Origin of the sequence: Microbacterium sp. 1.5R (genome assembly GCF_007667425.1) — a bacterium.
Classification (GTDB): Bacteria; Actinomycetota; Actinomycetes; order Actinomycetales; family Microbacteriaceae; genus Microbacterium.
The window spans coordinates 507,232-620,795 of sequence record NZ_VDRC01000001.1; the positions used below are offsets into that span (position 1 = coordinate 507,232).

The 113,564-nt window shown below is 69.3% G+C and carries 108 protein-coding genes and 1 tRNA gene (2 of these 109 only partly in view); 40 read left to right on the top strand and 69 right to left on the bottom strand.

The features are described from left to right. Nucleotides 1–52: the end of a phospho-sugar mutase gene (locus FSY98_RS02515; protein ID WP_144873690.1), read on the top strand. It extends 1,619 nt beyond the left edge of the window; the window shows 52 of its 1,671 coding nt (coding positions 1,620–1,671); the start codon falls outside the window, past its left edge; its stop codon occupies nucleotides 50–52. Between the two features lie 6 nt (nucleotides 53–58). Then, nucleotides 59–322 (top strand): HPr family phosphocarrier protein, encoded by a 264-nt coding sequence (locus FSY98_RS02520; RefSeq protein ID WP_144873692.1) that lies wholly within the window; start codon nucleotides 59–61, stop codon nucleotides 320–322. A 40-nt stretch (nucleotides 323–362) separates the two neighbouring features. Here FSY98_RS02520 and FSY98_RS02525 read toward each other — a convergent pair whose 3' ends face one another. Next, complete coding sequence (locus FSY98_RS02525) at nucleotides 363–2,285, bottom strand: PRD domain-containing protein (RefSeq protein WP_144873695.1); 1,923 nt, start codon at nucleotides 2,283–2,285, stop codon at nucleotides 363–365. A gap of 165 nt (nucleotides 2,286–2,450) precedes the next feature. Between FSY98_RS02525 and FSY98_RS02530 the strand changes: the two genes are divergently transcribed. From FSY98_RS02530 to FSY98_RS02560, 7 genes are all read left to right on the top strand, one after another. After that, nucleotides 2,451–2,765, top strand: a complete 315-nt coding sequence (locus FSY98_RS02530) for a PTS sugar transporter subunit IIB (RefSeq protein WP_144873698.1) — start codon at nucleotides 2,451–2,453, stop codon at nucleotides 2,763–2,765. Next, nucleotides 2,762–3,040, top strand: a complete 279-nt coding sequence (locus tag FSY98_RS02535; protein ID WP_144873701.1) for an HPr family phosphocarrier protein — start codon at nucleotides 2,762–2,764, stop codon at nucleotides 3,038–3,040. Before FSY98_RS02530 ends, FSY98_RS02535 begins: the two co-directional genes overlap by 4 nt. Then, a complete protein-coding gene (gene ptsP / locus FSY98_RS02540; RefSeq protein ID WP_144873703.1) occupies nucleotides 3,037–4,719 on the top strand; it encodes a phosphoenolpyruvate--protein phosphotransferase in 1,683 nt (560 codons plus the stop codon). Before FSY98_RS02535 ends, ptsP begins: the two co-directional genes overlap by 4 nt. Beyond that, nucleotides 4,716–6,290 carry a PTS mannitol transporter subunit IICB gene (locus FSY98_RS02545; RefSeq protein ID WP_144873705.1) on the top strand — a complete coding sequence of 525 codons (1,575 nt, stop codon included), beginning with the start codon at nucleotides 4,716–4,718 and terminating at the stop codon, nucleotides 6,288–6,290. Before ptsP ends, FSY98_RS02545 begins: the two co-directional genes overlap by 4 nt. 73 nt (nucleotides 6,291–6,363) lie before the next feature. Then, nucleotides 6,364–6,798, top strand: coding sequence for a PTS sugar transporter subunit IIA (locus FSY98_RS02550; RefSeq protein ID WP_144873707.1), 435 nt, complete (start codon nucleotides 6,364–6,366; stop codon nucleotides 6,796–6,798). 11 nt (nucleotides 6,799–6,809) lie between these two features. Continuing rightward, nucleotides 6,810–7,967, top strand: coding sequence for a mannitol-1-phosphate 5-dehydrogenase (locus FSY98_RS02555; RefSeq protein WP_144876568.1), 1,158 nt, complete (start codon nucleotides 6,810–6,812; stop codon nucleotides 7,965–7,967). A gap of 121 nt (nucleotides 7,968–8,088) precedes the next feature. Next, nucleotides 8,089–8,835 (top strand): alpha/beta hydrolase, encoded by a 747-nt coding sequence (locus FSY98_RS02560; protein WP_260857231.1) that lies wholly within the window; start codon nucleotides 8,089–8,091, stop codon nucleotides 8,833–8,835. A 22-nt stretch (nucleotides 8,836–8,857) separates the two neighbouring features. Here the strand turns inward: FSY98_RS02560 and FSY98_RS02565 are convergent, their stop codons facing one another. From FSY98_RS02565 to FSY98_RS02605, 9 genes are all read right to left on the bottom strand, one after another. Next, entirely contained in the window at nucleotides 8,858–9,964 is a 1,107-nt protein-coding gene (locus tag FSY98_RS02565) for a polysaccharide deacetylase family protein (protein WP_144873709.1), read from the bottom strand. A gap of 18 nt (nucleotides 9,965–9,982) precedes the next feature. Beyond that, nucleotides 9,983–11,098 carry an adenosine deaminase gene (locus tag FSY98_RS02570; RefSeq protein ID WP_144873711.1) on the bottom strand — a complete coding sequence of 372 codons (1,116 nt, stop codon included), beginning with the start codon at nucleotides 11,096–11,098 and terminating at the stop codon, nucleotides 9,983–9,985. Between the two features lie 69 nt (nucleotides 11,099–11,167). Beyond that, on the bottom strand, nucleotides 11,168–12,460 hold the full coding sequence (locus FSY98_RS02575) for a thymidine phosphorylase (protein WP_144873713.1): 1,293 nt from the start codon (nucleotides 12,458–12,460) through the stop codon (nucleotides 11,168–11,170). Continuing rightward, complete coding sequence (locus FSY98_RS02580; protein ID WP_096713717.1) at nucleotides 12,457–12,855, bottom strand: cytidine deaminase; 399 nt, start codon at nucleotides 12,853–12,855, stop codon at nucleotides 12,457–12,459. The genes FSY98_RS02575 and FSY98_RS02580 overlap by 4 nt, the downstream gene beginning before the upstream one ends. Nucleotides 12,856–12,877: 22 nt before the next feature. Further along, complete coding sequence (locus FSY98_RS02585) at nucleotides 12,878–14,158, bottom strand: ABC transporter permease (protein WP_186307630.1); 1,281 nt, start codon at nucleotides 14,156–14,158, stop codon at nucleotides 12,878–12,880. A 2-nt stretch (nucleotides 14,159–14,160) separates the two neighbouring features. Further along, nucleotides 14,161–15,450 (bottom strand): ABC transporter permease, encoded by a 1,290-nt coding sequence (locus tag FSY98_RS02590; protein ID WP_144873716.1) that lies wholly within the window; start codon nucleotides 15,448–15,450, stop codon nucleotides 14,161–14,163. Beyond that, nucleotides 15,447–16,967, bottom strand: a complete 1,521-nt coding sequence (locus FSY98_RS02595) for an ABC transporter ATP-binding protein (RefSeq protein ID WP_144873718.1) — start codon at nucleotides 16,965–16,967, stop codon at nucleotides 15,447–15,449. Before FSY98_RS02595 ends, FSY98_RS02590 begins: the two co-directional genes overlap by 4 nt. 89 nt (nucleotides 16,968–17,056) lie before the next feature. After that, on the bottom strand, nucleotides 17,057–18,154 hold the full coding sequence (locus FSY98_RS02600; RefSeq protein WP_222119106.1) for a BMP family protein: 1,098 nt from the start codon (nucleotides 18,152–18,154) through the stop codon (nucleotides 17,057–17,059). A gap of 155 nt (nucleotides 18,155–18,309) precedes the next feature. Continuing rightward, complete coding sequence (locus FSY98_RS02605; protein ID WP_144873720.1) at nucleotides 18,310–19,425, bottom strand: mannose-1-phosphate guanylyltransferase; 1,116 nt, start codon at nucleotides 19,423–19,425, stop codon at nucleotides 18,310–18,312. Nucleotides 19,426–19,602: 177 nt separating this feature from the next. Here FSY98_RS02605 and sdhC point away from each other — a divergent pair, with 177 nt between their 5' ends. The 8 genes from sdhC to FSY98_RS02650 all read left to right on the top strand — a co-directional run bounded on the left by sdhC (nucleotide 19,603) and on the right by FSY98_RS02650 (nucleotide 27,596). Beyond that, on the top strand, nucleotides 19,603–20,037 hold the full coding sequence (gene sdhC, locus FSY98_RS02610; protein ID WP_096713723.1) for a succinate dehydrogenase, cytochrome b556 subunit: 435 nt from the start codon (nucleotides 19,603–19,605) through the stop codon (nucleotides 20,035–20,037). Further along, complete coding sequence (locus FSY98_RS02615; protein ID WP_144873722.1) at nucleotides 20,037–20,480, top strand: succinate dehydrogenase hydrophobic membrane anchor subunit; 444 nt, start codon at nucleotides 20,037–20,039, stop codon at nucleotides 20,478–20,480. Before sdhC ends, FSY98_RS02615 begins: the two co-directional genes overlap by 1 nt. Nucleotides 20,481–20,517: 37 nt before the next feature. Next, nucleotides 20,518–22,344, top strand: coding sequence for a succinate dehydrogenase flavoprotein subunit (gene sdhA, locus FSY98_RS02620; RefSeq protein ID WP_144873724.1), 1,827 nt, complete (start codon nucleotides 20,518–20,520; stop codon nucleotides 22,342–22,344). 2 nt (nucleotides 22,345–22,346) lie between these two features. Beyond that, a complete protein-coding gene (locus FSY98_RS02625; protein ID WP_144873726.1) occupies nucleotides 22,347–23,114 on the top strand; it encodes a succinate dehydrogenase iron-sulfur subunit in 768 nt (255 codons plus the stop codon). Nucleotides 23,115–23,200: 86 nt separating this feature from the next. Next, complete coding sequence (locus FSY98_RS02630) at nucleotides 23,201–24,391, top strand: YihY/virulence factor BrkB family protein (protein ID WP_144873728.1); 1,191 nt, start codon at nucleotides 23,201–23,203, stop codon at nucleotides 24,389–24,391. Between the two features lie 37 nt (nucleotides 24,392–24,428). Beyond that, nucleotides 24,429–25,268, top strand: coding sequence for an exodeoxyribonuclease III (locus FSY98_RS02635; RefSeq protein WP_144873730.1), 840 nt, complete (start codon nucleotides 24,429–24,431; stop codon nucleotides 25,266–25,268). A gap of 73 nt (nucleotides 25,269–25,341) precedes the next feature. Further along, nucleotides 25,342–26,346: a tryptophan--tRNA ligase gene (gene trpS, locus FSY98_RS02640; RefSeq protein ID WP_144873732.1), complete on the top strand. Its 1,005-nt coding sequence runs from the start codon at nucleotides 25,342–25,344 to the stop codon at nucleotides 26,344–26,346. Between the two features lie 785 nt (nucleotides 26,347–27,131). After that, complete coding sequence (locus FSY98_RS02650) at nucleotides 27,132–27,596, top strand: hypothetical protein (RefSeq protein WP_260857234.1); 465 nt, start codon at nucleotides 27,132–27,134, stop codon at nucleotides 27,594–27,596. A 363-nt stretch (nucleotides 27,597–27,959) separates the two neighbouring features. Here FSY98_RS02650 and pth read toward each other — a convergent pair whose 3' ends face one another. Together pth and FSY98_RS02660 are read right to left on the bottom strand one after the other, a co-directional pair. Further along, nucleotides 27,960–28,541, bottom strand: coding sequence for an aminoacyl-tRNA hydrolase (gene pth, locus FSY98_RS02655; protein WP_144873734.1), 582 nt, complete (start codon nucleotides 28,539–28,541; stop codon nucleotides 27,960–27,962). A gap of 99 nt (nucleotides 28,542–28,640) precedes the next feature. Further along, nucleotides 28,641–29,270 (bottom strand): 50S ribosomal protein L25/general stress protein Ctc, encoded by a 630-nt coding sequence (locus FSY98_RS02660; RefSeq protein WP_144873736.1) that lies wholly within the window; start codon nucleotides 29,268–29,270, stop codon nucleotides 28,641–28,643. Nucleotides 29,271–29,492: 222 nt separating this feature from the next. Between FSY98_RS02660 and FSY98_RS16890 the strand changes: the two genes are divergently transcribed. Beyond that, nucleotides 29,493–29,618 carry a hypothetical protein gene (locus FSY98_RS16890; protein ID WP_260857235.1) on the top strand — a complete coding sequence of 42 codons (126 nt, stop codon included), beginning with the start codon at nucleotides 29,493–29,495 and terminating at the stop codon, nucleotides 29,616–29,618. A gap of 79 nt (nucleotides 29,619–29,697) precedes the next feature. Further along, a complete protein-coding gene (gene gndA, locus FSY98_RS02665; protein ID WP_144873738.1) occupies nucleotides 29,698–31,152 on the top strand; it encodes an NADP-dependent phosphogluconate dehydrogenase in 1,455 nt (484 codons plus the stop codon). 57 nt (nucleotides 31,153–31,209) lie between these two features. On the opposite strand, the gene FSY98_RS02670 is transcribed toward gndA, so the two are convergent. Together FSY98_RS02670 and FSY98_RS02675 are read right to left on the bottom strand one after the other, a co-directional pair. Beyond that, nucleotides 31,210–31,935, bottom strand: coding sequence for an ABC transporter ATP-binding protein (locus tag FSY98_RS02670; RefSeq protein WP_186307525.1), 726 nt, complete (start codon nucleotides 31,933–31,935; stop codon nucleotides 31,210–31,212). 40 nt (nucleotides 31,936–31,975) lie between these two features. Continuing rightward, entirely contained in the window at nucleotides 31,976–33,451 is a 1,476-nt protein-coding gene (locus FSY98_RS02675; protein ID WP_144873740.1) for an ABC transporter permease, read from the bottom strand. Between the two features lie 163 nt (nucleotides 33,452–33,614). Between FSY98_RS02675 and FSY98_RS02680 the strand changes: the two genes are divergently transcribed. Both FSY98_RS02680 and FSY98_RS02685 read left to right on the top strand, forming a co-directional pair. Further along, entirely contained in the window at nucleotides 33,615–34,343 is a 729-nt protein-coding gene (locus tag FSY98_RS02680) for a response regulator transcription factor (protein WP_144873742.1), read from the top strand. Nucleotides 34,344–34,369: 26 nt separating this feature from the next. Beyond that, on the top strand, nucleotides 34,370–35,857 hold the full coding sequence (locus FSY98_RS02685; RefSeq protein WP_144876573.1) for an ATP-binding protein: 1,488 nt from the start codon (nucleotides 34,370–34,372) through the stop codon (nucleotides 35,855–35,857). On the opposite strand, the gene FSY98_RS02690 is transcribed toward FSY98_RS02685, so the two are convergent. The 6 genes from FSY98_RS02690 to FSY98_RS02715 all read right to left on the bottom strand — a co-directional run bounded on the left by FSY98_RS02690 (nucleotide 35,851) and on the right by FSY98_RS02715 (nucleotide 41,444). Continuing rightward, nucleotides 35,851–37,425 (bottom strand): FAD-dependent oxidoreductase, encoded by a 1,575-nt coding sequence (locus tag FSY98_RS02690; RefSeq protein ID WP_144873744.1) that lies wholly within the window; start codon nucleotides 37,423–37,425, stop codon nucleotides 35,851–35,853. The two genes, FSY98_RS02685 and FSY98_RS02690, sit on opposite strands and share 7 nt — an antisense overlap. Before the next feature lie 45 nt (nucleotides 37,426–37,470). Next, nucleotides 37,471–38,328: an FAD:protein FMN transferase gene (locus tag FSY98_RS02695; protein WP_144873746.1), complete on the bottom strand. Its 858-nt coding sequence runs from the start codon at nucleotides 38,326–38,328 to the stop codon at nucleotides 37,471–37,473. A gap of 15 nt (nucleotides 38,329–38,343) precedes the next feature. Continuing rightward, the gene (locus FSY98_RS02700; RefSeq protein ID WP_144873748.1) at nucleotides 38,344–38,805 is read right to left on the bottom strand and encodes a hypothetical protein; all 462 of its coding nucleotides are present in this window, start codon (nucleotides 38,803–38,805) and stop codon (nucleotides 38,344–38,346) included. A 95-nt stretch (nucleotides 38,806–38,900) separates the two neighbouring features. Continuing rightward, nucleotides 38,901–39,935, bottom strand: a complete 1,035-nt coding sequence (locus tag FSY98_RS02705; RefSeq protein ID WP_144873750.1) for a ribose-phosphate diphosphokinase — start codon at nucleotides 39,933–39,935, stop codon at nucleotides 38,901–38,903. Between the two features lie 8 nt (nucleotides 39,936–39,943). Next, on the bottom strand, nucleotides 39,944–41,371 hold the full coding sequence (glmU, locus tag FSY98_RS02710) for a bifunctional UDP-N-acetylglucosamine diphosphorylase/glucosamine-1-phosphate N-acetyltransferase GlmU (protein WP_144873752.1): 1,428 nt from the start codon (nucleotides 41,369–41,371) through the stop codon (nucleotides 39,944–39,946). 1 nt (nucleotide 41,372) lies between these two features. Continuing rightward, nucleotides 41,373–41,444: transfer RNA gene (locus FSY98_RS02715), tRNA-Gln, on the bottom strand. 91 nt (nucleotides 41,445–41,535) lie between these two features. Here FSY98_RS02715 and FSY98_RS02720 point away from each other — a divergent pair. Continuing rightward, nucleotides 41,536–42,030: a MarR family winged helix-turn-helix transcriptional regulator gene (locus FSY98_RS02720; protein WP_144873755.1), complete on the top strand. Its 495-nt coding sequence runs from the start codon at nucleotides 41,536–41,538 to the stop codon at nucleotides 42,028–42,030. A 61-nt stretch (nucleotides 42,031–42,091) separates the two neighbouring features. Here FSY98_RS02720 and FSY98_RS02725 read toward each other — a convergent pair whose 3' ends face one another. Further along, a complete protein-coding gene (locus FSY98_RS02725; RefSeq protein ID WP_144873757.1) occupies nucleotides 42,092–43,033 on the bottom strand; it encodes an NADP-dependent oxidoreductase in 942 nt (313 codons plus the stop codon). Nucleotides 43,034–43,141: 108 nt separating this feature from the next. Here FSY98_RS02725 and FSY98_RS02730 point away from each other — a divergent pair, with 108 nt between their 5' ends. Together FSY98_RS02730 and FSY98_RS02735 are read left to right on the top strand one after the other, a co-directional pair. Then, complete coding sequence (locus tag FSY98_RS02730) at nucleotides 43,142–44,077, top strand: GlxA family transcriptional regulator (protein WP_144873758.1); 936 nt, start codon at nucleotides 43,142–43,144, stop codon at nucleotides 44,075–44,077. 10 nt (nucleotides 44,078–44,087) lie between these two features. Then, complete coding sequence (locus tag FSY98_RS02735; RefSeq protein ID WP_144873760.1) at nucleotides 44,088–45,089, top strand: pseudouridine synthase; 1,002 nt, start codon at nucleotides 44,088–44,090, stop codon at nucleotides 45,087–45,089. Here FSY98_RS02735 and FSY98_RS02740 read toward each other — a convergent pair. The 10 genes from FSY98_RS02740 to FSY98_RS02785 all read right to left on the bottom strand — a co-directional run bounded on the left by FSY98_RS02740 (nucleotide 45,076) and on the right by FSY98_RS02785 (nucleotide 56,620). Beyond that, the gene (locus tag FSY98_RS02740; protein WP_144873762.1) at nucleotides 45,076–45,735 is read right to left on the bottom strand and encodes a methionine ABC transporter permease; all 660 of its coding nucleotides are present in this window, start codon (nucleotides 45,733–45,735) and stop codon (nucleotides 45,076–45,078) included. The genes FSY98_RS02735 and FSY98_RS02740 overlap by 14 nt on opposite strands. Beyond that, nucleotides 45,735–46,778, bottom strand: coding sequence for a methionine ABC transporter ATP-binding protein (locus tag FSY98_RS02745; protein ID WP_144873764.1), 1,044 nt, complete (start codon nucleotides 46,776–46,778; stop codon nucleotides 45,735–45,737). The genes FSY98_RS02740 and FSY98_RS02745 overlap by 1 nt, the downstream gene beginning before the upstream one ends. A gap of 106 nt (nucleotides 46,779–46,884) precedes the next feature. Further along, the gene (locus tag FSY98_RS02750) at nucleotides 46,885–47,793 is read right to left on the bottom strand and encodes a MetQ/NlpA family ABC transporter substrate-binding protein (RefSeq protein ID WP_144873766.1); all 909 of its coding nucleotides are present in this window, start codon (nucleotides 47,791–47,793) and stop codon (nucleotides 46,885–46,887) included. A gap of 125 nt (nucleotides 47,794–47,918) precedes the next feature. After that, nucleotides 47,919–49,757, bottom strand: a complete 1,839-nt coding sequence (locus FSY98_RS02755) for a Na+/H+ antiporter (protein ID WP_144873768.1) — start codon at nucleotides 49,755–49,757, stop codon at nucleotides 47,919–47,921. Between the two features lie 40 nt (nucleotides 49,758–49,797). Then, on the bottom strand, nucleotides 49,798–50,583 hold the full coding sequence (locus tag FSY98_RS02760) for an ABC transporter ATP-binding protein (protein ID WP_144873770.1): 786 nt from the start codon (nucleotides 50,581–50,583) through the stop codon (nucleotides 49,798–49,800). Then, complete coding sequence (locus tag FSY98_RS02765; RefSeq protein ID WP_144873772.1) at nucleotides 50,580–51,632, bottom strand: iron chelate uptake ABC transporter family permease subunit; 1,053 nt, start codon at nucleotides 51,630–51,632, stop codon at nucleotides 50,580–50,582. Before FSY98_RS02765 ends, FSY98_RS02760 begins: the two co-directional genes overlap by 4 nt. 3 nt (nucleotides 51,633–51,635) lie before the next feature. Further along, complete coding sequence (locus tag FSY98_RS02770) at nucleotides 51,636–52,679, bottom strand: iron ABC transporter permease (protein WP_260857236.1); 1,044 nt, start codon at nucleotides 52,677–52,679, stop codon at nucleotides 51,636–51,638. Between the two features lie 29 nt (nucleotides 52,680–52,708). Further along, nucleotides 52,709–53,659, bottom strand: a complete 951-nt coding sequence (locus tag FSY98_RS02775; protein WP_144873776.1) for an ABC transporter substrate-binding protein — start codon at nucleotides 53,657–53,659, stop codon at nucleotides 52,709–52,711. 97 nt (nucleotides 53,660–53,756) lie between these two features. Continuing rightward, complete coding sequence (locus FSY98_RS02780) at nucleotides 53,757–55,565, bottom strand: ABC-F family ATP-binding cassette domain-containing protein (RefSeq protein WP_144873778.1); 1,809 nt, start codon at nucleotides 55,563–55,565, stop codon at nucleotides 53,757–53,759. Nucleotides 55,566–55,708: 143 nt separating this feature from the next. Beyond that, the gene (locus FSY98_RS02785; protein ID WP_144873779.1) at nucleotides 55,709–56,620 is read right to left on the bottom strand and encodes a phosphotransferase; all 912 of its coding nucleotides are present in this window, start codon (nucleotides 56,618–56,620) and stop codon (nucleotides 55,709–55,711) included. Nucleotides 56,621–56,893: 273 nt separating this feature from the next. Here FSY98_RS02785 and FSY98_RS02790 point away from each other — a divergent pair, with 273 nt between their 5' ends. After that, a complete protein-coding gene (locus FSY98_RS02790) occupies nucleotides 56,894–58,357 on the top strand; it encodes an HNH endonuclease signature motif containing protein (RefSeq protein ID WP_144873781.1) in 1,464 nt (487 codons plus the stop codon). 175 nt (nucleotides 58,358–58,532) lie between these two features. Here FSY98_RS02790 and FSY98_RS02795 read toward each other — a convergent pair whose 3' ends face one another. The 16 genes from FSY98_RS02795 to FSY98_RS02870 all read right to left on the bottom strand — a co-directional run bounded on the left by FSY98_RS02795 (nucleotide 58,533) and on the right by FSY98_RS02870 (nucleotide 77,994). Beyond that, nucleotides 58,533–59,654: a sugar-binding protein gene (locus FSY98_RS02795; RefSeq protein ID WP_144873783.1), complete on the bottom strand. Its 1,122-nt coding sequence runs from the start codon at nucleotides 59,652–59,654 to the stop codon at nucleotides 58,533–58,535. 59 nt (nucleotides 59,655–59,713) lie between these two features. Continuing rightward, nucleotides 59,714–61,072 (bottom strand): multiple monosaccharide ABC transporter permease, encoded by a 1,359-nt coding sequence (mmsB, locus tag FSY98_RS02800; RefSeq protein ID WP_144873785.1) that lies wholly within the window; start codon nucleotides 61,070–61,072, stop codon nucleotides 59,714–59,716. Beyond that, nucleotides 61,069–62,589: a multiple monosaccharide ABC transporter ATP-binding protein gene (gene mmsA / locus FSY98_RS02805; RefSeq protein ID WP_186307631.1), complete on the bottom strand. Its 1,521-nt coding sequence runs from the start codon at nucleotides 62,587–62,589 to the stop codon at nucleotides 61,069–61,071. The genes mmsB and mmsA overlap by 4 nt, the downstream gene beginning before the upstream one ends. Nucleotides 62,590–62,741: 152 nt before the next feature. Then, nucleotides 62,742–63,755: a LacI family DNA-binding transcriptional regulator gene (locus FSY98_RS02810; RefSeq protein WP_396652317.1), complete on the bottom strand. Its 1,014-nt coding sequence runs from the start codon at nucleotides 63,753–63,755 to the stop codon at nucleotides 62,742–62,744. Between the two features lie 129 nt (nucleotides 63,756–63,884). After that, nucleotides 63,885–64,817, bottom strand: a complete 933-nt coding sequence (locus tag FSY98_RS02815; RefSeq protein WP_144873787.1) for a 4-(cytidine 5'-diphospho)-2-C-methyl-D-erythritol kinase — start codon at nucleotides 64,815–64,817, stop codon at nucleotides 63,885–63,887. A gap of 10 nt (nucleotides 64,818–64,827) precedes the next feature. After that, nucleotides 64,828–65,895, bottom strand: coding sequence for an aldo/keto reductase (locus FSY98_RS02820; RefSeq protein WP_144873789.1), 1,068 nt, complete (start codon nucleotides 65,893–65,895; stop codon nucleotides 64,828–64,830). Nucleotides 65,896–65,904: 9 nt separating this feature from the next. Beyond that, nucleotides 65,905–66,774 (bottom strand): 16S rRNA (adenine(1518)-N(6)/adenine(1519)-N(6))-dimethyltransferase RsmA, encoded by an 870-nt coding sequence (gene rsmA, locus FSY98_RS02825; RefSeq protein ID WP_144873791.1) that lies wholly within the window; start codon nucleotides 66,772–66,774, stop codon nucleotides 65,905–65,907. Between the two features lie 31 nt (nucleotides 66,775–66,805). Next, complete coding sequence (locus FSY98_RS02830; protein ID WP_186307526.1) at nucleotides 66,806–67,687, bottom strand: TatD family hydrolase; 882 nt, start codon at nucleotides 67,685–67,687, stop codon at nucleotides 66,806–66,808. 11 nt (nucleotides 67,688–67,698) lie between these two features. Then, a complete protein-coding gene (gene metG, locus FSY98_RS02835; RefSeq protein WP_144873793.1) occupies nucleotides 67,699–69,288 on the bottom strand; it encodes a methionine--tRNA ligase in 1,590 nt (529 codons plus the stop codon). Between the two features lie 51 nt (nucleotides 69,289–69,339). Continuing rightward, complete coding sequence (locus tag FSY98_RS02840; RefSeq protein ID WP_144873795.1) at nucleotides 69,340–70,881, bottom strand: molybdopterin-dependent oxidoreductase; 1,542 nt, start codon at nucleotides 70,879–70,881, stop codon at nucleotides 69,340–69,342. A gap of 61 nt (nucleotides 70,882–70,942) precedes the next feature. Further along, nucleotides 70,943–72,112, bottom strand: a complete 1,170-nt coding sequence (locus FSY98_RS02845) for a glycoside hydrolase family 1 protein (RefSeq protein WP_144873797.1) — start codon at nucleotides 72,110–72,112, stop codon at nucleotides 70,943–70,945. Nucleotides 72,113–72,124: 12 nt separating this feature from the next. After that, nucleotides 72,125–73,828 (bottom strand): ABC transporter ATP-binding protein, encoded by a 1,704-nt coding sequence (locus FSY98_RS02850; protein WP_144876577.1) that lies wholly within the window; start codon nucleotides 73,826–73,828, stop codon nucleotides 72,125–72,127. A gap of 5 nt (nucleotides 73,829–73,833) precedes the next feature. Next, entirely contained in the window at nucleotides 73,834–74,757 is a 924-nt protein-coding gene (locus tag FSY98_RS02855; RefSeq protein WP_144873799.1) for an ABC transporter permease, read from the bottom strand. Further along, on the bottom strand, nucleotides 74,754–75,734 hold the full coding sequence (locus FSY98_RS02860) for an ABC transporter permease (protein WP_144873801.1): 981 nt from the start codon (nucleotides 75,732–75,734) through the stop codon (nucleotides 74,754–74,756). Before FSY98_RS02860 ends, FSY98_RS02855 begins: the two co-directional genes overlap by 4 nt. Then, a complete protein-coding gene (locus FSY98_RS02865) occupies nucleotides 75,731–77,395 on the bottom strand; it encodes an ABC transporter substrate-binding protein (RefSeq protein WP_260857238.1) in 1,665 nt (554 codons plus the stop codon). The genes FSY98_RS02860 and FSY98_RS02865 overlap by 4 nt, the downstream gene beginning before the upstream one ends. A gap of 152 nt (nucleotides 77,396–77,547) precedes the next feature. Next, nucleotides 77,548–77,994, bottom strand: coding sequence for a MarR family winged helix-turn-helix transcriptional regulator (locus FSY98_RS02870; protein WP_144873803.1), 447 nt, complete (start codon nucleotides 77,992–77,994; stop codon nucleotides 77,548–77,550). Nucleotides 77,995–78,065: 71 nt separating this feature from the next. On the opposite strand from FSY98_RS02870, the gene FSY98_RS02875 reads away from it, so the two are divergent. Further along, nucleotides 78,066–78,434 carry a VOC family protein gene (locus FSY98_RS02875; RefSeq protein ID WP_144873805.1) on the top strand — a complete coding sequence of 123 codons (369 nt, stop codon included), beginning with the start codon at nucleotides 78,066–78,068 and terminating at the stop codon, nucleotides 78,432–78,434. Nucleotides 78,435–78,482: 48 nt separating this feature from the next. Here FSY98_RS02875 and FSY98_RS02880 read toward each other — a convergent pair whose 3' ends face one another. From FSY98_RS02880 to rsmI, 3 genes are all read right to left on the bottom strand, one after another. Further along, a complete protein-coding gene (locus FSY98_RS02880; protein ID WP_144873808.1) occupies nucleotides 78,483–79,580 on the bottom strand; it encodes a LacI family DNA-binding transcriptional regulator in 1,098 nt (365 codons plus the stop codon). Between the two features lie 155 nt (nucleotides 79,581–79,735). After that, complete coding sequence (locus FSY98_RS02885; RefSeq protein ID WP_260857239.1) at nucleotides 79,736–80,431, bottom strand: class I SAM-dependent methyltransferase; 696 nt, start codon at nucleotides 80,429–80,431, stop codon at nucleotides 79,736–79,738. Continuing rightward, a complete protein-coding gene (gene rsmI, locus FSY98_RS02890) occupies nucleotides 80,428–81,249 on the bottom strand; it encodes a 16S rRNA (cytidine(1402)-2'-O)-methyltransferase (RefSeq protein WP_144873810.1) in 822 nt (273 codons plus the stop codon). The genes FSY98_RS02885 and rsmI overlap by 4 nt, the downstream gene beginning before the upstream one ends. A gap of 48 nt (nucleotides 81,250–81,297) precedes the next feature. Here rsmI and FSY98_RS02895 point away from each other — a divergent pair, with 48 nt between their 5' ends. Continuing rightward, a complete protein-coding gene (locus FSY98_RS02895) occupies nucleotides 81,298–82,854 on the top strand; it encodes a dolichyl-phosphate-mannose--protein mannosyltransferase (protein WP_186307527.1) in 1,557 nt (518 codons plus the stop codon). 2 nt (nucleotides 82,855–82,856) lie between these two features. On the opposite strand, the gene FSY98_RS02900 is transcribed toward FSY98_RS02895, so the two are convergent. The 3 genes from FSY98_RS02900 to FSY98_RS02910 form a co-directional block, all read right to left on the bottom strand. Beyond that, the gene (locus FSY98_RS02900) at nucleotides 82,857–84,656 is read right to left on the bottom strand and encodes a thioredoxin domain-containing protein (protein ID WP_144873812.1); all 1,800 of its coding nucleotides are present in this window, start codon (nucleotides 84,654–84,656) and stop codon (nucleotides 82,857–82,859) included. Between the two features lie 65 nt (nucleotides 84,657–84,721). Continuing rightward, nucleotides 84,722–85,294: an FMN reductase gene (gene msuE / locus FSY98_RS02905; protein WP_144873815.1), complete on the bottom strand. Its 573-nt coding sequence runs from the start codon at nucleotides 85,292–85,294 to the stop codon at nucleotides 84,722–84,724. Nucleotides 85,295–85,361: 67 nt separating this feature from the next. Further along, on the bottom strand, nucleotides 85,362–86,570 hold the full coding sequence (locus FSY98_RS02910; protein WP_260857240.1) for a DUF1624 domain-containing protein: 1,209 nt from the start codon (nucleotides 86,568–86,570) through the stop codon (nucleotides 85,362–85,364). A 109-nt stretch (nucleotides 86,571–86,679) separates the two neighbouring features. On the opposite strand from FSY98_RS02910, the gene hrpA reads away from it, so the two are divergent. Further along, a complete protein-coding gene (hrpA, locus tag FSY98_RS02915; protein ID WP_144873819.1) occupies nucleotides 86,680–90,597 on the top strand; it encodes an ATP-dependent RNA helicase HrpA in 3,918 nt (1,305 codons plus the stop codon). 170 nt (nucleotides 90,598–90,767) lie between these two features. Here hrpA and FSY98_RS02920 read toward each other — a convergent pair whose 3' ends face one another. After that, complete coding sequence (locus FSY98_RS02920; protein WP_144873821.1) at nucleotides 90,768–91,067, bottom strand: GIY-YIG nuclease family protein; 300 nt, start codon at nucleotides 91,065–91,067, stop codon at nucleotides 90,768–90,770. 172 nt (nucleotides 91,068–91,239) lie between these two features. On the opposite strand from FSY98_RS02920, the gene FSY98_RS02925 reads away from it, so the two are divergent. After that, on the top strand, nucleotides 91,240–92,184 hold the full coding sequence (locus FSY98_RS02925; protein WP_144873823.1) for an NADP-dependent oxidoreductase: 945 nt from the start codon (nucleotides 91,240–91,242) through the stop codon (nucleotides 92,182–92,184). Here the strand turns inward: FSY98_RS02925 and FSY98_RS02930 are convergent. The 8 genes from FSY98_RS02930 to FSY98_RS02965 form a co-directional block, all read right to left on the bottom strand. Next, nucleotides 92,181–92,816, bottom strand: coding sequence for an alkylhydroperoxidase domain protein (locus tag FSY98_RS02930; protein ID WP_144873825.1), 636 nt, complete (start codon nucleotides 92,814–92,816; stop codon nucleotides 92,181–92,183). The genes FSY98_RS02925 and FSY98_RS02930 overlap by 4 nt on opposite strands. Further along, complete coding sequence (locus tag FSY98_RS02935) at nucleotides 92,813–93,406, bottom strand: CMD domain protein (protein ID WP_144873827.1); 594 nt, start codon at nucleotides 93,404–93,406, stop codon at nucleotides 92,813–92,815. Before FSY98_RS02935 ends, FSY98_RS02930 begins: the two co-directional genes overlap by 4 nt. Next, nucleotides 93,403–94,470: a putative FMN-dependent luciferase-like monooxygenase gene (locus tag FSY98_RS02940; RefSeq protein WP_144873829.1), complete on the bottom strand. Its 1,068-nt coding sequence runs from the start codon at nucleotides 94,468–94,470 to the stop codon at nucleotides 93,403–93,405. The genes FSY98_RS02935 and FSY98_RS02940 overlap by 4 nt, the downstream gene beginning before the upstream one ends. Further along, nucleotides 94,467–96,146 carry an ABC transporter ATP-binding protein gene (locus FSY98_RS02945; protein WP_144873831.1) on the bottom strand — a complete coding sequence of 560 codons (1,680 nt, stop codon included), beginning with the start codon at nucleotides 96,144–96,146 and terminating at the stop codon, nucleotides 94,467–94,469. Before FSY98_RS02945 ends, FSY98_RS02940 begins: the two co-directional genes overlap by 4 nt. Continuing rightward, a complete protein-coding gene (locus tag FSY98_RS02950; RefSeq protein ID WP_222119108.1) occupies nucleotides 96,143–97,033 on the bottom strand; it encodes an ABC transporter permease in 891 nt (296 codons plus the stop codon). The genes FSY98_RS02945 and FSY98_RS02950 overlap by 4 nt, the downstream gene beginning before the upstream one ends. Continuing rightward, nucleotides 97,030–97,977 (bottom strand): ABC transporter permease, encoded by a 948-nt coding sequence (locus FSY98_RS02955; RefSeq protein WP_144873833.1) that lies wholly within the window; start codon nucleotides 97,975–97,977, stop codon nucleotides 97,030–97,032. Before FSY98_RS02955 ends, FSY98_RS02950 begins: the two co-directional genes overlap by 4 nt. A 10-nt stretch (nucleotides 97,978–97,987) precedes the next feature. After that, nucleotides 97,988–99,622: a TIGR04028 family ABC transporter substrate-binding protein gene (locus FSY98_RS02960; RefSeq protein WP_144873835.1), complete on the bottom strand. Its 1,635-nt coding sequence runs from the start codon at nucleotides 99,620–99,622 to the stop codon at nucleotides 97,988–97,990. A 109-nt stretch (nucleotides 99,623–99,731) separates the two neighbouring features. Continuing rightward, entirely contained in the window at nucleotides 99,732–101,129 is a 1,398-nt protein-coding gene (locus tag FSY98_RS02965) for an NtaA/DmoA family FMN-dependent monooxygenase (RefSeq protein ID WP_144873837.1), read from the bottom strand. 113 nt (nucleotides 101,130–101,242) lie between these two features. Here FSY98_RS02965 and FSY98_RS02970 point away from each other — a divergent pair, with 113 nt between their 5' ends. From FSY98_RS02970 to FSY98_RS02985, 4 genes are read left to right on the top strand one after another with little or no spacing between them, the layout of a single operon-like run. Beyond that, entirely contained in the window at nucleotides 101,243–102,238 is a 996-nt protein-coding gene (locus tag FSY98_RS02970) for a Gfo/Idh/MocA family protein (RefSeq protein WP_144873839.1), read from the top strand. Continuing rightward, nucleotides 102,231–103,217 carry an NYN domain-containing protein gene (locus FSY98_RS02975; protein WP_144873841.1) on the top strand — a complete coding sequence of 329 codons (987 nt, stop codon included), beginning with the start codon at nucleotides 102,231–102,233 and terminating at the stop codon, nucleotides 103,215–103,217. Before FSY98_RS02970 ends, FSY98_RS02975 begins: the two co-directional genes overlap by 8 nt. Nucleotides 103,218–103,261: 44 nt before the next feature. After that, nucleotides 103,262–103,888, top strand: coding sequence for a DUF4166 domain-containing protein (locus tag FSY98_RS02980; RefSeq protein WP_144873843.1), 627 nt, complete (start codon nucleotides 103,262–103,264; stop codon nucleotides 103,886–103,888). Further along, nucleotides 103,888–104,871, top strand: a complete 984-nt coding sequence (locus FSY98_RS02985; protein WP_144873845.1) for an epimerase — start codon at nucleotides 103,888–103,890, stop codon at nucleotides 104,869–104,871. The genes FSY98_RS02980 and FSY98_RS02985 overlap by 1 nt, the downstream gene beginning before the upstream one ends. On the opposite strand, the gene FSY98_RS02990 is transcribed toward FSY98_RS02985, so the two are convergent. The 3 genes from FSY98_RS02990 to FSY98_RS03000 all read right to left on the bottom strand — a co-directional run bounded on the left by FSY98_RS02990 (nucleotide 104,868) and on the right by FSY98_RS03000 (nucleotide 106,551). Next, the gene (locus FSY98_RS02990; RefSeq protein WP_144873847.1) at nucleotides 104,868–105,263 is read right to left on the bottom strand and encodes a PLDc N-terminal domain-containing protein; all 396 of its coding nucleotides are present in this window, start codon (nucleotides 105,261–105,263) and stop codon (nucleotides 104,868–104,870) included. The genes FSY98_RS02985 and FSY98_RS02990 overlap by 4 nt on opposite strands. A gap of 58 nt (nucleotides 105,264–105,321) precedes the next feature. Further along, nucleotides 105,322–106,251 carry an aldo/keto reductase family oxidoreductase gene (locus FSY98_RS02995; RefSeq protein WP_144873849.1) on the bottom strand — a complete coding sequence of 310 codons (930 nt, stop codon included), beginning with the start codon at nucleotides 106,249–106,251 and terminating at the stop codon, nucleotides 105,322–105,324. Between the two features lie 66 nt (nucleotides 106,252–106,317). Beyond that, a complete protein-coding gene (locus tag FSY98_RS03000) occupies nucleotides 106,318–106,551 on the bottom strand; it encodes a helix-turn-helix domain-containing protein (protein WP_144873851.1) in 234 nt (77 codons plus the stop codon). Nucleotides 106,552–106,645: 94 nt separating this feature from the next. Between FSY98_RS03000 and FSY98_RS03005 the strand changes: the two genes are divergently transcribed. The 3 genes from FSY98_RS03005 to FSY98_RS03015 are packed head-to-tail and all read left to right on the top strand — an operon-like array spanning nucleotide 106,646 to nucleotide 108,123. Beyond that, a complete protein-coding gene (locus FSY98_RS03005; RefSeq protein ID WP_260857242.1) occupies nucleotides 106,646–107,020 on the top strand; it encodes a helix-turn-helix domain-containing protein in 375 nt (124 codons plus the stop codon). Between the two features lie 25 nt (nucleotides 107,021–107,045). After that, nucleotides 107,046–107,486, top strand: a complete 441-nt coding sequence (locus FSY98_RS03010) for an ImmA/IrrE family metallo-endopeptidase (RefSeq protein ID WP_144873853.1) — start codon at nucleotides 107,046–107,048, stop codon at nucleotides 107,484–107,486. A gap of 34 nt (nucleotides 107,487–107,520) precedes the next feature. Continuing rightward, nucleotides 107,521–108,123, top strand: coding sequence for a GNAT family N-acetyltransferase (locus FSY98_RS03015; protein WP_144873855.1), 603 nt, complete (start codon nucleotides 107,521–107,523; stop codon nucleotides 108,121–108,123). Here FSY98_RS03015 and FSY98_RS03020 read toward each other — a convergent pair whose 3' ends face one another. Next, nucleotides 108,124–108,354, bottom strand: coding sequence for a hypothetical protein (locus FSY98_RS03020; protein ID WP_144873857.1), 231 nt, complete (start codon nucleotides 108,352–108,354; stop codon nucleotides 108,124–108,126). Between the two features lie 131 nt (nucleotides 108,355–108,485). On the opposite strand from FSY98_RS03020, the gene FSY98_RS03025 reads away from it, so the two are divergent. Next, nucleotides 108,486–109,097 (top strand): flavodoxin family protein, encoded by a 612-nt coding sequence (locus tag FSY98_RS03025; protein WP_144873859.1) that lies wholly within the window; start codon nucleotides 108,486–108,488, stop codon nucleotides 109,095–109,097. 2 nt (nucleotides 109,098–109,099) lie between these two features. Here FSY98_RS03025 and FSY98_RS03030 read toward each other — a convergent pair whose 3' ends face one another. Next, a complete protein-coding gene (locus FSY98_RS03030; RefSeq protein ID WP_144873861.1) occupies nucleotides 109,100–109,426 on the bottom strand; it encodes a hypothetical protein in 327 nt (108 codons plus the stop codon). A gap of 144 nt (nucleotides 109,427–109,570) precedes the next feature. Between FSY98_RS03030 and FSY98_RS03035 the strand changes: the two genes are divergently transcribed. After that, nucleotides 109,571–109,912: an ATP-dependent DNA ligase gene (locus FSY98_RS03035; RefSeq protein ID WP_144873863.1), complete on the top strand. Its 342-nt coding sequence runs from the start codon at nucleotides 109,571–109,573 to the stop codon at nucleotides 109,910–109,912. Between the two features lie 18 nt (nucleotides 109,913–109,930). Beyond that, nucleotides 109,931–111,610 (top strand): glucose-6-phosphate isomerase, encoded by a 1,680-nt coding sequence (gene pgi, locus FSY98_RS03040; protein ID WP_144873865.1) that lies wholly within the window; start codon nucleotides 109,931–109,933, stop codon nucleotides 111,608–111,610. Between the two features lie 37 nt (nucleotides 111,611–111,647). Here the strand turns inward: pgi and FSY98_RS03045 are convergent, their stop codons facing one another. Next, nucleotides 111,648–112,022 (bottom strand): DUF2256 and DUF3253 domain-containing protein, encoded by a 375-nt coding sequence (locus tag FSY98_RS03045; RefSeq protein ID WP_144873867.1) that lies wholly within the window; start codon nucleotides 112,020–112,022, stop codon nucleotides 111,648–111,650. 55 nt (nucleotides 112,023–112,077) lie between these two features. Here FSY98_RS03045 and FSY98_RS03050 point away from each other — a divergent pair, with 55 nt between their 5' ends. Beyond that, complete coding sequence (locus FSY98_RS03050) at nucleotides 112,078–113,328, top strand: NAD(P)/FAD-dependent oxidoreductase (RefSeq protein WP_144873869.1); 1,251 nt, start codon at nucleotides 112,078–112,080, stop codon at nucleotides 113,326–113,328. A gap of 80 nt (nucleotides 113,329–113,408) precedes the next feature. On the opposite strand, the gene FSY98_RS03055 is transcribed toward FSY98_RS03050, so the two are convergent. Next, nucleotides 113,409–113,564, bottom strand: partial view of a hypothetical protein gene (locus tag FSY98_RS03055; protein WP_144873871.1) — the 3' portion only. It continues 114 nt past the right edge of the window; 156 of the gene's 270 nt are visible here — the last part of the coding sequence; the start codon falls outside the window, past its right edge — the gene reads right to left on this strand; its stop codon occupies nucleotides 113,409–113,411.

Consider the following 113,564-nt stretch of genomic DNA (forward strand, 5'->3'; position numbering starts at 1 on the left):
TGTGGGCGAGCTCGAGGGCGCGGTGCGGGCACTCCTCGCGGAGCGCTCGTAGGACGCCATGCCGAAGAGACACGTGGTCATCAGCGCGCACAACGGCGTGCACGCGCGACCCGTCGCCGAGCTCGTCCGACTCGTGCAGGCGCACCCTCACCCGGTGACGCTCACGACGACGGCGGGCTCGGTGGTCGACCTCAGCAGCGTGCTCGCGATCATGGACCTGGGCCTCGCCGAGGGCGATGCCGTCGTGCTCGAGACTGCCGAGTCGACGCGTGCGGATGCCGTGCTCGACACGCTCGTCGAGGTGCTCGACCCCCGTCGCTGACCGGACCCGTCGCTGGCCGGTCGAGGCGCTGGCCGGTCGATCAGCCGTCGATGACCGCGACGAGTTCGTCGAGGAAGGCCTCGTAGGTCGTGCCTCGTCGGACGATGCGCTGCACGCTCTCACGCTCGCTGAACACCTCGACGAGCTGCTCGAAGACGGTCTGGAACGCGGCGCGGTCGCTCTCGCTGAACGCGGCGAGCGCGACTACCTGCACGCGCCCGTCGCCCCAGGCGGCCGATCCGTCGGCGACGCCGATCGCGATGGCGGTGCGCGACGCCGTCATCTGCAGTGCGTGGGGCACCGCGAGGGCATCCGTGAACGCCGTGGAGGACATGCGCTCTCTGGCGATGGTGTTCTCGATGTAGTCCGCACCGATGAGTCCGGCATCCGCGAGCAGCCCGCCGAGGCGTCGGATGATCGCCTCCTCCCCCGCGTCGGGAATCGGATGCACGAACGCCTCGGCGACGAAATACCGCGCGAGCTCCGTCCGCAGGCGCGTGAGGCGTCGGGCCCGACGCACGCGCGCGGCCGCCTGCTGGACGCGATCGACGTCGGCATCCGTGAGGAAGGGCTGGATGCGCACGAAACGGTCACCCGCCGCTCCCGGCTCGATCGTGCTGAGCACCAGGTCGGTGTCGAACGATGCCCAGTCGGGGTCGACGTTCGTCACGACGCTCGTGACCTCGATCGCCGAACCGAGGGAGCGGTCGACGCTCGACCGCAGCAGCTCGTGCAGCTCGTAGTAGCCGGGGCAGACGATCGTGGCCGTGAGGATGGACTCCGCCTTGCGGCTGCGTTCGAGCCGCCCGCCCACGTGCATGGCGATGTAGGCGATCTCGTCGTCGTGGATCGGCGTGCCGAGCCGGTCGTGGAGGCCGCTCGCGATCGACACGGCGACCTCGAAGATCATCGGGTAGGAGGTCTTGAGGGAGCGGGTCAGGGGGTTGCGGGTCAACGCGCTCTGCTGCGCCCTGCGCAGCAGGTTCTGCACGTGCAGGGCGAGCCGCACCACGAACGTCTCGTCGAGCAGGTCGACCTCGAAGTCGTCGGCGGCGCGGGCGATCTCCGCGCGGACAGCGGACTCGACAGCAGCGTCGACTCCGCTGCGGGCGACCTCCCTCGTGGCGTCCTGCCCCGGAGCGACGACCCGGGTGAGCACGAGCGAGGCGAGGTGACCGCTGTCCCCCTCCCCCAGCGCGACCGCGAAGTGGTCCTGGGCCAGGCGGGCGATGATCCGCCCGACCTCGGGGATCTCCGGACGCGCACCCGCGGATGCCGTGGCCAGGGCGTGCCCGGAGGCCACCCGGTCGGCGGCGATGGCGATGTGGAGCAGCACGTCCGAGATGGCGAGTTCGTTGACGAAGTAGCCGAGCGCGCCGAGTTCTCGGACGAGCTCCGACTTGAACGGCGATACCGCCTGCGCAGAGACCACGCTGCCGGCGAGCGCGCGGCGGAAGGTCTCGGGGTGGAACGAGGCGGCGTCCATCTCGTCGTGGGCGAGCCGGCTCAGCAGGCGGCGCTGCGCGGCCTCGTCGCCTCGCAAGCGCACGACCGCGCGATCGCGGTCGAGCACGAGGTCGGTGTCGTCGAGCAGGCCGCGCACCCGGGCGAGGTCCGACTCGAGCGTCGCCTCGCTGACATGCAGCCGCTCCGCCATCGCGAAGACGTCGATGCCTGACGGGTCGTCCAGCAGCGCGCGGATGAGGGAGTGCAGGCGATCGCGAGGTGCCGACTCGCCCGCCTGCCGGGTGCGCAGGGCGTCCCGGGCAGCGGGCCCCGCGCGGTATCCCGCCGGACCCGATTCGATCGCGTCGGCACCCCCCGTGCGGGCGTTCACGGCCGACACATACGACCGGACGCTCCTCGGGGTCACACCGAGCAGGTCGGCGAGGCTCCCCGCCGTCGCCCATGACCCCTGCCGCAGCAGGGTGGAGAGCAGCTGGTCTTGACGCTGCCGCGACATGATCCTCCCCGCTCCCGTGCTGACTGCACTGTCCGTGACGTGACTTCCATGATGTCAGCTACCCGCGCACCCTGCGCCGAAACGGGTGTTCCGCGGGGGCGGAAAGGAACATGTTGGCACCGCGGAAGCGTCTGCTCTCAGAATGTTCTCAGGAAGGTGGCATCAATGAGGATCCTCGTGGTGTGCGGCGCGGGTGCGTCGAGCACGTTCGTCGCGCAGCGGCTGCGGCGCGCAGCGGCCGACGCCGGGCTGGACTGGCAGGCGAAGGCCGGCACTGAGCAGGCAGTCTTCGGCAACGACCATGATCTGGTCCTCATCGGCCCGCACCTCGCCGATCGTCTCGACAGCATCCGCGACGCCGTGATCTCACCCGTCGCCGTTCTGCCCGCAGACGTCTTCGCAGACAGAGACGGCACGCGCACGCTCGCGTTCGCGCGCTCGATCATCGACGTCAGCAACACCCCGAAAGGAACATCATGACCGCTTCCCGCACCGTTCGGATCGGCTCGTCGCACGGCCTTCACGCCCGCCCCGCGAAACTCTTCGCGCAGGCGGCGAAGGAGGCGGGCATCCCCGTCACGATCGCCAAGGACTCGGGCAAGGCAGTGAACGCCGCCAGCATCCTCGGCGTGATCGCCCTCGCGGTCGAGCACGGCGACTACGTCACGCTCACCGCCGAGGGAGACAACGCCGAGAGCGTGCTCGACACCCTCACGGAACTGCTGACAACCGACCACGACGAGGCCACCGTATGACCGAGCTCCGTGGAGTCGGTATCGGTCTCGGGGTGGCCCAGGGGCCCGTCGTCCGCATGACCGAGGCGCTGCCGGCACCCGACAACACGCCGAGCACGCAGGGTGCGGATGCCGAGCGCACCCGTGTCCGCGAGGCGATCGCCGCGGTGGCCGCCGAGCTCAACGCCCGCGGCGAGACGGCCGGCGGATCCGCGCAGGAGGTGCTCGAGGCCCAGGCGATGATCGCCGAGGACCCGACGCTGCAGGACGAGGTCGACTCCCGCATCGACGACGGCGCGACGGCCGAGTGGGCTGTGCATGACGCGTTCGCCGGCTTCCGTGCGACCCTCGAGGCCGTCGGCGGCTACCTCGGCGAGCGCGCCGCCGACCTCGACGACATCGCCCAGCGCGTGCTGGCCCGTCTCCGCGGCGTCGACGCACCCGGCGTCCCCGATCCCGGACACCCGTTCGTGCTCGTGGCCCGCGACCTGGCACCGGCCGACACCGCGCTGCTGAACCTCGATCAGGTGCTCGCCCTCGTCACCTTCGACGGCGGCCCCACCTCGCACACGGCGATCCTCGCCCGCGAGAAGGGCATCGTCGCGATCGTCGGAGCGGCCTCGGCATCCGACCTCTCGACCGGGCAGCCGGTCATCGTCGACGCGGCCGCGGGCATCGTCACGGTCGACCCCACGGACGACGAGAAAGACCGGGCGGAGCAGCGCGCAGCGGCCCGCCGCTCGGCGGATGCCGCCCCACTGACTCCCGGCGCCCTCGCCGACGGCACGCTGATCCCGCTGCTGGCGAACCTGGGAAAGCCTGCAGACGCAGCGGATGCCGTCGAACGCGGGGCCGAGGGCGTCGGGCTGTTCCGCACCGAGTTCCTCTTCCTCTCGTCGTCGCAGGCGCCCACGGTCGCACAGCAGCGCGAGTCGTACCGCGAACTGCTCGCCGCGTTCCCGGGCAAGAAGGTCGTCGTGCGCATGCTCGACGCCGGCGCCGACAAGCCGCTCGCCTTCCTCAACGACGCGCACGAGGAGAACCCGGCGCTCGGACTCCGCGGACTCCGCGCTCTCCGCGCCAGCGAAGACATCCTCCGCGAGCAGCTCACCGCGCTCGCCGAGGCGGATGCCGAGACCGAGGCCGAGCTGTGGGTCATGGCGCCCATGGTCGCCACCGTCGAGGAGACCGCCTACTTCACGGGCCTCGCCCGCGAGTACGGGCTCAAGACGGCGGGCGTCATGGTCGAGGTCCCGTCGAGCGCGCTGCTCGCCGATCGTGTGCTGGCACACGCGGACTTCGCCTCCATCGGCACCAACGACCTCACGCAGTACACGATGGCCGCCGACCGGCTGCTCGGTTCGGTCGCCGGATTCCAGGATCCGTGGCACCCCGCCGTGCTGCGCCTGGTCAAAGAGGTGGGGGCCGCCGGCGCCCGCCTCGGCAAGCCCGTCGGCATCTGCGGCGAGGCGGCAGCAGACCCGCTGCTCGCCGTCGTGCTCGTCGGCCTCGGCGCGACGAGCCTCTCGATGGCACCGTCCGCACTCGCAGACGTGCGTCACACCCTGTCCGAAAGAACCCTCGACGAGGCGCGGAGCCTTGCCGAATTAGCGCTGGCGGCCGACGACGCCGCCGGTGCGCGCCACGCCGTGGTCGAAGCCACAGCAACCCTCCCTCACCAGAAAGAGACGACATCATGACGACGACGTCACCGGCCGCCACGAGATCAGGCGGCGGCCTCCGAGTAGGAGTGCAGCGGTTCGGCACCTTCCTCTCGGGAATGGTCATGCCGAACATCGCGGCATTCATCGCCTGGGGTTTCATCACAGCCCTCTTCATCCCGGATGGCTGGCTGGGAAGCAACAGCCCCGTCGAGGCCTGGCAATGGGCCGACTCGGCGATCCTCGGCGGAGGTGAGATCGACGGAGTGACCTTCCCCGGTCTCGTCAGCCCGATCATCACGTACCTGCTGCCGACTCTCATCGCCTTCACCGGTGGTCGCATGGTCCACGGTCACCGCGGCGGCGTGGTCGGCGCGGTCGCCGCCTTCGGCGTCATCAGCGGTGCGTCCGGCACGGTCATGTTCCTCGGCGCGATGATCGCCGGACCCCTCACGGCCCTCATCCTCAAGTGGGTGGAGAAGCCGTGGCAGGGCAAGATCAAGCCCGGCTTCGAGATGCTGGTCGACAACTTCTCCGCCGGCTTCGTGGCATTCTTCATGGCTCTGGCCTCGTTCTTCTGGCTCGCGCCGATCATGCGCTGGCTCACGGACCTCCTCGGTGGAGCCGTCGGCTGGCTCGTCGAGACCGGGCTGCTGCCCCTCGCGAGCATCATCGTGGAGCCGGCGAAGGTCCTGTTCCTCAACAACGCCATCAACCACGGCGTCTTCACCCCGCTCGGTACCGAGCAGGTGCAGGAGACGGGACGCAGCCTGCTGTTCCTCGTCGAGGCCAACCCCGGCCCCGGTGCCGGCATGCTCCTCGCCCTCGCCGTCTTCGGCGTCGGCGTCGCGAGGGCCACTGCCCCGGGAGCGTTCCTCATCCAGTTCCTCGGCGGCATCCACGAGGTCTACTTCCCGTACGTCCTGGCGAAGCCGCTGCTGATCCTCGGTCTCGTGGCCGGTGGCGCGACCGGCGTCCTCACGAACGTCATCTTCCAGTCGGGTCTGGTCGCTCCGGCCGCTCCCGGGTCGATCTTCGCGGTCCTGATCCAGACGGCTCCGGGCAGCCACATCGGCGTGATCCTGTCGGTGCTGCTGTCCGCGGCGGTCACCTTCGCGATCTCGATGCCGATCCTGCTCGCTTCGCGCAAGCGCGATCTGGCCGCCGAGGCGGCGAACGGCGACCCGCTCGCCGCAGCCATCGCGAAGACCGAGGCGAACAAGGGCAAGTCGTCCAGCACTCTCTCCAACCTCGCGGCAGCCGCCGGCACTGGCACAGCGACCGCCACGACCGGCACGGCCGTCGCCACGACGCCGATCCAGAACGTCGTGTTCGCCTGCGACGCCGGCATGGGATCGTCGGCGATGGGCGCGAGCGTCCTGCGCAACAAGTTCAAGAAGGCGGGCATCGACGGGGTCACGGTCACCAACCAGGCGATCGCGAACCTCGACGGCACCGCCGACCTCGTGATCACGCAGCAGCAGCTCACCGACCGCGCGAAGGCGCAGTCGCCGAACTCGGTGCACGTGTCCGTGGACAACTTCATGAACGCGCCGCAGTATGAAGAAGTCGTCGAGATGGTGCGCGAGCAGCGCGAATCCGGCGAATGACAGACCGGGCGGGGCGGGTGCCACGGCATCCGCCCCGCCCCCAATTCCGCAGAATCCTCGGAAAGGAAACACCATGAGCGTTCTCACCCTCGGCCAGGTCCGCATCCACTCCGGCTCCAGCACTCAGGAGGCCGCGCTGCAAGAGGCCACCGACATCCTCGTCACCGCGGGAGCCGTCACCCCCGCGTATGTCGACGCGATGCGTCAGCGCGAGGAGACGGTGTCGACGTACATGGGCAACGGCCTCGCCATTCCGCACGGGACGAACGAGACCAAGGATGCGATCCTCGGCTCCGCGCTGTCGGTCGTGCGCTACGACGGCGGCGTCGACTGGGCGGGCGAGCAGGCGACGTTCGTGGTCGGCATCGCCGGCAAGGGCGACGAGCACCTGGAGATCCTGTCGCAGATCGCGATCCTCTTCTCCGATGAGGACGACGTCGAGAAGCTCAATGCCGCACAGACCCCCGACGAGCTGTTCGCCCTGCTCTCGGCCGTCAACGAGTCATGAGCGACCGTTCCTTGAAGGCCGTCCACTTCGGTGCGGGGAACATCGGCCGCGGATTCGTGGGCCTGCTGCTGAACGAGGGCGGCTATGAGGTCGTCTTCTCCGACGTCGCCGACGCACTCGTCGACGCGATCAACGCCGCGGACTCCTACACCGTTCACGAGGCGGGACCCGGCGGAACAGACCACGTCGTGACCGGCTTCCGCGCCGTGAACAGCAAGAACGACCCCGAGGGGGCCGCCGACGAGGTCGCCACGGCAGACGTCGTCACCACGGCCGTGGGGCCGACCGTTCTGCGGTTCGTCGCTCCGACGATCGTGGCAGGGCTCGCCCGTCGCTCCCCCGATGCCGCTCCGCTGCAGGTCATGGCCTGCGAGAACGCCATCGGTGCGACCGACACCCTCCGCGCCGAGGTCGAGAAGGCCGCGGGGGCGGATGCCGCTGAGCTGCTCTCCCGCGCGGTCTTCGCCAACACCGCGGTCGACCGCATCGTCCCCGGCCAGCCCGCGGACGGCGGCGTCGACGTCACGGTCGAGCCGTACTTCGAGTGGGCCATCGAGTCCGGCACGTTCGGCGCAGATCTCCCGAACATCCCGGGAGCGCACTTCGTCGACGACCTCGCGCCGTACATCGAACGCAAGCTCTTCACGGTGAACACGGGCCACGCAGCCACCGCGTACTTCGGTGCCCGCGCCGGCATCGAGCGCATCTCGGACGCCCTCGACGATCCCGACATCGCCGCCCGCGTGTCGGCGGCGCTCGAGGAGACCTCCGCCGTCCTGGTCGCCCAGCACGGACTCGACCCGGCTGAGCTCGCGGACTATCGCGCGACGATCCTGCAGCGGTTCCGCAACCCGTCGCTCGTCGACACCGTCCAGCGAGTGGGACGCCAGCCCCTGCGGAAGATCTCGCGCCACGAGCGGTTCATCGGCCCAGCCGCCATGGCCGCGGAGCGGGGTCTGCCGACGATCGCCCTGGTCGGCGCGGTGACGGCCGCGCTCGAGTTCGAAGACGCCGACGACGAGCAGGCCGCCGAGCTGCAGCAGCTGCTGCGCACGGAGGATGCCGAGGCCTTCACGGTGCGCACGACCGGCCTCGACCCGGAGCATCCGCTGTTCCCGTCCGTGCGCGACGCCGTCGCGTCGCGTCAGACGGCGCTGCGCGCCTCCTGACCCGCCGATCATCCAGAGCCACGCCCCCTGCCGCCCGATCGGCAGGGGGCGTTCTGCATCCCGCGCCCGGGGTGCGCCGCGGCCGCTCGGGCTCCGCCATGGGAGGACGTACGGTTGAACTGTGCAGAAGAAGCGTCGTCGTGTCCTGAGGTCCATCGGGTGGGGCACTCTGGCTGTCATCGTCCTCGCCGCAGCGGGCATCGTCGTGTGGAGTCAGGTCGGTGTCATGGGCGCCGAGCCGGAGCCGCTCGCCGAGGTCCGCGCCAACAGCGCGATCGCGGTGGACGACGCCCCGCAGGGCATCGTCATGACGCCCTCCGACGGAGAGTCCGACCTCGGCCTGGTCTTCGTACCAGGCGCGAAGGTCGACCCCTGGGCGTACGCTCCGATCCTCCAGGACCTCGCCGAGGATGGCGTCACCGTCGTCATCACGCGCCCGTGGCTGAACCTCGCGTTCTTCGACCTCCGTGGACTCGACGCCTTCACCTCTGCTGCTCCCGACATCGACGACTGGACCGTCGGCGGGCACTCGCTCGGGGGCGTCCGCGCATGTCAGCTCGCGACGGATGCCGAGGCGCTCGTCCTGTTCGGCTCGTACTGCGCCGGTGACGTGTCGGCATCCGACCTCCGGGTGCTGAGCGTCTCGGGAAGCGAAGACGGCCTGTCGACGCCCGCGAAGATCGAGGACGCCCGGCATCTGCTGCCCGCCGACGCCGAGATGATCGAGATCGCCGGCGCCTCGCACGCGTCGTTCGGCGATTACGGCCCGCAGGCGGGCGACGGCACGCCGACGATCTCAGACGAGGAGATGCACGCCCAGGTCTCCGCGATCCTCCGGACGTTCTTCGCCGCGCTGCCCGCGGAATGACGCGGGCAGGAGCGTCCTGCCGTCAACCGATCCGCTTGATCAGCGCCTCGAGCCCCATGCCGTAGTCGATGCGCACAACCGGCAGCGCGAGCTTGTCGGTGCCGATCGTCACGTAGCCGGGCTCGATCGTCCTCGCCATGTCGAAGCCGGCCATCGCGACGCCCTGCTTGGCCGTGTCGTTGTAGTGACCGAAGGGGTAGGCCATGACCTCGCGCACTCCCAGGATGTCGCCGGACGCGTTCATGTCTGCCGCGATCTCGTCGGCCGTCCAGTTGACCATGCGGCCCTTGCCGTTCTCACCCGCCTGATGCATGTCGTTGGTGTGCGAGCGGCGCAGCACGAACATCGACGGCGCGGGGTCCTGCCGATCGGCGGTGATCATGAACGACGTCGACAGGAGCCTGTGCTCGTCGATCACGGGGACCGCGAGGTCGAACCAGCTCTGATCCGCGTCGTCGTCGGTGATGATGACCGAGTGCGCGGGGAGGAACAACCGCCCGTCGATGAAGGCGCTCAGCTCATCCCAGGTCGGGAGGTAGAAGCCCGTGGTCGCGATGTGGTTCATCTGCGCCTCGAAGTCACCGATGTAGGCGTAGTTGCCGCGCAGCCACCCCGACTCCCCATCGGGGTTCGACGTGAACTGGTGGTACATGAGGATCGGGATCTGCGCGTTCTCCGCCGCGTTCGCCTCGGGGGTCGTCCATCCGGCGAAGAGCTCGACCTGCTGGTCGACGCACACGACGGGATCGGCGCCGTTGACGCGCACGGCGGCCGACAGCGCCGCGGCGTCCGCCGCTGTCGGGTACCACCCCGCGAACACGCGCCCGTCCTGCGCGGGGATCGGCAGCCCCGCGTACAGGGCGTTCTGCCACTGCAGCACAGGGTCGACCGGAGCTCCGTCCCCGAGGAACGTGACCGCGCAGGCGAGCGGATCAGCGGCATCCGCCACGAGCTGTTGTGCGGCCGACAACGGCCTCTCGATCGGCTGCGCCTCGATGCGCGGAACCTCCACCTCCGGCGGACGGTTCATCGAGACGAATGCGACAGCGCACGCTCCCGCGACGACCAGCACGGCGCTGATACCTATGACGACGCCGATGCGGCGCCTCTTCTTCCCCCCGGAAGCCATGACCCTTCTCCTCGCGGCTCAGCCGGAGAAGCCCTCGCTGATCATCTCCACGAGCTCTTCGCGCTCCTCGACCGGCAGGAAGGCGGCGGAGGCGGCGTTGAACTGGAAGGTCTCGAGGTCGTCGAGGTCGTATTCGAAGGCCTCGACGAGCAGCGCGAGCTCTCGTGTCAGGGAGGTGGCGCTCATGGTGCGGTTGTCGACGTTCACAGTGACGGCGAACCCGAGCTGATAGAGAAGGTCGAACGGGTGGTCGGCGAGCGTCTTCCCCCACGCGGCGATCGCCCCGGTCTGCAGGTTCGACGACGGGGACAGTTCGAGAGGGATCTCCCTGTCGCGCACCCATCGGGCGAGGTCGCCGAACTGGACCTTCACCTCGTCGCCCTCCTCCGTGATGACCTGCAGGTCCTCCGCGATGCGGACGCCGTGCCCCAGGCGCAGGGCGCGCCCGTCGAGCAGGGCGGATCGGATCGACGCGAGCCCCGCAGCCTCCCCTGCATGCACGGTGACGGGGAAGAAGTTGTCGGCGAGGTAGTCGAAGGCCGCGCGGTGGTTCGAGGGCGGGAAGCCGTCCTCCGGTCCCGCGATGTCGAAGCCCACGGCTCCCCGGCCACGGTACGAGACGGCCAGCTCGGCGATCTCGCGGGCACGGTCGGCGTGGCGCATCGCGGTGATCAGCTGACCGACGCGGATGCTGTGGCCGGCGCGATCCGCGGCATCCTCGCCCTCCTCGATGCCCTGCTGCACGGCGTCGACCGCGTCGTCGAGGGAGAGCCCGCGGGTGAGATGCTGTTCCGGTGCCCAGCGCACCTCGCCGTAGATGACGCCGTCCTTCGCCAGGTCCTGCACGAACTCCCTGGCGACGCGGGTCAGGCCCTCCTTCGTCTGCATCACGGCAGTCGCGAGATCGAAGGTCTTGAGGTACTCGACGAGCGATCCGGAGTCGCTCTTCGACGCGAACCACTTCCCGAGCCTGCGCGGGTCGGACTCTGGCACGTCGATGCCGATGCCGTCGGCGAGCTCGATGATCGTCGCCGGGCGCAGCGCGCCGTCGAGGTGGTCGTGCAGCGAGATCTTCGGCAGGGCGCGCAGAGACGCTCCCTGGATGGTGACGTCGCCGTTCGCATCGATCGACATGTGTTTCCCCTCGGTCGCGGATCGGTCAATCCAGGGTAGCGCTCGGAGCGCTGCCCCCACGGACGGCGCTCAGGCTGTGATGCGCTCGCGCACGATCGGCCCCTGCTCCGGGGCGCCGTCGCCGATCGCCCACGACCCTTCAAGCGCCTCGAGCGCACGCGGGAAGCGCGCCTCGTCGGCGGCGGAGAGGGTGAACAGCGGCTGCCCTGCCGCCACCCGGTCGCCGGGCTTGGCGTGCAGGTCGATGCCCGCTTCGAAGATCACCGGGTCCTCGGCGCGCGCCCGTCCGGCGCCGAGACGCCAGGCGGCGATGCCGAAGGGCAGCGCGTCCATGCGGGAGACGATGCCGTCGGCGGGCGCGGTGATCACGTGCGTCTCGCGGGCGGTCGGGAGCTCGGCGTCGGGATCGCCGTCCTGCGCGCGGATCATCGCCTTCCAGCTGTCCATCGCGCGCCCGTCGTCGAGGGCGGCCTCGACGTCGGCATCCGGCTGTCCGGCGAGCGCGAGCATCTCGCGCGCCAGGGCGACCGTGAGCTCGCGCACGTCCGCGGGCCCACCGCCGGCGAGCACCTCGACCGACTCGCGCACCTCGTTGGCGTTGCCGATCGCGAATCCGAGAGGCACGTTCATGTCGGTGAGCAGGGCCGTCGTCGCGACCCCCGAATCGGTACCGAGCGCGACCATCGTGCGGGCGAGCTCGCGGGCCCGGTCGATGTCCTGCATGAACGCCCCTGAGCCGAACTTCACGTCGAGCACGAGTGCGTCGGTGCCCTCGGCGATCTTCTTCGACATGATGCTGGAGGCGATGAGCGGGATGGCCTCGACGGTCCCCGTCACGTCGCGCAGCGCGTAGAGCTTCTTGTCGGCGGGGGCGAGGCCGGATCCCGCGGCGCAGATCACCGCGCCCACGTCGCTCTGCATCTGCGCGAACATCTCGTCGTTGCTCAGCGCCGCACGCCAGCCCGGGATCGACTCGAGCTTGTCGAGCGTGCCGCCGGTGTGACCGAGGCCGCGACCGGAGAGCTGCGGCACCGCCACGCCGAACACGGCGACGAGGGGTGCGAGCGGCAGGGTGATCTTGTCACCCACACCGCCCGTGGAGTGCTTGTCGACCGTCTTCTTGCCGAGCGACGCGAAGCTCATCCGCTCGCCGGTCGAGATCATCGCATCCGTGAGGACGCGAATCTCGTCGCGCTGCATGCCGCGCTGGAACACGGCCATCGCGAACGAGGCCATCTGCGCATCGGAGACGTATCCGCGGGTGTAGGCGTCGACCATCCAGCGCAAAGCCGGCTCGGACACCGCTCCCCCGTCGCGCTTCGCGCGGATCACGTCGACGGCGTCGTAGGGCTCAACGCTCATCGGGCGTCCTCCAGGTCTCGGGGGCCGAACGCATCCGGCAGGACTTCGTCGATCGTGCGGATGCCGGAGACGGTCTCGAGCAGCATTCCCGGCATCGCGTGCTCGAACAGGAGCTGGCGGCACCGACCGCACGGCATGATGGTCTGCCCGTCGTTGTTGACGCACACGAAGGCGACGAGCTGGCCGCCGCCCGACATGTGCAGGTCGCCGACGAGCGCGCACTCCGCGCACAGAGTCACGCCGTACGAGGCGTTCTCGACGTTGCAGCCGGCGACGATGCGTCCGTCGCCGACGAGCGCAGCGGCACCCACCTTGTAGCGGGAGTAGGGCGCGTACGCCTTCGTCATCGCATCGGTCGCAACCTGACGCAGTTCATCCCAGTCGATATCGGTCATGTCTCTCTCGACTCCTCGGGTGTCAGGACTTGATGTAGGGGGTGCCGACCGCGGCCGGTGCACGCGACTTCCCGACCGCGCCCGCCACCACGAAGATCGTGACCAGATACGGCAGCATGAGCATGAACTCGCTGGGCACCGGCGAGCCGACCACCTTCAGCGTGTTCTGCAGGTTGGAGGCGAAACCGAACAGGAGCGCAGCCATCGTCGCCTTGAGCGGGTGCCATTGGCCGAAGATCACGGCGGCGAGGGCGATGTACCCGGCACCCGCCGTCATCTCCTGGTTGAAGGCGATTCCGTTCCCGACCGTGAAGACGGTGCCGCCGGCTCCCGCGATCGCGCCGGCGAGCAGCACGTTCCAGAACCTCGTGGCGCCCACGTTGATGCCGACGGTGTCTGCGGCCTTCGGGTGCTCTCCGACCGCGCGCATGCGCAGACCCCACCGCGTGTGGAACATCGCGAAGTACACCGCGAAGATCGCGACATACATGATGTAGACGAGGATCGTCTGACGGAAGAGCACGGGCCCGAGCACCGGGATGTCGGAGAGCAGAGGGATCGGGATGCGGTCGAATCGCGGTGGGGTGTTCAGCTGAGCGGCGTTCGGCTGCAGAACCTGCGAGTAGAGGAAGCTCGTCAGGCCGGTGACGAGGACGTTGAGGACCACACCGATGATCACCTGCTCGACGAAGTAGACGATCGCGAACGCGGCCAGCACGGACGCGACGAGCGCGCCGGCCACCATGGCTGCGATCAGACCGAGGAACGGCGACCCCGTGAGCGTGGCGACCACCGCGGCAGTGAAGGCACCGCCGAGCAGCTGACTCTCGATCGCGATGTTGACGACGCCGACCCGCTCGCCGATCACCCCGCCGAGCGCTCCGAAGATCAGCGGCACGGCGAGGGCCAGCGAACCGGCCAGGAGACCAGGGACGGGGATCGTCTGCCCCGCTGCGGCCCACGCCAGGAAGGCGAAGACCAGGACCACGATGAAGACGGCCGTGAGCCACAGCGGCACTCTGCGGTGACGGTGGACGAAGACGGCGGCGCCGATGGCGAGGACAGCGGCGATCGCGATGCAGATCCAGACGGCGGCGACGACGGGAACGACCGCGTCGGGCAGGACGATCGCGTCGGTGCCGGTGGAGATGCGGAACGTGGTCTCGCCGTCGCGCGGTGCGAGCACGACGAGGATCGCGAAGATCACGGTGAAGATGCCGAGGACCAGCGGCGCCTTCCAATTGCGGGCGACCGCTCCGGTCTCGATGACCGGCGGGGTCTGCGGCGCGCTCAGCGTGTGGATGCTCACCGGGCGACCTCCTTCGCTGCGAGGGCGGCTTCATGCCGCAGTTCCCGCTTCCGCCGACGTGCCTCGCGCTTGCGAGTGCGCTCCGGGGAGGGGAGGAAGAAGATCGCGCGCACCAGAGGTGGGGCGGCGATGAAGAGGACGATGAAGGACTGGACAACCGTGACGATCTCGAGGGGGATCTGCTCGGCCGCCTTCATGGTGAAGCTCCCGGCCTTGAGCGCTCCGAAGAGCAGTCCGGCTGCGAAGGTCCCCCACGGGGTGGAGGCGCCGAGAAGGGCGACGGTGATGGCGTCGAAGCCGACACCGGCGTCGACACCCGACGTCACACCGGTGGTCGACGCGCCGAGCACCTGATTCACACCCGCGAGGCCGACGAGTCCACCGGCGATGAGCATGCCGACGATGTACATCCGGTTCACGTTGATGCCGGCGACCCGCGCCGCGTTCGGGTTCTCGCCCACTGCGCGGAATTGGAACCCGAGGCTCGACCGGTTCAGGATCCACCAGACGAGGACGGTCGCGAGGACCGCCAGGACGAAGCCGAAGTTCAGGTTGAACTGATCGCCGAGCAGCTTGGGGAAGACGGCCGTGCTGTCCATGGGCGGCGACTTCGGGTTGTTCGACTTCGGATCCTGCAGGAGCCCGGGCGTCCGCAACAAGTAAGAGACGAGGTAGAACGCGACGTAGTTGAGCATGATCGTGACGATCACCTCATGTGCTCCGGTTCGAGCCTTGAGCAGGCCGACGATACCGCCCCAGAGCGAGCCCGCGATGATGCCCACGATGAGCGCCAGCAGCATGTGCAGGCCCCACGGCAGATCGACGGCGAAGCCCACCCATCCTGCGGCCGCAGCCGCGACCAACATCTGACCGCGTCCGCCGATGTTGAACATACCGATGCGGAAAGCGAGCGCGACACCGAGACCTGCGGCGATCAGGGGGGTGGCGAAGGTGAGCGTCTCGGTCAGAGGCTTGATCGCCCTGACGAACGTCGGCGCCTCGTAGTTGAAGATCGACCCACGGAAGAGCGCGGAGTACGCGCCGAAGACGCTGTTCCAGATCGCTGCGAGCGTGTCGCCGGGGCGTGCGAAGAAGTACCCGGACGCCGCCTGCACGTCTTTGTCGGTCGCGGCGATCATGATGCCGCCGATCACGAACGACAGCACGACGGCGAGGAAGATGATCAAGCCGTTGCTTCGAGTGATCTGCTGGAGGACGACGTGGTAGCGCGGCGGCTCCGGGACGGTCGCTTCGGCCGCCGTCCTGCGCGGTGCGGTATCGGTCATGCCGCTGTCCCCTCTTCGGCGGGGTTCTCGCCCGCCATCATCAGTCCGAGAACGCTGCGAGGCGTGTCGCCCGGCACGATGCCGACGATGCGGCCTCGGTACATCACCATGATGCGATCGGCGAGAGCGCTCACCTCGTCGAGCTCTGTCGACACCACGACCACCGGGACACCGGCGTCACGCGTGGCGATGATGCGCTTGTGGATGAACTCGATGGACCCGACGTCCACGCCTCTCGTCGGCTGCGCGGCGACGAACAGCTGCAGGTCGCGGCTCAGCTCTCTGGCGAGCACGACCTTCTGCTGGTTGCCTCCGGAGAGACGGCCCACCGCGACGTCGACGCTGGAAGCGCGCACGTCGAACTCGTCGAACTTCTCCTTCGCGAAGGCCTGGAGCACGTCGCGACGGATGGTGCCACGGCGCACGAAGGGCTCGCCCTTGGTGCGGTCGAGCATGAGGTTCTCCGCGATCGAGAACTCGGCGACGAGCCCGTCGACGTTGCGATCCTCCGGGACGAACCCGACACCTGAGTCGAGGATCTGACGCACCGACGCCCCGGTGATCTCCCGCCCGTTGAGCGCAATTCGGCCGAGCACCTTGGGCTGGAGCCCCAGCAGTGCCTCCGTCAGCTCGGTCTGCCCGTTCCCCTGCACGCCCGCGATAGCGAGCACTTCGCCGGCACGGACCTCGAACGAGACGTCGTCGACGACGGACTGGCCGTTCGGTGCCACGACGGTCAGGTTCTCCACGGCCAAGCCGACCTCACCCCGGCGAGGAGGCTCCTTGCTCACCGTGAGCGAGACATTGCGCCCCACCATGAGGGTGGCGAGTTCTTCGCTGGACGCCGTCGGACTCGCCTCTCCGACGACCCTCCCGAGACGGATGACCGTGATCCGGTCCGCCACGGCGCGGACCTCGCGCAGCTTGTGCGTGATGAAGACGATCGCGGTGCCCTCGTCGCGCAGCTGGCGCATGATGCCCATCAGCTCATCGGTCTCTTGGGGAGTGAGCACCGCCGTCGGCTCGTCGAAGACGAGGATGCGCGCGTCGCGCGACAGCGCCTTGATGATCTCGACCCGTTGCTGCACGCCTACCGGGAGATCCTCGACGACGGCATCCGGATCGATGTCGAAGCCGAAGCGCGCGGAGATGTCTCGCACGCGAGCGCGCGCCGTCGGCAGGTCGAGCAGGGCGCCGCCCTTGGTGGGCTCATGGCCGAGCATCACGTTCTCTGCGACCGTGAAGACGGGAACCAGCATGAAGTGCTGATGGACCATTCCAATGCCGGCGCGCATGGCATCGCCGGGACCGCTGAAGCTCTGCGGAAGATCGTCGAGCAGGATCTCGCCTTCTTCTGCGCGGTACAGACCGTAGAGGACATTCATCAGCGTCGACTTGCCGGCCCCGTTCTCGCCGAGGAGGCAGTGGATCTCCCCCGGTTCGACGACGAGGTCGATGTGATCGTTCGCTGTGAACGTTCCGAACCTTTTCGTGATGCCACGGAGTTCGAGCTTCATGGGCCGATCCTATTCACTGCGGGAAGTTCTCTGTAAGCACGAAAGAGGGGCGGGGCCGCCGCGAACGACGCCCCCGCCCCGGGGTCGGATCACTCCGACAGGTAGGACTTCACCGGGATCGATCCGTCGATGATTCCGGCGGTGATGGTGTCGAGCTGGTCCTGCAGGTCTGCGGGGACCTTGGACTCGAAGTCGTGGAACGGAGCGATGCTGACACCGCCGTTCTCGAGCGTGCCGACGTACGGCGAGCCATCGAATTCGCCCTTGGCTGCGGCCTCGACGACATCCTTCACCGACACGTCCATCCCCTTGCGCACCGAGGTGAGCAGCAGGTCGCCGACCGAGGGGTCGGACTCGAAGACGTCGGCATCGGCGCCGATGAGCGCGATGTCCTTGCCGGAGTCGCGGATCACCGAAGCTGCGCTCTGGTAGATCGGACCGCCGACGGGGAAGAGCACGTCGACGTCCTGGTCGACGATGCCCTGCGCGGCGTTGATCGCGTCCTGGTTGGCGTCGAAGCCACCGGTGAACACTCCGTCGCTGCCGTCCCAGCCGATGACCTGCACGTCGCCGCTGTTCTCGGAGTTCCAGTACTCGACGCCCTGCTTGTAACCGTCCATGAAGACGCTCACGGTGGGGATGTTCACGCCGCCGAACGTGCCGACCTTGCCGGTCTTCGTGTACGACGCGGCAGAGTAGCCGGCGAGGAACGCGGCCTGCGCGGTGTCGTAGACGAGGGGCTTCACGTTCTCGGAGTCGGTCTTGCCGTCGCCGTCGGTGTCGACCATGTCATCGATCGAGACGAACTCGACGTCGGGGTTGGCCTTGGCGGCGGTCGCCGCCTCGGGAGCCAGGAGGAAGCCGACAGTGATGATCAGGTTGCAGTTCTGGTCGATGAGGCTGTCGATGTTGCCCTTGTACTCCGACTCGTCCTTCGACTCGACGGTCTTCGGCTCGACGCCGAGGTCGTCGCCGGCCTGCATCAGACCCTCGTATCCGAGCTGGTTGAACGACTTGTCGTCGAAACCGCCGGCGTCGGAGACCATGCAGGGCAGGAAGTCGGATGCAGCCTCGCCGCCTCCGTCGCCGCCCGATTCCGTCGGAGCCTGGCCACAGCCGGCGAGTGCGAAGACGACGCCCGCGGCGATGGTGGCGCCGAGCAGCTTCTTGGTGGTGGAGATGGTCAACTCATGCCTCCTCAACGAACCCGCGGCCCTCGCGGATCGATCAAAGTTACCTAGTGTTTCGCCGGTTGCGCGCACCGGAAACCGGGCCGGTAGGGAATGGTTACAAAGCTGAAATCAAGCCAACGGGTGAGCAAGCCCCCGTGCTCATATGCGCATCAGAGCACATCTCCGCGTCCGGTGAGCTTCAGCGACTCGACCACTCCCTTGACGCGCTGGGCATGCTCGACCGTCGTCACGAGCAGCGCGTCGGGGGTGTCGACCACCACGATGTCCTGCACCCCGACGAGGCTGATCACCCGCGTCGTCTGGCTGACCAGGATGCCGCTGGCGGCGTCCGACAGCACGCGGGCCTTGGGCCCGAGGACCGCGAGGTCGTTCTTGCGTCCGTTGGTGATGAGCTTGGTGAGGGAGGCGAAGTCGCCCACGTCGTCCCAGTCGAAGTGGCCGGGTACGACGGCGAGTCGCCCGCGCTTGGCCGCGGGCTCTGCGACCGCGTAGTCGATCGCGATCTTCTTGAGCGACGGCCAGATGCGGTCGACGGCGGGACCGCGGAGTTCCCTGTCGTCCCACGCCTCGGCCAGTTCGAGGAGGCCGGCGTGCAGCTCGGGCTCGTTGGTGGCGAGCTCCTCGAGCAGCACGCTCGCCTTGGCGATGAACATGCCCGCGTTCCACAGGTGGTCACGACCGGCGAAGTACTCTTTGGCGGTCTCGAGATCGGGCTTCTCGACGAAGCTGATGACCCGTGCAGCCTCACGTGCGCCCTCGACGACGAGCTCGGGCCCTCTCTGGATGTACCCGAAGCCCACGGCCGGCTCTGTCGGCGTGATGCCGATGGTGCAGATGTATCCCTCTCGCGCGACCTCGACGGCATCCCGCACCGCGAACTCGAAGACGCGGGTGCCGCGGATCACGTGATCCGCGCTGAAGGAGCCGATGATGACGTCGGGGTTGCGGCGGTGCAGGATCGCAGCAGCCAGACCGATGGCCGCAGCGGACTCTCGCGGCTCCGACTCCAGGAACACGTTGAGGTCGGCGATGCCCGGGAGCTGCGCCTCCACGGCCGCACGGTGCGCGCGCCCCGTCACCACCGCAATGCGATCGGGACCGGCGAGCGGCTCGAGCCTGTCCCAGGTGTCCCGGAGCAGCGAATGCCCTGATCCGGTGAGGTCATGGAGGAACTTAGGGGCGTCGGCACGCGACAGCGGCCACAGCCGGCTGCCGATGCCGCCGGCGGGGATCACGGCGTAGAAGTCGGGGATCGGTTGGCTCACCCTGCCAGGGTAGCCCGTCGGAATGTCTCGACATCGAGATGGTTAGGTTCCCCTTCGTCGCCCACAGCCGTAAAGCGGGAATAGGATGGACACCGATCGGCCGTGCCTCGCAGAGACGGGATCCTGCCCGGACCACGCAGCACGCGACCGAGTCACATCGATCCAGGGAGGACGACCGTGTCCACAAGCGCTCGCTTGACACCGTCGATTTCGGAAACCACTTCCAAGACCCCCCGCGGCACCCTGTACCGGGGTCGCGAAGGCATGTGGTCGTGGGTGCTTCACCGCATCACCGGAGTCGCCATCTTCTTCTTCCTGTTGGTGCACGTGCTCGACACGGCGCTCATCAGGGTCTCTCCCGAGGCGTACGACGCCGTCATCGGCACGTACAAGAACCCCGTGATGGCGCTCGGCGAGGTCGTCCTCGTCGCGGGCATCGTCTTCCACGCCATGAACGGCCTGCGGATCATCGCGGTCGACTTCTGGTCGAAGGGCGCCCGCTACCAGCGCCAGCTCTTCTGGGGCGTGCTGCTCGTCTGGGGCATCATCATGGCCGGCTTCGTGCCTCGTCACCTGATGCTCGCGTTCGCCGGCTTCGGAGGAGGACACTGATGACCGCGCAGACCGTCGCCGCTCCCACCCGCGCCCGCCGCGGAGTCAACCTCGAGAAGTGGGGCTGGGTCTTCATGCGGGTCTCGGGCATGGTGCTCGTGATCCTCATCTTCGGACACCTGTTCATCAACCTCATGGTCGGCGAGGGCATCCACGCCCTCGACTTCGCGTTCATCGCCGGCAAGTTCGCCACGCCGTTCTGGCAGTGGTGGGACGTTCTCATGCTCTGGCTCGCACTGATCCACGGCGCGAACGGCATGCGCACGATCGTGAACGACTACGTCATCAACACCACCGCTCGCAAGGCGCTGACCTGGGCCCTCGGCCTCTCCGCAGCGCTGCTCATCATCCTCGGCACGCTCGTGGTCTTCACGTTCGACCCGTGCCTCGGCGTGACCGAGTCGAGCACGCTGTGGGAACAGTGCCAGACACTGGGCAACTGACGACACTGGGCAAGTAGAAGAGAAGGCATAAGAAGAAGTGACTACAGAGACCCAGGACTCCTTCGTGCGCGACGGCGTGCACTACCACCAGTTCGACATCGTGATCGTGGGCGCCGGCGGCGCAGGTATGCGCGCGGCGATCGAGGCCGGACCCGGCGCCAAGACCGCCGTGATCTCGAAGCTCTATCCCACCCGGTCGCACACCGGCGCGGCGCAGGGCGGCATGGCGGCAGCTCTCGCGAACGTCGAGGAGGACAGCTGGGAGTGGCACACCTTCGACACCGTCAAGGGCGGCGACTACCTCGTCGACCAGGACGCCGCGGAGATCCTGGCGAAGGAGGCCATCGACGCGGTCATCGACCTCGAGAACATGGGTCTCCCCTTCAACCGCACGCCCGAGGGCAAGATCGACCAGCGCCGCTTCGGCGGGCACACGGCCGAGCACGGCAAGACGCCGGTGCGTCGCGCCTGCTACGCCGCAGACCGCACCGGGCACATGATCCTGCAGACGCTGTTCCAGAACTGCGTCAAGCTCGGCATCAACTTCTTCAACGAGTTCTACGTCCTCGACCTCATCACGGTGCAGGATGCCGCGGGCAAGACCCAGGTCGCCGGAGTCGTCGCGTACGACCTGTCGACCGGTGAACTGCACGTCTTCCAGTCGAAGGCCGTGATCTTCGCGACGGGTGGCTTCGGCAAGATCTTCAAGACCACGTCCAACGCGCACACCCTCACGGGTGACGGCGTCGGCATCGTGTGGCGCAAGGGTCTCCCCCTCGAAGACCTGGAGTTCTTCCAGTTCCACCCGACCGGCCTCGCCGGTCTCGGCATCCTCCTCACAGAGGGAGCCCGCGGTGAGGGCGCGATCCTCCGCAACGCCTCCGGTGAGCGGTTCATGGAGCGCTACGCCCCGACCATCAAGGACCTTGCCCCGCGTGACATCGTCGCCCGATGCATGGTGCAGGAGGTCGCGGAGGGCCGAGGAGCCGGACCGCACAAGGACTACGTGCTGCTCGACTGCACGCACCTCGGAGCGGAGGTCCTCGAGACCAAGCTCCCCGACATCACCGAGTTCGCGCGTACGTACCTGGGTGTCGACCCCGTCGTCGAGCCGGTTCCCGTGATGCCCACCGCCCACTACGCGATGGGCGGCATCCCCACCAACAACGCCGGCGAGGTCCTCGCCGACAACGACACCGTGGTGCCCGGCCTCTACGCCGCCGGCGAGTGCGCCTGCGTCTCGGTCCACGGCGCGAACCGCCTCGGCACCAACTCGCTGCTCGACATCAACGTGTTCGGCAAGCGCTCGGGTCGCAACGCGGTCGAGTACGTCAAGACCGCCGACTTCGTGCCGCTGCCGGAGAACCCCGCGGCGTTCGTCTCCGACATGCTCGAGGGCCTGCGCAACAACCAGGGCACCGAGCGCATCGCCGTGCTGCGCAAGACGCTGCAGGACGAGATGGACAAGGGCGCTCAGGTGTTCCGCACCCACGAGTCCCTGCAGCACGTTCTCGGCGTGATCGCCGAACTGCGCGAGCGCTACAAGAACGTGCACGTCGACGACAAGGGCCAGCGCTTCAACACCGACCTCCTCGAGGCCGTGGAGCTGGGCTTCCTGCTCGACATCGCCGAGGTCGTCGTCTACGCCGCGCAGAACCGCGAGGAGAGCCGCGGCGGCCACATGCGCGACGACTTCCCGAAGCGCGACGACGAGAACTACATGCAGCACACCATGGCGTATCTGACGGGTGACCCCCACTCCTCCGACCCGAGCGACCACATCAAGCTCGGTTGGAAGCCCGTCGTGTTCACCAAGAACGAGCAGGGCGAGTTGAACTACCCGCCGATGGAGAGGAAGTACTGAGAATGTCGAACGCCATCGCCGAAGCACCAGCGGAGACGACTGAAGACACCGGCATCCAGTCCTTCATCGTCACCTTCAACATCCGCCGTTTCGACCCCGAGGTCGACGCCGAACCGCACTGGGTCGACTACGACGTGGAGCTGTACTCCACCGACCGCGTGCTCGATGCTCTGCACAAGATCAAGTGGGAGGTCGACGGCTCGCTGAGCTTCCGGCGCTCGTGCGCGCACGGCATCTGCGGATCGGACGCCATGCGCATCAACGGCCGCAACCGCCTCGCGTGCAAGACGCTCATCAAGGACCTCGACATCTCGAAGCCGATCTACGTCGAGGCGATCAAGGGACTCCCCCTCGAGAAGGACCTCATCGTCGACATGGAGCCCTTCTTCGCGTCGTATCGCGAAGTGCAGCCGTTCCTCGTCGCGAGCTCCGTGCCGGAGAAGGGCAAGGAGCGCACGCAATCGATCGCCGACCGCGAGATCTTCGACGACACCACCAAGTGCATCCTCTGCGCCGCGTGCACCTCGTCGTGCCCCGTGTTCTGGACCGACGGTCAGTACTTCGGACCGGCCGCGATCGTGAACGCGCACCGCTTCATCTTCGACTCCCGCGACGACAACGCGGACGTCCGCCTCGACATCCTCAACGACAAGGAGGGCGTCTGGCGCTGCCGCACGACCTTCAACTGCTCCGAGGCGTGCCCGCGCGGCATCGAGGTCACCAAGGCCATCGCCGAGGTCAAGCAGGCCGTGCTGCGCGGTCGTCCCTGATCTCGCATCTGTGGTGTCGACGGGCGGTCTCCTCCGGGAGGCCGCCCGTTCGCTGTCCAGACGGCGACGCTCGATAGGGTGAAGGGGTGTCGGACCGAGATCGTGCAGCAGGCGAGCCCGAGTCAGGGCGGATCGATGCCGCCGTGGAGCGTGCGACGACGCTGACCCGCCGGACGCTCGGCCTCTTCCCGGTGCGGGTGTGGCGACACTTCCTCCAGCACAACGGCTTCCTGCTCGCGGCGGGGGTGAGCTACCAGGCGTTGTTCGCCATCTTCGCGGCCGTCTACCTGGCGTTCGCGATCGCCGGCCTCTGGCTGGGGGCGAGCGAGGATGCCGTCGACGCACTGATCGACGTCATCAACAGCTACATCCCGAACCTGATCCAGGACGGCGGCGGCGGACTGTTCACTCCCGAGCAGGCGCAGCAGATAGCGAGCGGAACGACCGGAGTCCTCAGTGTCACCGGCCTCATCGCCCTCGGCACCGTGATCTGGACCGCCATCGGCTGGGTGACCTTCTCACGGCGGGCGACGCGAGATATCTTCGGCCTCGCGCCCGACCTGCGCAGCTACGTCCTGCTCAAGGCGCGCGACCTGCTCGCCGCCCTCATCTTCGGCGTGGCGCTGCTCGCCGGATCGCTCCTCAGCTCCGCCAGCGCGGCCGCCCTGAACTGGTTGCTCGGACTGGTGGGGTGGGACTCGGCATCCACGGGGGTGAACCTCGGCATCCGCCTCGGCACGGTGGTCGTATCGTTCGCCCTGCTGTCCGGCGCGCTCGCGGCGATGGTGCGATTCCTCACCGGGACGTCGCTGCCGTGGCGGACGATCTGGCCGGGAGCGCTGCTGGGCGGCGCGGCGATGACCGTGCTGCAGTACGGGGCGGGCTTCCTGCTCAGCTACACGCCGAGCAATCCCCTGCTCGCGACGTTCGCCATCTTCATCGGCCTCCTGCTCTGGTTCCGCGTCAACGGCGTGGTGATGCTGGTCGCGTCGTCATGGATCGCCGTCGCCGCCCGCGACCGCGACGTCCCGCTGATGCACGAGACGGATGCCGAGCGGCGCGCCGCCGAGCATCGGACACTCGTCGCCGCGGCGGAGATCCGCCTTCGCACGGCGACTGACGAACGGGAAGCGGCCCCCTGGTATCGGGCCTGGATGGCGGCGCACGCCGAGCACGTCGCGGCAGCGGAGCTGGCGGAGCTCGAAGCCGCGGAGCCGCCCGTCCCCGACCCTCCCCCGACGTTCGTAGAGAGGCTGCGCGCGGAGCGCGACCGCTGACCTCGGGATGTCGGTGGTGCTCGTTAGGCTTGTCGTCATGCCTCATCTGCGTATCGCCTCTGTCAACGTCAACGGGATCCGGGCAGCGGCCCGCAACGGGATGAGCTCCTGGTTGGACGCCGCCGACATCGACGTGCTCACGCTGCAAGAGGTGCGAGGTCAGGACGAGCACCTCGAGGCCGCCCTCCCCGGGTGGACCTTCGTGCACGACGAAGCCAGCGCGAAGGGCCGTGCCGGCGTCGCGATCGCCAGCCGCATCCCCGCACTCGCCTCCCGCACCGAGTTCGGCCCGGAGGACTTCGACTCGAAGGGCCGCTGGATCGAAGCCGATTTCCTCATCGGCGATCGTCCGCTCACCGTCGTGAGCGCTTACGTGCACTCGGGCGAGGCAGACACCCCGAAGCAGGAGGAGAAGTGGAAGTTCCTCGACGCCTTCGGAGTACGACTCGCCGAGCTCGGACAGAACGACGCGCTGGCACTCGTGACCGGTGACCTCAACGTCGGCCACCGCGAGCTGGACATCAAGAACTGGCGCGGCAACCGCAAGAAGGCCGGCTTCCTGCCCCGAGAGCGCGCGTACCTCGATCGTTTCCTCGGCGCCGCCGGAGAACAGGTCGAGGGCGTCGACGGCACGACCGGCCCCGGGCTCGGATGGGTGGACGTGGGCCGACGCTTCCACGGCGAGGTCGAGGGGCCGTACACGTGGTGGTCCATGCGCGGCCAGGCCTTCGACAACGATTCGGGGTGGCGCATCGACTACCACCTGGCCACCCCGGCTCTCGCCGAGCGGGTCACGGCGTACCACGTGGCCAGGGCAGCGGCCTACGACCAGCGCTGGAGCGACCACGCCCCCGTCGTCGTCGATTACACGTACTGACGCGGCGCACGACCGTGCCGTTGCGTCGGGGCACCGGCATCCGCGGCGGTGGCCTCCCCATAGGATTGATACCGTGACCAAGCCTCGCCTCTACTCCGGAATGCAGCCCTCCGCCGACTCCCTCCAGATCGGCAACTACATCGGAGCGCTCCTGCAGTGGCGGGAGCTGCAGAGCTCGTTCGACGCGTTCTTCTCGGTCGTCGACCTGCACGCGATCACCGTCGCCCAGGAGCCCGCTGAGCTCCGCGAGAAGACCCGCCGCACCGCCGCGCAGTACATCGCCGCGGGTATCGAGCCGTCGCAGTCGACGCTGTACGTGCAGTCGCACGTGCGCGCGCACGCCGAGCTGGCTTGGATCCTCTCGACCATCACGGGGTTCGGTGAAGCCGGCCGCATGACGCAGTTCAAAGACAAGTCGGCTCGCTACGGGGCGGACTCCACGAGCGTCGGCCTCTTCACGTACCCCGTGCTCATGGCCGCCGACATCCTGCTGTACCAGACCGACGTCGTGCCGGTCGGCGACGACCAGAAGCAGCACGTCGAGCTCACGCGCGACCTCGCCGAGCGCTTCAACTCCCGCTTCGGCGAGACCTTCGTCGTGCCGAAGCCCGTCATTCAGAAGGACACCGCCCGCATCTACGACCTGCAGAACCCGACGTCGAAGATGTCGAAGTCTGCGGAGAGCGATGCGGGCGTGCTGTGGATGCTCGACGACACGGCGAAGTCGGCGAAGAAGATCATGCGCGCCGTCACCGACAACGAGGGCTCGGTGCGCTTCGACCGAGAGAACAAGCCCGGCGTCTCGAACCTGCTCACCATCTACGCCGCCCTGACCGGTCGCCAGGTACCGTCCATCGAAGACGAGTACGCGGGGCGCGGATACGGCGACTTCAAGAAGGGCCTCGCCGAGGTCGTGGTGAGCGAGTTCGAGCCGGTGCGTGCCCGTGCCCTCGAGTTGCTCGACGACCCCGCTGAGCTGGATCGCATTCTGGCCGCGAACGCCGCCCGCGCTGACGAGGTCGCCGACGCGACGCTCACGACCGTGTACGAGCGCGTCGGCCTGTTGCGCCGCGTCTGACCCGGGTGCAGAGCGTGGTTCGAGCTGCAAAGCATAGCTCGGGCTGCAGAGCGTAGCTCGGGCTGCACAGCGTGGTCTGGGCCGCAGAGCCGTCAGAGCGCGGCTTGGCTTGGGCTGCAAAGCGTGGTCTGGACTGGAGAGCATTCAGAGCGCAGCTCGGGCTGCAGAGCGCAGCTCGGGCTGCAGAGCGTGACTGGGGCTGCAGAGCGTGGTCTGGACTGCAGAGCGTGGTCTGGACTGCAGCGCGCGCGGTCCGGGCTGCTGAGTGAGAGTGTGCTCTGGGCCGACCCCCTGCGCCGCTGTGCCGTGACGTGTCGCGATTGAGGGGCGTGCCGCGCCTGGCTCGACGTGCGGCGTCTGACACGGGGGCCGCCGTCGGCACATCTTCGCCCCGCACCTAGGATGGGGGCGTGAGCGAACCGCAGCAGCCTCCATATGGTGACGTCCCCGTCGTGCCTCCGGCACGCCAGGCTCCCCCGGTACCGCCCGCTCCGCAAGTACCGCCGGCACCGCCCGCTCCGCCTGCACCGCAGGCTCCCCCGGTACCGCCCGCTCCCCCGGCACCACCCGCCTCGCAGGCTTCCCCGGCGTTCCCTGCTCCGCCGACGTACAACGCTCAGCCGGCATCCTCTGCTCCGACGGCATCCCCGGCACCCCCGACTTATGCTCCCGCTGCCTACCCACCTGCTGCGGCGCAGGCGCCTGTCGCTTCGAACCACCCGTCGGGATCCGCGCAGGTCGGCACCCCGCAGTTCTCGCCCCCCGGCGGACCCGGGTTCCCGCAGGTGGCGCCTCCCGGGGCCTATCAGGTTCCGGTCGGTGGCTACACGATGCCGTCGGGCGCGTACCAGGCGCCCCGCCAGTCTGAGAAGAAGTCGGCGCTCCTCGGCATCCTCGCTTTGATCTTCGCCGCCGTGTCGTCGGTGGTGACACCGATCGTGGTCGGCGTCGCCGGCTACGAGATCGGAAGGCGCATCCCGAGCGGCCTCGATACGACCGACCCTGACTTCCTGTCGGTGCTGTCGCCCGCGCGCGATCAGGTGCTGTGGGCCGAGATCTCGTTCTGGACGGGCACCATTCTCGGCATCGCGGCCATCGTCGTCGGCATCATCGCCATCCGCCGAAATCAGGGTCGAGGAGCAGGCATCGCAGCTCTCGTCGTCGCGGCGCTCGGACCGGTCATCTTCTGGATCGTGCTGCTCTTCGCGATCTCCACGGGCACGGCAGCGGGGTTCCTGCCGACCACCTGACCTCATGACGGCTGCCTGCGGGCTCCAGGAACAGGAGCATCCACTGAGATCAGGATGATCCGACCCCGTTTCTCCTGATCTCGGGCGGTACTCCTGATCTCGTGCAGCCCCGTGCGCGACCACGAGCCGCGGGAATGAGCCAGTGCGGCGAGTGCGTGCGGCGAGTCGGGTGGCGGGCTCCAGGAACAGGAGCATCCACCGAGATCAGGATGATCCGACCCCGTTTCTCCTGATCTCGGGCGGTACTCCTGATTCGGGCAAGCGCGACCACGTCCCGGTGCGGCAAGCCGGTGCAGCAAGCCGGTGCAGCAAGCCGATGCAGGCGAGCCGGGGGAACGCGTGAGCCTGGCGTCAGCAGCGTGCTCAGCGCGGCGCGTGGTGCTTCTGCTGTGCTGCGACAAGCCCCTCGGCCACGAGCAGCTCGACGGCATCCGCTCCATCCGCCACGAGGATGGGCAGATTCGCCCGTTCGTCCTTGCCGAAGGGGGACAGCACCCAGTCCGCGGGGTCCTGTCGACCGGGCGGGCGCCCGATGCCGACCCGTACCCGAGGGAAGTCCGGCGTGGTGATGGCGCTCGCGATGTCGCGGACGCCGTTGTGACCGCCGTGTCCGCCGCCGCTCTTGAGCTTGATCGTGTCGAACGGGATGTCGAGCTCGTCGTGCACCACGACGAGGCGCTCCGGCGGCACGGAGTAGAACCGCGCGAGGGCGGCGACCGGCGTGCCCGAGACGTTCATGAAGGTGTTGGGCTTCGCGAGGACGAGCTTGTCGGCCCCGGGGCGCAGCCACGTCTCGATGACGCGCGCTCCGGCCTTGTGCTCTCGGAAGGTCTCCCCCCGGCGCGCCGCGAGCTCGTCGACGACCATCTGCCCGATGTTGTGCCGGGTCGCCTCATACCGCGGGCCGGGGTTGCCGAGCCCTACCACGAGCCAGGTGGATGCCATGCCGTCGTCCTCTCGGGGGTCCGGACCGCAGTCCGTGTCTGGATACGACGGAGGGGACGCGATGACCTCGCGTCCCCTCCGACCTGAAGCTGACGGAGATTACTCCGCTGCGTCCTCCTGGGCGGCTTCTTCCTCGGTCTCGCCCTCGGCGGGCTCCGCGGGCTCAGCGTCGGCGTCCGACTCGAGGTCGAGGACCGGCACGGAGACTGCGACCACGAGCACCTCGGGGTCGGTCAGCAGGGTCGAGCCCTTGGGCAGGACGACGTCGGCGGCGGTGATCTGCGCGCCCTCCTCGAGACCCTCGACGGAGACCTCGACGTTCTCGGGGATGTGCGTGGCCTCAGCCTCGATCGACAGCGTGGTCGCGTCGAGCGTGGCGATGGTGCCGGCGAACGGCTCGCCCGTGACGACGACGGGAACGTCGATCGTGACCTTCTCGCCCTTGCGCACGACGAGGAGGTCGATGTGCTCGATGATCTGGTGAACCGGGTCCTTCTGGACGTCCTTGACCAGGGCGAGCTGCTCCGTGCCCGCGATGTCGAGCTCGAGGAGCGCGTTCGCACGGCGGATGATCAGCGAGACCTGGTGGCCCGGCAGCGCGACGTGCACGGGCTCGGTGCCGTGACCGTAGATGACGGCGGGGATCTTGCCGGCGGCGCGGAGGCGGCGGGCGAAGCCCTTGCCGAAGCTCTCGCGGAGCTCGGCGACGACCTTGGTGTCTTCAGACATGGGTGGTTCTCCTTCGGGGCACGCAGCGAGGCTGCGCGGTGGTCTGGGAAATTGCTCTCGAACGCAGACACGTGAGGAAAGCCACCGGCTTGCTTCGCCGCGTCGATAACGGATGTTCCGCGCACGCGCAGAAGCATCCCTCGCCGAGGTACTCCCCTCATGCTACCAAACGACCAGATAGGCTGGGGACACCGGTCCCTTCTGCAGAAAACGGAGTCCCCCATGCTCGACGGCGCCTTCTTCTCCCACGTGATCGCCTGGGTCATCGGCGCGATGAGCGTGTGCGCTGCCGTCGCGACCTTCGGGGCCCTCTTCTCGATGGGGCGTTCGGGCTACCGCAAGGACTGACGCCGACACAGGCGCACCCGGGTCGCGCGGGCCGCGATAATCTGGAGGCATCCCACCCTTCACGATCGAGGAGCCCTCTGTGCCCGAAGCATCAGCCAACATCGGAGTCGTCGGACTCGCCGTCATGGGGTCGAACCTCGCCCGCAACCTCGCGAGCCGAGAGGGCAACACGGTCGCGGTGTTCAACCGGAGCTACGAGAAGACCGAGACGCTGGTCTCCGAGCACCCCGAGGCCGGGTTCATCCCCGCACAGACGTATCAGGACTTCGCCGACAGCCTGCAGAAGCCGCGCACCGCGATCATCATGGTCAAGGCCGGCCGCCCGACGGATGCCGTCATCGATTCGCTCCTCGAGGTCTTCGAGCCGGGCGACATCATCGTCGACGGCGGCAACGCCTACTTCCCCGACACGATCCGCCGCGAGAAGGCGGTCCGTAAGACGGGTGTGAACTTCGTCGGCGCCGGGATCTCGGGCGGCGAGGAGGGCGCCCTGACCGGGCCCTCGATCATGCCGGGCGGATCGGACGAGTCGTGGGTCACGCTCGGGCCGATCCTGAAGTCCATCGCCGCGGTCGCCGAGGGCGAGCCCTGCGTCACCCACGTCGGTCACGACGGCGCGGGCCACTTCGTGAAGATGGTGCACAACGGCATCGAGTACGCCGACATGCAGCTCATCGCCGAGGCGTACGACCTCATCCGCCGCGGCACTGGTAAGAGCCCGGCCGAGATCGCCGACATCTTCGCCGAGTGGAACACCGGCGAGCTGGAGTCCTACCTGATCGAGATCACCGCCGAGGTGCTGCGCCAGGTGGATGCCGAGACGGGGAAGCCGCTCGTCGACGTCATCCTCGACCAGGCCGGAGCCAAGGGCACCGGCGCCTGGACCGTGCAGACCGCCCTCTCGCTGGGCGTGCCGGTCTCGGGCATCGCCGAGGCCACCTTCGCCCGCTCGCTCTCCTCGCACCCCGAGCAGCGCGCGGTCGCGTCGGCTCTTCCCGGCCCCGACGACGAGTTCACCGTCGCCCCGGATGACGTCGACGCGTTCATCGAGGACGTGCGTCTCGCTCTCTACGCCTCGAAGATCGTGGCCTACTCGCAGGGCTTCGACGAGATCCGCGCCGGCGCTGCCGAGTACGACTGGAACATCGACCTCGGCGCGATCTCGAAGATCTGGCGCGGCGGCTGCATCATCCGCGCCCAGTTCCTCAACCGCATCGCCGACGCCTACCAGGCCGAGCCCGAGCTGCCGGTCCTCATGACGGCGCCGTACTTCGCCGAGGCCCTCACCCGCGGCCAGGCCGCGTGGCGCCGCGTGGTCGTGACGGCCGCACAGGCCGGCATCCCCGCCCCGGCGTTCTCGTCGTCGCTGTCGTACTACGACGGCATCCGCGCCGACCGCCTGCCCGCCGCCCTCGTGCAGGGACAGCGCGACTTCTTCGGTGCGCACACCTACAAGCGCATCGACAAGGAAGGCACCTTCCACACGCAGTGGTCGGGCGACCGCACCGAGATCGAAGCAGAAGACACCCACTGACCGTCCTCGACGGCAGGACGAAGGCCCCGGCGGATCCGCCGGGGCCTTCGTCGTCTCTCACCCAGTGATGTCCTGCACCACGCCTCTCGCGAGACGCAGCCGCCTCGTCGCACGCCGGGCCACCGCGGAGTCGTGCGTGACGACGATCATCGTGATCCCCCCGGCGCACAGGCGCTCGAGCAGGGCCAGGATCTCGTCTCGCATGCTCTCGTCGAGGTTGCCGGTCGGCTCGTCGGCCAACAGCACCCGTGGCCTCTTCACGATCGCCCTGGCGATCGCCACACGCTGCTGCTGCCCTCCGGAGAGCTCCGACGGCAGGTGGTCGCCCCTGTCGTCGAGCCCGACCTGTGCGAGAGCTTCAGAGACACGGGCTGCGCGCTCGGCGCGACCGAGGAGTCCCGGCTCGAGCGCCATGTTCACGTTCTCCGCCGCAGTGAGCGTCGGGATCAGGTTGAACCCCTGGAACACGAATCCGATGTCCTCGGCGCGGACCCGGTTCAGCTCTCGCGCAGACGCCGAGGCCAGCTCCATCTCGCCGAGCATCAGCGAACCGGACGACGGCCTGTCGAGCGCCCCCAGCATCTGCAGCAGCGTGGACTTGCCTCCTCCCGTCGGCCCCTGGATGGTGACGAACTCCCCGCGACCGATGGTGAGGTCGACCCCGGTGAGCGCCTTCACCGTCCGGCCCTTCTGCGCGTAGGTGCGGGTGACGTTCTCGGCGCGGTAGATCGGCGCGGCGGAACCCGTACCGTCGGCCGTTCGCGCGATGTCTGCGATTGTCATGGTGATCTCTCCTCGAGTGTGAAGTGGTGTCGCACGTCCGTCAGGCGACGGATCGCAGGGCTTCGGCCGGGCTAAGACGCGCCGCGCGCCATCCTCCGAAGGCACCGGCGACGAGGCCGCCCAGCACCGCGAGGCCGACCGCCGCGACGATGATCCAGGGGGTGAACGGCGCCTGGAGGACGATGTCTGCGGCCTGCTGGCTCTGGAACATCCCTCCGCCTCCGCCCGGGCCGCCGCCCATTCCGCCGCCCGGGCCGCCGCCCCCCTCTCCGCCGGCGGTCGCCGCGACCGTCGGCTTCACGATGTTGATGACGAAGATCCCCGCGACGCCGAGCAGCAGACCGACGGCACCGCCGATCAGTCCCTGCACCATCGACTCTCCGGCGACCTGACGGACGACTCGCCCGTTCGACCAGCCGATGGCCTTCAACGTGCCGAATTCGCGGGTGCGGCGTGAGACCCCGGACAGAGTGAGCAGCACCGAGAGCAGAACCGCTACTGCGAGCACGATGATCGACAGCCAGGTGCCGAGGTTCGTGATCAGCGAGGTCGCGCTCGAGAGCGAGCCGGAGACGGTGGACGCGAGCTCGGACTGCGACGTGACCGTCGCGTCTGGCAGTTCGTCGGCGAGAGCGGCTTGCACGGCGTCGATCGCCGACGCGGATTCCGCCTGCACGTACACCGTCGAGATCACCTCCCCTGCGCCGGAGAGCTGCTGCGCCGTGCCGAGCGGCAGGTAGACGTTGGCGGCGGTGTCGGCGGCGTCGGAGGTCGATTTGACGATGCCGACCACCTCGACGTCGGAGCCGGCGACGTCGATCGTGTCGCCGACGGCGATCTCGTTCGTCGTCGCATAGGTCGCGTCGAGCACCGCGACGAGCGAACCCGAATCGTCTGCATCGAGCGCTCGCCCGTCGCTGACCTCCACTGAAGCAAGCGGCCCCACGGACGTCACCGCGGGATCGACGCCGAGCACGGTGAACGAGTCCACGCCGAACGACCCGCCGCCTGCGCCGTCGGCCCCGCCCTGCGGAGGAGCCTGGCCCTCGGCCGGTCCGTCTGCGCCGGTCGTGCCGTCCCGCTGCCCGAATCCGCCGCTGGGGAGCTCGCCAGAGAAGGTCGAGTTCGTGAGGCTGAGGGCGGCGGATGCCGCGGTCACACCCTCGGTCGAGGTCACTGCGTCGAGCACCGAGGCGTCGAGCGTGCCTCGCATGAAGTCCGTCATCAGGGTCGACTGACTCAACGTCGTCGTATCCCCGTCGGTCGCGCCGTCCTCCGAACCGAAGTCGAAGCGCTGGCCGCCTCCCTCCCCCGGCTCCGCGGCCGCTCCGGTCACCGTGAGGTCGGTCCCGATGCCGTAGACCGATTCCAGGGCCTGGGTCTGCGCATCGCGCACGCCGGCGGTGAGGGCGTTCACGACGATCACGAGCGCGATGGCTATCGCCAGCCCGATCGCCACGATCATCGTCTGCTTCTTGCGACCCGCCAGCTCTCGCCGCAGATATCTCCCGTACATGTGTCTCCTTCTGTCGCGCCGATCGCGAGCCGATCACGACGCTAGGGAGCGGACTTTGGCGGGATCGAAGGAGCAGTGATGAGGAGGCTATGGATACGGATGTCTCAGCCAACGCATAGCGCTCTCCATAGAAATCGCATAGGAGATTCCGCAGAATGAATCCATGAGCTCCGACCTGCCCGACCTGCGCCGTCCCGACGGCTCCCCTCTGCGCATCCTCGCCGTCGACGACGAGCAGATGCTCACCGACCTGCTGGCGATGGCCCTGCGCATGGAGGGCTGGGAGGTGCGCACGGCATCCTCCGGACTCGAAGCCCTGCAAGTGGCGCGGGAGTTCGAGCCGGATGCCCTCGTGCTCGACATCATGATGCCTGACCTCGACGGGATGTCGGTGCTGCGTCGTCTCCGCGAAGCCGGGAACCTCGTGCCGGTGCTCTTCCTCACCGCGAAGGATGCCGTGGGCGACCGCGTCGCAGGTCTCACCGCCGGCGGCGACGACTACGTCACCAAGCCGTTCAGCCTGGAGGAGGTCATCGCCCGGCTCCGCGCGATCATCCGCCGCACCGGCCACGCCACAGCCGACGACGGCCAGTCGATCCTCCGCGTCGCCGACCTCTCGCTCAACGAGGACAGCCACGAGGTCGTGCGAGACGGCACCGAGATCGAGTTGACCGCCACGGAGTTCGAGCTGCTGCGCTTCCTCATGCGCAACGAGCGACGGGTGCTGTCGAAGGCGCAGATCCTCGACCGCGTGTGGAGCTACGACTTCGGCGGCAAGTCGTCGGTCGTCGAGCTCTACATCTCGTACCTCCGCAAGAAGATCGACGCGGGTCGCACTCCCCTGCTGCACACTGTGCGCGGCGTCGGCTACATGATCAAGGCGCCTCAGTGAGCACTCCCCGACTCGCGGCCCGGCCGATGAGCCTGCAGACCCGGCTCATGACGGCCGTGATCGGGTTCGTGTCGCTCATCCTCGTGATCGTCGCCATCATCACGAGCGCGATCCTCGGCCGAACGCTCGAAGGGCAGCTCGACCAGAAGATCGAGCAGTACGCCGGCCAGCTGACGTACCTCGTCAACAAATTCCCCTCGAACATCGGCACGGCAGCCGACATCTTCGCGAGCACCACCTCGCCCGAGCCCGGCCTGCTCGTGGCGGTGTCGAATCAGGCCGGCGCCACCGGGGTCATTTTGAACAGCCCTCGGGACGAGATGAGCACCGGGCCGGCCATGCTGAGCTCGAGGCAGCTCGCCCAGCTGGAATCGGGGCTGGACGGCGAATCGAACGCGACGGTCTCGATCGACGGTCTGGGGTCGTACCGCCTCGTCGTGGCGACCGCACCGCAGACCGGTGCGACGGTGGTGACGGGGCTGCCGCGCGATGAGATCCAGAACCAGCTGACCACCCTCCTGACGGTGATCGTGCTCGCGACCATCGGCGGGCTCATCCTGCTCGCCCTCACGACGGCCATCACGATCCGCGTGAGTCTGCGACCGCTGCGCGCCGTCGCCGCCACCGCCACCCGGGTGGCGAATCAGCAGCTCGACCGCGGCCAGGTCGAGATCACGGAGCGGGTCCCGGCGTACGAGGCGGATCCGCGCACCGAGACCGGTCTCGTGGGCGCGGCGCTGAACAAGCTGCTCGATCACGTCAACACCTCGCTGGCAGCCCGCCAGAAGAACGAGGAGCAGATGCGGCGGTTCGTCGCAGACGCGAGTCACGAGCTGCGGACGCCGCTCGCCAGCATCCGCGGGTACTCCGAGCTGTCGCTCAAGGCTCTCAGCCAGCAGCAGGGCCCCGTGGTGATCGAGAGCACCACGACGTCTCTCGAGCGCATCCAGGCGCAGTCGCTGCGCATGACGCGTCTCGTCGAGGACCTCCTCCTTCTCGCGCGGCTCGACGAGGGGCGCGAACTCGTGCACGGCACGATCGACCTCGCGCAGCTGGCGCTGGAGGGTCTGTCGGATGCGCGTCCGACGGCCCCCGACCATCACTGGAACATCGAGGTGCCCGCTGAGCCGCTCGTGGTCGTGGGCGACTCGGGGCGCATGCACCAGGTGATCGCGAATCTGCTGGCGAACGCTCGCACCCATACGCCGGCCGGCACCCACATCACCCTGCGTGTGGGTCGGGAGGGCGACGAGGCCGTGCTGCGTGTGCACGACGACGGTCCCGGCATCGACCCGAGCGTGCGCGACGAGCTCTTCGCCCGATTCGCCCGAGCCGACACGTCACGCGCCAGGCAGACCGGAGGCACCGGGCTCGGACTCGCGATCGCCAAGGCGATCGTCGAGGGGCACGGCGGCCGGATCACGGTCGATAGCGCACCGGGCGACACGACGTTCTCGGTGAGGATCCCGACGCACCGGGACGCTCCGGAGAGAGACGCCGCCTCGAGTCAGTAGCCGGCGAAGGCGTCGGTCGTCAGCGACCTGGCGCTCCGCAGGGCCGGAGCGAGGTCGGCGATCAGTCGCGGCGGACCCGAGATGAAAGCATGTCGCGAACCGAGATCCGGCACCCACTGCGCGAGCCCTGCGCCGTCGAGTCGTGCTCCGTGCGCCCAACTCCACTGCGCGGGCAGGTCGGCGGGCTCGTCGCGCGTGAAGACGATGACACGCGCGCCGGTGGCGGCGAGCTCGTCGCGGAACGCCAGCTCGCTGCTGTCCGCCGCGACGTAGACCAGCACGACATCGCGCTGCGCTCCGGACTGCTGGAGTTGACGGAGCTGGGAGACGAACGGGGTGACACCGATGCCCGCAGCGACCATGAGCACGGGCGCCTCCGAGCGCGGGAGAACGAAATCACCCCAGGTACCCGTGACGGCGAGCGTCGCTCCGGGCTGGGCGTCGGCGAGAGCGCGCTTGTAGGTCGATGGACGTCTCTGATCGCCGTGCTTGTACGCGATGCGCAGCACGGGCAGATCCGCGGGCGCCGACACGATGCTGAACTCGCGTCGCGTGCCGCGGGCGTCGGGTGTGCGGTGCGGCACATCCAGCTCGAGGTACTGCCCCGGCAGGAAGCGCACCTTCCCCCGCGCTCGGAAGGTGAGTTCCTGCGCGGTGGGCGTGAGTGACCTCCGCTGCTCGAGCACCAGGCGCACCGACCCCCGGAGGGCGAACGCGAAGGCGAGCAGGTTGCCGATCAGCAGCGCCCTCTCCTGCCCCAGCGTGAACAGAGAGCCGATGGCGATCGGCCACCCTGCCAGCACACCGACGAGCGCCGCGACCGAGAACTGCTGCCACCGACGCGGCGGCATGGTCAGGGGTTCGGACAGCATGAACGCCCCGAGGAACAGGAACGGCGACTGCAGCACGGCGAACGACAGCGCAGCTCCGAGGTCGAAGGCGAGCGCGAACTCCTGAGCCTGCACCGCCTGACGCAGCACCGAGACGGCGATGGCGATGACGAGGAACGCGAGGACGATGCGCACCTTCTCGGTGCGCCACAGCACCGCCAGCCCGAGGATCGCCACCGGGATGAAGAGCGACGGGGTGCCCACCCACCAGGACGACGAAGTGCCCAGCCACTCGAAGGCGCCGAAAGCGCCCAGGATCGACACGACGGATGCCCCGAACGCCGCGGGGTTGAGGATGTGGCGTCCACGCCACACGATGAGGTACTTCGACAGGCTGGCGAGCGCACCGGCGATCGCGAGCCCCAGCAGAGCGGTGCCCTCAATCCCCGGACGCAGCACGAACAGCAGGATGAGCGCCGAGATCAGGGACGACTCGATGCGCCAGGGCAGCCGCAGCACGCGCTGCGCGAGGGCGTCCACCGCCGAGATGACCACCGCCAGCACCACGAAGGATGCGAGGATCTCGAGCGGCGTCGGCGACACGATCACTCCGAGCGCGGAGAGCAGGATCGCGATGAGCGCGAGCGCGAGCAGGGCGAACAGCACGAGACGGTACATCGAGATGCCGCCGAGGAAGGCCAGCACGCGCTGGCGCAGAGCGGTCGCGGAAGTGATCACGGTGCTTCTCTTTTCTGGTCGTCGATGAAGGGAAGGGCGGCGCCTTCACGCCCTGACGGTGAACAGTTCGGCGGGGCAGCCGGCCGAGCGCTGTGCACGTCCGTCGGTCGACATCCGCACCCACTCCACGCCCCACTCGTCGGCGAGCTCTGGCCCGCCGTCGAAGAAGAGGGCGGTGGCGACGGCATCCGCTCTCATGGCGTCCGACGCCATCGCCCACGTCGCCGCCCAGGTGCGCACGGGGACTCCGGTGCGGGCATCGAGGACGTGGTGCAGCCCGTCGCCCCATGCGCGACGGTTCACCGCCGACGCGCACAGCGCAGCATCCTGCAGTTCGACGATGCCGATCGCCGCGGTGGGGTCGTAGGGGTGCTCGAGGCCGACCCGCACGACCGCTCCCCTGGTCCGCATGTCGCCACCGGCATCGACGACGAGGTCACCGGGCACGTCCGACAGCACGTCCGTCACGAGGTCGACGAGGCGACCCTTGCCGAGTGCGCCGACGTCGAGCAGGGCGGGAGCGGATGCCGTGACCTCGCCCCGCGTCCATCGGACGGTGTTCCGCCACTGCGACGGCGCCGCGATCGGCGGTCCGGCCGTCAGCGAATAGGCGGCGTCGTAGCCGAGCGACACGAGGCTGTCGGCGACGAGCGGATTGACGGCGCCACCGGTCGCCGCCGAGACGTCGCGGTACGCATCGAGCATCGGTCCCGCGTCGGACGAGAGCAGCGAGCCGCCCTCTCTACCCAGGCGAGCGACCGCCGAATCGGCGCGGAATCGCGACCATTCGCGATCGAAGCGGTCGATCTCCGCGCTCACCGCACGCCGTTGGGTGCCATCGAGGTCATGCCCGGTCTCGATCTCCCACCGGGTCCCGATCGCCTCGAAGCGCCAGATCGCCATGGCGGGTCAGGCGCCTCAGGCGGCCGCCTGCTCCTTGATCGACTCGACGGCCTGGTTGAAGCCGCCGCTGGTGAGCGACGATCCGGCGACACGGCTCACCGAGATGTCATCGAGCGACTTGCCCACGACCTCGTCCGAGATGCCGTCGATGAACTGCCCCTGGTACTGCTCGCTCTCACGGGCCTTGGGGTCGCCGGTCACCTCGACGCTCTCGACCACACCGTCGGCGATCGTCAGCGACACCGAGATCGACTCGACGGTCTCGGGCGTCTGATACGAGCCCTCGGCCTCGTAGGTGCCGTCCTTGTACTCGCCGCCCGTGGCGGCCGAGTCGGACGACGACGTGCTGCCGTCGTCGCCGGTGGACGGCGTCTGCGCGTCACTCGTGCCGGAGCACCCGGCGAGGACGAGGAGCCCGGCGACGCCGAGAAGTGCGGAACCCTTGCGGACAGTGGTCGGTACGGTCGTGCGGATCATGATGGTCCTCCGGCTCTGTTCGAGACAACTGCATGTCGTTGAATCGACCGTAGGGATGCGTCCTATGCGCCGGCTGTGCCGTGACGCTGGATGTCCTACGCGTCGCCGCCGAACATGCTCGTGACCGATCCGTCCTCGAAGACCTCGCGGATGGCGCGGGCGAGCAGCGGAGCGATCGGGAGGATTGTGAGCTTCTCCCAGCGACGCGACTCCGTCAGCGGGATCGTGTCGGTGATGACGACCTCGTCGATCGACGCGTCCTGGAGGCGCTCGGACGCGGGATCGCTGAAGATCGCGTGCGTGGCCGCCACGATCACCCGGTGCGCACCGTTGGCCTTGAGCGCCTGCGCCGCCTTCACGATCGTGCCGCCTGTGTCGATCATGTCGTCGACGAGGAGGCAGGTGCGCCCGGCGACCGCACCGACGATCTCGTGCACCGAGACCTGGTTGGCGACCTTGGGGTCACGGCGCTTGTGGATGATGGCGAGCGGCGCACCCAGGCTGTCGGACCATGTGTCGGCGACCCGCACACGGCCCATGTCGGGCGAGACGACCGTGAGGATCTCGCGGTCCTCGGGGCTGAGCGTGCGCTGGAAGTGATCGAGCAGCACGGGCTTCGCGAACAGGTGGTCGACGGGGCCGTCGAAGAAGCCCTGGATCTGCGCCGCGTGCAGGTCGACGCTCATGACGCGGTCGGCGCCCGCCGTCTTCAGCAGGTCGGCGACGAGACGAGCGCTGATCGGCTCGCGACCGCGGCCCTTCTTGTCCTGACGCGAATACGGATAGTACGGCGCGACGACGGTGATGCGCTTCGCCGACGCGCGCTTGGCCGCGTCGATCATGATGAGCGTCTCCATGAGCCACTCGTTGACGGGCTCGCCGAACGTCTGGATGAGGAAGAGGTCGCATCCGCGGATGGACACCTCGAAGCGGGCGTAGATCTCGCCCGAGGCGAAGGTGCGGTGCTCGACCGGCGCGATCTCGGTGCCGAGAGCCGCGGCGACGGCCGCCGTCAACTCAGGGTGCGAGCGGCCTCCCGCGACGACGAGCCGCTTCTTGGTCTTCGCGACGAGTCCCGGCGCGATGCCGTTGTCGCGATCCAGATCGACCGTCTTCTTCTTGCGCGCCATCAGTCCGCCTACTCCGCCGTCCGTGCCCGGGCAGCGGCATCCGCCGCACCCGTGCCTGCCCTGTTGTTCTCGACCCAGCCCTCGATGTTGCGCTGAGGGGCGACGCTCATGGCGAGGGCACCGGCCGGGACGTCCTTGCGGACGACGGCACCGGCACCCGTCTTGGCGCCAGCACCCAGCCTAACGGGCGCGACGAGGGTCGTGTGCGACCCGGTGTGCACCTCGTCCTCGACCACGGTGCGGTGCTTGTCGACGTCGTCGTAGTTCGCGGTGATGGTGCTCGCGCCGAGGTTCACGCCGCGACCGATCGTGGCGTCGCCGACGTACGACAGGTGCGGAACCTTGCTCCCGTCGCCGATCTCCGCGTTCTTCGTCTCGACGTACGCGCCGATCTTGCCCTTCGCTCCGAGCACGGTGTTGGGCCGCAGGAACGAGAACGGTCCGACCGTCGCCCCGGCGCCGATCACAGCGAGCGTGGCGTCGCTGCGGCGCACGACAGCGTCCTCCCCCACCTCGCAGTCGACGAGTGTGGTGTCGGGTCCGATGATCGCACCGGCGCCGATCTTCGTCGCACGCAGGATCTGCGTGTGCGGCAGGATCGTGACGTCCGGAGCGAGGGTCGCGTCATCGTCGATCCAGGTCGTCGCCGGGTCGACGACGGTGACGCCCTCCAGCTGCCACCGCCGCACGATGCGCTCGTTCAGCAGTCGCCCGACCAGCGCAAGCTGCGCGCGATCGTTGACGCCGAAGGTCACGGACACGTCGGAGACGACGGATGCCGAGACCCGGTCACCGGCGGCACGGAGCAGGCCGGGGACGTCCGTGAGGTACATCTCCCCCTGCGCGTTCTCGACACCCACCTGCGGGAGGTAACGACGGAGCACCTCGGCGCGGAAGACGTACATCCCCGCGTTGATCTCGCGCACGGCCGCCTCGTCGGCGGTCGCGTCCTTCTGCTCGACGATGCGGTCGACCCCGCCCTCGGCGTCGCGGATCACTCGGCCGTAGCCCGTCGGGTCGTCGACGACCGCGGTCATCAGGGTGGCCGCGGCCCCGGCATCCCGATGCTCGGCGAGGAACGCCCCGAGCGTGTCCGCGTCCGCAAGCGGGCAGTCGCCGGAGAGCACGAGGACGTCTCCGTCGAAATCGGGGATGGCGTCGATCGCCACCTGCACCGCACGGCCCGTTCCCGGCACGTCGTCCTGATCGATGAAGACGGCGTCAGGGTAGTCCTCGCGCAGAGCCTCGACCACCTGGTCGCGCTCGTGGCGCACGACGACCTCGACGTGGTCGGCCGAGAGCCGCGCGGCGGTCGTCAGCACGTGTCCGACGAGGGGCCTGCCGCCGATGGCGTGCAGCACCTTCGGGAGGCGCGACTTCATGCGGGTGCCCTGGCCTGCGGCGAGGACGATGATCGCGAGGTTGTTGCCGGTCATGCTCCGCCGCCAGGACTCGAACCTAGACCTCACAGCTCCAAAGGCTGTCGTGCTGCCATTACACCACGGCGGACCGCGGCGCCTCGGGGGCGGCCGCCCGTCAAGTCTGCCACGTCCGTCCGTGTGCGAGCGGCGATAGCGGTGCGCCCCGCGATAATGGACGGATGAGCCAGGCGGATGAAGTCGATCGCATCGTCGGCGCCTGGAACACCCAGCGCCCCGACCTGGACTTCTCGCCCCTCGAGGTGCTGTCGCGCGTCGACCGGCTCACCCGCCTCCTCGACCGCGCGCGGCGCGATGTGTTCCGGCGGAGCGATCTCGAGCCGTGGGAGTGGGACGTGCTCTCGGCACTGCGCCGCGCGGGCGCGCCGTTCCAGCTCTCCCCCAAGCAGCTGCTGCAGCAGACACTCGTCTCCAGCGGCACGATGACCAACCGCATCGACCGTCTCGTCGGGCGGCGATTCGTCAGACGAGAGGCGGATCCTGCAGACGGCCGCAGCGTACTGGTCACGCTCACTGACGACGGACGCATCCGAGTGGATGCCGCGATCACCCGCCTCGTCGATGTCGAGGCCGACCTGCTGCAGGGCCTCTCGCGCGGTGACCGCGAACGCCTCGCCGCGCTGCTGCGCAAACTGAGCCTCAGCTTCGACACCTGACTTCCCGGTGCCTGACGCGCTGCTGCCGGTCGGGGCCGCGTCGGCCCCGACCGGCGCCGCGTCAGATCGCCCGGTCGACGACGACCGCCACCTTGCCGGTCGCGCGGCCCGTCTCCACCCGCTCCTCGGCTGCGGCCAGCTGGTCGAGGGGGAAGCTCGAGTCGAGGTGCACGGTCACCTTCCCGGCCTCCGCGAGCGTCGCGATCTCGGTGAGCTCTGCGCCGTCGGCATGCACGAGGATGCGCTGCACCGGCGTCGCGCCCCAGTCCGACAGCTGCGCGCTCTGCGCCGCGGTGAGGCCGGTGATCGTGATGACGGAGGTACCCTGCTGCACGGCGCCACGCGGCGGGAGGGTGCCGTCGACCGTGACGATCACCGCGTCCACCGGCGCGATCGCAGCGAGAGCTTTCCCGTCGCGGTAGTCGACGACCTCTGTCGCTCCCCACGAGCGCAGCAGTTCGTGCTTCGCCGGGCTGCCGGTGGTGACGACCTCGGCACCGCGGGCGACGGCGAGCTGAATCGCGAGGTGGCCGACGCCGCCTGCGCCGCCCAGGACGAGGACGCGCTGCCCGTCGCTCACACCGGCGGCATCCAGAGCCTGCCACGCGGTGAGGACGGCGAGCGGCGCGGCGCCCGCCTGGGCCGTCGACCAGGTCGAGGGGATCGGAGCGAGGTCGGCGGCGGAGACGACGGCGTATTCGGCCAGCGTGTGTGCGGCGTCGGGGAACGCGGCGAGCGCGTGCACCCGGTCGCCTCGTTCCCAGTCGGCGACGTCGGCGCCGACCTCGGCGACCACTCCGGCCACATCCCATCCGGGGCGGTCGGTGTAGCGGATGACGCCGAAGTCGTGCGCCGCCGCCCTGATCTTCACGTCGACCGGATTGAGCCCGGCTGCGCCGACCCTGAGCAGGACCTCGCCGGGGCCGGGTGTCGGGGTGTCAGTCTCGACGATCGAGATGACGTCGGCGGCGGAGCCGGGGCCTGAGTACTTCGCTGAACGCACGGGAACTGCCTCTCTTGTCTGCGGATCATCTGATCGCAGGTCTCAGCTTGCCCTCCGCGTCGGGGCACCACCAGTGACCCGAAGGACAACATGTGTCACGATAGAGCCATGCATCGAATCGCCGTCGTCGCCCTCCCCGGCGTCTTCCCCTACGAGCTCGGCGTACCCGCCCGTTTCTTCCGCGCCGCACAGCGCGACGGCGAGGCGCTGTACTCCGTCACCACCTGCACCCTCGACGGCCTCCCCGTCGAGACGAACGCCGACTTCGCGATCACGCCCGGCGCCGACCGGACGATCCTCGAGACCGCCGACACCATCATCGTTCCGCCCTGGAGCGCCGCCGAGACCGCCGGCGACCCGATCGGCCTCGCCCAGTACGCCGACCGGCGCATCGTGAGCTTCTGCACCGGGGCTTTCACGCTCGCTGCCGCCGGCCTGCTCGACGGCAAGGAGGCGACGACGCACTGGTGCGCCTCCGACGAGTTCGCCCGCCGCTTCCCCCTCGTGCGGCTGCGCGAGGACGAGCTCTTCGTCGACGAAGGATCCGTGCTCACGGCGGCCGGCGCATCGGCCGCCGTAGACGCGACGATGCACCTCATCTCGAACGACCACGGCGCAGCGGTCGCAGCCACGGTCGCCCAGGCGACCCTCGCCGCACCGCACCGGGGCGGAGGTCAGCGCCAGTTCATCGCGCGCCCGCCTGTGCCGCAGACACCCGCCGGGTCAGCCGGCGACATCCAGGCCTGGCTCCTCGCACACATCGAGGAGCCGCTGTCGCTGGCAGCGGTCGCAGCGAGTTTCGGCATGAGCGTCCGCACTCTCACCCGGCGGTTCCGCAGCGAGACGGGTCGCACGGTGGGCGACTGGTTCGCCGACGCGCGCGTGGACCGCGCCAGGGAGCTCCTGGAGACCACCGACCTGCTGATCGACGACGTGGCGCTGCGTTCGGGATTCGCCACCTCCGCCGCTCTCCGCAAGCATTTCCGCGAACGTCTGGGGCTCGCACCCCAGCAGTACCGGTCGCGGTTCGCGCGCGCCGCGTAGGCTGAGTCGAATGGGCATGCTCTCCCCTCTCCCCATGCGCGACGGCGTCGGAGCGACCCGGCTCCACGTGCCCCTGACCGGGGAATGGCCCACGGTCGCGGCGTACATGATCGATCGGTTCTTCCATCTCGACCCGGAACGGCTGCTGATGCGGTTCGATCGGGGCGACATCGTGTCGCGCGACGGGAGGCCGCTCACCCGCCACACGCCGCTCGGAGCGGAGGAGTTCGTCTGGTACTACCGCGAGCCGCCGGAGGAGCGCGACATCCCGTTCGCGATCGAGGTGCTGCATCAGGACGCCGACCTCATCGTGATCGACAAGCCGCACTTCCTCCCGACCACCCCCGGCGGCAAGTTCGTGCAGAACTCTGCGCTCGTGCGACTGCGCAATCTGCTCGACATCCCGGAGCTGACGCCGATCCACCGGCTCGATCGGGCCACGGCCGGCCTGCTCATGTTCTCGGCACGGCCGGCGACCCGCGGGGCCTACCAGCTGATGTTCGAGAACCGCGAGGTGCAGAAGACGTACGAAGCGGTGTCCGCCCGCCCTGCGGGGTGGGATCAGGACGCCGGGCGCTTCCCCCTGGTATACCGCAACCACATCGTGAAGCCGCGCGCCCAGCTGTGCGTGGAGGTCGTTCCCGACCGCGAACCGAACGCGGAGACCCTGATCGAGATCCAGGATGTCGACGAGAGCGTCGTCCATACCCTGCTGCGACCGCACAGCGGCAAGATGCATCAGCTGCGGGTGCATCTCGCGGCAATCGGGCTCGGCATCCTGCACGATCGGTTCTACCCCGAGCTGCTGCCGGAGACCCCCGACGACTTCGACCGGCCGCTGCAGCTGCTCGCCCGCGAGTTGCGCTTCGTCGATCCCGTGAGCGGTGTCACGCGGGAGTTCGCCACGCGGCGCTCGCTCGCCTTCGCGCCGGGCGCCCCTGAGCGCGCCGGCGCGAACGCTCGCGCCGGCGCGAACGCTCGCGCCGGCGCGAACGCGGTCAGCGACGCATGATCTTGCGCGCGAGGCGCGTGCCCAGCAGCTGCACGAGGTGCACGAAGACGACGATGAGGATGATCGCCGCCCACATCACGACCGGCTCGAACTGACGGAAACCGTAGACCTGCGCGAAGGCTCCGAGACCGCCGCCGCCGATGAGTCCGGCCATGGCCGTCATGTCGATCAGGGCGACGACGATGAACGTGTAGCCGAGGATGAGCGGGCCGAGCGACTCGGGGATCGCGACGGTGAAGAGGATGCGCAGCGGGCTCGCGCCCATCGCACGCGCGGCCTCGATCACGCCCGGCGACACCGAGATGAGGTGCTGCTCGACGATGCGACCGATCGCGAACGCGGCGGCGATGCCGATGAGGAAGGCGCCGGCCGTCGTGCCGATGCCGGTACCGACCACGGCACGCGCGAACGGCTGGGCGACCGCGACGAAGAGCACGAACGGGATCGGGCGGAAGAAGTTCACGGCGAGGTTGGCGACGGCCGACACCGCGGCGTTCTGCATCAGGCCGCCGGGGCGGGTGACGTAGAGCACGACGCCGATCACGAGACCCAGCACCCCGCCGAGCACCAGCGCGAACGTGGTCATGTAGAGCGTCTCGAGCGCGGCGGACCAGAACTCCGGGCCCAGTTCGATCAGCCGATCCATCAGCGGGCCTCCTCTCCGGCGAGCTCGGTCACTTCGACTCGTTCGCCGATCGTCGCCAGAGCGCGGTCGATGGCGGGGGCGTCTCCGCGGATCGCAAGGGTCAGGTGCCCGAACGCGCGACCGCGGATGTCGTTGATGCCGCCGTACACGAGCTCAAAGTCGAGACCGGCAGCGGCGAGGTCGAGGAAGACCTGCGCCTGCGAGGAGTCGCCGTCGCGGAAAGAGAACGTGACGATGCGTCCCTGGTGCCGCTCGCGCAGCACCGCCAGCTCGGCGGGCGACGGGATGCCCTTGACCACCGTCCCGACGAAACGCTGGGATGCGGGGTTCTGCGGGGCCGAGAAGACGTCGAACACGTCCCCCTGCTCGATGACCCGGCCGCGTTCCATCACGGCGACCTTCGTGGCGATGGTCTGGATGACGTCCATCTCGTGCGTGATGACGACGATCGTGACACCCTGCTCGCGGTTCACGCGCTTCAGCAGATCGAGCACCTCGTGCGTCGTCTGCGGATCGAGGGCGCTCGTCGCCTCGTCGGCCAGCAGGATCGACGGCTTGGTGGCGAGGGCGCGGGCGATGCCGACGCGCTGCTTCTGACCACCCGAGAGCTGCTCGGGATACGCCTTGGCCTTGTCGGAGAGTCCGACGAAGGACAGCAGCTCGGTGACGCGCTCCTCGATGTCGACCTTCGACCACCCCGCCAGCTTCAGGGGGTAGGCGATGTTCGCCTTCACAGAACGCGACGAGAACAGGTTGAACTGCTGGAAGATCATGCCGATGCCGCCGCGGACCTTGCGCAGCGCGCTCTCCGACAGCGTCGTGATGTCGACCCCGTCGACGAGGATCGTGCCTGCTGTGGCCGGCTCAAGGGCGTTGATGAGTCGCACGAGCGTCGACTTGCCTGCGCCCGAGTACCCGATGATCCCGAAGACGTCGCCCTTCTCGATGTCGAGGGTGACGCCGTCGACCGCGACGATCTCAGCGTCACGGGAGGTACGGGAGGGGTAGGCCTTCGACACGTCGGTCAGGCTCACGATCGGCATGGGTGCTCCGGTGGTGGGTGGGTGGCGGAACGGCGAATCGGGTGACGCGCGTGGCGCCACCCGATTCTCTCGCATCAACCAGGGGTGGGTCACACCCCTGGCCGACTCACTTCTGTGCTTCGGTGTCCTTCTCGACCTTGTCGAGGGAGGCGACGAGGTCTTCCACAGGCGTCTGCAGCGGCACCGCGGTGTCGCCGGAGGACTCGAGAAGGCCGGCCTGCACGTCTTCGTTCGTCTGGAAGATCTCGACCAGCTTGAGGTACGTCTCGTTGTCGGCGTCCTCGGCGCGCGCAGCGAAGATGTTCACGTACGGCAGCGCGTTCGGGTCCTCCGGGTCGTCCTGCGCGATCGCGTCGTCGAACGTCAGACCCGCGTCCTGGACGAAGTCGTTGTTGATGACCGCAGCGGCGACGTCGGGCAGAGACGTCGGGATGAGCGCCGCCTCGAGCGCGGTGACCTTGACCTTGGACTTCGCCGTGTCGACGTCAGCGAGGTCGGAGAAGATCGACCCGCCGCTCTTCAGCTCGACGAGACCCGCCGACTGGAGCACGAGCAGCGCACGAGCCTGGTTCGACGCGTCGTCAGGAACGGCCACGGTCTCACCCTCGGGGATGCTGTCCACGTCGTCGTACTTCTTCGAGTACAGACCGAGGGGGTAGATCGCGGTGGAGCCGATGGGCTCGAGGTCCGACCCCGAGCTGACGTTGTAGTTCGCCAGGTACACGATGTGCTGGAACTGGTTGAGGTCGATCTCGCCCTCCTTGAGCGCCGGGTTCGGCTGCTCGTAGGAGCCGAAGTCGACCAGCTCGACCGTGATGCCCTCGTCGGCGGCTGCCTCGACGAACGGCGCCCACTGCGGGTCGCCCTTGCCGACGACGCCGATCTTGACGGTCTCGTCGCCCCCGGAGTCACCGCCGGATCCGGCGTCGGAAGTCGCGGTCGCGCAGCCCGAGAGGGCGACGAACAGCGGAACCGCGGCGAGCGCGGCGATCAGGGAAGTGGTGCGGCGTGACATGGAGTGTGGATTCCTCTCTTGGGGGACTCGAGTACGTTAGGCAGCCGCAGTCGCCACCCGAGAATCGAGTGTCACAGAGCGTCACAGCGGTATATCGGAGCTACGCCTCCGAGCGTCGCGACGCGTCAGTCGAACTCCTCGATGCCCTGCAGACGCACCTGCTCGAGGTCGAGGCGGGCCGAGATGCGGCGCACCACGAGGTCGTCGACCCTCCCCGAGCGGCGGAGCCCGAGCAGCACCTCACGCTTGCGGTCGATGAGGGCGAGCTTGAGGCGCGTGTGCTCGTCATGGCGCACGAGCGGAGACCGCTGCATGATGTCGACGTCGGGCGACGTGGCGATCATCTGCAGCGTCCTGACCTCTCCCGCGGCGACCTCCGCGGTGTCGCCGTCGACCGGAGTCTCCCCGTCGGCGACCGCCGCGTTCATGCCGGACGGGGAATCCGCTCCCCCGATCGCGGTGACCACGCGGGCGCCGCCCGTGCCGCCACCGCCCGTGCCACCGCTCACACCGAGCGGGTCCGGCTCGTCGAGCATCTCGTCGAGGGCGCGCGCCTCGGCATCCACGATCGCCTGCTCTCTGGCGAGCGCGCGCGCATTCGAGAACTCGAGCATTTGGTAGCCCTCCGCGCGCACCCTGTCGCGGATCTCCTGCCCGACGCCGTGCTCGGCCGCGAGGTCGTCGAGAGCGGCGAGGGCTGCGCCCGAGATGGTGCGCTCGGCGAGCTCGTACTCCTCGTCCTCCGCGTGGTCGACGGGGAACCGTGCCCACCGCACGATCGCGGGAAGAAGCGGCGCCTGCACGAGGAGGCTGAGGAGGATCACGCCGGCCGTGACGAAGACGATCTGATCGCGTCCGGCGAGCTCGCCGCCCGTCGCGCTCGCCGCAGGGACGGACAGGGCGATCGCGAGAGACACCGCGCCGCGCATCCCGGCGACTGTCGAGACCGCGCGCGCCCGGGAGCGGGATCCGCGCGTCCGGCCGCCTGCTGGCTGTCGCTGGAACACGGCGTTGAGCAGCTGGAAGACGTAGCGCACGACGAGGAGGGTGACCCACACGGCGAGCGTGACGAGCACGAGGCGTCCGATCGCGGCCGCGGAGATCTCGTGCGCGACGAACTGCACCTCGAGCCCGATCAGCACGAACAGGGCGCCGTTGAGCAGGAACACCCCGAACGGCCACGCGGCATCGGCCTGGCGGCGGGAGGATGCCGTCGTCACCCGCGGCGAGACGTAGGCGACGATCAGACCCGCGACCACGACGGCGAGCACTCCGGACGCATGGACGATCTCGGCGAGCAGGAACGAGGTGAACGGGACGAGCAGCAGGGTCACGTTGATCACGACGGTGCGGGAGGTGCGCCTGAGCAGCAGGTATCCGAGAGCGGCGACGACCACACCCGCGGCGATGCCGCCGACGTACGACACGAGCACCGAAAGGGTGACGGACCACGGCGTGATGTTGCCGCCCATCGCCAACGACACCGCGATGGCGTAGAGCACGAGCGCGGTGCCGTCGTTGGTGAGGCTCTCCGCCTTGAGCTTCATGAACATGCGGCGCGGGAGCAGGCGGCCGAGGGCCGCGACCGCGGTGGCATCAGGAGGGGCGACCGCGGCGCCGAGGATGAGGGCGATCTCCCACGGCATCCCGAACAGCACGCCGATGCCGGCGACGGCGAAGGCGGATGCGACGACGAGCAGCGTGCTCATCGGGAGGATGTAGCGGAAGTCGCGGCGGATCGAGCGCAGCGAGGTCGTCAGGCTCTCCCAGAACAGCATCACCGGGAGGAACAGCAGCAGCACGGTCTCCGGCGGCAGCTGGATCTCCCGCAGCTGCGGGACGAACCCCAGCGCGAGACCGAAGATGACGAGGACGAGCGGCAGAGCGAGGCGTATACGGGGAGCGAGCAGCGCTCCGACGAGGATCGTGAGTCCGATGAGGACGGTTACTTCGAGGCCTTCCATCCCTACCTCCCAACGCGGATGAGAGAAGGATATTCCCCGGTCAGCCGTGCGACCAGCGCGGGATGACGAGCGGAGTGCCCGACTCCGGATCGAGGATCACCCTGGCGTGGAGACCGAAGACATCGGCGACGAGCGATTCGGTGACGACGTCCTCCGGGCGGCCGGTGGCCACGACCGCTCCGTCTTTCATCGCGATGATGTGATCCGCGTACCGCGCGGCCTGGTTGAGATCGTGCAACACCGCCACGAGCGTGCTGCCCAGGGTGCGGTTCAGGGCGCGGCACAGCTCGAGCAGCTCGACCTGATGGCTGAGGTCGAGGTAGGTCGTCGGCTCGTCGAGCAGCAGGATGGGCGTCTGCTGGGCGAGGGCCACCGCCATCCAGACGCGCTGTCGCTGACCGCCGGACAGCTCGTCGACCATGCGACCGGAGAGGTGCCTCGTCCCGGTGGCGTCCATCGCCTCCGCGACGGCCGCCTCGTCCTCCGGCGTCCAGGGTGAGAACAGACGCTGGTGGGGGTAGCGTCCGCGCGACACGAGATCGATCACGCGGATGCCGTCGGGGGCGACGGGGCCCTGCGGCAGCAGACCGACCTCGCGGGCGACGTGCTTGGTGGGCAGCCGATGCAGACTCCGCCCATCGAGCAGGACCCGCCCTCCGGCCGGTTCGAGCAGCCGCGTGAGGCTCTTCAGCAGCGTCGACTTGCCGCAGGCGTTGGGGCCGACGATCACGGTGAACGCCCCGTCCGGGATCTCGACGGAGACGTCATCGCAGATGACCCTATCGGCGTACCCGAGCGTCGCCTCCTCGACGGTGAGACGTGTCATCTTCTCTTCCCCTCTCTCAGGAGCAGCCACAGGAAGTACAGTCCGCCGACCGAGACGGTCACGATGCCGACCGGCAACGGCGAGTCAGGATAGATCCGCTGCGCGACGACATCGGCCAGCAGCAGCAGGAGCGACCCGACGGCAGCGGTCGGCCCCAGCGCCAGCCCGTCGGAGCGGACGATGCGTCGCGCGATCTGCGGCGCCGCGAGCGCGATGAACGAGATGGATCCGACGGTCGCCGTCGCGAGCGCGGTGAGCCCCACCCCGATGATGATGGCGCTCACCTGCACGAGGCGCACGTTCGAACCGAGAGCCGTCGCGAACGGCACACCGATCTGCATGACGCGCATCGGGCGGCTCAGCGCGAGAGCGGCGAGTATGAACACCGCGGTTCCGGCGACGGTCGCCGCGACAGCGGGCCACGAGATCCCCGATAGATTCCCGGCGCCCCAGAGCCCGGCCATGATCGCATCCTCGACGGTGGCACTCAGCAGGATCCAGACGTTGACCGAGGCGAGCATCGCGCTCACGCCGATGCCGACGATGATGAGCCGCACTCCGCGCACCGCTCCGCCCTTCGACGCGAGGAAGAAGACGAGGAACGCCGTCACGACGCCGCCGGTGAGCGCGCCTCCCATCGTCGCCGCGGTGCCCCCGCCCAGCAGGAGCATCACGACGAGAGCTCCCGTGTAGGAGCCGGTCTGGAAGCCGATGACGTCCGGTGAGCCGAGCGGATTGCCGGTGAGGTTCTGGAAGATGGCACCGCTCATCGCGAGACAGGTTCCCAGCAGCACCGCCATGACGATGCGCGGCGCACGCCACTCCAGCACGAGCATGGTGGTGTAGTCGTCACCGCGTCCGACGAGAGCCGCGAGCGCCTCGGGCAGTGAGATCTGGGCGGACCCCGAGAACACCGCGAAGACGGCGAGCGCCGCTGTCGCGATCCACAGCCCCACGCACACGCGCAGCGAACGGGCGTCGACGACCAGCAGTGGCCGGTCGACGCGGCCGATGCGGAGCATCCGGCGCCCGAAATCGAGATCGCTCATGCGTCACACCTCCGAGACCCGGAAGCGTCGGACCATCCAGATGAGCACCGGGGCGCCGATGAATGCGGTGACGACGCCGACCGGCACCTCCCCCGCGGTGATCACCCGTCCGAGCACATCGGCGAATCCCAGCACCGTCGGGGCGATGAGCACCGAGTAGGCCATGATCCACCCCTGGTGCGGTCCGACGATCATGCGCGCGACGTGGGGAGCCAGCAGTCCGAGGAAGCCGATCGGTCCTGCGGCCGCTGTCGCACCCCCGGCCAGCAGCGCGACGGCGACAAGAGCCACCACGCGGATGCGATTCGGATGCGCACCCATCGCCACCGCAGACGCCTCGCCGAGCGACAGCACATCGAGTGCTCGGGAACTCGCCAGAGCGATCACGAGGCCGACGACGATGAACGGCACGATCGCCATCGTGTCGCCGAGCGGCTGGGATGCCGTGGTGCCGGCCGACCACCCGCGCATGCGTTCGAGGACCTCGGAGTTCGAGAGCAGGATGGCCGAGCTGAACCCCGTCAGCACCGCACCCAGGGCGACGCCGGAGAGCGTCATGCGAACGGGGTTGCCTCGAGCCGCTCCGGTGTTGCCGATCATGAACACCGCCACCGAGGTCAGCATCGCGCCGGCGAACGACCACCACATGTAGTGGGAGATGTCCGTCACCGCGAAGAACGCCAGCCCCGCCACGACCGCGAGCGAGGCGCCCGCGTTCACCCCGAGGATGCCGGGATCGGTCATCGGGTTGCGGGTGACGGCCTGCATGAGGGCCCCGGCGACACCGAGCGCGGCACCCGCCACGAGGACGAGAACCGTGCGCGGCACGCGCGACAACCACACTGTCTGCGAGATCGCGTCGTCGGGGTCCGGCTGCAGCAGCGCGTGCAGCACGTCGGGGGGAGCCACTGCGCGAGACCCGACCAGCATGCTCGCTGCGAGGGCGAGGACGCACAGGATCAGCAGCACCAGAAGGCCGATCCACCGACGGGGCACCGCGGCCTGCGTACCGGCTCTGCGCGGCGCGGCGAGCGAGACCTGCGACATCATGGGGACGATCGACGCCGGCGGAGAGGTCAGGCGACCTTGCCGGATGCCGACACGAGGTCGGCCACGTCGTTCAGCCACTGCGCGTAGGTCGACGCCGTCATGGCACCCTTCGAGCTCCACGCTCCGAGCTGATCGGCCTTCACCGCGGGAAGAGCGTCCCACAGCTCCGCCGAGAACGAGAAGTCGTCGGAGTACCCCTCGACGAGCAGGACGTCGGCCGGGTAGGTCGAGGCGTCCTCCCAGGCGACCTGGCCCCAGGGGTTACCGGTCTCCGGCGCGGCCGCACCGACGACCGTCGCGCCGAGCTCCGCGAGCAGGTCGGCCTGCGCGAAGCCGACGCCCGTGTACAGCATCTCCTTGGCGGGGCTTGCCAGCATGATGTTCAGGCCGTTGTCGGCGACCGCTGTGCGGACGGCCTCCTTCGCGGCCTCGAAGTCCTCGTCGGAGGCCAGGATCTCCTCGGACGCGACGTCGGCGCCGAAGAACTCCGCGATCTCCCTGGTGTCGGCGATGCGCCCATCGATCGTGTCCCCGCCCGGCAGGGCGACGAACGGTGCGACACGGGTGATCTGCGCGTTCACGTCCTCGTCGAACCACTGCCAGCCGTCGGCGGTCCCCTGCCCGACGATCGCATCGGGCCGCAGCTCCGCGAGCTTCTCGACGTCGATCTCGCCGTCCTTGCCGACGACCTCGATGTCACTGATGTCGGCATCCCCCATCACGAAGGGGTTGTCGCACTCGAAACCGAAGAGCGCGACGGGCTCGATGCCGTACTCGTGCAGCGAGCTGTACGCGTAGCAATCCATGACGATGTTCTCCGGCTGGGCGTCGAAGTCGATCTCGAGACCGTCGATCGACGGATGCGTGAGCGTGACGGCGTCACCGTCCGGTTGCCCCGCGGTCTCCGCGGAGGCGCACGAGGCGAGCAGCAGCGCGGATGCGGAGGCGAGGGCGGCGAGGGCGAGGCGGCGATTCACGGCATGACCAATTCTGTCGTCGGAAGGGATGCTCCGAGACTATCCAGTCGTGGTTAGGGTAGCCAAACCTAAGCCCGACTCTGGCGTGTCGTGCCTGTCAGCCGAGCTGCTCCGTCAGCTCGAACCAGCGGAGCTCCAGCTCCTCGATCTCCGACTCCTGCTCCCCGATCTTCTTCATCCGGTCGCCGAGTCCGGCGTAGTCCGACTGGTCGTGATCCGCGAGCGCGTGCTTGGCCTTGTCGACCTGGTCGGTGAGCTTCTGGATGCGCCGCTCCAGCGCGGCGACCTCCTTCTGCGCTGCGCGCAGCTCGGCGCCGTCCAGGCCGGTCGGCGCGGCCGCGGCATCCGCTCTGCTGCCGGCAGCGGGCGCCGCGTGCTGCAGCTGGCGCAGGCGCAGGTACTCGTCGACGCCGCCGGGAAGGTGACGCAGACGACCATCGAGGATCGCATACTGCTGGTCGGTGACCCGCTCGAGGAAGTACCGGTCGTGGCTGACGACGAGGAGGGTGCCCGACCAGGAGTCCAGGAGGTCCTCGATGGCCGCGAGCATGTCGGTGTCCATGTCGTTCGTCGGCTCGTCGAGGATCAGCACATTGGGCTGATCGAGCAGCACGAGGAGGAGCTGCAGCCGACGCTGCTGACCTCCGGAGAGGTCCTTCACAGGCGTCGAGAGTTGCGCGGACGAGAAGCCGAGACGCTCGAGCAGCTGCCCCGGCGTGAGGTCCTGCGCCTTGGATCCCGCCCCCATCGTGTACGAGGTGCGGAGGCCGGAGATCACGACGCGAACGGGGTCGTTCCAGAGCTGCTCGAGCTCGTCGAGGCGCTGCGTCAGCGTCTTCACCTTGACGGTGGTGCCACGTTTGATGCGCCCCTCCGTCGGCTCCACCGTTCCCGAGATGAGTCCGAGGAGGGTCGACTTGCCCGCGCCGTTCACGCCCAGGATGCCGGTGCGCTCGCCGGGCGCGATCCGCCACTCGACATCCGAGAGGATGCGCCTGCTGCCGCCGCCGTCGGTCGGATAGGCGACGCCGACGTCGAGCAGGTCGACGACGTCTTTGCCGAGCCGCGAGACCGCGAGAGACTGCAGCGACACCGCGTCGCGGATCTCCGGCACGTCGGCGATGAGCTCGTTGGCCGCGTCGATGCGGAACTTCGGCTTGCTGGTGCGGGCAGGCGCGCCTCGTCGCAGCCACGCGAGCTCCTTGCGGGCGAGGTTCTGCCGCTTCGCCTCTGTGGCCGCCGCCATGCGGTCGCGCTCCACCCGCTGCAGGATGTACGCCGCGTAGCCACCCTCGAACGGCTCGACGATGCGGTCGTGCACCTCCCACGTCTCAGTGCAGATCTCGTCCAGGAACCACCGGTCGTGCGTGACGACGAGGAGCGCGCCCGAGTTCGCGGCCCAGCGCCGCTTGAGGTGGCCGGCGAGCCACGTGATCGCCTCGACGTCGAGGTGGTTCGTGGGCTCGTCGAGCGCGATGACGTCCCAATCGCCCGCGAGCAGCTTCGCGAGCGACACACGCCGACGCTGGCCTCCGCTGAGCGAGCCGATGCGTGCGTCCCACGGCAGATCGGTCAGCAGCCCGGCGATGACATCGCGGACGCGCGCATCACCCGCCCACTCGTGCTCCGGGGTGTCGCCCACCACGGCCTCGGCGATCGTGACGTCGTCGCCGAGCGTGTCGGCCTGCGAGAGGACGCCGATCGTCGTGCCCCCGCGCACCGTGACGCGGCCGGAGTCGGGCTCCTTCGTCCCGGCGAGCATGCCGAGGAGGCTCGACTTGCCGTCGCCGTTGCGGCCGACGATGCCGATGCGGTCGCCCTCTTCGATGCCGAGGGTGACGGAGTCGAAGACGACCCTGGTCGCGTATTCGAGGTGCAGGGCTTCGGCCCCGAGAAGATGTGCCATGTCATCTTCCAGGGTAGTCGCGCGAGGCGAGGGTGCCGTGCGGGCGAGGTGGGTCGATCCGTGCGGGCGAGCGGGGGATGTCGAGCGGTACGTGTCGGGCGGCGGCGGTACGTGTCGGGTGTCGCCGGTGCGCGTCGGGTGTCTCACAGGGCAGACAGGTGCTCGATCCAGGTCACGGCGGCGAGCGCTTCACGACGCTGGAAATCGCGGAGCGTCGTCATACCGGGCGGTGCCGGCCACCGGCACTTCTCGAACCATCCCCCGCCGATGGCCGCGAGGAGAGAGACATGATCCTCCGTCGACGAACCGTCGAAGACCGGATGCGCGCGCAGCGCCTCGACGTCGGCTTCCGCATCCGCCACCCGGAGATCGAGAAGGTAGAGCAGGGCATCCTCCCACCCTCTTCCCCTGGCAGCCCATGGCCAATCGAGGAGGCGGGCCCGACCCGTCTCGTCCAGCAGGATGTTGTCGGATCGGAGATCACCGTGGACGAGGCGTTCTCCGGCCACCGCGGTGCCCACGCGTTCGGCCTGAGCCCGCAGGAAGTCGACGTTCGCCACGCACCAGGGCGTGGTGTCGTCGAGAAGCTCGCGCTCCTCCAGGCGCGCCCAGGACCCCGCGTCGTCCGCGAGCTCGTCGGCCAGTCGCGGCAGCGTCGCAGGCGGTGGCACGGCGCGGAATGCCGCGACAGCGTCGAGGACGAGCTCGGTGTCGCAGCGTGAGTCCTTTCGAGGATGCCGCCCCTCGACATCGTCGATGACGAGCACCGTCCACTCCCCCTGAGTGAACGCGTCGATCAGATGAGCCGCAGGAAGATTTGGAGGGATCAGGCGCAGGATGTCGGCTTCTCGGCGGTACAGGTCGAACGTGCCGGCAGACGAGGCATGCACCGCCTTGACGAAGAGACGCCGGCCGTTGCGGAAGGAAACACGCGAGGCCAGCCCGGCCGAGAACCCGCCGCTCTGGGTCTGCGCCTCACCGGCGACGGCCCCGGCGATGTCCTCGATCCGAGCGCGGATCTCGCCCGGGAGCTGTGACCATTCGAGCCGGACCATCGAGCCACCCTACCCGTCGGGCGCGGACCCACGCGGTCGCGAGGGTGCCGAGCGGGCGACGGCGAGGGTGCCGAGCGGGCGACGGCGAGGGTGCCGAGCGGGCGACCGCGGACGTTGCGCGGGCGACGGCGGGCGTTGCGGACGTTGCGCGAGCGGCGGCGGGCGTTGCGCGGGCGGCTCGCACCCGCGTCGCCCCTCGAGAACATCGGTATTCACTGCTGGCAAACATCGAATATCTGTTCGAATGTCGGTGGTCGGTGGTTGACTCAGGTCATGACAGCTCTCCTCGACGCGACGGACTCGCAGATGGCCGCCCTCGCCGGCCTCGTCGAGACGCTGCGCGTCGCTGATCAGACGCTGGCTGCCATGCAGGCAGCACGCGACGGGCTCCTTGCGATCGCCGGCAAACTCGCGCTCGACATCGCGAAGCAAGGCAGCCACCCCGACGGCGGCGACCACACGATCAGAGCGGTCGCCGCAGAGATCGGAGCGGTGCAGCGGGTGAGCGACCGCACCGTGGAGCGTCGGATTTCCGATGCGACCCTCCTCGTCGAGCAGTTCCCGACGGTGTGGGCGGCGCAGGGTGCGGGCCGACTCAGTGCCGCACATTCGCGAGTGATCGTCGATGCGGGCGCGCACCTCTCGGACGACGCCGATCGCGCCGCCTATGCCGCGCAGATGATCCCGCTCGCCGAGGAGCAGTCGCCGAACCGACTTCGACCGCTCGCCCGCCGAGTCGCAGAGCGATTCCTGGTGCGGTCCATCGATGAACGCCACCGAGACGCTCGGGCAAGTCGCCGAGTGTGGGTCACCGACGGCGAGGACGGGATGGCCGGCCTGCATGTGCACGCTCCAGCCGTGCTCGTTCACGGCATGTTCGATCGACTCTCTCAGGCGGCCCATGCCCTGCGCGACGAGAACCGCGCACTCGCTCGCGCGGCTACTCGCGAGGAGCATAAGCACGTGCGCGATGAGCGGATGCACCTACGCGATGAGCGGATGCACGGACGCGATGAGCGGACGGTCGACGAGATCCGGGCCGACCTGCTGACCGACCTCGTGCTCACCGGCGTGCCTGCGGGCCACGACACGACTGATGGCATGCTGGGGGCGATCCAGGCTCGTGTCGACATCACGGTGCCCGCGCTCACCCTCATCGGCGGCGAGGCTGCAGACGCGATGGGGGCGCCCCCAGCGGAGCTCGACGGCGCGATCCCGGTGGATGCCGAGACCGCCCGTGTCCTCGCGGGTGACGCCTCAGGGTGGAACCGCGTGCTCACCGATCCCGTGAGCGGGCGGATGCTCGCTGTCGATCGGTACCGACCCAGCGAGCACCTTCGGAGACACCTTCGCGCTCGCGATCAACGCTGTCGGTTCCCCGGCTGCGGTATCGCAGCGCGGAAATGCGATCTCGACCACAACCATGACGCGGCGACCGGCGGCGAAACCTGCGCCACGAATCTCGCTCATTTCTGCCGTCGCCATCACGTGCTGAAGCATCACTCCCCCTGGCACGTCGAGCAGTTGGGTGATGGCGTGCTGCGGTGGACGAGCCCGACCGGGCAGCACTACACGGACCACCCGCCCGCACCGAACACGGTGGTGTTCCGCGATGCCGATGCCGTTGCGGCGGTGCGCGACGCGGATCGGTTCTCAGCGAGCGGGCCCGGCTTCGACCTCCCGACAGCCGAGGTACCCTCGCGAATCCTGACGTCAGCGCCGGCGGCGCCGTTCTGAGAGGCGATTCGAGGATGCGGCTCTGAACAGGTCGCAGCACACCGGCATCCGCACCGCACCGCACCGCACCGCACCGCACCGCACCGCACCGCAGAGAACAGAAAAGAACAGAAGAGCCGCCCGGGTCTCTCGACCCGAGCGGCTCCCTCACACGACGAGCGCGTGTTCTGCGTGATTACTCGTACGACTTCACGATCTCGAGCAGGCTCGGGACGTTCGCGTACGCGTCAGCCGCGTTCTCCTTGGTCACGATGACCGGGTCGAGCAGGTAGGAGTCGACGACCTTGACACCGTTGTCGTAGGACTCGGTGTCGTTCACGTCGACCTCTTCGCCCTTCTGCAGCTCCTGGACCATCTTGATCGACTGCTGGACGAGCAGCGTGGTGTCCTTGTTGATCGTGGAGTACTGCACGCCCTCCATGATCGACTTCACAGACTCGACCTCGGAGTCCTGACCCGTGACGACCGGAACCGGCTTGCCGGCCTGCTGCACCGAGGTGATGATGGCGCGAGCGAGGGTGTCGTTCGGGGACAGCACGCCGTCGATCACCGTGTCACCGCTGTACGACGAGGTGAGGATCGTGTCCATACGGTTCTGCGCGTTCTCCGGCAGCCAGCCCTCGGTCGCGGTCTGGGCGATCGCGGTCTGACCCGAGACGACCTTCAGCGTGCCGTCGTCGATCTTCGGCTGCAGGACCTCCATGGCACCGTCGAAGAAGACCTTCGAGTTGGCGTCATCCGGCGAACCCGAGAACAGCTCGATGTTGTACGGGGCTTCGTGACCGGCGCGCTCGGCGAGGCCGTCGAGCAGGGCCTGGCCCTGCAGGTTGCCGACCTTGAAGTTGTCGAACGCGACGTAGTAGTCGACAGCCTCGGTGTTCTCGATCAGACGGTCGTACGCGATCACGTAGGCACCGGCATCCTTGGCCGCCTGCACCTGCGTGGCCAGCTGCTTGCCGTCCTTCGCACCGATGATGATGACCTTGGCGCCGTTGGTGACCATGGCCTGGATCTGGTTCTGCTGCTCCGCGACCGTGTTGCTGGCCGGGGCGTACTGCACGTCGGCCTTGAAGCCGGCCTTCTCCAGACCGTCGGTGAAGAGCTGGCCCGCAAGGACCCAGTTCTCACTGGTCTTGTCGGGAAGCGCGACGCCGATCGTTGCGTCGGCCGCGAAGCCCTTGGTGGCCTCCTCGCCCGAACCCGAGCCGGTGTCGCCGCCACGCTCGGCCGAGCAGCCGGTCAGGGCGAAGGCAGCCGTCGCGACGAGCGCTGTCGCTGTGACGATGATCTTCTTCATGTGATCTCTTTCTGTGTGATGTGACGGATCCTGCGTGCGAGCACTGCGCGAGGATTCGCTTACTCGCCCCGCGTCTTCTCGACGGGTGGGGCCTGGTAAGTCTTGTTGGGCTCGAAGACCGGCGACGCTTCTGGATCGTCCTTGCGACCCCAGCGACGCGTCATGAACCCGATGATCGACGGACGACCCTGCTGCTTGTTCCAGACATCGATGCCGACCGCGAGCAGGAGCACGAGGCCCTTGATCATCGAGACGACGTCGGCACCCTGGCCGAGCAGTGCGAGGCCGTTGTTGAGGAAGGCCATGACGAGACCACCGATGATCGAGCCGATCACGGTGCCGATACCGCCTGCGACGGCCGCGCCACCGATGAAGACCGATGCGATGGCGTCGAGCTCCCAGCCGGTGCCGTCGTTCGGGCCGGAGGCCTGCGAGCGAGCGACGAAGATCATGCCGGCGAGGGCGGCCATGACCGACATGTTCATCATGACGAAGAAGTCGACCCAGCGGTCCTTGACGCCCGACAGGCGAGCGGCCTGGCGGTTGCCGCCGACCGCGTAGATGTGACGTCCGAAGACGGTGTTGCGGGTGACGAACGAGTAGATGATGACGAGGGCGAGCAGGATGATGCCCGGAACCGGGAAGCTCGTGCCGGGGCGACCGGTCGCGAACATCCAGCCGGCGGCGAGCACGACGACCGAGAGCAGCACGACCTTGACGGTGCTGACCCACACGGGCGCCGAGTCGGAGCCCATCTTGTGCTGGATGCGGCGGGTGCGGATCTCCCAGAAGATGAGCCACGCGACACCGATGAGCGCGAGGATCATCGTCGGCACGTTGAACGGGAGCGGGAGCGCGATCTCCGGCAGGTAGCCGGTGCCGATGTACTGGAAGCCCTTGGGCACCGGGATCGTCTGCGCGTCGCCGATCCACTGCTGGGCGCCGCGGAAGAACAGCATGCCGGCAAGCGTCACGATGAACGCGGGAACCCCCACGTAGGCGACCCAGAAGCCCTGCCAGGCGCCGACCAGAGCTCCGACGGCGAGGCCGAGCAGGATCGCGGCCGGCCAGGGGAGATTCCACTCGGCCATCGACTTCGCCACGATGATGCCGGTGAACGCCGCCACCGAACCCACCGACAGGTCGATGTGGCCCATGATGATGACCATCACCATGCCGATCGCCAGGATCAGGATGAACGAGTACTGGTTGATGACGTTGATGACGTTGCCCGGGGTCAGCGTCGCACCGTTCGGACCGTTTCGCAGCAGCGTGAAGATCTCGAAGAGGACGATGATGACGATCAGGCTGCCGAGGATGCCGAACTGGCGCAGCGACGAGGTGCCGTTGCTTCCGAACATCTTGCGGATGTCGCCGAAGTGGAAGCCACGCTTCGTTGTCGTGAGGTCGGTGGTCATGCGGATGCTTTCTGAGTAGCGGAGGTCATGCTGCGCATGAGGGCCTCGGGTGTTGCCTGGTCGGCCGGGATGCAGTCGGTGACCCGACCTTCGAAGACGGTGTAGATGCGGTCGGAGATGCCGAGCAGCTCGGGCAGCTCGCTGGAGATGACGATGACGCCCTTGCCCTGCGAAGCGAGCTCGTTGATGATCGCGTAGATCTCGTACTTTGCTCCGACGTCGATGCCGCGGGTCGGCTCATCGAGGATCAGCAGGTCGGGGTCGGTGAACATCCACTTCGCGAGGACGACCTTCTGCTGATTGCCACCCGACAGCTTGCCCACGCCCTCCTCGACCGACGGCGTCTTGATGCGCAGCGCCTTGCGGTAGCGCTCGGCGACCGAGAACTCCTCGCGCTCGTCGACCACGCCGCGGTGGGTGATCTTCGACAGCTTGGCGGCGACGACGGAGCGCTTGATCGTGTCGAGCAGGTTGAGTCCGAGCACCTTGCGGTCCTCGCTCACATAGGCGAGGCCGTGCTTGATCGCCGACGAGACGTCGGGGATGACGACCTCCTGGCCGTCCTTGATGATCGTGCCGGACTGGAAGTTGCCGTACGAACGGCCGAACAGGCTCATCATGAACTCGGTGCGGCCGGCGCCCATGAGGCCGGCGATGCCCACGACCTCGCCGCGGCGGACGTCGATGCTCGACCCCTTGACGACCATGCGCTCGGCGACCGACGGGTGCTGCACCCACCAGTCCTTGACCTCGAAGAAGACCTCTCCGATCTCCGGTGTGCGATCAGGGTAGCGGCTCTCGAGCGAGCGACCCACCATTCCGCGGATGATCCGGTCCTCGTTGATCTCGCCGCGCGAGATGTCGAGCGTCTCGACCGTGCGGCCGTCGCGGATGATCGTGATCTCGTCGGCGATCTGCTCGATCTCGTTGAGCTTGTGGCTGATCATGATCGAGGCGATCCCCTTGGCCTTGAGGCCGAGGATCAGGTCGAGCAGATGCTGGGAGTCGTTCTCATTGAGCGCGGCGGTCGGCTCGTCGAGGATGAGCAGCTTGACATCCTTGTTGAGCGCCTTCGCGATCTCGATGAGCTGCTGCTTGCCGACACCGAGCGTCTTGATCGCGACGTCCGGGTCTTCCTTGAGGCCGACGCGGGCCAGCAGCTCGGTGGCCCGCTGACGCTGGGCCTGCCAGTCGATGCGGCCGAACCGGCGGATCTCGTTGCCGAGGAAGATGTTCTCGGTGATCGACAGCTCGGGGATGAGCGCGAGCTCCTGGTGGATGATCGCGATGCCCGCCTGCTCGCTCGCAGCGATGTCGCGGAAGCGCTGCTCCTCGCCGTACAGCAGGATCTCGCCCTCGTAGGAGCCGTAGGGGTACACCCCCGACAGCACCTTCATGAGGGTGGACTTGCCTGCGCCGTTCTCCCCGCAGATGGCGTGGATCTCGCCCGCGCGAACGGTGATGGAGACGTCAGAAAGCGCCTTGACTCCCGGGAATTCCTTGGTGATGCTGCGCATCTCCAGGATCGGGCCAGACACGACCGGCAACGTTGCTGTGGTGCTCACGGATCTTCCTCGCTACGTGCGGCCACCGTCGATGTGACCGTTCACATTGGTACATAGTCTACGCTCCCCGAGGCGGTGTCAAGACCACGGTGCGAATTGTTGGCTTATCGAGCCGCGGCCGATTCGCGGGTGCGCAGCGTCGTCTGCAGCGCCCCGAACACCGGGGGGTCCTCCCCGCGGATCTGCGCCAGCAACAGCCGCACGGCACGGCGCCCGAGCTCAGGGAAATCCTGGTGCACGGTCGTCAGAGTCGGCGCGACGTGCGCCGAGACGGGGATGTCGTCGAAGCCGACGACGCTCACGTCCTCGGGCACGCGGATGCCCGCATCACGGAACCCGTGCATGAGACCGATCGCCATCTGGTCGTTGGCCACGAAGATCGCCGTGAAGTCCCGACGGCGCGCCAGCTCCTGCCCGGCGAAGTAGCCGAAGTCGGCGGTCCAGTCGCCGCGGATCGGCGGGAACGTCGGCAGGTCGGCCTCGCGGAGCGCCTCCAGGTAGCCGCGCATGCGCGACTCGGCCTCGATCCAGTCCTGCGGTCCGGCCAGGTGGATGATGTCGCTGTGCCCGAGGGTGATGAGGTGCTCGGTCGCGGTGCGCGCCCCGGCGACCTGGTCGGCCGACAGGCTCACCCCGTCGGAGCCGGACGCGGATTGGAGGGAGACGAACGGGGTGTCGCTCGCCATCGCCCGCAGCACGTGGAACACCCGCACCTGCGGGGCGAGCACGACGATGCCGTCGACCTGCTCGCGGGCCAGCTGCCGCAGCGCACTGCCGATCGCCTCCGGCGACGTCGCCGACAGATTGAGGGTCGAGACGGAGTACCCCTCCTCACGAGCCGCGTCCTCGATGCCGACGATCGATGAGGTGGGGCCGAACTCCCCCACCGTCGCCGACAGGATGCCGAGCATGTTCGACTTGCTCGTGACGAGAGCGCGTGCGGCGAGGTTCGGCCGATAGTCGAGCACCGAGATCGCGTCGAGGACCTTCGCCTTTGTCTCCGGGCGGATGCTGGGGTGATCGTTCAGCACACGAGAGACGGTCTGATGCGAGACGCCGGCGAGCCGGGCGACGTCGCGGATGCTCGGCATCCTGGCGCGTTCGGAGGCAGTCGACACCGCAGGCCTCCTTGCATGTGCACGGTCACATCGTCACCCCATTATGTATCCACGGGCGGGTGAACGCACTTCGATGACCGGCCGGTGGTCACCCGCGAGCGACGATGAGAGGCTGCGGAGGGCCGGGCGTCAGCCGACGATCCGGGCACCCGCGACGGGACCGTGCACGTGCATCGAGTCGATGCCCTGCGCGTCGAGAGAGGCCTGCACCGCGCGCGCGGCGTCCGCGTCGGCGCAGAGCAGGGCGACAGTCGGCCCCGAGCCCGACACGACGCCCTGCAGCGCGCCGGCATCGATCCCGCGGAGGATCGTCGTCTCGAGCTCGGGCCGTTCGTGCAGCGCGGCATCCTGCAGATCGTTGTAGATACTCTCGGAGAGCAGATCCGGGTCACCGGAGCGGAGGGCCTGCAGCACCGGGATCGGCACGTCGAGGGAGAGCGGCGGATCGTCGGCCAACGCACCCTCCTCCTCGCGGAGCGCGTCGAGTCGCGCGTACACGAGCGGCGTCGACAGGCCCTCGTCACTCGGCACCAGCACCCAGTCGAAACGTCCGCGCGCGAGCGCGGGGTGCAACTGGTCACCGCGCCCCGTACCCACTGCGGTGCCCCCGTGCAGCGCGAACGGGACATCAGCGCCCAGGCGAGCCGCGAGCTCGTGCAGACGCGCGCTCGAGAAGCCGGTGCCCCACAGAGCGTCGCAGGCGACGAGCGCCGCCGCAGCATCCGCAGATCCTCCGCCCATGCCGCCGGCCACGGGAACGCTCTTGCGGATCTCGAGGGCGACACCGCCGTGGTAGTCGGCGGCCGATGCGAGCAGCTTGGCCGCACGCATCGCGAGGTTGCGGTCATCGAGCGGCACGGTGTCGGGGTCGTCGACGCCCGAGACCGTGAGCGAGAAGTCCTCGGCATGCCGTGCGATGACGTCCTCGTACAGCGACACCGCCTGGAAGACGGTCGCCAGCGCGTGGTATCCGTCCTCATGACGGCCGCCCACGCCGAGATAGACGTTGATCTTGCCCGGTGCACGCACGTGCACGGAATCGGCGGGGGCGGCGAACGTCATGGCAGCACCGTCAGAGCTTGGCGGAGGTCGCCCAGAGGTCGACGTCGATCGAACCCGAGAGCTCGTCGATGCGCGACAGCTCCTCGTCGGTGAAGGCGGGGCCGCCTACGGCGGCGATGTTCTCGTCGAGCTGCTCCGGTCGCGAGGCCCCGATCAGCGCCGACGCGACGACCGGGTTGCGCAGGGTCCACTGCAGCGCGAGCTGGGCGAGGGACTGGCCGCGGTCGCGGGCGATCTCGTTCAGCGATCGCAGGATCTGCAGTGCCTCGTCACCGAGCGGGGCGTCGGGCAGTGATCCGCGCTTCTGCGCACGATCCGCCGTGCCATCGCCGAGGTACTTGTCGGTCAGGAGCCCCTGGGCGAGGGGCGTGAAGGCGATCGCGCCGAGACCCGACTTCTCGAGCGTCTCGGTGAGTCCGTCCTCCACCCAGCGGTTGAGGATCGAGTACGCGGGTTGATGGATCACGAGCGGGGTGCCCAGATCCTTCGCCACCGCGACGGCCTCCGCCGTGCGCTCGGCACCGTAAGAGGAGATGCCGACGTACAGCGCCTTGCCCTGACGGACCAGGGTGTCGAGAGCACCGATCGTCTCTGCGACCGGCGTGACCGGGTCTGCCCGGTGCGAGTAGAAGATGTCGACGTAGTCGAGACCCATCCGGGTCAGCGACTGCTCGGCGCTCGCGAGGATGTACTTGCGGCTGGCGAAGTCGCCGTACGGACCCGGCCACATGTCCCACCCGGCCTTCGACGAGATGATGAGCTCGTCGCGGTACGGGCGGAAGTCTTCGGCGAAGATGCGACCGAAGTTCTTCTCGGCCGACCCGTAGGGCGGGCCGTAGTTGTTGGCGAGGTCGAAGTGGGTGATCCCGCGATCGAACGCATGACGCAGCAGCGTGCGCTGGTTGTCGAGCGGGATGTTGTCGCCGAAGTTCCACCAGAGACCCAGGGAGATCGGCGGCAGGTACAGGCCGGACGAGCCGACCTGTCGGTACTCGAACTGTCCGTAGCGGCCTTCATCGGCGGCGTACGGGCGGTGGAGCTCGGGGATGTTCGGACGGAAGCGCGGAGAGTCGGTCACAGTGCCAGATTAGTCTGACGCGGCCGCCACGCCGACGGCGTTGACCTGCTGCGCGACCCGCTGGTAGTCGTCGACCGTGAGGTCCTCCCCCCGCGCGGTGGGAGCGACCCCCGCCGCGATGAGGGCGTCGGACGCGGCCGCCGAGCTCCCGAAGACCCCGGAGAGGGCCTGACGCAGCATCTTGCGACGCTGGTTGAAGGCGGCATCCACGATCCGGAAGGTCTGTCGACGCTCGTCCTCCGAGCCCCGCTCGCCCTCTGAACGGTCGAACCCGACCAGCAGGCTGTCGACGTTCGGCACCGGCCAGAACACCTGACGCGACACCGTGCCCGCGAGCTTCCACTCGCCGTACCAGGCAGCCTTGACGCTGGGCGACCCGTAGATCTTGGATCCCGGCTTCGCGGCGAGGCGCTCCGCCACCTCGGCCTGGACCATCACGACACCGCGCTGCAGGTACGGGAAAGTCTCGAGGAAGTGCAGCAGCACCGGCACCGACACGTTGTACGGCAGGTTGGCGACCAGCACCGTCGGCTCGCCGGGGAGCTCGGTGACGCGCATCGCGTCGGCATCCACCACCGTCAGGCGATCGGACTCGACACCGTGGTCGACAGCCGTCTGCGGCAGCCGCGCGGCCAGTCGGTGGTCGATCTCGACGGCCGTCACCGCGGCGCCGGTCTCGAGGATGGCCAGCGTCAGCGAGCCGAGCCCAGGCCCGATCTCGACGACGCGCTCTCCCGCATCCACCCGCGCAGCCTGCACGATCTTGCGGACCGTGTTGGCGTCGACGACGAAGTTCTGCCCGAGCTTCTTCGTCGGGGTGACGTCGAGCTCGGCGGCGAGGCGGCGGATCTCGGTGGCGCCGAGCAGGGTGACGGTCATTGGTCCATTCTCCCCCACGGCGGAGCGCGCCTCAGTCGTCGCCGAAGGAGCCGTAGACGCGGATCGTGTTCGCGGCGAGCTGTGCGCACAGCTCGTCGACGTCGAGTCCGAGCTCAGCGGCCATGAAGCGCACCGTGATCGGCACCAGGTAGGGCGCGTTCGGGCGTCCTCTCAGCGGCGTCGGCGTGAGGAACGGCGCATCGGTCTCGACGAGGATGCGATCGAGCGGCGTGACCTTCAGGGCGTCGCGCAGGTTCTGCGCGTTCTTGAACGTCACGTTGCCCGCGAACGACAGGTGGTAGCCGGCATCCGCACACACCCGCGCCATCGCGTCGTCGCCCGAGAAGCAGTGGAACACCGTCTTCTCCGGCGCGCCCGCCCTGGCCAACGTCTCGAGAACGGCGTCATGCGCGTCGCGGTCGTGGATCTGCATGGCGATGCCGTGCTTCTTCGCGAGTGCGATGTGCGCCTCGAACGACGCGAACTGCGGAGCGCGACGGTCGGGCTCGGTGCGGAAGAAGTCCAGCCCCGTCTCGCCGATCGCCCGGGTGCGCGGATGCGCCGCGAGTTCGTCGATGACGGCCAGCGCCTCGTCGAGACGCCCCTCCTCGGCGTACGTCGGGGCATCGTTCGGGTGGATCGCCACCGCGGCCAGCACTCGACGATCGGATGCCGCGGCCTCGACCGCCCATCGCGAGGACTCGATGTCACCGGACGCCTGGATCACCCCGGCGATGCCGACGGCCTCCGCCCGGTCGAGCTGCTCGGTCAGCGACAGCGGTTCGTCGCCGTCGAGGATCTCGAGGTGCGCGTGGTTGTCGTATACGGGGACGGCGAGGGGCTCAGGGGCCGCGGGGTACCGCAGATCCTTGCGCCCGTCGCCGTCACGCCGCTGCACGTAGGTCTCCGGCACGGAATTCTCCGTCAGGCCTGCTCGACGCGCGGGAAGAGCGGCGCGAGCCCGTTGACGCTCGTCCCCGGCTTCAGCGCACCCCATGCCCCCGCTTCGCGGATCGGCTGGTCCTGCACGCCGCCCAGCGTCTCGGCCGCACCCAGCGCGATCCACAGCTTCTCGGTCGACTGCGGCATCACCGGCGACAGCAGCACGGCGAGCGCGCGCAGCCCCTCGGCGCACGTGTACAGCACGGTTCCGAGGCGCTCGCGCTGCGACTCGTCGCCGGCGGCGGCCTGCTTGGCCAGCGCCCACGGCTCGTTCGCGGTGATGTAGCCGTTGAGAGCGTCGACGACCGTCCAGATCGCCCGGATCGCCTCGTCGATGCGGAACTGCTCGATCGCGGCATCCGCGTCCGTCGTCGCGCGCGCGACGAGACGCTGGATCACCAGGTCGCCCTCGAGATAGTCCGCGGGCGGCGGTACGACGCCCTCGAAGTACTTCTCGATCATCGCGGTCGTGCGCGACGCGAGATTCCCGAAGCCGTTGGCGAGCTCTGCCTGGTAGCGGGCCGCGAGGTCCTCCCACGAGAAGGAGCCGTCCTGGCCAAACGCGATCGCCGAGAGGAAGTAGAACCGGTACGCGTCAGATCCGAACACGTCGGTGATCTCCGTCGGGGCGATGCCGGTGAGCTTCGACTTCGACATCTTCTCGCCGCCGACGAGCAGCCAGCCGTGCGCGAACACGCCCTTCGGCACGTCGAGCCCTGCCGCCATCAGCATGGCCGGCCAGATGACGGCGTGGAAGCGCAGGATGTCTTTGCCGACCACGTGATACGCCGGCCAGCGGCGGTCGAACGTCTCGGGGTCGTCGCCGTAGCCGACGGCGGTGGCGTAGTTGAGCAGGGCGTCGACCCACACGTAGATGACGTGCGAGCTGTCCCACGGCACCTCGATGCCCCAGTCGAACGCCGACCGCGAGATCGACAGATCCTTCAGACCCTGTCGCACGAACGAGACGACCTCGTTGCGCGCGGACTCCGGGCGGATGAAGTCGGGCTGCGTCCTGTACAGCTCGAGGAGGCGGTCCTGGAACTCGCTGAGCTTGAAGAAGTAGTTCTTCTCCTGCAGCAGCTCGAGCGGCTTCGAGTGGATCGCGCACACCTTGAGCCCCTCGAAGGGGCCGGTGCCGTCGAGGATCTCGGACTCCGGCTTGAACTCCTCGCAGCCCACGCAGTACAGCGCCTCGTACTCGCCAGCGTAGATATAGCCGCGGTCGTAGATCGCCTGGACGAACTTCTTCACCCGCTCCTCATGGCGCTCCTGCGTCGTGCGGATGAAGTCGTCGTTCGCCACGTCGAGGGTCTCGAGCAGCGGGAACCACGCCTCGGTGACGAGCTTGTCGACCCACTCCTGCGGGGTGACGCCGTTGGCAGCGGCCGCGCGGAGCATCTTCTGACCGTGCTCGTCGGTGCCCGTCAGCATCCAGGTGTCGTCGCCGCCCTGACGGTGCCAGCGCGCGAGCGCGTCGACCGCCACCGAGGTGTACCCGTGGCCGATGTGAGGCACGTCGGACGGGTAGTAGATGGGCGTCGTGATGTAGAAGGATTCGCCTGCGGGCATGGAGCAATTCTAGGTGCGATGCCGGGGGCGGTTACGCCGGGCCGACCCGCCTCAGCCGACGGTCACCTCGACGCGGTGCCAGCCCTGGGCACCGTCGGGAGCCGGGGCTGCGGGCTCGGAGGTCTGCGTCTCGCCGTCGGCACTCACCGCACGGCACTCGATCGTGTGCGCGCCGGCCTCCGCCGTCCACGGGAGACTCCACTGCACCCACGTGTCAGCCGAGATCGCGCTCGCGAGCTCCGCGGTCTGCCACGAGCCGCCGTCGACGCGCACCTCGACGCCGTCGACCCCCACGTGCTGCTGCCAGGCCATGCCGGCGATCACGGCGTCGCCCGGCTCGATCCGCTGCCCGCGACGCGGCACGTCGATGCGCGACTGCAGCTTGACGGGACCGTGATCCGACCAGCCGCGCGTCGTCCAGTACGCGGTCACCCGGTCGAATCGCGTCACCTCGAGATTCGTCACCCACTTCGTCGCCGACACATATCCGTACAATCCGGGCACGACCATGCGCACCGGGAACCCGTGCTCGAGCGGCAGCGGGTCTCCGTTCATGCCGACGGCGAGCAGCGCGTCGCGGTCGTCGGTGAGCGCCTCGATCGGCGTGGACGCCGTGAAGCCGTCGGACGAGGTGGACAGCACCATGTCGGCATCCGAATCCACACCCGCGCGAGCCAGAAGATCGCGGATGGGATGGCCGAGCCAGCGCGCGTTGCCGATGAGGTCCCCACCCACCGAGTTCGACACGCACGCGAGCGTCACGTGCGACTCCTGCATCGGGAGGGAGAGCAGCTCGTCCCAGCCGATCTCGACCTCGCGCTCCACCATGCCGTGGATGCGCAGTCGCCAATCCGCCGGATCGATGCGCGGAACGACGAGCGCGGTGTCGATGCGGTAGAACTCGGCGTTCGGGGTGACCACAGGGGCGAGGCCCTGGATGCCGAGATCGGCGCCGGCGGCGACAGGGGCGGCGGGGCTGGCGGGCTGCGGAAGCCGGAGCGCGGAGCGCACTGCCTCGATCGACCGCGTCGCCCCGCGCGCGACATTGGCGACGATGAGCGCCGCGACACCCGTGGCGGCGACACCGGCGGTCCACAGCAGGAAGCGGCGGCGCTCCTCGGGTTCGGTGCGCACATAAGGCGCCGGCTGCACCGTGCGCATGAGCAGACGCAGAGCGATCACGGCGACGACCCCCGCGACGAGTCCGGGGAGCCACGCGAACGGGCCGGCGCCTGGGCGGATCATCGCGACGACGAGGGCCAGCGCCCCGAGCGCTCCGAGAAGCACGGAGCCCAGCCCCGCACGGCGCGCCTCGAGGATGCCGGCGAGCGCGGCGACCGCGGCGAGGACGATGGCGATGCCGGTGATCAGAGCGGCCTTGTCGCCGGTGCCGAACAGCGCGATCGCGGCATCCTTCGCCCAGCTGGGCGCCAGGTCGATCAGGCCGCCGCCGATCACGGCGACAGGGCTCGCCGCCGGCTCGACGACCGCCGCGACGAGCTCGCCGACGCCGACCGCGACGACCGCCGCGCCCACGCCGGCCGCCGCTGATCGGAGTCGGCCGCCTCGGCGGGCGGTCATGGCATGGCTCATGGACCGAGCGTAACCCCGGGACAGCCGTCCGAGGGCCGTGCAGCCCCCGGACGACGAGCGGTCAGAGCGCGTTGCGCCGCGCGACCTCGCCGAGCCACGCCAGCGACGGCTTCGGCGAACGGGCGAACGTCTCGCGATCGAAGCCGATCAGGCCGAACGTCGGGGCGAAGCCGCTCGCCCATTCGTAATTGTCGAGCGCGCTCCAGTGCTGGTAGGCCCGCACGTCGATGCCGTCCGAGATCGCACGGTGCAGCCCTTCCAGGGCGCCCTGCGTATAGGCGACACGGCGGGTGTCGTCGGCCGTGGCGATGCCGTTCTCGGTCACCAGGACCGGTACGCCACCGCTGCGCTCCCACGCACTGCGCACACCGAGCTCCAGCGCCTCCGGGAAGAACTCCCATCCGGTGAGGGTGGTCTCGACGTCCTCGGCGACGGGCCGCGGCCCCTCCGGCCCGATGAACGTGCGGGTGTACGCCTGCACGCCGACGAAGTCGTCGCCGGCGGACTGCTCCAGGTACCAATGGTCGCGGGGGTCGCCGTACTTGGCGAGCATCTCGTCGGCGCCGGGTTCCCCCGTGGAGTGGAACGCCTGCGTGGCGATCGTCCACCCCGCCTGGATGCCGGACTGCGAGTGCAGGATCTCCGACGCCCGGTGGTGCGCGTCGAGCAGCGTGTCGGCGACAGCGAGGTCGGGGTTCGGCAGGCCGTAGGCGACGAGGTTCGCGGCATCCTCTCCCCCGGCGAGCATGGCGGCGATGTTCGGCTCGTTGATCGTGCACACGTAGGTGACGTCATCGAGGATCGGGAGCACCGTCTCGACGTACCGGCCGAACAGGTCCACGGCGTCGGACGCCCGCCAGAAGCCGTCCCTCTGGAACCATTGCGGCACCGTGAAGTGCATGAGCGTCACCGTCGGGTCGAGCCCGTTGTCGCGGGCGGTGTCGATCATCCGCCGGTAGTGGTCGAGCATCGCCCGCGACACGAAGCCGCGTTCGGGCTCGATCCGCGCCCACTCCACCGAGAACCGGTAGGAGTTGAGTCCGGCCTCGGCGAGCAGACGCATGTCCTCCGGGTATCGGTGGAAGTGATCGGCGGCGTCGCCCGAGGGCTCCACCATCGGTGACCCGGGGGCATGCTCCATGGCCCACCAGTTGCTGGTCGTGTTGTTCCCCTCCACCTGATGGGCTGCGGTGGCAGCGCCCCAGAGAAAGCCGTCAGGGAATGCGAGCACGAGTGCTCCTTTCTATCTCGAGATACGTGATGGATTCGGCACGGCATCGAGCAGCTGGACCGTGTACGGATCCTCCGGATGCTGCAGCACCTCGGCCGTCTCGCCGCGCTCGACGACGCGACCGCCGTTGAGCACGAGGATGTTCTCGGTCACGAGCCGCGCGCTCAGCAGATCGTGCGTGATGTAGAGCATGCTGATGCCCCACCGTTCGCGCAGGTCTTCGAGCAGCGCCAGCACCCCGGCGCGCAGCGACACGTCGAGCATCGACACCGGCTCGTCGGCGATGAGCACTTGCGGGTCGCTGGCGAGCGCCCGCGCGATGACCACGCGCTGACGCTGTCCGCCGGAGAGCTGATGCGGCAGCTTCGCCGCGAACTGCTCAACGGGTGTGAGTCCGACCGTCTCGAGCAGCTCCAGCACACGGGCGCGTGCCTCGGCTCCGCGGAGCGCCGTGTAGTTGCGCACCGGTCGACTGAGCGTGTACTCGACCGTGTGCAGCGGGTTGAGCGCCGCGTACGGATCCTGGAACACCATCTGCACGTCCTTACGGAGGTCTCGCAGACCCCTCCGTCGCAGCGAGGCGACGTCCACGTCGCCGAAGCGCACCGATCCGTCCGAGGGCTTCTCGACTCCGGTGATGAGCTTCGCGATCGTCGACTTGCCCGAGCCGGACGCGCCGACGAGTGCGAGCGCCTCCCCCGGCTCCAGGCGGAACGACACGTCGTCCACCGCGGTGACCGGCTTCTCACCTCGCCGGCGGGCCGGGTAGACCTTCGACACGCCCTCCAGCACGATCGCCGCGTCCGCCCGACGGGTGTCGCGCTGCGAGACGGTCGGCACCGTCTCGGTGACGTCGGTCCGCGCGCGCCCTTCGCGGCGGCGGGTGCCCAGGTCGACGAAGCCGGGGATCGTGATCTTCTCGGCGCGGGGGTCGGCGTAGTGGCTGAGCAGCATCCGCGTGTACTCGTCCTGCGGTCTGTGCAGGATGTCGAGGCTCGGTGCGTCCTCGACGATCCTCCCCTCGTGCATCACCATGACGCGATCAGTCGCCTCGAGCACGATGCCGAGGTCATGGCTGATGAGGATCGCCGTGAAACCCTCCGTGCGCTGCAGGTCTTTGATCGTGTCCATCACCGCGTGCTGCACGAGGACATCGAGCGCAGTGGTCGGCTCGTCGAACACCATGAGCTGCGGCTCCAGCGACAGTGCGAGCGCGATCGAGGCACGCTGCCGCATACCGCCCGACAGCTCGCCCGGATAGCTGGCCAGCACGCTCGGGTCGAGCCCGACCTTGCCGACGAGCTCCTGTGCCCTGGCCTCGCGGTCGTCGCTGGGGACGTGGCCGTGCGCGGCGAAGATGTCGCGGAAGTGGTCGCCGACCTTGCGCACCGGGTTGAGGGCGTTCATGCCCGACTGCAGCACCATGGCGAACCCGCCCTGGCGCTGACGGCGGAGCTCCTCGGCATCGAGCTCGCGGATGTCGCGCCCGCCGAAGAGGATGCGCCCGGCGCTGATGCGCGCCGGCGGCTTCTGCAGCCGGGTGAGTGCGAAGCCGAGGGTCGACTTGCCCGACCCCGACTCCCCCACGAGGCCCACGAACTCGCCTCGGCGCAGCGTGAACGACACGTCCTCGACAGCGGGCACGGGGGTGGCACCCGGCGAGGCGTACTCGACGGAGAGGGATTCGACCTGCAGCAGGACGTCGTTCTCGGTCATGGCGCTCATCGGCCCTTCCCTTCGCGCAGGCGCGGATTCGAGATGCCGTCCACGCCGAAGTTGATGAGTGTGAGGCTCAGCGCCAGCAGCGCGATGCAGAGACCGGGGGCGAACAGCAGCAGCCACTGCCCGGTGAGCAGGGAGTTGGAGTTCTGCGCCCAATAGAGCATCGTGCCCCAGCTGACGATGCTGGAGTCGCCGAGCCCGAGGAACTCGAGGCCGGCCTCGGCGAGGATCGCCGCGGTCGCTGCGCCGAACAGGGTGCCGGCGATGATCGAGGTCATGTTCGGCAGGATCTCCCGGAACACGATGCGCGCCGGACTGTCGCCCGAGAACTGCGCCGAGGCGACGAAGTCGTTGCCCCGGAGCGACTGCGTCTGACTGCGCAGCACTCGTGCTCCCCACGCCCACCCGGTGATCACGATCACCGCGATGATCATGAGGATGCCGCCGTTCTGCAGGTACGCCGCGATGACGATCATGAGCGGCAGGCCGGGGATGACGAGGAAGAGGTTGACGATGAAGCCGATGACCTCTCCCGCGAAGCCGCGGATGTAGCCCCAGCTGAGTCCGATCAGCACGGCGACGACGGTGGAGAGGATGCCGGCCGCGAGCCCGACCAGCAGACTGATCTGGGAGCCGTAGATCAGCTGGCTCAGGACGTCTTCCCCGGCCGCCGTCGTGCCCAGCCAATGCGCGGCCGAGGCGTCCGCGTTGCGCTCGAAGCCGTTGTCCTTCGCGCCGTACGGCGCCAGCAGCGGTGCGAACACCGCGACCAGCACGAACAGGCCGAGGATGATGAGGCCGAGCCGCGCCTTGCCGTTGGACCAGAGCGTGCCGACCATCCGGCCGAAGGCGCGCCAGGGGCTCGGCGCGGCGATCCGGTCGGTCGGCACCTTGACGGTGATGGTCTTTTCCGAAGCGTTCATCGGCGAGTCCTCGGGTCGAGAGCCCCGTAGAGGATGTCCACGAGGAAGTTGGCGATGAGCACGCTCACGGTGATCATCAGGAAGAGCGCCTGCATGAGCGGGTAGTCCTGCCCGATCACGGCGTTGAAGAGCAGATACCCGATGCCGGGGTACTGGAAGACCTGCTCCACGAGGATCGACCCGCCGACCACGCCTCCGAGCGTGAGGCCGAAGCCGGTGAGGTTCGGCAGGATCGCGTTGCGGGCGGCGTAGCGGAGGGCGATCGTGCGGCCACGCAGACCGTTCGCCTCGGCGAAGGTCACGTAGTCCTCGCCGAGCGTGTTGATCATCGCGTTGCGCATGCCGATGATCCAGCCGCCGAGCGACGTCAGCAGGATCGTCAGGGCAGGCAGGATCGCGTGCCGCACCAGGTCGGCGACGAAGTCGCCCGTGAACCCCGGGGCGGTGGTCGCGGCGTAGGCCCCCGTCGTGGGGAACCAGTGCAGCACGTAGCCGAGGAAGAACAGCAGCAGCAGCGCCGTCCAGAAGTACGGGAACGTGCTGAGGAACGAGCCGGTCAGCGTCGGCATCGTGTCGAGCCACGTGCCGCGGCGCCACGCGGCGGTGACGCCTATCAGCGTGCCGATCACGAACGCGAGGATCGTGACGATGCCGACGAGGCCGATCGTGTACGGCAGCGCCGTCGAGACCATGCTCGACACGCTCTGCGGGTAGAACGTGTACGAGACGCCGAAGTCGAGCCGGACGACCTGACCGAGGTAGGCCACGTACTGGTCCCACAGCGATCCGGTCGGCACGCCGAGCTGCGCCTCGATGGCGCGCCTGGTCGCATCGGACACCGGGCCGTTCTGCGAGAGCTTCGCGATCGCGGCATCCGCCGGCGACCCGGGCATCATGCGCGGGAGGAAGAAGTTCAGGGTGACCGCGGCCCACAGCGTGAGCACGAACAGGCCGAGCTTCTGGAGGACGTACTTCACTTGTCGTCTCCCTTCACGCGCTCGAGCTTCGTGAAGATCAGCAGCGGTGCCGAGTCGTAGTTCTGCGGGATCATGTACGGGTCGTCGGCGCTGGGCCATCCGGTGAACTTCTCGTCGTTGAAGAGACCCCAGATGCCGCCGTAGTACATGCCGATCACGGGAACCTCGTCGTAGACGATCCCCTGCAGTTCGTGCACGATCTCGGTCTGACGCGCGGGGTCGATCGTCTCGCGGTACTCGGCCAGCAGCGCATCGGCCTCGTCGGAGCGATAGCGCTCGAAGTTGTTGGCCGTCGCCTCGCCGGACGGCACGTAGAACTCGCTCGACAGCAGGTTGTTGTACGCCTGGTAGGGGTCGCCGCCGCCCATGCCACCGATCGCCATCTCGAAGTCGCCGTTGCTGATGGCACTCTGGTAGCCGGCCGGCTGCGGGAGCTTGAGGGTGACCTTCACCCCCACGTCCGCGAGCTGACGCTGCACGGTCTGCGCCGCGCGCGTCCAGTCGGAATAGCCGTTCGCGGTGGTGAGCGCGAACTCCAGCTGCTCGCCGTCCGGACCCACGAGGCGGTCGCCGTCGAGCGTGTAGCCCGACTCGGCGAAGGCCGCGAGCGCGGCATCCCTGTCCTGCGTGATCATGCCGCCGTCGGGGATCGACGGGTCGAGGTACTCCTCCTGGTTGGGCAGGATCAGGCCGGTCTGCCCGGCCGGCTGCATGTACCCCTCGGATGCCGTCTCGGCGATCTCGTCACGGTTCAGCGCGAGCGCGATGCCGCGGCGCACATTGACGTCGTCGAACGGGGCGACCTCGAGGTTCGGGAGCAGCGCGATCACGCCACCCGGCGGGAACCACCAGGTGTTGTGCTCGCTCGCGGCACCCCACGTCCCCTCGACGTCGGAGATGAACGAGTATGACCAGTCGTACCCGCGCGTGACGGTGTCGAGCTGGGTGTTCGTGGCCGGCAGGATGATGTGCTCGATCTCGATGTCGTCGGCCTGCCAGTAGTCGGGGTTCCTGTCCATCGAATACTGCTGGTCGTTGTAGTTGCCGAGCACGAACGGACCGGTGCCGACCGGGTTCTCGTTGCGGAATGTGCCGGGGTCCTTCACGTCGGCCCAGAGGTGCTCGGGGACGATCATCGTGAGACCGAGGATCGAGAGCGAGGGGGCGTCGTCGCCCTGCAGGTGCATGATCACGTCGTCGCCGGAGGTCTCGACGGACTCGAGGTGCTGCCACGCGCCCTTGATGTCGAGCGAGGGGTTGTCCTTCAGCAGCTGGAACGTGAAGACGACGTCGTCGGGCGTGAGCTGCTCGCCGTCGCTCCACTCGACGTCGTCGCGGATCGTCATCACGACGGTGCGTGCGTCGGGCTGCGACCAGGACTCGGCCAGCCACGGGTTGAGCGTGTTGTCGAGCGGGTTCACGAGGATCAACGGCTCGTAGATCCACCGCGACGCGGTGCGCGTGTTGGTCAGGTACGGGTTGAAGTTCCGCGTGAAGAACGGATTGCCCTTGTCGGCGTTGATCAGCATCGTGTCGTCGCCGATCGAGGGATCGGGCTGAGAACTGATCTGGATGCTGCAGCCGCTGAGCACCACGGCTGCTGCCGCGAGCCCCACGATCGCTGCTCTGCGCCAGCGTCGGAGCATGTGCGTCGTCGCCACACTGCCACCTCATGTCGTCTGTGTCATGAAGGGTCCCGCGGGTCGGGACGCCCTGCGGACGGAGCCGCATAAGCGATTGTAAGCGCATACATTTTCTGGATGCAACCCCTTGACGCTGCGCGCGCCGGAGGTCGAGAGTAGCGGTATGCGTCTCAGCCGCGTGGCGTGCGCAGCCCGGAGACCATGCTGCGAAGCGCACGCAGTGCGGCGTCCCGTTCTCGGTCGGTGAGGCCCGCCAGCATCCTCAGCTCGACCGAGCGCACCGCCGCACTCGCCGCCTCGAGGCTCGTCCGCCCGCGCGCGGTGAGCTGCGCCGGCAGCGCCTTGCCCACCGCGGCCTCGCGCGGTCGAGTGACGAACCCGTCGCGCTCGAGAGCCTGCAGCAGCACGTTCATCGACTGCCGCGTCACGAAGGTCCCGCGCGCGAGCTCGGAGTTCGTCAGACCGGGCCGCTGCGCAAGCAGTTCGAGGCAGGAGTAGTGCGTGATGGTCATGCCGAGCGGACGCAGCACGTCTTCCATCGCCACTCGGAGAGCGCTCGAGGCCTCCTTCAGGAGATAGCCGAGGGAGGTGTCGAGATCGATGCCGTCTTGACGCATGTCAGTATTCTGACATAGGGTCAGACATGTCAGATAACTGACACACACGCCCTCTACGCGAAAGGCACATCATGCCTGCCACCGGCCCCGACTTCCTGTCCCTGCAGGTGCACGACCTGTCCGCGAGCCAGGCCTTCTACGAGCGCTACCTCGGCCTCGTCCGCTCCCCGGCCGGCCCTCCGCACGCCGTCGTCTTCGACACCACGCCGATCGTCTTCGCCCTGCGAGACATCGTCGAGGGCACCGACATCAACGCCGGCCCCCACCCAGGCATCGGCGCCGCAATCTGGCTGCACGCCACCGAGGTGCAGGAGATCCACGACGCCCTCGCGGCCGACGGACACACCATACTCGCGGCGCCCATCGACGGACCCTTCGGCCGCACCTTCACCTTCGCCGACCCCGACGGCTATCGGATCACCCTGCACGACCGCGCCTGAGATGGGCGCTCGGGGCGACGCCCGGCGTCACGCGCGAGGGTGCGAGCCTCAGGTGCGCGGGTGCGAGCTCTTGCGCAGCAGGATCCGCAGCGGCAGCCGCACCGTCACCGGGGCGGAGTCCGGGCGCTCGAGGCGACGGGCGAGCAGCTGCACCGCGGCACGACCGAGGTCGATCATGGGCTGCCGCACGGTCGTGAGCGCCGGGCGCGCGAGCGCTGCCGCCTCGATGCCGTCGAAGCCCGTGACGCGCACGTCGTCCGGCACGCGGAGCCCTGCCGAGCGGAACGCGTCGATGGCGCCGAGCGCCATCTGGTCGTTGGCGGCGATCAGCGCTGCAGGCGGGCCGGCGGTGACGAGTTCTTCGCCGGCGCGGCGCCCCGAAGCCCTGGTGAAATCCCCGCGCAGCACCGTCACGTCGTCCTCCGCGATCCCCGACTCCGCGATCGCGGCGGCGAAGCCCTGCCAGCGCTGTGCGCCGTCCGGCGAGTCCTCAGGTCCGGCGAGGAACGCCAGTCGTCCGGGGCCCGCCTCGGCGAGCACGAGACGGGTGAGCTCCGCCATCGCCTCGGCGTTGCTGACGGTCACGTGGTCGTAGTCGTCGCCCCGCGCCGGGCCCGACAGCACCACGACGGGAATCCGCTGCGCGAGTCGCGCCAGCACGTCGTCGGGCACGCTCTGCGCGAGCACCATGAGTCCGTCGACCCGCCCGGCGATGTCGCGCACGGTCTCGCGCGTCGGATCGTCGCGGCCCACGCCGATCATCAGCACGAAGCCCTGCTTCCACGCCTCGAGCTCCGCGCCGCGCAGCACCTCGTCGAGGAAGAGCATGGTGGGGGCCGGAACCGGCTCGGTCGGTTCCTCGGCCACTGCGAACGGCGGGCGGCTGCGGTCCCCCAGCACATCGAGCGGCGGTGCGTCCTCCGCCGCGTCGAACCCCGGGAAGTAGAGACCGAGCACCCCGGTCCGACGCTCGGCGAGGCCCCGAGCGGCGCCGCTGGGCACGTACCCGAGCGCGGTGACCGCGTCGAGCACACGCTCGCGGGTCGCCGGCCGCACGGCATCCGGTTGCCGGAGCACGCGCGAGACGGTCGCGATCGACACGGCAGCGCGCTCCGCGACGTCGTAGACGGTCGCCTTCCTGCTCACGCTCGCTCCATCCTGCTCGGGTGAGCACCAGGCTAACCCGCTCTGTCGACGTGACTTGCAGGCGACCCGCACGGAGATGTGCAGGAATACAGGACCGATGCCCGGGATTCAGCCTTCGGGAGTGCGCAAACCCTCTCCAGCCGTCCGGTCGCGCATCAGACTCGTCGGGCGATCAACGCCCCATGCGGGCGCGTGCTCATCTCGCCGGGCACCCGCTCGCGGCGTTCGGACGCGACGACCTCGAAGCCCGCGTCGACGAGCAGGATGCCGAGGGCCTCCGCCGACCAGAAGTACGCCGTCGTCACGGCGTGGGGGAACGGCTCCCCCGGTTCGCCGTCGAAGAAGCCGATGAGCAGCGAGCCGTCGCGTCGCAGGACGCGCGCGAACTCGCCGAACACCGCCGGCAGATCGGCGGGCGACGTGTGGATCAGCGAGTACCAGGCAAGGATTCCGCCGAGCGCAGCCTCCCCGACCGACAGCTCGTGGAAGGAGCCGGTCTCGAAGAGGATGCCGGGGTAGCTCCGCCGGGCGGAGGCGACGAACTCCCGGGAGAGGTCGACGCCCCGGACATCGCGCCCGCCCTCGGCGAGGAACGCGGTCCAGTGCCCCGGGCCGCATCCGGCGTCCAGCACCGGGCCGGCCGTGGCGTCGCGCCAGGAACGGATCGTTGCGACGTCCCGGGGGTCCATCTGGGAGAGCCGACCTCCGACCGCCTCGTACTCCGCGGCCCGCTCGTCGTATGCTGCGGCGATGACGTCGCGCTCGCGTCGCAGATTCGCATCGCCGTCGCACGTATCCCGCGGATCCGTGCGACGGCGACGCGATTCTGCGGCCGGACGATTCTCCGTCACGGGCGGCGGGCGGCGAGAGCGGACTGGTACAGATCACGCGACGACAGGCCGGTCGCGGCGGCGACCTCGGCGCAGGCGTCTTTGAGACGGATGCCGGAGGCCACGAGCTCCTGCACCTGCCCGAGCGCGTCGTCGGCCGAGACGGTGCGCCGCGGCGCGCCCTCGACCACCACGACGATCTCGCCCTTCACTCCCCCGGCCGCCCACTCCGCGAGTTCGGATGCCGTGCCGCGGCGCACCTCCTCGAAGAGCTTCGTGAGCTCCCGGCACACGGCGATGCGGCGATCGGCCCCGAAGGCCCCACCCATATCGGTCAGCGTCGACGCCAGTCGGGACGGCGACTCGAAGAACATCATCGTGCGCGGCTCCGCGGCGAGCGCCGTCAGCGTCGAGCGTCGCTCCCCCGGCTTGCGCGGCAGGAACCCCTCGAACGTGAACCGGTCGGTCGGCAGTCCGGAGATGGCCAGCGCCATGAGCACGGCGCTGGGTCCGGGGATCGCCGTGACCGTCACGCCCTGGGCCACGGCCTCGGCGACGAGCCCGTAGCCGGGGTCGCTGATCGCCGGCATCCCCGCATCGCTGACGACGACGACGTCGTGCTCCTGGGCGAGCACCGCGAGCTCGCCCGCCTTCTGCTTCTCGTTGTGATCGTGCAGGGCGATCAGTCGCGGACGGTTGGCGATGCCCAGCGCCTGCAGCAGCCGTCCGGTCGTGCGGGTGTCCTCCGCCACCACGACCTCGGCGTTCTCCAGCACCTCGACGAGGCGACGGGAGGCATCCCCGAGGTTTCCGATCGGCGTCGCGGCGAGGATGATCACCCGCCCAGCCTAGACGCGGCGGCAGGACCGGTTGTCTAGGCTGGAGCGGTGATCGAGCCCGTCCCCCTGCTGCCTCCCCCCGAGGAACGGCTGACGCGCTACGGGCGGCTGCGCGACCGCATCCTGCAGGACCCCGACTGGGGGCGGATGCTGCGCTGGTTCGCGCCGCTCGTGGTCACCGCACTCGCGGCCGTGCTGCGTCTGGTGAACCTCGGACACCCGCATCAGCTGGCCTTCGACGAGACCTACTACGTCAAGGACGCCTGGTCGCTGTGGACGCTCGGGTACGAGGGCACCTGGGGCGAGAACGCGAACGAGGCGTTCATCACGCTGCAGAAGCTGCCGCTGTCGGACGTCGGGTCGTTCGTCGTTCATCCGCCGCTCGGCAAGTGGCTGATCGCCCTCGGCATGGCGATCGGCGGCCCGGACAACACGGTCGGCTGGCGTCTCGCGACCGCGCTGCTCGGCACCGCGACCGTGCTGCTCGTCTACCTCGTCGCGCGCCGCCTGACCGGTTCGATCGTCGTCGGCACCGTCGCCGGCGGTCTGCTCGCGATCGACGGGCTCAGCATCGTGATGAGCCGCACGGCGCTGCTCGACGGCCCGCTCACCTTCTTCCTGCTGCTGGGGGCGCTGTTCATCCTGTACGACCGCGACCGCACCATCCCGGTGCTGGAGCGCGCAGATCCCGGCAGCCCCGGCCCGATGTGGGGACGCGTGCTGTGGCGTCGCCCCTGGCTCGTCGCCGCCGGTGTCGCACTGGGCGCCGCCTGCGCCGTCAAGTGGTCGGGGCTCTACGCGCTCGCGGCCTTCGGCCTGTACGTCGTCGTCACCGATGCGCTCGCCCGTCGCCGCGCCGGCATCGTGCTGTGGCCCACGGCCGCGGCGTTCACGCAGGGACCCGTCTCGTTCGTCCTGCTCGTCGTCCCCGCCGCCGCGACCTACCTCGCGAGCTGGACCGGCTGGCTCGTCACCGCCGGCGGCTACGCCAGGCAGAGCGACCCCAACCCGCTGCTCGCCCTGGCGAACTATCACAAGGCGATCCTCGACTTCCACGTCGGTCTGACCCGCGGGCACCCGTACGCGAGCCCCGCATGGGAATGGCCGTTCCTGCTGCGGCCGACCGCGGTCTGGGTCGCCGGCGAGCCGGGGCCGTGCGGTGTCGACCACTGCATCGCGGTGATCTCGACCATCCCGAACCCGCTGATCTGGTACGCGAGCATCGCCGCCGCGGTCTATCTGCTGTACCGCCTGGTGCGGGCCTGGGTCACGCGGCGTCCGGTCGGCGGCCCGGCGCTCACGTTCCCGCTGATCGGACTCGCCGCGACCTACGTCCCGTGGCTGATGTTCCCAGAGCGCACGATCTTCCAGTTCTACACGGTCGCGATGGCGCCGTTCCTCGTCATCGCGCTCGCCGTCGCGCTCCGGCAGATCGCCGGTCGCAGAGAGGATCCGTTGCCCCGACGCCGCTCCGGCGAGCTCACGGTGCTGATCTTCCTCGTCGTCGTCGTCCTCGTCTCGGCCTTCTACTACCCCGTGTGGACGGGCGTGAGCGTGCCGTACGACTTCTGGCGCCTGCACAACTGGCTGCCGGGCTGGATCTGACCTCAGCGCTCCGGCGTCAGCGCCGCCGGGTCGCCGGTCGGCAGTAGGCATACGAACGATCGGCAGTCGAACGCCTGCTCTGAGGCGCCGGCTTTGCCCTCGAAGAGCTCGAACCCCGCGTCCTCGAATGCACGAGCCTGCGCCGGATTCACGATCGCCACGACGTCGGCATCGACCCGGCGCGCGGCGGCGGCGAGGGAGCCCCCGGCGTCGTCGGTGACGACGACGATCTGTCGAGGGGCGTCGAGCAGGTCTGCGGCGACGCGCAGCAGGCTGCCGTGCGCGAACGGCTGGGCGATCGCCGCGGTGCCGTGCTCGTGTACGGCGCGCTCCGCGACCGCACGATAGCGATCGCCCGCTCCCAGCCTCCAGGCGGTCAGCGCGGCGTGGGCGAGGGCGGCGGACGCCGACGGGAGATCGCCGTCGGTCTGATCGGGTGCCGCAGCGATGCCGCGCGATGCGAGCAGCGGATCGCCCTCCAGTCCGGCGACGGCGAGATCGAGGAAGCCCTGCGCCTCCTCCGCCCAGCGCGCCTCGCCCGTGGCCACGGCGAGGGCGAAGAGACCGTCGGCGAGCAGCGCGACGTCCGCCGCGGTGGCCGCCGCCGGTGACGCCGATCCGTCGAGCGATGCGCGCACGAGCAGCCCCGAGGCGTCGCGGTTGACCCGGAGCACGAACGCCGCTGCCTCCGCGGCGGCCGCGACCCACCCCGGTTCGTGCAGCGCAGCCCCGGCCCGCGCGAGGGCCGCGATAGCGAGGCCGTTCCAGCCGGTGATGACCTTGCCGTCGACGGCCGGCGGCTCGAGCTCGACGCGCTCCGCCACGGGGCGCAGGTAGTACCCGCCCTCGACGCGCACGCCGTCGATCCACGACTCCGAGTCCTGCGCTGCACCGAACCCGCCGCCCTCTTCACGCAGCGACGCGAGCAGGAACGCGGCGACGCCGCCCGCCGTGCGCTCGTCGCCGGCGGCGAGGGCGATGTCGAGCAGCTGGGCGTTGTCGGTCAGCATCCGCTCGTAGTGGGGCACCGACCAGTCGCGCTGGGTCGCATAACGGAAGAACCCCCCGTCATCGTCGTGCAGGGCGGATGCCGCCATCGCGGAGAGCGCACGGTCGGCGGCCGCCGCGGCATTTGCAGCCTCTCGCTGAACGAAGGGCGCCTGCAGGAACGAGAGCGTCGTCGCGACCGGGAACTTCGGCGCGCCGCCGAACCCGCCGTGCACGGAGTCCTCGCGGGCCACGATCGCACGTGCCGCGGCCGTGATCGCCTGCGCGTCCGGCAGGTCGGACGGGGCGGATGCCGCGGCCTGCCGCAGCGCCTCCGTCACCGCATCCGCCGACTCCTCCGCCTGCGCGCGTCGCTCGGTCCATGCCTCGCGCACCGCGGCGAGCACGTCGCGGAAGGCAGGCATCGGGCCCCGCGACTCGGGCGGCCAGTAGGTGCCAGCGTAGAAGGTGCGACCGCGCGGCGTCGTGAAGACCGTCAGCGGCCAGCCCAGGTTCTGCGTGAAGGCCGAGGCGGCGGCCATGTAGGCCGCATCGACCTCGGGGTGCTCCTCGCGATCGACCTTCACGGCCACGAAACCCTCGTCGATCAGGGACGCGGTCGCAGGATCGGAGAACGACTCCCTCGCCATCACGTGACACCAGTGGCAGGTCGAGTAGCCGATCGAGATGAGCAGCGGCACGTCGCGCCGCTCGGCCTCGGCGAACGCCTCGTCGCCCCACGGATACCAGTCGACGGGGTTGTCGGCATGCGCGCGGAGGTAAGGGCTGAGCGTGTCGGCGAGCCGGTTCGTCATCCCCCCACGCTACGCGCTCGGCGGTGCCGGGGCGCGGTCCGGCGCCGCGCTCGACGTGCGCCCGCTCAGGAGACGAGCACGGTGTCGATCGGGCGGGACGCCGCGTAGCCGACCAGCGGCAGCGCGCGGTCGGTCGCGAGGTCGATGCGCGAGCGGAGAACGTCGGAGGCGATCGTGTAGCCGTCGAAGTCGGTGTCGCTGGCATAGACGCCGAGCGGCAGGGTGAGCGCCTGGAAGAACGCGAACAGCGGACGCAACTGGTGCTCGATGATGAGGGCGTGCCGCTCCCCGCCGCCGGTGGCGGCCAGCAGCACAGGCTTGCCGACGAGTTCGTACTGGCCGACGAAGTCGAAGAGGTGCTTGAAGAGACCGGTGAACGACGCGCGGTAGACGGGGCTGCCGACGATCAGCAAGTCGGACGCCTCGATCGCCTGCAGCTTCTCCTCGACGTCTGCGGGGAGCTGGTCGCGGCGCAGCGCACCCGCGAGCGACGGCCCGATCTCGGTGAGCTCGATGACTTCGACCTCGACCTCGGCGCGCTGGGCGACGGCCTCGGCGATCGCCCGCACGAGGGCCGTGGTCTTGCTCGGCTCGTGCAGCGAGCCGGACACGGCGACGACGCGATAGGGGGCTGTCATGCCGACGACGCTACTCACGACCGCCCGCGCTGTCGCGACCGGCGACACACAACGACATGAGCCGTGTTCAGGCGGAGGGCCGCGTCTGCGACCCAGCGGCCCCCGGCACAGAGGCCATCGCGTGAGCCGCGCGACCGACGAGGCGTTCGAGAGGTCCGCGCCCGACGACGATCGACCAGAGAGAGGTCACGAGCAGCAGCGCGACAGCGGTGCCCGCCCAGAAGAGGTTGTTCGTGAAGTAGCCGCCCGGTCCAACGATCAGAGCCACGGAGAGCACGTGAGCGCTGTATGCCGAGAGCGGCATGGACCCGAGAGCACCGAGGGGAAGCAGGATCCAGCGCAGCGGCCCGCTCATCAGGATGCACGAGGCGATCACGGCGATCGCGAAGCCGCCCGATCCGAGGATCTCGGCAGTGCCGCCCGAGTGCGCGTCGACTCCGAAGATCGCTGACAGCACCGCGCCCAGTGGGTCGGCATCGCGCAGAGCGTCGGGATACGAGGCCCAGCCGGAGGCCGAGCTCCTCGCCGACCCGTCTTCGGGCGCCCACGACGCGACGCCGGAGACGGCGCCCACGAGACCGAGCCCGTAGCCGACGATCATGAGGCCCACGCCGACGCCCAAGGCCACCGCCGCGGTATAGATCCGCTCGATCCCGAGGCGCCCGAGCGCCATCCCCGCGAACACGAAGGCGAGCCACACGGTGAGCGGGTACGACCCGTACAGCACCAGCCCGATCCCCGCGCCGAACGGGAACATCGTGAACACAGCGGTCAGCGCGAGCACTGCCGGTCCGACCAGCGCGAGCACACCCGCCGCGATCAGCAGTCGCAGCGGCTGCCAGCGCAGGAACGGGATCACGGCCACGTAGAGCAGCCCGTACAGGGTGAGGATGACCGCGATGGGCGTGTTGAGCAGCTCAAGCGCGAGCCCGATGAGGAAGATCACCGCGCCGCGGCCGACGAGCTGCAGACGGATGCCGGGAACACGGGCGGGGTCGGGCAGCTCACGGCGACCGGTCATGAGGGCGATCGACACCCCCGCGAGCACCGCGAAGAGGATCGACGACCGACCGTGCACGAGATCGAGCCACGTGGAGGGATCGAGCACGTCGAACGTCGAGGTCTCGCCGATGTGAGCGCCCGCCATGCCGAGGATCGCCAGGCCCCGCGCGACGTCCAGACCGAGGATGCGCGGAGCGCGCCCGAAGGTGCGGAACCAGTGCGTCACGGCGAGGGTGGTCGGCGCGGCGACGTCGGACGGAGGGGAGGTGGTCACGCATGAATCGTAAGACGCGCACCCGTGTCCGGGCCGTGCGCCGAGCGGGCGAGCGGGCGAGCGGGCCGCCATATCGTCATACGGCCATATCGTCATACGATGGAGGGCTATGTCCTCCCCCGTCATCTCCTACCCCGCCGAGCTGCCCGTCAGCGCCGCGCGGGCTGAGATCGCCGACGCCATCCGCGACCACCAGGTCGTGATCGTCGCCGGTGCCACAGGCTCGGGCAAGACGACGCAGCTGCCGAAGATCTGCCTGGAGCTCGGGCGCGAGCGCATCGCGCACACCCAGCCACGACGCCTCGCCGCGCGCACGATCGCCGAGCGCGTCGCCGAGGAGATGCAGGTCGAGCTCGGCGGTCTCGTCGGGTACAAGGTGCGCTTCACCGATCAGGTGTCCGATGAGACGCGCATCGCGCTCATGACCGACGGCATCCTGCTCAACGAGCTAGGCCGCGATCGGCTGCTGCGCCGGTACGACACCATCATCATCGACGAGGCGCACGAGCGGTCGCTCAACGTCGACTTCCTGCTGGGCTACCTGGCGCGGCTGCTGCCCGAGCGCCCCGACCTCAAGATCGTCATCACCTCGGCGACCATCGACCCCGAGAGCTTCGCGCGGCACTTCGCTGCGGCCGACGGCACGCCGGCCCCGATCATCGAGGTCTCCGGACGCACCTACCCGGTGGAGATCCGCTACCGTGCGCAGACCGACGACGAGGCAGACGACGACGCGCAGGAGGTCGACGAGGTGTCGGCGATCGTCGCCGCCCTGCGGGAGCTCGACCGCGAGGCGCCGGGCGACGTGCTCGTGTTCCTCCCCGGCGAGGCGGAGATCCGGGATGCCGCCGATGCGGTGCGCGGCGCCTACGCGCACGACCGCTCCCCCACCGAGGTCCTTCCGCTCTACGGGCGGCTCTCGGCGTCCGAGCAGCACCGGGTGTTCGAACGCAGCCGGGTGGCCGGGGTCAGGCGGCGCGTCGTTCTCGCCACGAACGTCGCCGAGACGAGCCTCACCGTCCCCGGCATCCGCTACGTGATCGACACGGGCACCGCGCGCATCTCCCGCTACAGCGCCCGCTCCAAGGTGCAGCGTCTGCCGATCGAGGCGATATCGCAGGCCTCGGCCAATCAGCGCTCCGGCCGTGCCGGCCGCACGAGCGACGGCATCGCGATCCGCCTCTACAGCGAGGAGGACTTCGCGCGCCGCCCCGAGTTCACCGAACCCGAGATCCTGCGCACGTCGCTCGCGTCGGTGATCCTGCAGATGCTGTCGCTCGGCTTCGGCGACATCACCGCGTTCCCCTTCCTCACCCCTCCGGACTCCCGCGGGGTGAAGGCGGCGTTCGACCTCCTCACCGAGCTGGGGGCCGTCGACATCGCGCGGGACGAGCCGCGGCTCACCCGCATCGGACGCGACATCGCCCGCATCCCGATCGACCCGCGCTTCGCACGCATGCTCATCGAGGCCGGGCGCGCGGCATCCGGCTCGGTCACCCGCGACGTCCTCGCGATCGTCGCCGGGATGTCGATCCAGGACGTCCGCGAGCGCCCGTCGCAGGATGCCCCGCAGAGCGTGCGCGACGAGGCCGACCGCATGCACGCCCGGTTCGCCGATCCGACGAGCGACTTCCTCTCGATCCTCAACCTGTGGAACCATCTCCGGGAGCAGCAACGCGAGCTGGGCTCGAGCGCCTTCCGGCGCCTCTGCCGGTCCGAGCACCTGAACTACGTCCGCGTGCGCGAGTGGTTCGACGTGCACCGCCAGCTCCGCACCCTGGTGCGGACGAAGGAGTCCCCGCCGACCACCGGCGACCCGGACGCGATCCACCGGGCCCTGCTCTCCGGCCTGCTGTCGCAGATCGGCATCCTCGACGAGCGCAGCACCGGCGGGCGCGGGCAGAGCAAGACCCCGCCGAAGGACGCTAGGCGCCGTCAGGCGGAGTATCGGGGAGCCCGCGGCATCCGCTTCTCGATCTTCCCCGGCTCGGCGCTGCGCAAGAAGAGCCCGCAGGCCGTGATGGCCGCCGAGATCGTCGAGACCTCGCGCACCTATGCCCGCACCGTCGCCGCGATCGATCCCGCCTGGGCCGAGGCCCTCGCCGGCCACCTGGCCAAGCGTCAGGTCACCGAGCCCCACTGGTCGAAGGACGCAGGGGCGGCCGTCGCGTACGAGAAGGTCACGCTGTTCGGGGTCGAGATCATCCCCCGCCGTCGTGTGCAGTTCGCCCGCGTCGACCGTGCCGCGTCGCGTGAGCTGTTCCTGCGCCACGCGCTCGTCGAAGGCGAGTGGGATCCGGGCCGCATCGACAAGCGGGTGAGCGCGTTCTGGCGCAGCAACGCCGAGCTGCGCAAACGCCTCGAGAAGCTGGAGGAGCGCGAACGCCGCCGCGACATCCTCGCGGGCGACGAGGCGGTCTTCCGGTTCTACGACGAGCGCATCCCGGCCGACGTGTTCGACGTCCGCTCGTTCGAGAAGTGGTGGCGCGAGGCTCTGACCTCCACGCCGAAGCTGCTCGTGATGCGCGAGGCCGACCTCGTCGACGATGACAGCCGGGCCGACCGCAGCGAGTTCCCCACGAGGTGGACCCAGGGCGATCAGGTGCTCGGCCTCGCCTACCGATTCGAGCCAGGGGCTCCTGACGACGGCGTGAGCGTGGTGATCCCGCTGCCGTTGCTCGCGCAGATCGAGGACCGCGGCTTCGACTGGCAGGTGCCGGGGCTTCGCGCAGAGCTCGTCACCGGACTCTTGCGCGCGCTGCCCAAGGCGATCCGCCGGCACGTCGTGCCCGCCGCGGACTGGGCGGAGAAGTTCGGGGCGGAGCTCGCGGGCGACGGGCCGGAGTCGCACGCCGGCCTCCCGCCGCGCGGACTCAAAGAGGCGCTGGCGAAGCTCATCCAGCCGCTCGCCAACCAGCTCGTGTCGGCCGCCGACTTCGAAGACGACAGGGTGCCATCGCACCTGCGCATGAACTTCCGGGCGGTCGACGAACGCGGACGGATCGTCGGATCCGACCGCGACCTGCGCGTGCTGCAGGAGCAGCTCTCCGACCGCGCGCGGAGCAGCGTCGCCCGCTCGATCGCCGCACCGCCGCGCAGGGCGGCCCCCGGTTCGGGCCCGCAGCCCGCCGGCCCCGCTCCCTCGTCGATCGAGCAGGACGGTCTCACCGCCTGGACGTTCGGCGACCTCCCCGAGGTGTTGGACACGCGGGTCGCCGGTGGCGTCGTGCGCGGGTATCCGGCGATCGTCGACCAGGGGAAGACCGTCGCGGTGCGCGTCGAGGCGACGGCCGAGGCCGCCACCTCCGCGACCAGGGCGGGCGTGCTGCGGCTCGTCCTGCTCGGCGTCCCGTCGCCCAGCTCGTACGTGCAGCAGCATCTGACCAGCGCGGAGAAGCTGGCCCTCGCGGCATCGCCGTACTCGTCCGCCGCCGCGCTCATCGAGGACTGCCGCGCCGCCGTCGTGCAGCGACTCATCGACGTGGCCACCGCGGCCGCGCAGGGCGTCGTCCGCACCGAAGGGGAGTTCACCCGCGTGCGAGACCTCGTGTCGGCATCCCTTGTCGACGAGCTCTTCGCGTGCGTGTCGCTCGTCGCGCGCATTCTCACGAAGGCCCGCGATGTCGAACGCGGCATCAAGTCGCAGAACTCGCTCGCACTGCTCGGACCGTTGAACGACATCCGCACGCAACTGTCGGGACTCCTGCACCCCGGATTCGTGTCGGCCACCGGCGTGGATCGCCTCGCGCACTACCCCCGTTACCTCGACGGCATGCTCGACCGGCTGAAGACGCTCGGCAGCGAACCGGGCAAGGACCGCACGCGCATGAGCGAATACGAGCGGATGGCGAACGCGTACGAGGACGCCGGGGGCACGATCCCCCTCGCGCCAGGCGCGCCCCTCTCTCTCGTCGAGACCCGGTGGCTGCTCGAGGAGTACCGCGTGAGCGTGTTCGCCCAGCGCCTCGGCACCGCACAGCCCGTCTCCCCCCAGCGCATCGCGAAGGCCCTCGCCGCCGGTCGGTGAACGAGCGAAGCCCCACGGGTCGTTGAGCGAGCGGAGCGAGACGAAACGCGAGGATGCCGACGTCGGCATCGCGCGAAGGGTCACCGCGTTTCGTCTCGTCGCTGCGCTCCTCGCTCAACGACCCGGGGATGAGCACAGGTCGTTGAGCGAGCGGAGCGAGACGAAACGCGTCATCCCTCGCCCGAACGCTGCCTCCGCGCTCGCGCGCTCCAGCCGCGGACGGCATCCAGACCGCCCTCGACGAATGCGAGCCGCTTGGCGTGGCTCCAGCCCTGGATGCGTTTCTCCCACAGGAACGCGTCATCGATGCGGGCGAAGTCCTCACTCCACACGAGTTCGACAGGGAGTCGCCGTCGCGTATAAGCGCTGCCCCTGCCGTCGGCGTGCTCGGCCAGGCGACGAGTCAGGGCGACCGTGCTCCCGACGTAGAGCGTGCCGTCTGCGCATCTCAACATGTACACCGTCCCCATGCGCTCGAACCATACGCGGGGATGCCGACGTCGGCGTTGCCCGGAGCTCACCGCGTTTCGTCTCGTCGCCGCGCTCCTCGCTCAACGACCCGCGGGATCCTTCACCCGCACGGATTCCCAACCCGTGGAGACGACACGCGGGGAGCCACGGCATCCGCGTTAGCCTGGCTTCATGGCTCGCGCGATCGTGTACACAGAGTTCGGATCCCCTGACGTCCTGCACCAGATCGAGGTGCCCGACCCGCTCCCCCTGGCGGGAGAGGTGCTCGTGCGCATCGAGGCCGCCGGGGTGAACCCCATCGACGCCAAGCTGCGCAGTGCGAAGCGCCCGTCACCCCCGATCACCGAGCCGCGCGGCGTCGGCTTCGACGGGGCCGGTGTCGTCGAGAGCATCGGCGACGGAGTGCAGGGTCTCGTGGTGGGCGACCGCGTCGCGATCCGCGACACCAGGGGCACGTACTCGAGCCTCCTCGCCGCCCCCGCTGAGCACCTCGCGCTGCTGCCCGACGGCGTCACTGCCGCTGAGGGCGCAGGCATCGGCATCCCCGCCGGAACGGCCTACCAGGCGCTGCGCTCGCTCGGCGTCACCGAAGGCGACGTGCTGCTCGTGCACGGCGGTTCCGGATCGGTCGGCCAGGCGGTCGTGCAGTTCGCCGTCGCCTGGGGAGCCACGGTGATCGCGACGGCCAGCCCCGCGCGCCACGACCTGCTGCGCGAGCTCGGGGCGACACCCGTCGCCTACGGCGACGGACTGCTCGACCGCGTGCGCGAGGCCGCACCGCAGGGAGTCACCGTCGCTCTCGACTGCGCCGGCACCGACGAGGCGATCCAGACATCACTCGAGCTGATCGCCGACCGCGACCGCATCGCGACGATCGTGCGTGGCCCCGACGCGGCGGACTTCGGCATCCGCGCCTTCTCCGGCGGATCGCCCGTGCCGCTCACCGAGCAGGAGCTCTCGTGGCGCGCCGAGGCTCTCGAGGCGACGATCGCCCTTCTGGACTCGGGCGACTTCACGATCGAGATCGCCCGCGAGATGCCCCTCGCCGAGGCGGCACAGGCCCACGAGCTCGTGGAATCCGGTGCCACCTCGGGGAAGATCGTCCTGATCCCCTAGGGCTGAGCGGGCGGCGCGACAGCGCGGCCGATCGACAGCATGAGCCGGTTGGCCCAGTTGAAGAACGCCGCGCCGTGGATGACGTCGGCGATCTCGAGGTCGTCGAGCCCCTCCGCTCGCAGCCGCGCGATCTCGTCGGCGCCGAACGAGCTCGGAGTGTCGGTGAGGGCGACGGATGCCGCGACGACGGCGCTCCAGCGCGACCCGAGGTCGGCGTCCACGCCCTCGTCGAGCAGCCGGTCGACGTCGTCGGGTCGTCCACCGTGGTGGGCGGCGAACCGGGAGTGCACCGACGCGCAGAACACGCAGCCGTTGCGGCGGGATGCCGCGGTCGCCGCGAGTTCGCGCTCGGCGCGGGCCAGCCCCTCGCGGGTGTTGTAGAAGATGTCCTTGTCGACGAGCGTGCGGGCCTTCAGCACCTCGGGGTCGCGGGCGAGGAGCCGGAAGTAGTCGTTCTTCGCACGGCTCGCGTCGACGAGACCGTCGTAGTGCCGGTCGGTGAGCTCGTCCTCGTCGAGCGGCGGCAGGTGAGGCGTCCAGCCGACCTCGGCGCGCGTGAAGTGCTCGGGGTGCGGCGCGGGGTCGTGCAGCACCGTGACGGTCGTGATGGCGCTGGCGGCGGCGGAGCTCATGCTGCCACTCCCGCCCGCGACAGGGCGCGCAGGCCGGTCACGACCCGCTGCTGGAACGCGAGGAACGACACCAGCTGCGACAGGGTGACGATGCCGTCGGCCGTCCACCCGACGTCCAGGAGGCGCTGGATGTCGTCACCGGACGCCTCGCGCGGCCGCAGCACGAGCAGGTGGGTGTGCGCGAGGGCTGCCGCCAGCCGCTCCCCCAGCGTGTCGACCGCATCCGTCGCCGGCGCGTACCGGGCGCCGTCGGTGTTCTCGCTCTGCAGCCCGACCTCGGCGTATGAGCCGAAGGGTCCCGAGCCGGCGGCGGAGGCCGCCTCGGCGAGCACGACCGCGGCTCGCTCAGGGTCGACGGCGATCGCACGTGCGGCGTAGAAGGTGCCTGCCGGATCGGTGTCCACGGCCAGCCGCGTCGCGAATGCGGCGACGAGCTCGCGCTCGGCCTGCGACACGTGCTCGACCGAGACCGGCTCGAACAGGGCGTCGAAGCTGGCCTGCAGCTGCTCCCTCGTGACGGGTCGACGGCGCCGCAGTGCATCGAGCTCGGGCGTCACCCCCACGATCCGATCGATGATGTCGTTCGTCATGCGTTCTCCCTGAGTGAATCGGTGAGTGAGTCGGTGAGTGAGTCGGTGAGTGTGTCGGTGAGTGAGGATCCCGTGGCGTAGCCGAGGACCGGAGCGACCTCCTGGGCGAACAGCTCGATCGAGCGGAGGACGTATTCGTGCGGGGCGTCGACGGAGTGCACCTGGAACGCGATCTCGGTGGCGCGCGACAGCGTGGCGTCGGCCGCGAGCGACTCCGCCACCTTCTCAGGGGCGCCGAGGTGCGTGTCGAGCGCGATGATCAGGTCGTCGAGGTCGTCGCCCTGGATCGTCTGCCCCTGGCGACGGAAACCCTCTGCGGCGCGGCGCAGCCCGACCTGCGCGAATCGCAGCGCGTCGGCTCGGTCGTCGGCGACGAACACGGTGCGCGAGGCGGTGATCCGCGGCGGGACGCCTGTCGGCAACGCGTCGAGGTAGGCATCGATGATCGGATCCTGCAGCGCCGAGAGCGGTGCCTGCAGAGCATCCGTCGCTCTCGGCTGCGTGCGCGACAGCAGCAGACCGTGGCCGTGGCTGCCGGCGCGGCGCCCCCCGGCCGCGGAGAAGGTCGCCTGCCAGATCCGGTCGCCGAGGTCGCCGGCATCCGGGTACAGGGTGTTGTCCGCGCCGATGTCGCGCCCGCCGAGCGCCGAGAGCAGCACCCGCAGCTTGCGATCGTAGGTCTCGGCCTTGTCGCGCACGTCCTCGCCGAACGGGACGAAAGACGTCGGCGTACCGCCGCTGCCGAGCCCCAGGTCGAGGCGCCCGCCCGCGAGCAGGTCGGTCACCACCGCGTCTTCGGCGACCCGCACCGGGTCTTCCAGAGTGAGCGTGATCACGCCGGTGCCGAGGCGGATGCGCGAGGTGCGGGCGGCGACGTGCGCGAGGAACACCAGCGGCGAGGGGAGGCCGCCCTCGGCGGCACGGAAGTGGTGCTGCGCGACCCATGCTCGACCGATGCCGTGCTGTTCGGCATGGCTGATCTGCTCGGCGGCGAGCGCGTACCTCTCCCCCGCGGAGGCGTCGTCGAGAAGCCGCGTGAAGAACGCGAGGGTGGGGGCCGTCATGCGGGCTGCTCCGTTCGTCCTGGTACTGCGGCGAGCAGTTCCCTGGTGTAGTCGTGCTGCGGGTCGTGGAACAGCTCCTCGGTGGGCCCCTCCTCGACGATGCGGCCTCGGCGCATGACCGAGACCGTGTGGCTGATGCGGCGCACCACCGCGAGGTCGTGCGAGATGAAGAGGTAGGTGAGACCGAGTTCCGCCTGCAGCGAGGCGAGCAGTTCGAGGATGCGGGCCTGCACCGTGACGTCCAGCGCCGACACGGCCTCGTCGAGCACCACGATGTCGGGGTCGATCGCGAGGGCACGGGCGATCGCGACGCGTTGTCGCTGTCCTCCGGAGAGCTCACGCGGAGTGCGCCTGGCGACGTCGCCCGGCAGCGACACCCGGTCGATGAGCGCGAGCGCGCGATCACGGCGCTCCGAGCGCGAGCCCACCCCGAAGTTCTGCAGCGGCTCGGCCACGATGTCGACGATCTGCTGACGCGGGTCGAGCGACGCGAAGGGGTTCTGGTAGACGAGCTGGATGCGTCGTCGCAGCGTACGCAGGCGCGAGCCGGAGAGACCGGTGACGTCATCGCCGTCGATCTCGATCGTGCCGGCATCCGGCTGATGGAACCGCGTGACGAGGCGGGCGGTCGTCGTCTTCCCCGAGCCGGACTCGCCGACGAGGGCGTGGGTCGTGCCTCGGCGTACGCAGAACGACACGTCGTCGACGGCGCGGAACCTCTCCCGCCCGGCGACCCGGAACTCCTTCACGAGCCCGGAAGCCGTGATGGCGAAGGGGTTCTCAGCTGCCACGGCCGCGGCGTCGCGGAGGAAGGGCGGTGCATCGGGACGGCGGAAACCGGTGGTGAACGCCGGAGCGTCGGCCAGGAGCTGTCTGGTGTAGCCGTCGGTCGGTGCGGCGAGCACCTGCCCGCTCGACCCCTGTTCGACGACGCGGCCGTCCTTGAGCACCACCAGCCGCTGCGCACGGTCCGCCGCCACACCCAGATCATGGGTGACGAGCAGGATGCTGGTGCCCTCCTCCCGGCGCAACTCGTCGAGCAGGTCGAGCACGCGCCGCTGCACGGTGGCGTCGAGGGCGCTGGTGGGCTCGTCGGCGATCAGCAGACGGGGGCGCAGGGCGATGGCCGTGGCGATGAGCACGCGCTGCCGCATGCCGCCGGAGAGCTCGTGGGGATACTGCCGCGCCCGAAGGTCGGGGTCGTCGATGCCGACCCGATCGAGCAGCTCGATCACCCGCGCTCGACGCCGCAGCGCATCTCGGTGCCCGTGCAGCTTCAGGATCTCGGCGACCTGCGCGCCGATCGGTCGTACCGGATCAAGCGAGGTAACGGGGTCCTGCGGCACGAGGCCGATCTCGGGGCCGCGGATGCTGCGCAGCGCGCGATCCGTCCACCCGGAGATGTCGAGGTCGCCCAGCCGCACGGCGCCCGTCTCGACGCGTCCACCGGCCGGCAGCAGGCCGAGCACGGCGTGCGCGGTGGTGGACTTGCCTGAGCCGGACTCCCCCACGAGCGCGAGGGTCTCGCCCTCGGCGATCTCGAACGAGACCCCGTGCACCACCTCGCGCCGACCGGCGCGGCTCTCGTAGGAGACGCGCAGGTCTTCGACGGCGAGGACGGACGACCGGGCGGACGCGGGAGACGGGGATGCCGGAGACGACGATGCGACGGTCATGTCCTGTTCCTTCCGATGCGGTGCGAGATGCGGTTGGCGCTGAGCACCACCGCGACGACGACGAGACCGGGCAGGGCGGTCAGCCACCAGGCGGTGCCGATGTAGTTGCGGCCCTCCGCGATCAGCAGGCCCCATTCGGGCGTGGGCGGCGGAGCGCCGTAACCGAGGAACCCGAGAGTCGAGATCGCGAGGATCGCGGTGCCGAACTGCAGCGCCGCGAGGGCGACGATCGGCGTGAGCGAGTTCGGCAGCACGTGGCGGCGCAGCACCGTGAAGAAGGTGCCGCCGCTTCCGTACGCCGCCTCGACGTACTCCGAGCGCCGCACCCTGGCGACCTCGGCGCGCATGAGCCTCGCGAACGCGGCGACGCTGCCGAGACCGACGGCGATGGCGGCGTTCACGGTGCCGAACCCGAGCAGGATGATGACCGACAGCGACAGCAGCAGACCGGGGATGGCGAGCAGCACGTCGACGACCCGCATGAGGATGTCGTCGACGACCCCGCCCACGGCGCCCGCGATCGCGCCGAGCAGGGTGCCGAGCGCCAGTCCGACGGTGACGGCGATGAGGGCGCCAGAGAGCGAGTGGACCGCGCCATGCACGACCCGTCCGAACAGGTCGCGCCCCAGCGTGTCGGTGCCGAACCAATGAGCGACGCTCGGCGGCAGGAGCTTGTCGGCCGGGGTGCCGGTGAGCGGATCCCCGGGCGCGAACACCCCGGGGATCACGGCCCAGAGCACGGCCAGCGTCACGACGCCGATCGCGAAATACAGGCCCCACGGCAGGCGGCGGAGGCGTCCCGCTCGAGGCGCGGGAGCGGCCGAGCGGCGGGGCGGCTCCGGCGGGGTCCCGACGTCTGATGCCGCGGCGATGGCGGTGACGGTCATGCGGAGGCTCCTGCCTTCGAGAGGGCGCGCTGCCGGGGGTCGATGATCGGCGTCACGAGGTCGACCGCGAAGCTGATGAGCACGAACCCGAGCGCCGACAGCAGCACGACGCCCTGCAGCACCGGGATGTCCTGATTCGACACCGCCTGCTCCGTGAGCCGGCCGATGCCCGTGCGGCCGAACACGGTCTCGGTCACGACCGCACCGCCCACGAGTTCGCCGAACAGGACGCCGGCGATGGTCAGGGTGGGAAGTGCCGCGTTGCGGGCCACCGAACGGGTCAGGACCCACGACGGCGGAGCGCCCTTGGCCCGCACGACGGTGATGAACGGCTGCGCCTGCACCTGGTCGATCGCCCGCACGAGCACCTGGGCCAGCGGCGCCGAGATCGGCACCGCGAGGGTGAGCACGGGAAGGATCAGTCCGCTCACCGGATCGGCTCCGACGATCGGCACCCAGCCGAGCCCGAACGAGAACACCTGGATGAGCAGGATGCCGAGCCAGAACACCGGCACGGCGACGAACAGACCCGGAACCTGCCGGAGCGCGGTGCGCAGCCAGCCGAAAGGCGCCAGTGACGACAGCCCCGCGACGAGCACCGCGATCGCCAGGGCCCCCACGAGCCCGAGCGACGCCAGCAGCAGCGTGGCGGGCAGCGCGTCGGCGAGCATCGTCAGCACCGGCGTGCCGAACTGCGTCGAGTACCCGAAGTCCCCGCCGAGGAACCCGAGCCCCGCGTGCAGGTACTGCTCCCACCACGGCAGGTTCGCACCGTAGGTGGCGCGGATGTCGTCGAGCTGGTCCGGCGAGAGTCCCAGGCTCGGATCCGAGAACTTGATGAGGATCGCGTCACCGGGCAGCAGCTGCAGCAGGAAGAAGGTGGCCGTGAAGGCCGCGATCAGCACGATCGCGGCCTGCCCGGCTCGTCGGAGGACGAAGGTCATCGCATTCCGATCAGTGCTCGGCGAGCCAGACGCCCGAGAAGGTGGGGCGACCGACCGACTCGAAGTCGACTCCGTGCACGTACGTCGCTGCGCCGTACACCTGCGGCTCCTCGAAGAGCGGGATGACGTACGCCTGCTCGGCGATGTAGTCCTGCACGGCCTGCGACGCGGCGACGCGCTTGTCGGCATCCGGCTCCGAGGCCACTGCCTGCAGCAGAGCGTCGAGCTGGCTGTCGTCCGAGATCAGGGCGTCGCGGTTCTTCGTGAAGTACTGGCTCTTGATCACGTCGAGATCGGCGCGTCCGACCATGGAATGGTAGAACCCCGTCTTGAGCGGGTCACGGGTGTCGGCGGCATACGAGCCCGCATCCGCCGGCTTCACCGTGAGCTCTGCGCCGACCTTGGCCAGCTGCTGCGCGACGAGTTCGAGCGTCTGCTTCGACAGCGGCTGCGGCCCTGCCTCGTACACCGTGATCGACAGGCGCTGCCCGTCCTTCTCGCGGATGCCGTCGGAGCGCGGCTCCCACCCGGCCTCGTCGAGCAGCTTCTCGGCCTTCTCCGGGTCGTACTCGTAGTGCTCCGACTCGTCCTTGTACCCGAGGGCCTGCGACGAGAGCACCGAGGTGGCGACGGGGTAGTTCTCGGTGAAGAGGGTGTCGACGACCTCCTGCGCATCGACGGCCGCCACGAGCGCCTGGCGCACCTTGAGGTCGGCGAGCATCGGGTTCTGCGGTCGCAGCGAGATCGAGTTGTTCACGCCCCTGGTCTGCGGGGCGTAGAGGGTGAATCCGGAACTCTCGACGCGGTCCTCGTCGAACGCCTGCACGTAGCGGACGTAGTCGGCCTGGCCGGCGAGCAGCGAGCCGATCCGCACCGAGTCCTCGGGGGTGACGATCAGGTGCACGGCGTCGACGTACGGCCGCCCCTGGTTCTCCGCGCTCTCCGGCGCCCACGCGTAGTCGTCCCGCGCATCGAGGGTCAGCTCTGTGCCGAGCTTCTCGTCGCTGATGGTGAAGGGGCCTGCGCCGATGATCTCCTCGGCGTTGCCTGCTCCGAAGTCCTCGATCGTGCCGTCGAGGGTCTCGGGCGACAGCAGACCCGAGTTGATCGTCGACGTCGCCTGCAGGAATCCGGGCGACGGCGCCGTGAACCGGAACGTCACCGTGTCGTCGTCGACGACCTCGCTCGAGGCGTAGTTGTTGATCGCCTCCGACACGGTCAGCCCGCGCTCCGCGTCGCCGAGGCCGTAGGTGTCGAAGTTCTTCGCCACGGCTGCCGCGTCGACCGGCGTGCCATCCGAGAACGTGACGTCGGGGCGCAGCGTGAAGGTGTACTCCGTCGCATCGTCGTTCACCGTCCACTCCGAGGCGATCCACGGCTCGATCTCGAGCGTCTCGGGGTTCTGCCAGGTGAGGCGGGCGGCGATGTTGTTGACGAGGCCGCCGTTCGGATAGAAGCCGGCCTGCGGCGGGTAGAGGTTCGTGTAGGTCTGGTGCTCGAGATAGGTGAGCGTGCCGCCGGTGACGGGGTCGCCCGCCTCGGCGCTCGCACCGCTCGGCGCCGGCGACGATGCGCACGACGCGAGCCCTGCGGCGAGGACGAGCGGGAGCGCGACGGCGGCGAGCCGGGTGAGACGGCGATTCATGGGGTCCTCCAGGAGGGATGCTGTGATTCGGGTGAGTGCGAGGTGAAGATCACGCTAGGGAGCGGACCGCGGCCGGTGCGACACGGGTGACACGCGCGGACGCGGCCTGTCATGAGGCGTCATGTGTCGTCACGGGGCGCAATCCGGTGAGCCGGTCGCGCAGGGTCGGGGACTCCAACCCGTCACCGCGACCGAGCAGACCGCGACGCCGGAGTTCGGGGGCCGCGCTGCGCGCGAACGCCTCGAACTGCGCCGGCTGGAACGCCGACAGCACGTTGAAGCCGTCCGCCGCACCGCGGTCGCGCCAGGTCTCGAAATGGTCGGCGATAGTCGATGCGTCGCCCACGACGAAGGCTGCGGGCACGGCGTGCGCTGCCACGAGGTGACGCCAGGTCACGGCGAGGTCTGCGGCGCCGACGCGCAGCCCCGCGGTCCGCGCCAGGCGCTCGATGAGCGCGTCGCCCGCGGCACCGAGCCGACCGGCCTCGTCCGCCGTGACGGCGGTGTCGAACGCCGCCGCCCGCAGCGGATCGTCGGCGGCGACCCCGAGCGCGTCGGCCAGGGCGTCGACCGAACGGTTCACGGGGAAGGCGACGCGGCCGGCGTGGTCGTGATCGGCGAGGGGCACGAGCGTCAGCAGCGTCTGCACGATGCGCTGTGCGTCGGCGTCCGTGTCCGCGACGACAGGAAGCACGGGAGCGATGACCTTCAGCGTCTGCGGGTCGCGGCCCGACCTCCGTGCGATGTCGCGGAGTGCCCGACGCGTGGCGACCGCGTCGTCGATGTGGGGTGCCGCGATCAGCGCGAGGTCCGCCTCGGTCGCGGCGAGCGCTCGCGAGCGCGGGGAGGTGCCGGCGTGCACGATCGGGATGCGGCCCTGCGGCGGCCTGGCGATGTTCAGCGGACCGGTCACCCGCACCTGCCGACCCCGCAGGTCGGTGGCGCGGAGCCCGTCTGGGTCGATGAGCACGCCGCGCTCGGCATCCGCTATCCAGGCGTCCTCGCTCCACGAATCCCACAGTCCGCGCAGCGCGGCGACGAACTCCTCGGCGCGGTCGTAGCGCGACTCGTTGTCGGCGTGCGCATCGCGACCGTGGTTGCCCGCTGCTCGCGGCTCCGCCCCGGTGACGAGGTTGATGCCCGCACGTCCGCCCGTGAGCACGTCGAGCGATGCGAGCGAGCGCGCGGTCGCGTAGGGATCGGCGTAGGTCGTGTTCACCGTCGCGATGAGCCCGATGCGCGAGGTGACCCCCGCGAGGAACAGCACGGCGCTGACCGGGTCGATGCGGGCGAGCAGGTACGGGTCGCGGAACTCGAGGTCGGGCCCGGTCGCGAGCCAGTCGCCGAAGAAGAGGTAGTCGAGTCCGGCCGCCTCGCCCTCCTCCGCCACCCGACGGAGGATCTCGGCGTCCGTCTGCGGCGTGCGGTGGGCTCCGGCGTACCGCCAGCCGGACGGATACGCGCCGAGCGTGCGCACCATGGCGCCGATGATGAGGCTGTCGGTCATGCCCCGAAAGTAGGGGCGCACTCCGACGGCGGCCAACGACGGAGAAGCGCGACGACACGGGGCGCAACACGACGACACATCTTCCGTCCTGCCGCACCCTCTACGCTGAGAACATGACTGGACTTCGTTGGGGAATCCTCGCGACCGGCGGCATCGCCGGCGCCTTCGCATCCGATCTGCGCACCGCGGGGCTCGATCTCGTCGCGGTGGGATCGCGCTCGCAGGAATCGGCGGACGCGTTCGCCGGGCGGTTCGACATCGCGCACGCGCACCCGTCGTACGAAGCGCTCGTCGCCGACCCCGACATCGACATCGTCTACGTCTCCACACCGCACCCGATGCACCACGAGAACGCGAAGCTGGCCCTCGAGGCAGGCAAGCACGTGCTGGTCGAGAAGGCGTTCACCCTGGACCGGCAGGAGGCCGAGGACCTGCAGCGCATCGCGGCCCAGCGCGGTCTGCTCGTCATGGAGGCGATGTGGACCCGGTACCTCCCGCACATGGTGCGAATCCGCGAGATCATCGCGGCCGGCACGCTGGGCGAGGTCCGCGTCGTCACCGCCGACCACACGCAGAAGCTCCCGACCGACCCCGCCCACCGCCTGAACGCCCTGGAGCTCGGCGGCGGCGCTCTGCTCGATCTGGGCATCTACCCGATCTCGTTCATCTGGGACGTGCTGGGTGCGCCGACGACGATCACCGCCGCGGGCCGCCTCATCGAGACCGGCGCCGACGCCGAGGTCGCCACGATCATGACCCACGAGGGCGGCGCGATCTCGACGAGCGTGTCGTCGTCGCGGGCCGCGGGTCCGAACACGGCCAGCATCGTCGGCACCGAGGCCCGGATCGACATCGATCACGTCTGGTACACCCCGACCACGTTCCGCGTCGTGCTCCCCGACGGCACCGTCGCCGAGGAGTACGCCTCCGACGTCGCCGGTCGCGGGATGCAGTACCAGGCCCTGGCCGCTGAGCGCCTGGTGCGCGACGGCATCCTCGAGGGCGACATCCTGCCCGTCGCCGAGAGCGTCGCGATCATGGGTGCGCTCGACGAGATCCGCGCGCAGATCGGGGTGCGCTACCCGAAGGAGGCGACGAGCAATGGCTGAGCCCACGGACGCCCGGGTGGCGGTGTATCTCGACTTCGACAACATCGTCATCTCCTGGTACGACCGGGTCCACGGTCGGAACGCCTACGGCAAGGATCGCCAGCGGATCACCGAGCACCCGAACGACCCCGAGGTCGCCGAGCGGCTCAGCCGCGCGATGATCGAGGTCGGTGCGATCATCGACTACGCGGCATCCTTCGGCACGCTCGTGCTCACGCGGGCATACGCCGACTGGTCCTCGCCCGTCAACGCCGAGTACCGTTCGCAGCTCGTGGCCCGCGCCGTCGACCTGGTGCAGCTGTTCCCCGCGGCGGCCTACGCGAAGAACGGCGCAGACATCCGGCTCGCCGTGGATGCCGTCGAGGACATGTTCCGCCTCCCCGACCTCACCCACGTGGTCATCGTGGCCGGCGACAGCGACTACGTCCCGCTCGCGCAGCGGTGCAAGCGTCTCGGGCGTTACGTGATCGGCGTGGGCGTCGCCGGATCGACGGCGAAGTCCCTCGCCGCGGCGTGCGACGAGTTCGAGGCCTACGACTCCCTGTCCGGCGTCGTGCGTCCGTCGAAGACCCCCGCTGCCACCGTCGTCGTCCCCCGGGCCGAGGCGCCCGCTCCGATTGCCGAGGCGTCAGCGGTCACCGCGGAGGAGACTCCGGCGAAGACCAAGACCGCCCCCAAGCGCTCGCGGTCCAAGGCGGCTGCAAAGGTGGAGGAGCCGACGGTCGAAGACAAGGTCGACGATCAGGAGGTGGCGACCCAGCTCCTGGGGCGCGCCCTTCGTCTCGGCCACGACAAGGCCGACGCCGACGAGTGGCTGCACAGCTCGGCGGTGAAGACCCACATGCGGCGCATGGACCCCTCGTTCAGCGAGAAGGCACTCGGCTACCGATCGTTCTCGGACTTCCTCAAGTCGCGCGACGACATCGCCGAGCTGGAGGAGACGGGGCACGAGCGGCTCGTACGTCTGCGCGAGCCCTGAGCGCCGAACTCCGCTGGTCCGCGCGGCGTCGCTAGGCTGAGGGCGTGACCACGCCGGACGCCTCGCACTCCCCGTACGAACGGGCTCTGGGCGCCCGCATCTCGGAGCTCCACCCGAAGACCGCCTGGTACTTCCGCACGATCCCGCCGGGGCATGTGGGCGTCGGCAGAGGCGTCTTCACGACCGCAGGGTCGCGAGTGGGGTGGCTGCGGCCGATGTTCCGCATCGCGGAGGCCCTCGGCGTCGCCTTCGCCGGCTGGGAGTGCGACGTCCCCTTCCGGATCGAGAATCGCACCGTGGAGGGTCGAGCCCTCGCCACGCGGTGGTTCGAGCTGCCCGGGCGCACCTGGATCATGCCCGACGTCGTCGAGCTCACTCCCGGCGGCGTCCTCCGCAACGAGATCGGCCCGCACCGCACCGTCGTCACCACCTTCGACATCGACGTGCGCGACGAATCGGTCGTGCTGACGATCCGACGCGTCGGACTGCGCCTCGGCCCCCTGCGCCTCTCGGTCCCCCGCTTCCTGAGCCCGCGCATCGGACTGGTGGAGCGGTGGGACGACGAGCGCGAACGCCACCACGTGTCGATGACCATCGACGCCCCGCTGCTCGGGCGGGTCTACGAGTACATCGGCTTCTTCGAGTACGCCATCGAGAGCGAGACCCCGTGATGACTGTCCCCTCCGCCACCGGCCGCGTCGTGATCGGCGGATCCACCGGGTTCATGGGTCGTCATCTCGCACCGCGCTTCCGAGATGCAGGCCGCGAGGTCGTGACGATCTCCCGATCCGGCGCCGACCTGCGCTGGGACGACCAGCCGGGGATCGATGCCGCCGTCGACGGTGCGAGCCTGGTCGTCGGGCTGGCCGGCAAGAGCGTGAACTGCCGGTACACGCCCGAGAACCGCGCCGCGATCTTCCGCTCGCGCCTCGACACGACCGCGGCGCTCTCCGGAGCGATAGCGCGCGCCGCGGAGCCGCCCCCGCTGTGGGTGAACTCGTCGACCGCCACGATATACCGCCACGCGGAGGATCGTCCGATGACCGAGTCCACCGGCGAGATCGGCTCCGGGTTCTCGGTCGAGGTGGCGAAGGCCTGGGAGCGCGCACTCTTCGCCGACGACCTGCCCGACACCCGCCGCGTGGCACTGCGCAGCGCCATCGTGCTGGGCCACGGCGGAGTGCTCGGCCCGCTGAAGAACCTCGCGAGACTCGGTCTCGGCGGCGCGCAGCACGACGGCCGTTGGCCGATCGGTCGCGCGCGGCGCGCGGCGGGGACGGGTCACGAGTTCGGCGCGCGCCGGGGCCGGCAGCGCTTCAGCTGGGTGCACGTCGACGACGTCGCCCGCATCATCGACTTCGTCGAGCAGAATCCGTCCCTCGAGGGTCCCGTGAACGCCGCGGCCCCGCACCCCGTCGACAACGCGACGTTCATGGACACCGTGCGCCGAGTCCTCGGCGTTCCTTTCGGCCCGCCGATGCCGCGGTGGATGCTGGAGCTCGGCGCCATCGGCATCCGCACCGAGACCGAGCTCATCCTCAAGAGCCGGTGGGTGCTGCCCGAGAAGCTCGAGGCAGCCGGCTTCGTGTTCGCGTACCCGACCCTCGAGCCCGCGCTCAGAGAGTCGTTCGATCGCGCGAGATCCGCCGCCTAGCGGGCGGCTGCGTCGGAGCCGGTCGCCGTCCCGTCCTCGTCCCGACGGCGTTTCTCGAGCTCGGCCCGCAACCGCCACTCCTCGATCTCGCGGTCGAGGTCGGCGATCTGCTCCTCGGTCGACCGACTATCGACCGGACGCAACGGCACCGGGTCGGCGCGGGTGGGCGCAGGCGGCGTCGCAGCCCGCATCCTCGGTATCCGGAGCCCGGCTTCCGAGTACTCGCGGCCGATCGCGAACCACAGCAGACTGCCGATGAGCGGCAGCAGGATCACGATGATGATCCACGCCATCTTCGGCAGGAAGCGCACCTGCGAGTCCTCGCGCCGGATGATGTCGACCAACGCGCCGACCATCAGCGCGATGATGAGGAGCGAGAACAGGAACGGCATGTGTTCAGGGTAGACGACCCCGAGGCTCCGCGCGCGGTCTACGGCACGCTCGCGAGGTCTACGGAACGAGGTGCCCGGCGGCTCGGAACAGCTCGTACCATTCGGCGCGGGTGAGCTCGACGTCGGCGCCGGCTGCGGCATCCCGCACCCGCTGAGGCGTCGTGGTGCCGAGTACGACCTGCATCTTCGCCGGGTGGCGGGTGATCCACGCCGTGGCGATCGCGATCGGCTCCACGCCGTAGGCGGCGGCGAGGCGGTCGATCACGGCGTTGAGCTCGGCGTACTCGGGGTTCCCGAGGAAGACGCCGGTGAAGAACCCGCCCTGGAAGGGGGACCATGCCTGGATCGTGATGCCGTTGATCCGGCAGTACTCGACGATGCCGCCGCCGTCGCGGACGATGCTCTGGTCTTCGCCGACCATGTTCGCGGCGACGGGCTGAGCGATGATCGGGGCGTGCGTGATCGAGAGCTGCAGCTGATTGGCCACCAGGGGCTGCGAGACGGCCGTGCGCAGCAGATCGATCTGGCGGGGCGTGTGGTTCGAGACGCCGAAGGCGCGCACCTTGCCCGACGCCTCGAGCTCGTCGAACGCCCGCGCCACCTCGTCCGGCTCCACGAGCGCGTCGGGGCGGTGCAGCAGGAGCACGTCGATGTGGTCGGTGCGCAGCGCGGCGAGCGACCCCTCCACCTGCCGGAGTATGTGGTCGTACGAGAAGTCGAACATGCCCTCCGACGGCACGATGCCGCATTTGGTCTGCAGGACGATCTCGTCGCGCTCGGACGCGCTCAGCTGCAGCGCAGAGGCGAAGCGGTCCTCACAGAAGTGCATGCTGCCGCCGTAGATGTCGGCGTGGTCGAAGAAATCGACACCCGACCCGCGAGCAGCGTCGTAGAGCTCTCTGATCTGCTCGTCGCTCTTGTCGTTGATGCGCATCATCCCGGCGACGACGGCGGGGGCGGAGGACGATCCGAAGGGCACTGTCTTCATGCGTCCACGCTAACGCGGCAGGCGCGCACCGTCACGGTCACCGCGCCGGGTTCGTCGCGCCGGGCCTCACGCCGGGTCGTCGGCGGGGAGTGCGGGTACGAGCGAAGCGGGTGAGACGCCCAGCGCGTGGGCGACCGCAGCCAGCTCGGTGACCGTGAGGTCGCGACGACAGTCGAGAGACATCTGCAGCAGTTCCGGATCGATACCGGCTCGCGCGGCCAGCGACGGCACGGTGATCCCCCGTCTCCCCAGCTCCGCGATCACCGCCGTCGCCACCAGATGTCGCACTTCTGTCGTCACTTGTCGACACTAGCGCCGCGTATGGGTCGTCGACAACGGAATCAGCATTGATATGACGGCATCCTGGCCTCAGGCCGGTGCTATCGTGACTCGCGTGAAGACACCGGCCGAGTCGTTCAATGCCGCCGTCGGCCGCCAGCTCCGCGCCGAGATCGCCGCCAACGGCAGCAGCATCGCAGCGATGGCACGGCGGATCGGGTTCGCGCGCAGCGCCCTCGACAACTACGTGACGGGCAAGCGGGCCATCCCGGTGCCCGTGGTCTACGCGGTCGGCGCCGCCCTCGGCGTCGCGCCCCACGTTATCCTCCGCCGCGCCGAGGAGCGCCTCCGCGCTGAGGGCGAGCACCTCGCCTCGATCATCCCCCTGCCGACCCGCGCGGGTGTCGGCGGCACCCGCCATGATGAAGCCGAGGTGGCGTTCGACTCGCCCCTCACGCACGATTCCGACACCGACGACCTCTACGACTGACCGTCCTGACGACGAGAGGAGCTCCATGGATCAGCTCCTGCGACTCGTCGAGATCCATGGCCTCCGCCTCGTCGAGAGAAGCGGCGGATCCCGAGGCGGGTACGAGCCGCGCACGGCCACGATCCGCGTCTCCCCTGGCATGAGCGAGCGAACGAGGTGCAGTGTGATCGCTCATGAGCTGGGGCACGCGATGCTCGGGCACGAGCACACGCTCGATCCCGTTCAGCGCGGGCGACAGGAGCGCCGGGCCGACGAATGGGCGGCACGGCTGCTCATCACGCCCTCGGCATATGCCGAGGCGGAGGCCGCGCGCGACGGCCATCCCGCGAGCATCGCCTTCGACCTCGGCGTCACCGTCGACCTCGTGCTCGCCTACCAACGGCTGCTGCGCCGCGTCGGCGACGCCACGTATGTCGCTCCGCGGCTCGGACGGGGGCAGTGGTCGGAGCGCGTCACGGCCGGGTGACGTCGGCGCCACCCGACGCTGCTTGAATGGCGGGATGACCTTCACCATCGCGCCCGCGCCCGTCACGCTCACCGGCCGTCTGGTCGAGTTGCGTCCGCTCGACCCCTCCCACCACGACGGACTCCTCGATGCGCTGACGGAGGGCGAGATCTGGAAGCGCGCCTGGTACACGTCAATCCCCTCGCCCGACGGACTCTCGACCGAGATCGAGCGACGTCTCGGCCTGCTCGCCAGCGGGGAGATGATCCCGTTCACGGCGTTCGACGCCGCGGGCAGGGCGCTCGGGATGACCTCGTTCTACGACATCGCCGCAGACGTGCCTCGACTGCACATCGGATACACGTGGAATCGACCGTCGGCGCACGGCACCGGCACGAACGCCGAGTCCAAACTGCTGCTGCTCCGCCACGCCTTCGACGAGCTCGGCGTGTTCCGCGTCGGCCTCACCACCCAGTGGGTCAACTTCCAATCACGAGCGGCGATCGAACGGCTTGGAGCGAAGCAGGACGGGGTGATGCGCGCGATCAGCCGCTACCGCAACGGCGCGCTGCGCGACAGCGTCGAGTATTCGATCATCGAACCGGAATGGCCGGCCGTGCGGGCGAACCTGGAAGCGAGACTCGCCGCCAGAGCCTGATCACTCGGTGGCGTTGCCCGACCAGTTGTCGTCGCGACGCGTGGCGGATCCCCGCTGACGCATCATGAACGCCAGCGAGAGGCAGATGATGAGGATGCCGGCGGCGAAGACGGGACCCTGGAAGTCGGGGAGCACCTGCGCGAGCCCCAGGAGCCAGATCCCTCCGAGGAAGAGGATCAGGAAGAAGATGAAGCTGAGGATCACGGGGTCTCCTGTCGTTGCGGCCGTCATCCAGGATACCGTCGACCGCGCACACCGCCGGTCGCATCCGGTCGCATCCGGTCGCAGACCCTTCGTAGCGCACCGTCGCACTCTCCGAAAGCCCCTATGACGCGCGCAGATCCGGTGGTTTCGTGCAGGACATGAGCGCACACCCCACGGCCATCGCCATCTCTTGCACACTCAAGCCCTCTCCGTCGGTGTCGAGCTCCGACCTCCTCGCGTCGCAGATCCTCGCCGCTCTGTCCGAACACGGGGTCGACGGTCAACTCGTGCGGGCCGTCGACTACACGCTGAGCCCCGGCGTCGAGGCCGATATGGGCGGCGACGACGAGTGGCCGGAACTCCGACGCAAAGTGCTCGACGCCGACATCCTCGTCTTCGTGACGCCGACGTGGATGGGCCAGCACTCCAGCGTCGCCCAGCGCGTGCTCGAGCGGCTGGATGCCGAACTCAGCGAGACCGACGACGAGGGGCGTCCGATCCTGTTCGACAAGGTCGCGATCGCCGGCATCGTCGGCAACGAAGACGGCGCGCACCACATCGCCGCGATCCTCTTCCAGGGTCTGAACGACGTCGGCTACTCGATCGCTGCGCAGGGTTCGGTGTACTGGAACGGTGAGGCCATGCAGTCGGTCGACTACGCCGATCTGTCCGAGACCCCGGAGAAGGTCGCCTCGGCCACCGCGACGGCGGCCCGCAACGCCGCCCACCTCGCCACCGTGCTCCGGGCGCAGAATTTCCCGTCCGAGTAGCGTCAGGCGGGCGTGGCCTCGGCGGCGTCGATACGACCCCAGTCGTCGACCACGAGCTCGCCCGTCGAGTTGAGGGAACGCATGATCTCCTCGACGCGACGCTTCTCGATGTGCTGCGGCTCGGACGACGTGAAGAGGAACTGCAGAGGGATCGCCGGATGGATCCACACTGTGACGCGACCGGGGTCGCCGCCCTCGGCCGGACGCCACGTCATCATGAAGCTCTCCTGCCGGCGCAGCTTCGTCCCGACGATGACCTTCAGGACCGCGAGCGTCTCGTCGTCGATGCGGATCGGCTCGGAGGTGCCGTCGTAGCGCAGTCTTCCCATGAGTGAACCGTACCCCGGAGGGGGACTCGCGACCACATCGGGCCGCGCCCATCGTCCTCCTCCCCCGCGCTCCTGTACACCCCCTGTGCCGAGGGAGCAGTGGCTGCGACGCTGAAAGCCGACACACCGAGGAGGTGTTCACCCGTGGGACGATTCACCTACGACGGCGGACCGAAGGTCGACATCGAGGACCGCGCACTCACCCACCTGCAGCTCGTGATCACGGCGAAGCTCCGCCGTGGCGAGGCCTTCCCGTTCAGTTGGCGGGAGGACGTGAGCCTGGGCGGCGGGCGAATCACGGTGTGGGTGCACCCGGCGAGCTCTCTCGTGTTCAAGTTCTTCGGCAGTCGCAGTCCCGAGCTGAACCGGCACTGGATGCAGGACCTCGCCGTGACGGCCGCGCAGCCCGCCGGCCTGTATCTCACGCCGGAGCCGCTTCGCGGGGATCCGACATGGGGCAACGAGGAGGACCCGCTGCTCGTGTGACCGCAGTAGCGTTGAGCCATGAGCGCTCCCGTCGATCCGACAGTCACGTCCGCCTGGTCCGAGCTCCGCGCGTTGCGCGACTCCTTCTCCCCCGATCTGCGGGGCTGGTTCGCTGACGACCCCGCCCGCGCCGAGCGGCTCTCCTTCCCGCTCGCCGACCTGCACGTGGACCTCTCGAAGAACCTCGTGACCGACGACGTGCTCGCGGCCCTGCTGGACCTTGCAGAGCAGACGGGTGTCGCCGACCGTTTCGCCGCGATGCTCTCGGGCGCGCACCTCAACACGTCCGAGGACCGTGCGGTGCTGCACACCGCGCTCCGGCGCCCGGCGGGGGCCGAGCCGGCACTCGTCGTCGATGGCCAGGACGTCGACGCGGACGTGCGGTCGGTGCTGGAGTCGCTCTCCGCCTTCGCCACCCGCGTGCGCGACGGCGACTGGCTCGGCGTCACGGGCAAGAAGGTCACCCATGTGGTCAACATCGGCATCGGCGGGTCCGACCTCGGCCCCGTCATGGTCTACGAGGCTTTGAAGCCCTACGCCGACGCAGGCATCGAGGCGCGGTTCGTGTCGAACATCGACCCGACCGACCTCGCACAGAAGACCGCCGACCTCGACCCCGAGACGACGCTGTTCATCGTCGCATCGAAGACGTTCACGACGCTCGAGACCCTCACCAACGCCCGTCTGGCGCGCCAGTGGCTGTGGGCCGGACTCGCGGCATCCGACGCCATCTCCGACTCCGACGACGCGCGGACGGATGCCGTGGCACACCACTTCGTGGCTGTGTCCACGGCTCTCGACAAGGTCGCCGACTTCGGCATCGACCCGGTGAACGCCTTCGGATTCTGGGACTGGGTGGGCGGCCGCTACTCCGTCGACTCCGCGATCGGCCTCTCGCTCGCCGTCGTCCTGGGGCCGGACGTGTTCCGCGACCTGCTCGCAGGGTTCCACGCGGTCGACGAGCACGTGCGCACCACTCCGCTCGCGCGCAACGTGCCGGTGCTGATGGGCCTGCTCAACGTCTGGTACAACAACTTCCACGGCGCCCAATCGCACGCGGTGCTGCCCTACGCGCAGCAGCTGAACCGCTTCCCCGCTTATCTGCAGCAGCTCACGATGGAGTCGAACGGCAAGTCGGTGCGGTGGGACGGCTCTCCCGTCACCACCGACACCGGTGAGGTGTTCTGGGGTGAGCCGGGAACCAACGGCCAGCACGCCTTCTACCAGCTGATCCACCAGGGCACGCGGCTCATCCCCGCCGACTTCATCGCCTTCGTGAACCCGGCGTACCCGCTCAGCGACGGCGAGCAGGACGTGCACGAGCTGTTCCTCGCGAACTTCCTCGCGCAGACCAAGGCCCTCGCGTTCGGCAAGACGGCCGACGAGGTCGAAGCGGAGGGCACCACCGGTGCCCTCGTGGCCGCACGGACCTTCGCGGGCAACCGACCGACGACGTCGATCTTCGCGCCCGCACTCACCCCGCAGGTGCTCGGCCAGCTCATCGCCCTGTACGAGCACATCACCTTCACGCAGGGCACGATCTGGGGCATCAACTCCTTCGACCAGTGGGGGGTCGAACTGGGCAAGCAGCTCGCGATGCAGATCGCCCCCGCGATTGGCGGAGACGAGGATGCTGTCGACGCCCAGGACCCGTCGACGAAGGCTCTTCTGGAGTACTACCGGGCGCACCGGGGCTGAGCGAGCCGGCCTCAACGGTACCCGGGCGAGCCGGCCCTCACGGGCGCCGACGAACGTGGAACGGCCCCCTCGCCGACGACGGATCCACGACCCGGCCGTTCTGGATGATGTCGACGGCGCCCGCGGCGACGAGCCGTCGAGCGGCGCGGCGCGCCGGTTCCCGCAGGTCCCGCCAGCCGTCGCCGCCGATGGCTCGAGCCACGTCCGCCGGATCGAGGGCCTCCCGCGGGGAACGCTGCGCGAGCGCGCTCAGGATGCCGCGTTCGAGCTCGCGGTCCTGCGGGGTGATCTTGCGGGACCGGCACGCCGCCGAGCAGTACTTGACCTCGTCCCACACGTCCGCCCACGCCGCACGCCATCGCATCTCGCGGCCGCACGAGGCGCAGACCTTGGTCTGATCCTGTACGCGCATGATGATCAGGGTACGCGCACGGTCCGGCCTCGGCATCCCGTCGTACGCTGGTGACATGCATGACGTCGTGGTGATCGGGGCCGGACTCGCGGGACTGCGCAGTGCGGACATGCTCGCGTCACGAGGGCTCGATGTGGTGGTGCTCGAGGCGGGCGATACGGTCGGCGGACGGCAGCGCACCGACGTCGTCGACGGGTTCCGCCTCGACCGCGGATTCCAGGTGCTGAATCCGGCGTATCCCGCACTCCGCCGCAGCGTCGATCTCGGCGCGCTGAACATGGGTCGCTTTCCGGTGGGCGTGCAGGTGCGCACCGATCGGGGGCTCGCCGAGCTGCGGCATCCCCTTCGGCATCCGCTGTCGATCCCGGCCACGCTGCGGAGCGGCCTGGTGAACCGCGCGGATCTCGTCGGACTCGCCCGCTGGGCGGGACCCGCTCTCGCGCTCCCACTCGCGCGATTGGCGGAGGACGACGTCTCGCTGCGCGAGGGATGGGATGCCGCTGGCCTCCTCGGCCCGCTGCGCGGCGCGGTACTCGAACCGTTCCTCGCCGGCGTGTTGGCGGAGGATCGCGGCGCGACGTCGAACGCCTTCGCGCAGCTGCTCGCCGGGTACTTCGCGTTCGGCCACCCCGGCCTCCCCGCCGAGGGGATCGCGGCGGTCCCCCGGCAGCTGGCCGATCGCGCAAGGGCGTCCGATGCCCGCATCCGCCTGGCGGCCAGCGCCGAGCGGATATCGCCGAGCGGAGAGGGGGTCGAGGTGGCGGTCGCGGACGGCGACACCGTGCATGCGAAGCGCGTGATCGTCGCGGTCGGGCCGGAGGCCGTCGCAGACCTCACCGGACTCCCCCGGCCCGCGACGAACGGCCTGCAGACCTGGTGGTTCGCCGCTGCGGAGCCCCCGACCCGCTCCGCGTCGCTCGCGGTCGACGGTCGCCGCCGCGGCCCCGTGGTGAACACGGTCGTGATGACGCACACGGTGCCGTCCTACGGCCCTGCCGGGCGCCATCTCGTCGCTGCGACCTGCCTGCTGCCCCGCGACCGCGGCGCCGCCGAGGAGAAGGAGGTGCGCCGCCACCTGCGCGAGATCTGGGGCGTGGACACGGGGTCGTGGGAACTTCTGCGACGCGATGACATCGTGGACGCGCTGCCTGCGCAGCCTGCTCCCCTAAACCCGGCACGCGCGCCGCGTGGTGCGCAGCGTGTCTACCTCGCGGGCGACCACCGCGACACGGCGTCGATCCAGGGTGCTCTCGCGTCCGGCGAGCGCGCCGCGGCGGCGGTGCTGGCGGATGCCGGCGCGCTCTGAGAACCTCGACGACTCTCGGAACCAGAACGAGCGTCCGGCGTCGCGGACTGCGGCTCCGCGACCATGCCGGCGTCCCGCCATCACTCGCGCAGGTCGATCATCCGATCGATGAGGGTGGTGACGTCGTCACTCACCCAGTTCGTGATCGTCGGCTCACTGGTGATCTCGGACGCGTAGAACACAGCTCGTCCTTCCGACCGTGCCGTGAAGGATCCGACCCCCACATCCTCGATGGA

Coding starts and splice junctions, on each gene's coding strand:
- FSY98_RS02520 (WP_144873692.1), top strand. CDS start 59: ATGCCGAAGAGACACGTGGTCATCAGCGCGCACAACGGCGTGCACGCG.
- FSY98_RS02525 (WP_144873695.1), bottom strand. CDS start 2,285: ATGTCGCGGCAGCGTCAAGACCAGCTGCTCTCCACCCTGCTGCGGCAG.
- FSY98_RS02530 (WP_144873698.1), top strand. CDS start 2,451: ATGAGGATCCTCGTGGTGTGCGGCGCGGGTGCGTCGAGCACGTTCGTC.
- FSY98_RS02535 (WP_144873701.1), top strand. CDS start 2,762: ATGACCGCTTCCCGCACCGTTCGGATCGGCTCGTCGCACGGCCTTCAC.
- ptsP (WP_144873703.1), top strand. CDS start 3,037: ATGACCGAGCTCCGTGGAGTCGGTATCGGTCTCGGGGTGGCCCAGGGG.
- FSY98_RS02545 (WP_144873705.1), top strand. CDS start 4,716: ATGACGACGACGTCACCGGCCGCCACGAGATCAGGCGGCGGCCTCCGA.
- FSY98_RS02550 (WP_144873707.1), top strand. CDS start 6,364: ATGAGCGTTCTCACCCTCGGCCAGGTCCGCATCCACTCCGGCTCCAGC.
- FSY98_RS02565 (WP_144873709.1), bottom strand. CDS start 9,964: ATGGCTTCCGGGGGGAAGAAGAGGCGCCGCATCGGCGTCGTCATAGGT.
- FSY98_RS02570 (WP_144873711.1), bottom strand. CDS start 11,098: ATGTCGATCGATGCGAACGGCGACGTCACCATCCAGGGAGCGTCTCTG.
- FSY98_RS02575 (WP_144873713.1), bottom strand. CDS start 12,460: ATGAGCGTTGAGCCCTACGACGCCGTCGACGTGATCCGCGCGAAGCGC.
- FSY98_RS02580 (WP_096713717.1), bottom strand. CDS start 12,855: ATGACCGATATCGACTGGGATGAACTGCGTCAGGTTGCGACCGATGCG.
- FSY98_RS02590 (WP_144873716.1), bottom strand. CDS start 15,450: ATGACCGATACCGCACCGCGCAGGACGGCGGCCGAAGCGACCGTCCCG.
- FSY98_RS02595 (WP_144873718.1), bottom strand. CDS start 16,967: ATGAAGCTCGAACTCCGTGGCATCACGAAAAGGTTCGGAACGTTCACA.
- FSY98_RS02615 (WP_144873722.1), top strand. CDS start 20,037: ATGACCGCGCAGACCGTCGCCGCTCCCACCCGCGCCCGCCGCGGAGTC.
- FSY98_RS02625 (WP_144873726.1), top strand. CDS start 22,347: ATGTCGAACGCCATCGCCGAAGCACCAGCGGAGACGACTGAAGACACC.
- FSY98_RS02635 (WP_144873730.1), top strand. CDS start 24,429: ATGCCTCATCTGCGTATCGCCTCTGTCAACGTCAACGGGATCCGGGCA.
- pth (WP_144873734.1), bottom strand. CDS start 28,541: ATGGCATCCACCTGGCTCGTGGTAGGGCTCGGCAACCCCGGCCCGCGG.
- FSY98_RS02660 (WP_144873736.1), bottom strand. CDS start 29,270: ATGTCTGAAGACACCAAGGTCGTCGCCGAGCTCCGCGAGAGCTTCGGC.
- FSY98_RS16890 (WP_260857235.1), top strand. CDS start 29,493: ATGCTCGACGGCGCCTTCTTCTCCCACGTGATCGCCTGGGTCATCGGC.
- FSY98_RS02670 (WP_186307525.1), bottom strand. CDS start 31,935: ATGACAATCGCAGACATCGCGCGAACGGCCGACGGTACGGGTTCCGCC.
- FSY98_RS02675 (WP_144873740.1), bottom strand. CDS start 33,451: ATGTACGGGAGATATCTGCGGCGAGAGCTGGCGGGTCGCAAGAAGCAG.
- FSY98_RS02680 (WP_144873742.1), top strand. CDS start 33,615: ATGAGCTCCGACCTGCCCGACCTGCGCCGTCCCGACGGCTCCCCTCTG.
- FSY98_RS02685 (WP_144876573.1), top strand. CDS start 34,370: ATGAGCCTGCAGACCCGGCTCATGACGGCCGTGATCGGGTTCGTGTCG.
- FSY98_RS02695 (WP_144873746.1), bottom strand. CDS start 38,328: ATGGCGATCTGGCGCTTCGAGGCGATCGGGACCCGGTGGGAGATCGAG.
- FSY98_RS02700 (WP_144873748.1), bottom strand. CDS start 38,805: ATGATCCGCACGACCGTACCGACCACTGTCCGCAAGGGTTCCGCACTT.
- FSY98_RS02705 (WP_144873750.1), bottom strand. CDS start 39,935: ATGGCGCGCAAGAAGAAGACGGTCGATCTGGATCGCGACAACGGCATC.
- glmU (WP_144873752.1), bottom strand. CDS start 41,371: ATGACCGGCAACAACCTCGCGATCATCGTCCTCGCCGCAGGCCAGGGC.
- FSY98_RS02720 (WP_144873755.1), top strand. CDS start 41,536: ATGAGCCAGGCGGATGAAGTCGATCGCATCGTCGGCGCCTGGAACACC.
- FSY98_RS02730 (WP_144873758.1), top strand. CDS start 43,142: ATGCATCGAATCGCCGTCGTCGCCCTCCCCGGCGTCTTCCCCTACGAG.
- FSY98_RS02735 (WP_144873760.1), top strand. CDS start 44,088: ATGGGCATGCTCTCCCCTCTCCCCATGCGCGACGGCGTCGGAGCGACC.
- FSY98_RS02740 (WP_144873762.1), bottom strand. CDS start 45,735: ATGGATCGGCTGATCGAACTGGGCCCGGAGTTCTGGTCCGCCGCGCTC.
- FSY98_RS02745 (WP_144873764.1), bottom strand. CDS start 46,778: ATGCCGATCGTGAGCCTGACCGACGTGTCGAAGGCCTACCCCTCCCGT.
- FSY98_RS02750 (WP_144873766.1), bottom strand. CDS start 47,793: ATGTCACGCCGCACCACTTCCCTGATCGCCGCGCTCGCCGCGGTTCCG.
- FSY98_RS02755 (WP_144873768.1), bottom strand. CDS start 49,757: ATGGAAGGCCTCGAAGTAACCGTCCTCATCGGACTCACGATCCTCGTC.
- FSY98_RS02760 (WP_144873770.1), bottom strand. CDS start 50,583: ATGACACGTCTCACCGTCGAGGAGGCGACGCTCGGGTACGCCGATAGG.
- FSY98_RS02765 (WP_144873772.1), bottom strand. CDS start 51,632: ATGAGCGATCTCGATTTCGGGCGCCGGATGCTCCGCATCGGCCGCGTC.
- FSY98_RS02770 (WP_260857236.1), bottom strand. CDS start 52,679: ATGTCGCAGGTCTCGCTCGCCGCGCCGCGCAGAGCCGGTACGCAGGCC.
- FSY98_RS02780 (WP_144873778.1), bottom strand. CDS start 55,565: ATGGCACATCTTCTCGGGGCCGAAGCCCTGCACCTCGAATACGCGACC.
- FSY98_RS02785 (WP_144873779.1), bottom strand. CDS start 56,620: ATGGTCCGGCTCGAATGGTCACAGCTCCCGGGCGAGATCCGCGCTCGG.
- FSY98_RS02790 (WP_144873781.1), top strand. CDS start 56,894: ATGACAGCTCTCCTCGACGCGACGGACTCGCAGATGGCCGCCCTCGCC.
- FSY98_RS02795 (WP_144873783.1), bottom strand. CDS start 59,654: ATGAAGAAGATCATCGTCACAGCGACAGCGCTCGTCGCGACGGCTGCC.
- mmsB (WP_144873785.1), bottom strand. CDS start 61,072: ATGACCACCGACCTCACGACAACGAAGCGTGGCTTCCACTTCGGCGAC.
- mmsA (WP_186307631.1), bottom strand. CDS start 62,589: ATGCGCAGCATCACCAAGGAATTCCCGGGAGTCAAGGCGCTTTCTGAC.
- FSY98_RS02815 (WP_144873787.1), bottom strand. CDS start 64,817: ATGACGTTCGCCGCCCCCGCCGATTCCGTGCACGTGCGTGCACCGGGC.
- rsmA (WP_144873791.1), bottom strand. CDS start 66,774: ATGACCGTCACCCTGCTCGGCGCCACCGAGATCCGCCGCCTCGCCGCC.
- metG (WP_144873793.1), bottom strand. CDS start 69,288: ATGCCCGCAGGCGAATCCTTCTACATCACGACGCCCATCTACTACCCG.
- FSY98_RS02840 (WP_144873795.1), bottom strand. CDS start 70,881: ATGAGCCATGCCATGACCGCCCGCCGAGGCGGCCGACTCCGATCAGCG.
- FSY98_RS02850 (WP_144876577.1), bottom strand. CDS start 73,828: ATGACCGAGAACGACGTCCTGCTGCAGGTCGAATCCCTCTCCGTCGAG.
- FSY98_RS02855 (WP_144873799.1), bottom strand. CDS start 74,757: ATGAACGCTTCGGAAAAGACCATCACCGTCAAGGTGCCGACCGACCGG.
- FSY98_RS02870 (WP_144873803.1), bottom strand. CDS start 77,994: ATGCGTCAAGACGGCATCGATCTCGACACCTCCCTCGGCTATCTCCTG.
- FSY98_RS02875 (WP_144873805.1), top strand. CDS start 78,066: ATGCCTGCCACCGGCCCCGACTTCCTGTCCCTGCAGGTGCACGACCTG.
- FSY98_RS02900 (WP_144873812.1), bottom strand. CDS start 84,656: ATGACGAACCGGCTCGCCGACACGCTCAGCCCTTACCTCCGCGCGCAT.
- msuE (WP_144873815.1), bottom strand. CDS start 85,294: ATGACAGCCCCCTATCGCGTCGTCGCCGTGTCCGGCTCGCTGCACGAG.
- hrpA (WP_144873819.1), top strand. CDS start 86,680: ATGTCCTCCCCCGTCATCTCCTACCCCGCCGAGCTGCCCGTCAGCGCC.
- FSY98_RS02920 (WP_144873821.1), bottom strand. CDS start 91,067: ATGGGGACGGTGTACATGTTGAGATGCGCAGACGGCACGCTCTACGTC.
- FSY98_RS02925 (WP_144873823.1), top strand. CDS start 91,240: ATGGCTCGCGCGATCGTGTACACAGAGTTCGGATCCCCTGACGTCCTG.
- FSY98_RS02930 (WP_144873825.1), bottom strand. CDS start 92,816: ATGAGCTCCGCCGCCGCCAGCGCCATCACGACCGTCACGGTGCTGCAC.
- FSY98_RS02935 (WP_144873827.1), bottom strand. CDS start 93,406: ATGACGAACGACATCATCGATCGGATCGTGGGGGTGACGCCCGAGCTC.
- FSY98_RS02940 (WP_144873829.1), bottom strand. CDS start 94,470: ATGACGGCCCCCACCCTCGCGTTCTTCACGCGGCTTCTCGACGACGCC.
- FSY98_RS02945 (WP_144873831.1), bottom strand. CDS start 96,146: ATGACCGTCGCATCGTCGTCTCCGGCATCCCCGTCTCCCGCGTCCGCC.
- FSY98_RS02950 (WP_222119108.1), bottom strand. CDS start 97,033: ATGACCGTCACCGCCATCGCCGCGGCATCAGACGTCGGGACCCCGCCG.
- FSY98_RS02955 (WP_144873833.1), bottom strand. CDS start 97,977: ATGACCTTCGTCCTCCGACGAGCCGGGCAGGCCGCGATCGTGCTGATC.
- FSY98_RS02960 (WP_144873835.1), bottom strand. CDS start 99,622: ATGAATCGCCGTCTCACCCGGCTCGCCGCCGTCGCGCTCCCGCTCGTC.
- FSY98_RS02965 (WP_144873837.1), bottom strand. CDS start 101,129: ATGACCGACAGCCTCATCATCGGCGCCATGGTGCGCACGCTCGGCGCG.
- FSY98_RS02970 (WP_144873839.1), top strand. CDS start 101,243: ATGACTGGACTTCGTTGGGGAATCCTCGCGACCGGCGGCATCGCCGGC.
- FSY98_RS02975 (WP_144873841.1), top strand. CDS start 102,231: ATGGCTGAGCCCACGGACGCCCGGGTGGCGGTGTATCTCGACTTCGAC.
- FSY98_RS02985 (WP_144873845.1), top strand. CDS start 103,888: ATGACTGTCCCCTCCGCCACCGGCCGCGTCGTGATCGGCGGATCCACC.
- FSY98_RS02990 (WP_144873847.1), bottom strand. CDS start 105,263: ATGCCGTTCCTGTTCTCGCTCCTCATCATCGCGCTGATGGTCGGCGCG.
- FSY98_RS02995 (WP_144873849.1), bottom strand. CDS start 106,251: ATGAAGACAGTGCCCTTCGGATCGTCCTCCGCCCCCGCCGTCGTCGCC.
- FSY98_RS03010 (WP_144873853.1), top strand. CDS start 107,046: ATGGATCAGCTCCTGCGACTCGTCGAGATCCATGGCCTCCGCCTCGTC.
- FSY98_RS03015 (WP_144873855.1), top strand. CDS start 107,521: ATGACCTTCACCATCGCGCCCGCGCCCGTCACGCTCACCGGCCGTCTG.
- FSY98_RS03020 (WP_144873857.1), bottom strand. CDS start 108,354: ATGACGGCCGCAACGACAGGAGACCCCGTGATCCTCAGCTTCATCTTC.
- FSY98_RS03025 (WP_144873859.1), top strand. CDS start 108,486: ATGAGCGCACACCCCACGGCCATCGCCATCTCTTGCACACTCAAGCCC.
- FSY98_RS03030 (WP_144873861.1), bottom strand. CDS start 109,426: ATGGGAAGACTGCGCTACGACGGCACCTCCGAGCCGATCCGCATCGAC.
- pgi (WP_144873865.1), top strand. CDS start 109,931: ATGAGCGCTCCCGTCGATCCGACAGTCACGTCCGCCTGGTCCGAGCTC.
- FSY98_RS03045 (WP_144873867.1), bottom strand. CDS start 112,022: ATGCGCGTACAGGATCAGACCAAGGTCTGCGCCTCGTGCGGCCGCGAG.
- FSY98_RS03050 (WP_144873869.1), top strand. CDS start 112,078: ATGCATGACGTCGTGGTGATCGGGGCCGGACTCGCGGGACTGCGCAGT.